General features: G+C 66.6%; 106 protein-coding genes (1 of these 106 only partly in view). 54 read left to right on the top strand and 52 right to left on the bottom strand.

Features of this window, described 5'->3' with window-relative positions; genetic code table 11:
• Positions 1-349: 349 nt before the first annotated feature.
• From E1J61_RS00805 to E1J61_RS00790, 4 genes are read left to right on the top strand one after another with little or no spacing between them, the layout of a single operon-like run.
• Complete coding sequence (locus tag E1J61_RS00805) at positions 350-1,741, top strand: class I SAM-dependent methyltransferase (RefSeq protein ID WP_133092292.1); 1,392 nt, start codon at positions 350-352, stop codon at positions 1,739-1,741.
• Positions 1,742-1,763: 22 nt separating this feature from the next.
• Complete coding sequence (locus E1J61_RS00800; protein WP_133092291.1) at positions 1,764-3,095, top strand: sensor histidine kinase; 1,332 nt, start codon at positions 1,764-1,766, stop codon at positions 3,093-3,095.
• A gap of 15 nt (positions 3,096-3,110) precedes the next feature.
• Positions 3,111-4,244 carry a hybrid sensor histidine kinase/response regulator gene (locus E1J61_RS00795; protein ID WP_133092382.1) on the top strand — a complete coding sequence of 378 codons (1,134 nt, stop codon included), beginning with the start codon at positions 3,111-3,113 and terminating at the stop codon, positions 4,242-4,244.
• Positions 4,241-5,248 (top strand): response regulator, encoded by a 1,008-nt coding sequence (locus E1J61_RS00790; protein ID WP_133092290.1) that lies wholly within the window; start codon positions 4,241-4,243, stop codon positions 5,246-5,248. The genes E1J61_RS00795 and E1J61_RS00790 overlap by 4 nt, the downstream gene beginning before the upstream one ends.
• Before the next feature lie 71 nt (positions 5,249-5,319).
• Here the strand turns inward: E1J61_RS00790 and secF are convergent, their stop codons facing one another.
• From secF to queA, 5 genes are all read right to left on the bottom strand, one after another.
• Positions 5,320-6,291, bottom strand: coding sequence for a protein translocase subunit SecF (secF, locus tag E1J61_RS00785; protein ID WP_133092289.1), 972 nt, complete (start codon positions 6,289-6,291; stop codon positions 5,320-5,322).
• 50 nt (positions 6,292-6,341) lie between these two features.
• Entirely contained in the window at positions 6,342-8,213 is a 1,872-nt protein-coding gene (secD, locus tag E1J61_RS00780) for a protein translocase subunit SecD (protein WP_133092288.1), read from the bottom strand.
• A 218-nt stretch (positions 8,214-8,431) separates the two neighbouring features.
• Complete coding sequence (gene yajC, locus E1J61_RS00775; protein ID WP_133092287.1) at positions 8,432-8,758, bottom strand: preprotein translocase subunit YajC; 327 nt, start codon at positions 8,756-8,758, stop codon at positions 8,432-8,434.
• A 223-nt stretch (positions 8,759-8,981) separates the two neighbouring features.
• Entirely contained in the window at positions 8,982-10,112 is a 1,131-nt protein-coding gene (gene tgt, locus E1J61_RS00770; protein WP_133092286.1) for a tRNA guanosine(34) transglycosylase Tgt, read from the bottom strand.
• Positions 10,113-10,126: 14 nt separating this feature from the next.
• The gene (gene queA / locus E1J61_RS00765; protein WP_133092285.1) at positions 10,127-11,215 is read right to left on the bottom strand and encodes a tRNA preQ1(34) S-adenosylmethionine ribosyltransferase-isomerase QueA; all 1,089 of its coding nucleotides are present in this window, start codon (positions 11,213-11,215) and stop codon (positions 10,127-10,129) included.
• 228 nt (positions 11,216-11,443) lie between these two features.
• Between queA and recG the strand changes: the two genes are divergently transcribed.
• Positions 11,444-13,630 carry an ATP-dependent DNA helicase RecG gene (gene recG / locus E1J61_RS00760; RefSeq protein WP_133092284.1) on the top strand — a complete coding sequence of 729 codons (2,187 nt, stop codon included), beginning with the start codon at positions 11,444-11,446 and terminating at the stop codon, positions 13,628-13,630.
• A gap of 111 nt (positions 13,631-13,741) precedes the next feature.
• Positions 13,742-14,692 (top strand): LysR substrate-binding domain-containing protein, encoded by a 951-nt coding sequence (locus E1J61_RS00755; RefSeq protein WP_133092283.1) that lies wholly within the window; start codon positions 13,742-13,744, stop codon positions 14,690-14,692.
• Between the two features lie 36 nt (positions 14,693-14,728).
• On the opposite strand, the gene E1J61_RS00750 is transcribed toward E1J61_RS00755, so the two are convergent.
• Positions 14,729-14,944, bottom strand: coding sequence for a hypothetical protein (locus E1J61_RS00750; protein ID WP_133092282.1), 216 nt, complete (start codon positions 14,942-14,944; stop codon positions 14,729-14,731).
• Between the two features lie 150 nt (positions 14,945-15,094).
• Here E1J61_RS00750 and E1J61_RS00745 point away from each other — a divergent pair, with 150 nt between their 5' ends.
• The 4 genes from E1J61_RS00745 (at position 15,095) to ubiA (ending at position 18,354) form a co-directional block, all read left to right on the top strand.
• On the top strand, positions 15,095-16,537 hold the full coding sequence (locus E1J61_RS00745) for a catalase (RefSeq protein WP_133092281.1): 1,443 nt from the start codon (positions 15,095-15,097) through the stop codon (positions 16,535-16,537).
• A 45-nt stretch (positions 16,538-16,582) separates the two neighbouring features.
• Complete coding sequence (locus E1J61_RS00740) at positions 16,583-16,777, top strand: hypothetical protein (protein ID WP_133092280.1); 195 nt, start codon at positions 16,583-16,585, stop codon at positions 16,775-16,777.
• Positions 16,778-16,869: 92 nt separating this feature from the next.
• Positions 16,870-17,355, top strand: a complete 486-nt coding sequence (locus E1J61_RS00735; protein WP_010815054.1) for a Dps family protein — start codon at positions 16,870-16,872, stop codon at positions 17,353-17,355.
• 141 nt (positions 17,356-17,496) lie between these two features.
• A complete protein-coding gene (gene ubiA / locus E1J61_RS00730; protein WP_133092381.1) occupies positions 17,497-18,354 on the top strand; it encodes a 4-hydroxybenzoate octaprenyltransferase in 858 nt (285 codons plus the stop codon).
• An 860-nt stretch (positions 18,355-19,214) separates the two neighbouring features.
• Here the strand turns inward: ubiA and proC are convergent.
• Positions 19,215-20,048, bottom strand: a complete 834-nt coding sequence (proC, locus tag E1J61_RS00725; RefSeq protein ID WP_133092279.1) for a pyrroline-5-carboxylate reductase — start codon at positions 20,046-20,048, stop codon at positions 19,215-19,217.
• 39 nt (positions 20,049-20,087) lie between these two features.
• Entirely contained in the window at positions 20,088-20,777 is a 690-nt protein-coding gene (locus tag E1J61_RS00720; RefSeq protein WP_133092278.1) for a YggS family pyridoxal phosphate-dependent enzyme, read from the bottom strand.
• A 65-nt stretch (positions 20,778-20,842) separates the two neighbouring features.
• Here E1J61_RS00720 and E1J61_RS00715 point away from each other — a divergent pair, with 65 nt between their 5' ends.
• The 3 genes from E1J61_RS00715 to E1J61_RS00705 all read left to right on the top strand — a co-directional run bounded on the left by E1J61_RS00715 (position 20,843) and on the right by E1J61_RS00705 (position 23,665).
• Positions 20,843-21,886 carry a type IV pilus twitching motility protein PilT gene (locus E1J61_RS00715; protein WP_063240245.1) on the top strand — a complete coding sequence of 348 codons (1,044 nt, stop codon included), beginning with the start codon at positions 20,843-20,845 and terminating at the stop codon, positions 21,884-21,886.
• 69 nt (positions 21,887-21,955) lie between these two features.
• A complete protein-coding gene (locus E1J61_RS00710) occupies positions 21,956-23,095 on the top strand; it encodes a PilT/PilU family type 4a pilus ATPase (protein WP_133092277.1) in 1,140 nt (379 codons plus the stop codon).
• A gap of 75 nt (positions 23,096-23,170) precedes the next feature.
• Positions 23,171-23,665 carry a glutathione peroxidase gene (locus tag E1J61_RS00705; RefSeq protein ID WP_133092276.1) on the top strand — a complete coding sequence of 165 codons (495 nt, stop codon included), beginning with the start codon at positions 23,171-23,173 and terminating at the stop codon, positions 23,663-23,665.
• A gap of 1 nt (position 23,666) precedes the next feature.
• On the opposite strand, the gene E1J61_RS00700 is transcribed toward E1J61_RS00705, so the two are convergent.
• From E1J61_RS00700 to E1J61_RS00650, 11 genes are all read right to left on the bottom strand, one after another.
• Positions 23,667-24,356 carry a YafY family protein gene (locus E1J61_RS00700; protein ID WP_133092275.1) on the bottom strand — a complete coding sequence of 230 codons (690 nt, stop codon included), beginning with the start codon at positions 24,354-24,356 and terminating at the stop codon, positions 23,667-23,669.
• 34 nt (positions 24,357-24,390) lie between these two features.
• Complete coding sequence (locus E1J61_RS00695; protein ID WP_207951162.1) at positions 24,391-24,762, bottom strand: VOC family protein; 372 nt, start codon at positions 24,760-24,762, stop codon at positions 24,391-24,393.
• Positions 24,763-24,847: 85 nt separating this feature from the next.
• Entirely contained in the window at positions 24,848-25,573 is a 726-nt protein-coding gene (locus E1J61_RS00690) for an LrgB family protein (RefSeq protein WP_133092273.1), read from the bottom strand.
• Entirely contained in the window at positions 25,570-25,947 is a 378-nt protein-coding gene (locus E1J61_RS00685; protein WP_133092272.1) for a CidA/LrgA family protein, read from the bottom strand. The genes E1J61_RS00690 and E1J61_RS00685 overlap by 4 nt, the downstream gene beginning before the upstream one ends.
• An 85-nt stretch (positions 25,948-26,032) precedes the next feature.
• A complete protein-coding gene (glcF, locus tag E1J61_RS00680; RefSeq protein WP_133092271.1) occupies positions 26,033-27,286 on the bottom strand; it encodes a glycolate oxidase subunit GlcF in 1,254 nt (417 codons plus the stop codon).
• Positions 27,287-27,335: 49 nt separating this feature from the next.
• Positions 27,336-28,439, bottom strand: coding sequence for a glycolate oxidase subunit GlcE (glcE, locus tag E1J61_RS00675; RefSeq protein ID WP_133092270.1), 1,104 nt, complete (start codon positions 28,437-28,439; stop codon positions 27,336-27,338).
• A gap of 50 nt (positions 28,440-28,489) precedes the next feature.
• Positions 28,490-29,416, bottom strand: a complete 927-nt coding sequence (locus E1J61_RS00670) for an ion transporter (RefSeq protein ID WP_133092269.1) — start codon at positions 29,414-29,416, stop codon at positions 28,490-28,492.
• 10 nt (positions 29,417-29,426) lie between these two features.
• Positions 29,427-30,950: an FAD-linked oxidase C-terminal domain-containing protein gene (locus E1J61_RS00665; protein WP_133092268.1), complete on the bottom strand. Its 1,524-nt coding sequence runs from the start codon at positions 30,948-30,950 to the stop codon at positions 29,427-29,429.
• Between the two features lie 230 nt (positions 30,951-31,180).
• The gene (locus E1J61_RS00660) at positions 31,181-31,696 is read right to left on the bottom strand and encodes a GNAT family N-acetyltransferase (protein ID WP_243736720.1); all 516 of its coding nucleotides are present in this window, start codon (positions 31,694-31,696) and stop codon (positions 31,181-31,183) included.
• A 22-nt stretch (positions 31,697-31,718) separates the two neighbouring features.
• Entirely contained in the window at positions 31,719-32,609 is an 891-nt protein-coding gene (locus E1J61_RS00655; protein ID WP_133092266.1) for a LysR substrate-binding domain-containing protein, read from the bottom strand.
• Positions 32,610-32,619: 10 nt separating this feature from the next.
• On the bottom strand, positions 32,620-34,050 hold the full coding sequence (locus E1J61_RS00650) for an FAD-binding oxidoreductase (RefSeq protein ID WP_133092265.1): 1,431 nt from the start codon (positions 34,048-34,050) through the stop codon (positions 32,620-32,622).
• Between the two features lie 282 nt (positions 34,051-34,332).
• On the opposite strand from E1J61_RS00650, the gene E1J61_RS00645 reads away from it, so the two are divergent.
• From E1J61_RS00645 to E1J61_RS00630, 4 genes are all read left to right on the top strand, one after another.
• A complete protein-coding gene (locus tag E1J61_RS00645) occupies positions 34,333-34,887 on the top strand; it encodes a cob(I)yrinic acid a,c-diamide adenosyltransferase (protein ID WP_133092264.1) in 555 nt (184 codons plus the stop codon).
• A 247-nt stretch (positions 34,888-35,134) separates the two neighbouring features.
• Complete coding sequence (gene dnaK, locus E1J61_RS00640) at positions 35,135-37,078, top strand: molecular chaperone DnaK (protein ID WP_133092263.1); 1,944 nt, start codon at positions 35,135-35,137, stop codon at positions 37,076-37,078.
• A 171-nt stretch (positions 37,079-37,249) separates the two neighbouring features.
• A complete protein-coding gene (gene dnaJ, locus E1J61_RS00635) occupies positions 37,250-38,395 on the top strand; it encodes a molecular chaperone DnaJ (protein WP_133092262.1) in 1,146 nt (381 codons plus the stop codon).
• 229 nt (positions 38,396-38,624) lie between these two features.
• On the top strand, positions 38,625-40,547 hold the full coding sequence (locus E1J61_RS00630; RefSeq protein WP_133092261.1) for a chorismate-binding protein: 1,923 nt from the start codon (positions 38,625-38,627) through the stop codon (positions 40,545-40,547).
• Positions 40,548-40,550: 3 nt separating this feature from the next.
• Here E1J61_RS00630 and E1J61_RS00625 read toward each other — a convergent pair whose 3' ends face one another.
• The 9 genes from E1J61_RS00625 to E1J61_RS00585 form a co-directional block, all read right to left on the bottom strand.
• Positions 40,551-41,249, bottom strand: coding sequence for an energy-coupling factor ABC transporter ATP-binding protein (locus E1J61_RS00625; RefSeq protein ID WP_133092260.1), 699 nt, complete (start codon positions 41,247-41,249; stop codon positions 40,551-40,553).
• Positions 41,246-41,944 carry an ABC transporter permease gene (locus E1J61_RS00620; protein ID WP_133092259.1) on the bottom strand — a complete coding sequence of 233 codons (699 nt, stop codon included), beginning with the start codon at positions 41,942-41,944 and terminating at the stop codon, positions 41,246-41,248. The genes E1J61_RS00625 and E1J61_RS00620 overlap by 4 nt, the downstream gene beginning before the upstream one ends.
• A gap of 4 nt (positions 41,945-41,948) precedes the next feature.
• Positions 41,949-42,770 (bottom strand): 3-methyl-2-oxobutanoate hydroxymethyltransferase, encoded by an 822-nt coding sequence (gene panB, locus E1J61_RS00615; RefSeq protein WP_133092258.1) that lies wholly within the window; start codon positions 42,768-42,770, stop codon positions 41,949-41,951.
• A 106-nt stretch (positions 42,771-42,876) separates the two neighbouring features.
• Positions 42,877-43,518, bottom strand: coding sequence for a deoxynucleoside kinase (locus tag E1J61_RS00610; protein WP_133092257.1), 642 nt, complete (start codon positions 43,516-43,518; stop codon positions 42,877-42,879).
• Between the two features lie 28 nt (positions 43,519-43,546).
• Positions 43,547-44,074 (bottom strand): 2-amino-4-hydroxy-6-hydroxymethyldihydropteridine diphosphokinase, encoded by a 528-nt coding sequence (folK, locus tag E1J61_RS00605; RefSeq protein WP_133092256.1) that lies wholly within the window; start codon positions 44,072-44,074, stop codon positions 43,547-43,549.
• The gene (pcnB, locus tag E1J61_RS00600) at positions 44,075-45,604 is read right to left on the bottom strand and encodes a polynucleotide adenylyltransferase PcnB (RefSeq protein ID WP_133092255.1); all 1,530 of its coding nucleotides are present in this window, start codon (positions 45,602-45,604) and stop codon (positions 44,075-44,077) included.
• A gap of 1 nt (position 45,605) precedes the next feature.
• Positions 45,606-46,280, bottom strand: a complete 675-nt coding sequence (locus tag E1J61_RS00595; protein ID WP_133092254.1) for an HAD family phosphatase — start codon at positions 46,278-46,280, stop codon at positions 45,606-45,608.
• Positions 46,281-46,341: 61 nt separating this feature from the next.
• Complete coding sequence (gene hda, locus E1J61_RS00590) at positions 46,342-47,052, bottom strand: DnaA regulatory inactivator Hda (protein ID WP_133092253.1); 711 nt, start codon at positions 47,050-47,052, stop codon at positions 46,342-46,344.
• 59 nt (positions 47,053-47,111) lie between these two features.
• Complete coding sequence (locus E1J61_RS00585; protein WP_133092252.1) at positions 47,112-48,182, bottom strand: AI-2E family transporter; 1,071 nt, start codon at positions 48,180-48,182, stop codon at positions 47,112-47,114.
• A 218-nt stretch (positions 48,183-48,400) separates the two neighbouring features.
• Here E1J61_RS00585 and purM point away from each other — a divergent pair, with 218 nt between their 5' ends.
• The 5 genes from purM to E1J61_RS00560 all read left to right on the top strand — a co-directional run bounded on the left by purM (position 48,401) and on the right by E1J61_RS00560 (position 54,803).
• A complete protein-coding gene (gene purM / locus E1J61_RS00580; protein ID WP_133092251.1) occupies positions 48,401-49,453 on the top strand; it encodes a phosphoribosylformylglycinamidine cyclo-ligase in 1,053 nt (350 codons plus the stop codon).
• A 333-nt stretch (positions 49,454-49,786) separates the two neighbouring features.
• On the top strand, positions 49,787-51,115 hold the full coding sequence (locus E1J61_RS00575; protein ID WP_133092250.1) for an MFS transporter: 1,329 nt from the start codon (positions 49,787-49,789) through the stop codon (positions 51,113-51,115).
• Between the two features lie 55 nt (positions 51,116-51,170).
• Positions 51,171-52,607 carry a dihydropyrimidinase gene (gene hydA, locus E1J61_RS00570; protein ID WP_133092249.1) on the top strand — a complete coding sequence of 479 codons (1,437 nt, stop codon included), beginning with the start codon at positions 51,171-51,173 and terminating at the stop codon, positions 52,605-52,607.
• Positions 52,608-52,647: 40 nt separating this feature from the next.
• Positions 52,648-54,042, top strand: a complete 1,395-nt coding sequence (locus tag E1J61_RS00565; RefSeq protein WP_133092248.1) for an amidase — start codon at positions 52,648-52,650, stop codon at positions 54,040-54,042.
• 17 nt (positions 54,043-54,059) lie between these two features.
• Positions 54,060-54,803, top strand: coding sequence for an aspartate/glutamate racemase family protein (locus E1J61_RS00560; protein WP_133092247.1), 744 nt, complete (start codon positions 54,060-54,062; stop codon positions 54,801-54,803).
• Between the two features lie 55 nt (positions 54,804-54,858).
• Here E1J61_RS00560 and E1J61_RS00555 read toward each other — a convergent pair whose 3' ends face one another.
• The 4 genes from E1J61_RS00555 to mutL all read right to left on the bottom strand — a co-directional run bounded on the left by E1J61_RS00555 (position 54,859) and on the right by mutL (position 59,273).
• The gene (locus E1J61_RS00555; protein ID WP_133092246.1) at positions 54,859-55,602 is read right to left on the bottom strand and encodes a GntR family transcriptional regulator; all 744 of its coding nucleotides are present in this window, start codon (positions 55,600-55,602) and stop codon (positions 54,859-54,861) included.
• Positions 55,603-55,712: 110 nt separating this feature from the next.
• Positions 55,713-56,216 carry a GNAT family N-acetyltransferase gene (locus E1J61_RS00550; protein ID WP_133092245.1) on the bottom strand — a complete coding sequence of 168 codons (504 nt, stop codon included), beginning with the start codon at positions 56,214-56,216 and terminating at the stop codon, positions 55,713-55,715.
• Positions 56,217-56,272: 56 nt separating this feature from the next.
• The gene (gene miaA / locus E1J61_RS00545; RefSeq protein ID WP_133092244.1) at positions 56,273-57,241 is read right to left on the bottom strand and encodes a tRNA (adenosine(37)-N6)-dimethylallyltransferase MiaA; all 969 of its coding nucleotides are present in this window, start codon (positions 57,239-57,241) and stop codon (positions 56,273-56,275) included.
• A gap of 31 nt (positions 57,242-57,272) precedes the next feature.
• Positions 57,273-59,273, bottom strand: a complete 2,001-nt coding sequence (gene mutL, locus E1J61_RS00540) for a DNA mismatch repair endonuclease MutL (RefSeq protein WP_133092243.1) — start codon at positions 59,271-59,273, stop codon at positions 57,273-57,275.
• Positions 59,274-59,435: 162 nt separating this feature from the next.
• On the opposite strand from mutL, the gene E1J61_RS00535 reads away from it, so the two are divergent.
• Positions 59,436-60,089 (top strand): VTT domain-containing protein, encoded by a 654-nt coding sequence (locus E1J61_RS00535; protein WP_133092380.1) that lies wholly within the window; start codon positions 59,436-59,438, stop codon positions 60,087-60,089.
• A gap of 28 nt (positions 60,090-60,117) precedes the next feature.
• Here E1J61_RS00535 and E1J61_RS00530 read toward each other — a convergent pair whose 3' ends face one another.
• Both E1J61_RS00530 and murJ read right to left on the bottom strand, forming a co-directional pair.
• Complete coding sequence (locus E1J61_RS00530) at positions 60,118-60,966, bottom strand: SirB1 family protein (protein WP_133092242.1); 849 nt, start codon at positions 60,964-60,966, stop codon at positions 60,118-60,120.
• A 52-nt stretch (positions 60,967-61,018) separates the two neighbouring features.
• Positions 61,019-62,569 carry a murein biosynthesis integral membrane protein MurJ gene (gene murJ, locus E1J61_RS00525; protein ID WP_133092241.1) on the bottom strand — a complete coding sequence of 517 codons (1,551 nt, stop codon included), beginning with the start codon at positions 62,567-62,569 and terminating at the stop codon, positions 61,019-61,021.
• A 351-nt stretch (positions 62,570-62,920) separates the two neighbouring features.
• Between murJ and rpsT the strand changes: the two genes are divergently transcribed.
• Complete coding sequence (gene rpsT, locus E1J61_RS00520; RefSeq protein ID WP_063240209.1) at positions 62,921-63,190, top strand: 30S ribosomal protein S20; 270 nt, start codon at positions 62,921-62,923, stop codon at positions 63,188-63,190.
• Positions 63,191-63,315: 125 nt separating this feature from the next.
• Here rpsT and E1J61_RS00515 read toward each other — a convergent pair whose 3' ends face one another.
• Positions 63,316-63,615, bottom strand: a complete 300-nt coding sequence (locus E1J61_RS00515) for a DUF3579 domain-containing protein (protein ID WP_063240208.1) — start codon at positions 63,613-63,615, stop codon at positions 63,316-63,318.
• A 428-nt stretch (positions 63,616-64,043) separates the two neighbouring features.
• Here E1J61_RS00515 and argF point away from each other — a divergent pair, with 428 nt between their 5' ends.
• Both argF and E1J61_RS00505 read left to right on the top strand, forming a co-directional pair.
• Positions 64,044-64,967, top strand: a complete 924-nt coding sequence (gene argF / locus E1J61_RS00510) for an ornithine carbamoyltransferase (RefSeq protein ID WP_133092240.1) — start codon at positions 64,044-64,046, stop codon at positions 64,965-64,967.
• A 79-nt stretch (positions 64,968-65,046) separates the two neighbouring features.
• Complete coding sequence (locus E1J61_RS00505; protein ID WP_133092239.1) at positions 65,047-65,358, top strand: pyrimidine/purine nucleoside phosphorylase; 312 nt, start codon at positions 65,047-65,049, stop codon at positions 65,356-65,358.
• Positions 65,359-65,385: 27 nt separating this feature from the next.
• Here the strand turns inward: E1J61_RS00505 and murB are convergent, their stop codons facing one another.
• Positions 65,386-66,396: a UDP-N-acetylmuramate dehydrogenase gene (gene murB, locus E1J61_RS00500; protein ID WP_133092238.1), complete on the bottom strand. Its 1,011-nt coding sequence runs from the start codon at positions 66,394-66,396 to the stop codon at positions 65,386-65,388.
• Between the two features lie 131 nt (positions 66,397-66,527).
• Between murB and E1J61_RS00495 the strand changes: the two genes are divergently transcribed.
• Positions 66,528-67,013 (top strand): YajQ family cyclic di-GMP-binding protein, encoded by a 486-nt coding sequence (locus tag E1J61_RS00495; protein ID WP_063240205.1) that lies wholly within the window; start codon positions 66,528-66,530, stop codon positions 67,011-67,013.
• A 55-nt stretch (positions 67,014-67,068) separates the two neighbouring features.
• On the opposite strand, the gene E1J61_RS00490 is transcribed toward E1J61_RS00495, so the two are convergent.
• From E1J61_RS00490 to E1J61_RS00480, 3 genes are all read right to left on the bottom strand, one after another.
• Positions 67,069-67,530, bottom strand: a complete 462-nt coding sequence (locus E1J61_RS00490) for a DUF192 domain-containing protein (protein WP_133092237.1) — start codon at positions 67,528-67,530, stop codon at positions 67,069-67,071.
• Positions 67,531-67,675: 145 nt separating this feature from the next.
• Positions 67,676-67,867, bottom strand: coding sequence for a hypothetical protein (locus tag E1J61_RS00485; protein ID WP_133092236.1), 192 nt, complete (start codon positions 67,865-67,867; stop codon positions 67,676-67,678).
• A 104-nt stretch (positions 67,868-67,971) separates the two neighbouring features.
• Positions 67,972-68,613, bottom strand: a complete 642-nt coding sequence (locus E1J61_RS00480) for a pseudouridine synthase (RefSeq protein WP_133092235.1) — start codon at positions 68,611-68,613, stop codon at positions 67,972-67,974.
• A gap of 238 nt (positions 68,614-68,851) precedes the next feature.
• On the opposite strand from E1J61_RS00480, the gene icd reads away from it, so the two are divergent.
• Both icd and E1J61_RS00470 read left to right on the top strand, forming a co-directional pair.
• Entirely contained in the window at positions 68,852-70,102 is a 1,251-nt protein-coding gene (icd, locus tag E1J61_RS00475; RefSeq protein ID WP_133092234.1) for an NADP-dependent isocitrate dehydrogenase, read from the top strand.
• 149 nt (positions 70,103-70,251) lie between these two features.
• Positions 70,252-70,713 (top strand): VOC family protein, encoded by a 462-nt coding sequence (locus tag E1J61_RS00470; RefSeq protein ID WP_133092233.1) that lies wholly within the window; start codon positions 70,252-70,254, stop codon positions 70,711-70,713.
• Between the two features lie 222 nt (positions 70,714-70,935).
• Here E1J61_RS00470 and E1J61_RS00465 read toward each other — a convergent pair whose 3' ends face one another.
• Positions 70,936-71,142: a cold-shock protein gene (locus E1J61_RS00465; protein ID WP_010814999.1), complete on the bottom strand. Its 207-nt coding sequence runs from the start codon at positions 71,140-71,142 to the stop codon at positions 70,936-70,938.
• Between the two features lie 530 nt (positions 71,143-71,672).
• Here E1J61_RS00465 and clpS point away from each other — a divergent pair.
• The 4 genes from clpS to E1J61_RS00445 all read left to right on the top strand — a co-directional run bounded on the left by clpS (position 71,673) and on the right by E1J61_RS00445 (position 76,386).
• Positions 71,673-71,999 carry an ATP-dependent Clp protease adapter ClpS gene (clpS, locus tag E1J61_RS00460; protein ID WP_010814998.1) on the top strand — a complete coding sequence of 109 codons (327 nt, stop codon included), beginning with the start codon at positions 71,673-71,675 and terminating at the stop codon, positions 71,997-71,999.
• Positions 71,996-74,290, top strand: coding sequence for an ATP-dependent Clp protease ATP-binding subunit ClpA (gene clpA, locus E1J61_RS00455; RefSeq protein ID WP_133092232.1), 2,295 nt, complete (start codon positions 71,996-71,998; stop codon positions 74,288-74,290). The genes clpS and clpA overlap by 4 nt, the downstream gene beginning before the upstream one ends.
• A gap of 201 nt (positions 74,291-74,491) precedes the next feature.
• Positions 74,492-75,490, top strand: coding sequence for a tripartite tricarboxylate transporter substrate binding protein (locus E1J61_RS00450; RefSeq protein WP_133092231.1), 999 nt, complete (start codon positions 74,492-74,494; stop codon positions 75,488-75,490).
• Between the two features lie 47 nt (positions 75,491-75,537).
• On the top strand, positions 75,538-76,386 hold the full coding sequence (locus E1J61_RS00445) for a VOC family protein (protein WP_133092230.1): 849 nt from the start codon (positions 75,538-75,540) through the stop codon (positions 76,384-76,386).
• Between the two features lie 54 nt (positions 76,387-76,440).
• On the opposite strand, the gene dut is transcribed toward E1J61_RS00445, so the two are convergent.
• The 5 genes from dut to E1J61_RS00420 form a co-directional block, all read right to left on the bottom strand.
• On the bottom strand, positions 76,441-76,935 hold the full coding sequence (dut, locus tag E1J61_RS00440) for a dUTP diphosphatase (RefSeq protein WP_133092229.1): 495 nt from the start codon (positions 76,933-76,935) through the stop codon (positions 76,441-76,443).
• Positions 76,936-76,965: 30 nt separating this feature from the next.
• Positions 76,966-78,168 carry a bifunctional phosphopantothenoylcysteine decarboxylase/phosphopantothenate--cysteine ligase CoaBC gene (gene coaBC / locus E1J61_RS00435; protein WP_133092228.1) on the bottom strand — a complete coding sequence of 401 codons (1,203 nt, stop codon included), beginning with the start codon at positions 78,166-78,168 and terminating at the stop codon, positions 76,966-76,968.
• Between the two features lie 122 nt (positions 78,169-78,290).
• Positions 78,291-78,821, bottom strand: a complete 531-nt coding sequence (gene lspA, locus E1J61_RS00430) for a signal peptidase II (RefSeq protein WP_133092227.1) — start codon at positions 78,819-78,821, stop codon at positions 78,291-78,293.
• Positions 78,821-81,721 (bottom strand): isoleucine--tRNA ligase, encoded by a 2,901-nt coding sequence (ileS, locus tag E1J61_RS00425; RefSeq protein WP_133092226.1) that lies wholly within the window; start codon positions 81,719-81,721, stop codon positions 78,821-78,823. The genes lspA and ileS overlap by 1 nt, the downstream gene beginning before the upstream one ends.
• Positions 81,722-81,835: 114 nt before the next feature.
• Positions 81,836-82,831 carry a bifunctional riboflavin kinase/FAD synthetase gene (locus tag E1J61_RS00420; protein ID WP_133092225.1) on the bottom strand — a complete coding sequence of 332 codons (996 nt, stop codon included), beginning with the start codon at positions 82,829-82,831 and terminating at the stop codon, positions 81,836-81,838.
• 262 nt (positions 82,832-83,093) lie between these two features.
• On the opposite strand from E1J61_RS00420, the gene E1J61_RS00415 reads away from it, so the two are divergent.
• Entirely contained in the window at positions 83,094-84,920 is a 1,827-nt protein-coding gene (locus E1J61_RS00415; protein WP_133092224.1) for a hybrid sensor histidine kinase/response regulator, read from the top strand.
• Between the two features lie 24 nt (positions 84,921-84,944).
• Here E1J61_RS00415 and E1J61_RS00410 read toward each other — a convergent pair whose 3' ends face one another.
• Positions 84,945-85,604 (bottom strand): response regulator transcription factor, encoded by a 660-nt coding sequence (locus tag E1J61_RS00410; RefSeq protein WP_133092223.1) that lies wholly within the window; start codon positions 85,602-85,604, stop codon positions 84,945-84,947.
• Positions 85,605-85,869: 265 nt separating this feature from the next.
• Here E1J61_RS00410 and purN point away from each other — a divergent pair, with 265 nt between their 5' ends.
• From purN to nadC, 6 genes are all read left to right on the top strand, one after another.
• On the top strand, positions 85,870-86,538 hold the full coding sequence (purN, locus tag E1J61_RS00405; protein ID WP_133092222.1) for a phosphoribosylglycinamide formyltransferase: 669 nt from the start codon (positions 85,870-85,872) through the stop codon (positions 86,536-86,538).
• The gene (locus E1J61_RS00400) at positions 86,535-87,947 is read left to right on the top strand and encodes an RsmB/NOP family class I SAM-dependent RNA methyltransferase (protein ID WP_133092221.1); all 1,413 of its coding nucleotides are present in this window, start codon (positions 86,535-86,537) and stop codon (positions 87,945-87,947) included. Before purN ends, E1J61_RS00400 begins: the two co-directional genes overlap by 4 nt.
• A 57-nt stretch (positions 87,948-88,004) precedes the next feature.
• Positions 88,005-89,396: a mechanosensitive ion channel family protein gene (locus E1J61_RS00395; protein WP_133092220.1), complete on the top strand. Its 1,392-nt coding sequence runs from the start codon at positions 88,005-88,007 to the stop codon at positions 89,394-89,396.
• Positions 89,397-89,787: 391 nt separating this feature from the next.
• Entirely contained in the window at positions 89,788-90,978 is a 1,191-nt protein-coding gene (locus tag E1J61_RS00390) for an acyl-CoA desaturase (protein WP_133092219.1), read from the top strand.
• Between the two features lie 126 nt (positions 90,979-91,104).
• Positions 91,105-92,259 (top strand): quinolinate synthase NadA, encoded by a 1,155-nt coding sequence (gene nadA, locus E1J61_RS00385; RefSeq protein WP_133092218.1) that lies wholly within the window; start codon positions 91,105-91,107, stop codon positions 92,257-92,259.
• Complete coding sequence (nadC, locus tag E1J61_RS00380; RefSeq protein WP_133092217.1) at positions 92,256-93,119, top strand: carboxylating nicotinate-nucleotide diphosphorylase; 864 nt, start codon at positions 92,256-92,258, stop codon at positions 93,117-93,119. The genes nadA and nadC overlap by 4 nt, the downstream gene beginning before the upstream one ends.
• A 74-nt stretch (positions 93,120-93,193) precedes the next feature.
• Here the strand turns inward: nadC and nadB are convergent, their stop codons facing one another.
• The 4 genes from nadB to radC all read right to left on the bottom strand — a co-directional run bounded on the left by nadB (position 93,194) and on the right by radC (position 96,346).
• Entirely contained in the window at positions 93,194-94,786 is a 1,593-nt protein-coding gene (gene nadB / locus E1J61_RS00375) for an L-aspartate oxidase (RefSeq protein WP_133092216.1), read from the bottom strand.
• Positions 94,787-95,052: 266 nt separating this feature from the next.
• A complete protein-coding gene (gene rpmG / locus E1J61_RS00370; protein WP_010814980.1) occupies positions 95,053-95,223 on the bottom strand; it encodes a 50S ribosomal protein L33 in 171 nt (56 codons plus the stop codon).
• 13 nt (positions 95,224-95,236) lie between these two features.
• Complete coding sequence (gene rpmB / locus E1J61_RS00365; protein ID WP_006575661.1) at positions 95,237-95,470, bottom strand: 50S ribosomal protein L28; 234 nt, start codon at positions 95,468-95,470, stop codon at positions 95,237-95,239.
• A 189-nt stretch (positions 95,471-95,659) separates the two neighbouring features.
• A complete protein-coding gene (radC, locus tag E1J61_RS00360; protein ID WP_133092215.1) occupies positions 95,660-96,346 on the bottom strand; it encodes a DNA repair protein RadC in 687 nt (228 codons plus the stop codon).
• 120 nt (positions 96,347-96,466) lie between these two features.
• Between radC and E1J61_RS00355 the strand changes: the two genes are divergently transcribed.
• The 7 genes from E1J61_RS00355 to E1J61_RS00325 all read left to right on the top strand — a co-directional run bounded on the left by E1J61_RS00355 (position 96,467) and on the right by E1J61_RS00325 (position 103,605).
• Complete coding sequence (locus E1J61_RS00355; RefSeq protein ID WP_133092214.1) at positions 96,467-96,955, top strand: peptidylprolyl isomerase; 489 nt, start codon at positions 96,467-96,469, stop codon at positions 96,953-96,955.
• Positions 96,956-96,992: 37 nt separating this feature from the next.
• Positions 96,993-97,958, top strand: a complete 966-nt coding sequence (gene ispH, locus E1J61_RS00350) for a 4-hydroxy-3-methylbut-2-enyl diphosphate reductase (RefSeq protein ID WP_133092213.1) — start codon at positions 96,993-96,995, stop codon at positions 97,956-97,958.
• A gap of 584 nt (positions 97,959-98,542) precedes the next feature.
• Positions 98,543-99,745: a branched-chain amino acid ABC transporter substrate-binding protein gene (locus E1J61_RS00345; RefSeq protein WP_133092212.1), complete on the top strand. Its 1,203-nt coding sequence runs from the start codon at positions 98,543-98,545 to the stop codon at positions 99,743-99,745.
• A gap of 214 nt (positions 99,746-99,959) precedes the next feature.
• Positions 99,960-100,895, top strand: a complete 936-nt coding sequence (locus E1J61_RS00340; RefSeq protein ID WP_133092211.1) for a branched-chain amino acid ABC transporter permease — start codon at positions 99,960-99,962, stop codon at positions 100,893-100,895.
• Positions 100,896-100,908: 13 nt separating this feature from the next.
• Complete coding sequence (locus E1J61_RS00335) at positions 100,909-102,066, top strand: ABC transporter ATP-binding protein (RefSeq protein WP_133092210.1); 1,158 nt, start codon at positions 100,909-100,911, stop codon at positions 102,064-102,066.
• A gap of 13 nt (positions 102,067-102,079) precedes the next feature.
• Complete coding sequence (locus E1J61_RS00330; protein WP_133092209.1) at positions 102,080-102,856, top strand: ABC transporter ATP-binding protein; 777 nt, start codon at positions 102,080-102,082, stop codon at positions 102,854-102,856.
• A gap of 32 nt (positions 102,857-102,888) precedes the next feature.
• The gene (locus E1J61_RS00325; RefSeq protein ID WP_133092208.1) at positions 102,889-103,605 is read left to right on the top strand and encodes an ABC transporter ATP-binding protein; all 717 of its coding nucleotides are present in this window, start codon (positions 102,889-102,891) and stop codon (positions 103,603-103,605) included.
• Positions 103,606-103,881: 276 nt separating this feature from the next.
• Here the strand turns inward: E1J61_RS00325 and E1J61_RS00320 are convergent, their stop codons facing one another.
• Positions 103,882-105,069 carry an acetylornithine transaminase gene (locus tag E1J61_RS00320; RefSeq protein WP_133092207.1) on the bottom strand — a complete coding sequence of 396 codons (1,188 nt, stop codon included), beginning with the start codon at positions 105,067-105,069 and terminating at the stop codon, positions 103,882-103,884.
• Positions 105,070-105,362: 293 nt separating this feature from the next.
• Positions 105,363-106,430 (bottom strand): CDP-6-deoxy-delta-3,4-glucoseen reductase, encoded by a 1,068-nt coding sequence (locus E1J61_RS00315; RefSeq protein WP_133092206.1) that lies wholly within the window; start codon positions 106,428-106,430, stop codon positions 105,363-105,365.
• A 9-nt stretch (positions 106,431-106,439) separates the two neighbouring features.
• Between E1J61_RS00315 and E1J61_RS00310 the strand changes: the two genes are divergently transcribed.
• The 7 genes from E1J61_RS00310 to hutU all read left to right on the top strand — a co-directional run.
• A complete protein-coding gene (locus E1J61_RS00310) occupies positions 106,440-107,444 on the top strand; it encodes an NAD-dependent epimerase/dehydratase family protein (RefSeq protein WP_133092205.1) in 1,005 nt (334 codons plus the stop codon).
• 368 nt (positions 107,445-107,812) lie between these two features.
• Positions 107,813-108,748 (top strand): ABC transporter substrate-binding protein, encoded by a 936-nt coding sequence (locus tag E1J61_RS00305; RefSeq protein ID WP_371702380.1) that lies wholly within the window; start codon positions 107,813-107,815, stop codon positions 108,746-108,748.
• 30 nt (positions 108,749-108,778) lie between these two features.
• On the top strand, positions 108,779-109,639 hold the full coding sequence (locus E1J61_RS00300) for an ABC transporter permease (RefSeq protein WP_133092204.1): 861 nt from the start codon (positions 108,779-108,781) through the stop codon (positions 109,637-109,639).
• Positions 109,636-110,415: an ABC transporter ATP-binding protein gene (locus E1J61_RS00295; RefSeq protein ID WP_133092203.1), complete on the top strand. Its 780-nt coding sequence runs from the start codon at positions 109,636-109,638 to the stop codon at positions 110,413-110,415. Before E1J61_RS00300 ends, E1J61_RS00295 begins: the two co-directional genes overlap by 4 nt.
• Before the next feature lie 6 nt (positions 110,416-110,421).
• On the top strand, positions 110,422-111,180 hold the full coding sequence (hutC, locus tag E1J61_RS00290; RefSeq protein ID WP_029046008.1) for a histidine utilization repressor: 759 nt from the start codon (positions 110,422-110,424) through the stop codon (positions 111,178-111,180).
• Between the two features lie 63 nt (positions 111,181-111,243).
• The gene (gene hutH / locus E1J61_RS00285) at positions 111,244-112,818 is read left to right on the top strand and encodes a histidine ammonia-lyase (protein WP_133092202.1); all 1,575 of its coding nucleotides are present in this window, start codon (positions 111,244-111,246) and stop codon (positions 112,816-112,818) included.
• Positions 112,819-112,858: 40 nt separating this feature from the next.
• Positions 112,859-113,963, top strand: partial view of a urocanate hydratase gene (gene hutU, locus E1J61_RS00280; protein ID WP_133092201.1) — the 5' portion only. It continues 596 nt past the right edge of the window; 1,105 of the gene's 1,701 nt are visible here — the first part of the coding sequence; the start codon lies at positions 112,859-112,861; the stop codon falls past the right edge of the window.

Here is a 113,963-nt window from a genome sequence, read left to right as displayed (position 1 = left end):
ATGAAGCGACAAAAGGCCGGCGATCGCCGGCCTTTTTTCATGGTTTTGGGTATCCTGTAGCCGATCCCGCCGCAAGAGGGGACGGAAAGGCACTTGGTTGTACGCGCCGCAATTGCCACAGTACAATGGGCCGCGGCAATTCCACACGATCCGGGCTTGTCGGTGCTCTCCCGCACAGGGCGGGACCGCCACCCTCCCAACAGGCTATAGCGCATCCCTATGAGCATTCGCTGCACATCCCGATACCGGTAGCCTTCCCCGCGATTCCCTCGCCCCTCCTGCTGTACCCGGCCGTTCCGCCCAGGCAGTATGGCCCGCAGCGTTTCTCGGATTTCCCTGGCGCAATACCGTGTATTCCAAAACGCAAATCGATCCGGTAGTTAGTTTCCGCAACTCGCAGGGCGAGCAGGTGCGGGGCACGATCATCAATCTCCAGAGAAAGTCTCTGGTGATGGAAATCTACAATCCGTATTCGATCGTGCAGGTCAGCGAGGTGCTGAGCGAGCTCAGTGTCCGCATGGGCGCCAAGAATGCCTACCTGGGCAAGGCCGTGGTGATGAGCCTGGTGAATACCGGCCTGACCGCGGTGGTATCGCTGACGCTGATCGACGAGTGGCGCGAGCTGACCGACCTGAACAACGAGCCCAAGTCGGTGGCACGCGAAGCCGAGCTGTTCGTGCAGGACTGGGATACGCGCTTCAATATCCGGCGCGACTACCAGATCGTGGTCAACGAGATGCGCGCCTTCCTGTCCGAAGTATCGCGCTGGGTCGAGCAGGTCGACCTGACCGAATCGCTGCCGAAAAAGGACGGCAAGCTGCGCGAGGACGTGTTCTACGAGCTGGCCACGCCGATCATGGTCAAGACCAAGACCTACCTTGACTGGCTCGAGGGCGAGGCCGAGCGCGTGGACCCGGAAATCGCGCCGGTGCACCGCACCTATGCCCAGTCGGCGCTGCACCCGCTGCTGCTGCGCGCGCCGTTCGTGTACCGGACCTTCACCAAGCCGCTCGGCTACGCCGGCGACTACGAGATGGTCAACCAGATCCTGAGCGATCCGCAGCAGGGCCCGACCACTTACTTCCAGATCGTCAACACCGCTTTCCTGAAGGCGGCGGTGGCGACCGCGCACCGCAACCGCATCGACCTGCTGGTGGATTTCCTGACGCGCCAGGCCGAGCGCGCGCGCGCCGCCGGCCGCCCGTTCCGCGTGCTCAACGTGGGTTGCGGGCCAGCCTTCGAGATCCAGCGCTTCGTGCGGGAGTATCCCAATCCCGAGCTGCTGTCGTTCCAGCTGGTCGACTTCAGTGAAGAAACGCTGGAATACACGCGCAGTTCGATCGAGCGGGCGGCCTCTGGCGCCGGGCGCAAGGTGTCGGTGGAGATGGTGCACCAGTCGGTGCACGATCTGCTCAAGCGCCGCATCTCGCCTGACGATATCAGTGCCCGGGAGTTCGACGCGGTCTACTGCGCGGGGCTGTTCGATTACCTGTCGGACAAGGTCTGCACGCGGCTGCTGGCGTATTTCGCCTCGCGTTCGCGTGCGGCCGGCCAGGTGCTGGTCACCAACGTGCATGCCAACAATCCAGAGAAATTCGGCATGGAGCACCTGCTGGAGTGGTACCTGATCTACCGCGACGACGCCGGCATGGCGCAGCTGCTGCCGGAGAATTCGCACTCGCACCGCATCTACGTCGACGCCACCGGCGTCAACGTCTTTGCCGAAGCCACCATTGAATGAGGCTGTCCGCGCGGACCACCCCATGAGCACCAACCAACTCTACGCCGGTTACCAGTCCGAACTGGCCGACTTCCGCCTGGCGTTCAGCCGCGGCGGCGCCTATACCGCGATCGTGCTGGTCCTGCTCGGCGTCGGGCTTGACTACGGCCAGTATCCGCAGCAACAGCTGGCGTTCGCAGTGGCGCGCGTGGTGGTGTCGCTGCTGATCGCGGGCGTGGTGGTGATGCTGTACAGCGCGATCGGGCGCCGGTTTGCGCCGTGGCTGACGCTGACCTGGCTGCTGCTGCCGCAGATCATGATCGCGTGGATGATCTCGCAGACCGAAGGCGTGCAGTCGCCTTACTACGTCGGCCTGAACCTGGCGATCTTCGCCTCGGGCATCGCGCTGCCGTTCGGGCTGTGGCAGAACCTGGTCTTCGGTCTGCTTTCCTACCTGCTGTACGTGCTGGCGTGCCTGTTCCACGCAGGGGGCATCGAGCCGATGGGGACGTTTATCGTCAACTCGCTGTTCCTGCTATTCGCGGCCGCCGCCAGCGGCGTCTATACCTTCTTCAACGAGCGCGCGCGTTTCATGCTGTTCCGGCTGAAGGCGGAGGTGGCCGAGACCAACGCCGAGCTGGAAGTCATCAACCGCAAGCTGGTCGACATCAAGGGCCAGATGCTGCAGCAGGAAAAGATGGCCGCGATCGGTACGCTGGCGGCCGGGCTGCTGCACGAGGTCAACAACCCGGTCAACTTCTGCCTGATGGCGATCGAGGTGGCGATGGAAGAGCCGCAGGCCAAGGAGAGCGAGTCGCTGACCGAATGCCTGGTCGATGCCAAGCAGGGCATGCAGCGCATCCAGCATATCGTGTCCGACCTGAAGACCTTCGCCTACCGCAAGCCGGGTGCGGAGGTGGAGGGCACGCCGTTCCTGTTCGAGAAGGCGCTGGATTCCTCGATCCGCCTGACCGCGCACGAGCTGCGCGGCGTCAAGGTGACGCGCGAGCTGCCGGCCGACACGCTGGTGCTGGGCGACGAGGCCGCGGTCATCGGCGTGCTGATCAACCTGTTCTCCAACGCCGCGCTGGCCATGCGCAAGGCCGGCACGGCCGCGCCGGCGATCCATACCACGGTGCGCTGGGCCGACGGCCGGCTCCACGTCACGGTGCGCGACAATGGCCCCGGCATCGCCGAGGAAAACCTGGCGCGCGTGTTCGAGCCCTTTTTCACCACGCGCGACGTGGGGCAGGGCCTGGGGCTGGGGCTGTCGATCAGCTACGCGGTGATCGAGCGCCATGGCGGCCAGCTCTTCGCCGAGAGCGAGCTGGGGCAGTGGGCCGCGTTCAGCTTCGACCTGCCGCGCGCGGAGTAAGCCGTCATGAGTACCATGACCGAGGTGCAGCAAGCGCGGCCGACCCTGCTTTACGTCGACGACGAAGACATGGCGCGCAAGTATTTCGCGCGCGCGGTGGGCTCGGAGTATGAGGTACTCCTGGCCGCCAGTGCCGAGGAGGCGATCGCCACGCTCGCCACGGATGGCGCGCGCATTGCCGTCCTGGTAACCGACTTTCGCATGCCCGGCCGCGATGGCGGCGAGCTGCTGCGCGAAGTGGCGCAACTGTACCCGCAGATCGTGCGCATCCTGGTGACAGCGTATGCCGACAAGGACATGCTGCTGCAGACGGTCAACAGCGGCGAGGTGTTCCGCATCCTGGAGAAGCCGCTGAGCGTGGCGCAGGTGCGCGAAGTGCTGCGCCTGGCCGGCGAGCGCCACCGCGAACGCGCGCTGCGCCAGCACCGGCTGATGGCGATCGACGAGACCCTGGCCTTCCTGGCGCACGAGCTGAACACGCCGCTGGCGGCGATCGCCAACTTCGCGCGCGGCATCGAAAGCCGGGTCGCGGGCGAGTACAGCGAGCAGCGCCAGGGCGAGATCGGGCAGGCCGCCAGCGCCATGCATGACAACGCGCAATATTGCCTGGCGGTGCTGTCGTCGTTCCTGCAGTCGGTGCGCAGCAGTGCCGGCAGCAAGGCGGCGCGGCCCGAGCCCGGTGCCGAGGTCAGCGCGGGTGCGCTGGTGGCGTCGCTGCTCGATACCTATCCGTTTTCCGGCGACCAGCGCCAGTGGGTGCAGGTCGAGATGCACGGCGATTTCCCGGTGCAGACGCTGCCCAACTGCGTGGCGCTGGTGCTGTCCTCGGTGATGAGCAACGCGCTGCGCGCGCTTGCCGGCACGCCGTCGCCGGCGCTGCGCTTCGTGGTGATGGCCCAGCCGCACCAGGAAATCCATATCAGCGACAACGGACCCGGCATCCCGCCCGAGGTGATGGAGCGCCTGCTGGTCGATCCCGTGACCACCCACGCCAGCGCCGGCGGCAGCGGCCTGGGCATGATTTTCTGCAACCGTGTCATGCAGTCCTTTGGCGGCGGCATCCGGATCGCATCCGCGTCCGGCGCCGGCACGACCGTGACGCTGGACTTTCCAAGTTTCAAGAATCGAATGATTAGGAGTGACCGATGAGCGAACCGAATGCCACCCAGGCACCACCCCCGGCGATTCTGTTCGTCGATGACGAAGCCACCGCCGTCAAGTATTTCCAGCGCGCCATCGGGGCGCTGGCACCGGTGGTGACCGGCGGTTCGGTGGAAGAGGGCAAGGCTCTGCTGGACGCGCACGCCGACAGCCTGGCGGTGCTGGTGTCGGACCAGCGCATGCCCGGTGAATACGGCAACGAGCTGCTGCGCTATGCGCGCGAGCGCTATCCGCACATCGTGCGCATCCTGACCACGGCTTATTCCGAGCTGGACCAGACCGTCGAGGCGGTCAACCAGGGGCAGATCCACCGCTATATCAAGAAGCCGTGGGACATCACCGCGCTGCGCATGGAGCTGAAGCAGGCACTGGAGCTGTCCGGCCTGCGCAAGGAGCGCGACCAGCTGGTGCGAGAGAAGCTGGCGGTGCTGCAGACGCAGACCGTGGCCACCCGCATCGGCATGCTGCATGCGCTGTGCGCGAGCCTGATCGGCCCGGGCCGTTTCCAGCCGGTGGAGACCTACCTGGCGGCGGTCGACCTGGCCGGCGCACGCAATGCCGACCCGGACTGGCAGCGCATGGATTATGCCGACCTCGTGCGTGCCGAGGCCGAGCGCAGCGGCACCTTCGGCCATGCAGTGGCCACGCGCCTGGCGGCGCTGCGCAGCGCCAACGCGGGCAAGGGCGCGGCCGATGCGGTCGCGGTCATTGCCGACACGCTCGGCAGCGACGTGGTGCGCCGCGATGGCGACTCGGTGGTGTGGACCACGCCGGCCACGCTGGCGGAGTTCCTGGCGCAGCCGGTAGGTACGCCGGTATCGCCGCATCATGCGGCCTGGCTGGCGAGCCTGCTGTGGCTTGACGAGGTTGGCGGCGCGGTGCAGTTCGCGCGCGATGGCGACACCATCCTCTGCCGGACAGCGCCGCGCACCGAGACCTTCGCGGCTGACCGGCTGGCGGCGTGGATCGAGCGATTTTCGGAACCGGTTTGATCCGTCTGTATCTGCTCCAATAAAAATGGCGCCCCGCAGGGCGCCATTTCTTTTACCAGGGCTGCAGGGCGTCAGGCCTGCGCACCGAAGTTCGGATCGTTGCGGTCGGTCGACTCGCCTTTCCTGTCGGTCTTGACCAGGTCCTCGCGCTTCACGCCCAGCCACATCGCCAGCGCCGCGGCCACGAACACCGACGAATAGATACCGAACAGGATACCCACCGTCAGCGCCAGCGCGAAGTAGTGCAGGGTCGGGCCGCCGAAGAAGAACATCGACAGCACCATCATTTCGGTCGAGCCGTGGGTGATGATGGTCCGCGACATCGTGCTCGTGATCGCGTGGTCGATGACCTCATGCGTGGTCATCTTGCGGTACTTGCGGAAGGCCTCGCGGATCCGGTCGAAGATCACCACCGACTCGTTTACCGAGTAGCCCAGCACCGCCAGGATCGCCGCCAGTACCGACAGCGAGAACTCCCACTGGAAGAAGGCGAAGAAGCCCAGGATGATGACGATATCGTGCAGGTTGGCGATGATGCCGGCCACCGCGAATTTCCATTCGAAGCGGAACGACAGGTAGATCACGATGCCGGCCACCACGAACAGCAGCGCCAGCAGTCCGTCGGTGGCCAGCTCCTTGCCGACCTGCGGGCCGACGAACTCGACGCGCTGCAGCTTGACGTCAGGCGACGCCGCGGTCAGCGCGCCCATCACCTGCTCGCTCTGCTGGGCCGAGGTGGCGGGCTTGCCGTCCGGGCCCTTCTGCAGCGGCAGGCGGATCATCACGTCGCGCGAGGTGCCGAAGTTCTGCACCTGCACGTCGGTATAGCCCAGCTTGCTTACCTGGCCGCGGATCTTTTCCAGGTCGGCCGCCTGCTGGTAGCTGACCTCCATCACCGTGCCGCCGGTGAATTCGATCGACAGGTGCAAGCCTTTTTGCCAGAGGAAGAACACGGCCGCGGCAAACGTCACGAAGGAGATCACGTTGAAGATCAACGCGTGCTTCATGAACGGAATGTCGCGCCGGATGCGGAAGAATTCCATGTTGAATCCTGTTCTGTACTGCTAGTTTGCTGATCGACTGTCCTGGCCGCTTACTTGGCGACCGGGGTGTCAGAGGCGTTGCCCGGCTTCCAGATCTGGCCGATGGCCACGCTCTGCAGCTTCTTCTTGCGGCCGTACCAGAGGTTGACCAGGCCGCGGTTGAAGAACACCGCCGAGAACATCGAGGTCAGGATGCCCAGGCAGTGCACCACGGCAAAGCCGCGCACCGGGCCCGAACCGAAGGCCAGCAGCGCCAGGCCGGCGATCAGCGTGGTCACGTTCGAATCCAGGATGGTGGCCCAGGCGCGGTCGAAGCCGACCGCGATGGCCATCTGCGGCGACGCGCCGGCGCGCAGTTCCTCGCGGATGCGCTCGTTGATCAGCACGTTGGCGTCGATGGCCATGCCCAGCACCAGCGCGATAGCGGCGATGCCCGGCAGCGTCAGAGTGGCCTGCAGCATCGACAGCACCGCAATCAGCAGCAGCAGGTTCACGCCCAGCGCCACCACCGAGAACACGCCGAACAGCATGTAGTACAGGATCATGAACACGCCGATGGCGGCAAAGCCGTAGGCGACCGAGTCAAAACCCTTCTGGATGTTGTCGGCACCCAGCGACGGGCCGATGGTGCGTTCTTCGATGATCTCCATCGGCGCGGCCAGCGAGCCGGCGCGCAGCAGCAGCGCCAGGTCGTTGGCGGCTTCGGTGGAGTAGGAGCCGGTGATCTGGAAGCTAGAACCCAGTTCGGACTGGATCGTCGCCACCGTCAGCACTTCGCCCTTGCCCTTTTCGAACAGCACGATCGCCATCGGCTTCTTCAGGTTCTCGCGCGAGACGTCGCGCAGCACGCGGCCGCCCTGGGCGTCGAGCTTGATGTTGACCGAAGGCTGCTGGTTCTGGTCGAAGCCGGCGGAGGCGCTTTCGATGCGGTCGCCGGAGAAGATGACCTGCTTCTTCAGCACCACCGGGGCGCCGTTGCCTTGCGTGAACAGCTCGCTGCCGAACGGGACCGGGTCGCCCGGGCGCGGGCTGCGCGGCGCGTCGTTGTCGACCAGGCGCGCTTCCAGCGTGGCGGTGCGGCCGATGATGTCCTTGGCCTTGGCGGTGTCCTGCACGCCCGGCAGCTGCACCACGATGCGGTCGGCGCCTTGTTGCTGGATCACCGGCTCGGCCACGCCGAGTTCGTTAACGCGGTTGTGCAGCGTGGTGATGTTCTGCTTGACCGCGGCATCCTGCACGGCCTTGCGGGCCACTTCGGTGAAGGTGCCGACGACGTTGTTGCCGTCCATGGCGAAGGCCACTTCGCGCAGGTTGTCGGCCAGCAGGGCACGTGCGCGGTTGCCTTCGTCGGCGTTGTTGAAGCGCACCGTCAGGCGTTCGCCATCGCGGTCGATGCCGCCGTGGCGCATGTTCTTGTCGCGCAGCAGCGTGCGCGCGTCGCCGGCCAGGCTGTCGAGCTTCTTGTCGACGGCGCCCTTCATGTCGACCTGCAGCAGGAAGTGCACGCCGCCGCGCAGGTCCAGGCCCAGGTACATCGGCAGCGCGTGCAGCGAGGTCAGCCAGCGCGGCGAGCCCGACAGCAGGTTCAGCGCGACCACATAGGTTGGATCGGCGGCGTCCGGGTTGAGCGCGCGCGACAGCACGTCCTTGGCCTTGAGCTGCTCGTCGGTGGTGCGGAAACGCGCCTTGACCGAGCCGGACTGGCCGGAAATGTCGAAGAACACGCCGTCAGGCTGCAGCTGGTTCTGCGCCAGGATCTCTTCGACCTGCTTCTGCATCGACAGGTCGACCTTGACCGTGGCCTTGCCCGAAGACACCTGCACGGCGGGTGCCTCGCCGAAGAAGTTCGGCAGGGTATAGAGGATGCCGATGGTCAGCGCCACCAGGATCACGAGGTATTTCCAAAGCGGATAACGATTCATCTCGGGCCAGTCATTCAGCGGTTGGCGGGGCCGGCGCAGGCGTGGCGCGCCACGTCGGCGGGGCCGAACCGGTTTGGCAAACAGCCGCCTGGCAGCCACGGAACGGAGCCACGAGGGCTCCGGCGGGCTGGATCAGGCGGCTGCCGGGGCATGCGCGAACGGGCATGCCGGAAAAGACAAAGGCGGGAGTCGCTTAGTCGATCGGGGCGATCGGCGGATCAGAGCGCCTTCAGCGAACCCTTCGGCAGCACCGCGGTCACGGCATTCTTCTGCACGGTAATCTCGGTGCCTTCCGAGATTTCCAGGCTGACGTACTGGTCGGTGACCTTGGTCACGCGGCCCAGGATACCGCCGGCGGTGACGACTTCGTCGTTCTTGGCCAGCGCTTCGAGCATTGCCTTCGCTTCTTTCTGGCGCTTCATTTGCGGGCGGATCATGATGAACCACAGCACCGCAAACATCAGGATGATGGGCAGGAAGCTCATCAGGCCGCCAGCCGCGCCGCCGGCACCGGCGGTCTGGGCATATGCGTTAGAAATCAGCACGTTGATTCTCCGTCACAAAAGTCAGTCAAGTAATCGATCATTCTACCATTCGCATTCCGCCCGCCTTTGGCATTCTAGGGCGGAATACGGGTTTCTTCGGGGTGCCTTCGGGGCGACTCGCGGCTGATGCCGGCGAGCACAGCGCGGGATGCCGGATGTCGTCTCCGGGCAACCCCGGTATTCGACCGGCAGCGGCACGAAAGTTCGCGCCGCTGCACGGATTTCACTGCGTGCCGCGGGCGCGGTCAGACGCAAACTGGCGGCGGAAGTCGGCGAAGCGGTGATGCTCGATCGACTCGCGCACCTCGCGCATCAGCTGCAGGTAGTAGTGCAGGTTGTGGATGGTATTCAGGCGCGCGCCCAGGATTTCGCCGACCCGGTGCAGGTGGTGCAGGTAGGCGCGCGAGAAGTTGCGGCAGGTGTAGCAGGCGCAGCTTTCGTCGAGCGGGCGCGGGTCGTTGCGGTGCGCGGCGTTCTTGATCTTGACGTCGCCGTAGCGGGTGAAGAGCCAGCCGTTGCGCGCATTGCGGGTCGGCATCACGCAGTCGAACATGTCGACCCCGGCGGCCACGCCAGCGACCAGGTCCTCGGGCGTGCCCACGCCCATCAGGTAGTGTGGCTTGTTGGCCGGCAGGCGCGGTGCCACGTGCTCGAGCACGCGCATCATGTCTTCCTTGGGCTCGCCCACCGACAGGCCGCCGATGGCGAAGCCGTGGAAGTCCAGCTCGGACAGGCCCGCCAGCGATTCATCGCGCAGGTCCTCGTACATGCCGCCCTGGACGATGCCGAACAGCGCATTGGGGTTCTCCAGCCGCTCGAACTCGTCGAGGGAGCGCTTGGCCCAGCGCAGGCTCATGCGCATCGACTTGGCCGCTTCCTCGTGCGTGGCGGGGCGGCCGTCGATCTCGTACGGCGTGCACTCGTCGAACTGCATCACGATGTCCGAGTTCAGCGTGCGCTGGATCTGCATCGAGATCTCGGGCGAAAGGAAGAGCTTGTCGCCATTGACCGGCGACGCGAAGGTGACGCCATCCTCGGTGATCTTGCGCAGATCGCCCAGCGAAAACACCTGGAAACCGCCGGAATCGGTCAGGATCGGCTTATCCCAGCCGATAAACTTGTGCAGGCCGCCATGGGCGTTGACCACGTCCAGCCCCGGGCGCAGCCACAGGTGGAAGGTATTGCCCAGGATGATGTGCGCGCCGATCTCGTTCAGTTCCAGCGGCGACATGGCCTTGACCGAGCCATAGGTGCCCACCGGCATGAAGATCGGGGTCTCGACCACGCCGTGGTTCAGCGTGACGCGGCCGCGGCGGGCGTTGCCGTCGGTGGTGATGAGTTCGAAGTTGAGCATGCTTATGTCAGGGTTCAGGCCGCGGTTTCTGCGGGTTCCGCGGTATCGGCATCATTCCGGCGGGTCAGCAGCATGGCGTCGCCATAGCTGAAGAAGCGGTAGCGCTGCTCGACCGCATGGCGGTAAGTGGCGCGGATGGCTTCCACGCCGGCCAGCGCCGACACCAGCATCAGCAGCGTCGACTTGGGCAGGTGGAAGTTGGTGATCAGGGCATCGACCAGCCGGAAACGGTAGCCCGGGGTGATGAAGATATCGGTGTCGCCGCTGCCGGCGGTGAGCGTTCCATCAGGCTGCGCCGCCGATTCCAGCGCGCGCAGCGAAGTGGTGCCGACCGCGATCACGCGGCCGCCGCGGGCGCGCGTCTCGCGCACGGCCTGGGCCAGTTCCTCGGTGACGGCATACCACTCCGAATGCATCTTGTGCTCGGCCAGGTTCTCGGTGCGCACCGGCTGGAAGGTGCCGGCACCCACGTGCAGCGTCAGGAAGGCGCGGCGCACGCCGGCGGCATCCAGCCGCGCGAACAGTGCGTCGTCGAAGTGCAGGCCCGCGGTCGGCGCCGCCACGGCGCCAGGATTGCGCGCGTAGACGGTCTGGTAGCGGGTCTCGTCGTAGGCGTCCGGGTCGTGCGTGATATACGGCGGCAGCGGCAGGCGGCCGTAGCGCTCGATCAGGTCCAGCGCCGGCTCGGGGAAGCGTAGCGTGAAGAACTGGTCCACGCGTGGTCCGACCATCACCGTGAAGGCGTCTTGGGCCAGGTGAAGAGCGCTGCCCTCGCCGGGCGTCTTCGAGGCGCGCACCTGGGCCAGCACGGTATGCGAGTCCAGCACGCGCTCGACCAGCACCTCGACCTTGCCGCCGCTGGGCTTGTGGCCGAAGAAGCGTGCCTTGATCACGCGCGTGTCGTTGAAGACCAGCAGGTCTTCGCGGCGCAGGTAGTCGACGATGTCGCTGAAGGCGCGGTCGACCAGGCGCACCGCATCGGCGGTGTCGGCGGGCGCGAGCCGTTCCACCACCAGCAGCCGGCTGGCGCTGCGGTCGGGCAGCGCGCTCTGGGCGATCAGTTCTGGCGGCAGCGGAAAATCGAAATCGGAAAGCGTCAACATCGTGGAAACGGCGCGCGGGGCCCGCGACGGGTCGGAAAGCGAGGCACAAAGCGGCACTCGCCGCCCGTAGTGGCGGCCGGCATGGGTACAATCGGCGAATCCGATATTGTAAGGCCACGGGCGTGCTTGCCGCCGGGCCGGGCGTGATACCGGCTATTTCGGCTATTTGCCGGCGTTCCTGCCCATGCCCGCTGCCCCAGCCGTCCCTGCCGCCTGTCTTCGCTGCCGATGCCCGGAACCGCCACCGAAACGAACGACCTGTCCGCCGATGCCGCCAAGGAGGCGGCCGCACCCGCGCGTGGCAAGGCGGGGGAGGGCAAGGGCAAGCCCGCATCGTCCGCCACCTCGTCCGCCACCTCATCGGCGGCAGCGCGCCTCGCCAAGCTCGGCCTGCGCCGCCCGGTCGACCTGGTGCTGCACCTGCCGATGCGCTACGAGGACGAGACCACGCTGGCGCCGATCGCCGATGCGATCCGCCGCGCGGGGCTCGGCCAGCCGGCGCAGGTGGAAGGCGAGGTCATCTCCAACGAAGTCACGTTCCGTCCGCGCCGCCAGCTGGTGGTCAAGATTGCCGACGCGTCCGGCGAGCTGACGCTGCGCTTCCTCAACTTCTACGGCAGCCAGACCAAGCAGATGGCCGAAGGCGTGCGGCTGCGCGTGCGCGGCGAGATCCGCGGCGGCTTTTTTGGTGCCGAGATGGTCCATCCGACGGTGCGGCCGGTGGTGGAGGGCGAAGCGCTGCCGGACCGGCTGACGCCGGTGTATCCGTCCACCGCGGGCATCGCGCAGGCCTACCTGCGCAAGGCCATCGGCGGCGCGCTGTCGCGCACGCCGATGCCGGAGACGCTGCCGCGCCCGGTGCTGCAGGGTCCGCTGGCGCGCCTGCACCTGCGCCCGCTGGCCGACTGCCTGCGCCTGCTGCATGCGCCGCCTCCTGAAGAAAGCGAAGCGGCGCTGGCCGACCGCACGCATCCGGCCTGGCAGCGCATCAAGTTCGACGAACTGCTGGCGCAGCAGATCTCGCTGCGGCGCGCGCACGCGGCGCGGCGCGAGAAGACCGCGCCGACCATGCCGCGCCGCGAAGGCGGCCTGCTGACGCGCTTCCTGGCGGCGCTGCCGTTCCGGCTGACCGGCGCGCAGGAACGCGTGGTGGCCGAGATCGCCGCCGACATGGCGCGCCCGCACCCGATGCATCGGCTGCTGCAGGGCGATGTGGGCAGCGGCAAGACCATCGTCGCCGCGCTGGCGGCGTGCCAGGCGATCGACGCCGGCTACCAGGCCGCGCTGATGGCGCCGACCGAAATCCTGGCCGAGCAGCACTTCCGCAAGCTGTCGGCCTGGCTGGAGCCGCTCGGCGTGCCGGTGGTCTGGCTGGCCGGCAGCCTGAAGGCGCGCGACAAGCGCGTGGCCGCGGCACGCGTGGAGTCGGGCGAGGCGCAACTGGTGATCGGCACCCATGCGCTGATCCAGGACACGGTGCGCTTCGCGAAGCTGGGCCTGTCGGTGGTCGACGAACAGCACCGCTTTGGCGTGGCGCAGCGCCTGGCCTTGCGCGGCAAGGCGGGCGCGACCGATGTGCCGGCGACCGACACCGTGCCGCACCAGCTGATGATGTCGGCCACGCCGATCCCGCGCACGCTCGCCATGACGTATTACGCGGACCTGGACGTATCCGTGATCGACGAACTGCCGCCGGGCCGCACGCCGATCGTCACGCGCCTGGTCAACGACGAGCGGCGCGACGAAGTGATCGCGCGCATCCATCACGCCGCTGCAGAAGGCCGCCAGGTCTACTGGGTTTGTCCGCTGATCGAGGAAAGCGAGGCGCTGCAGCTGCAGACCGCGGTCGAGACCTATGAAACGCTGGTGGCCGCGCTGCCCGACCTGCGCGTCGGGCTGGTGCACGGCCGTCTGCCGCCTGCCGAAAAGGCCTCGGTGATGGATGACTTCAGCGCCAACCGCATGCAGGTGCTGGTCGCCACCACGGTGATCGAGGTGGGCGTGGACGTGCCCAACGCCTCGCTGATGGTGATCGAGCACGCCGAGCGCTTTGGCCTGGCGCAACTGCACCAGCTGCGCGGCCGCGTAGGGCGGGGCAGCGCCGAATCGGTGTGCCTGCTGATGTACCAGGCGCCGCTGTCGCCGACCGCGCGCGAGCGGCTGGCGACCATGCGCGAGACCACCGACGGTTTCGAGATCGCGCGCCGCGACCTGGAAATCCGCGGTCCGGGCGAGTTCCTCGGTGCGCGCCAGTCGGGCGAGGCCATGCTGCGCTTCGCCGACCTGCAGACCGACGCGTGGCTGGTGGAGTACGCGCAGGAAGCGGCCGAGCTGATGCTGGCACAGTTCCCCGAAGCGGTGGAAGCACACCTGTCGCGCTGGCTCGGCGGGCGCGAACACTACCTGAAGGCCTGATTGCGCCGGTGCTTGTGCCGCATCGTACGCATGCCGCACAAATCCCGGGGGCGCTCTGACAGATCCCGGAATCGAAGGTAAAATCTATCGCCTACCCGGAATTGATAAGTCATGACGCTCACTGAACTGAAGTACATCGTCGCCGTGGCGCGCGAGCGCCATTTCGGCCGGGCCGCCGAAGCCTGCTTCGTGTCGCAACCGACGCTGTCGGTGGCCATCAAGAAGCTGGAAGACGAACTCAACGTGCAGATCTTTGAGCGCGGCACCTCCGAGGTGTCGGTGACCAACATCGGCGAGCAGATCGTGGCGCAGGCCCAGCGCGTGCTCGAGCAGACCATGGCCATCCGCGAGATCGCCAAGCAGGGCAAGGACCCGCTGGCCGGGCCGCTGCGCGTGGGCGTGATCTACACCATCGGGCCATACCTGCTGCCATCGCTGGTCAAGCAGATGATCGGGACCGTGCCGCAGATGCCGCTGATGCTGCAGGAGAACTACACGCACAAGCTGATCGAGCTGCTCAAGCAGGGCGAGATCGATTGCGCGGTAATGGCCGAGCCGTTCCCCGATTCCGGCCTGACGGTGCGTCCGCTGTACGACGAGCCCTTCGTGGTCGCCGTGCCGCGCGGCCACCAGCTCGCCGAGGCGCGCGCGATCGACCCGGACGAGCTGAAGCGGCAGACCATGCTGCTGCTGGGCAGCGGCCACTGCTTCCGCGACCATGTACTGGGCGTGTGCCCGGAGCTGTCGCGCTTCTCGCAGGCCGCGGATGGCATCCAGAAGACGTTCGAAGGCTCCTCGCTGGAAACCATCCGGCATATGGTGGCCAGCGGCGTCGGCATTACCGTGCTGCCGCGTACCTCGGTGCCCGACCTGAAGGCCAAGGGCGACATGCTGTCGTACGTGCCGTTCGCCGATCCGGTGCCTGACCGCCGCGTGGTGCTGGCCTGGCGCAAGAGCTTCACCCGCCTGCCGGCGATGGAAGCACTGGCCAATGCCGTGGCCGCCTGCGAGCTGCCCGGCGTGCGCAAGCTCGATGCCAAGGAGCTCGCGGAAGCCGCCTGATCCTCCAACCAGACGCAAGCCAGAGGCCGCAACGGGCTATCCGTTGCGGCCTTTGTTTTTCTGTCCCCGCAGTACGGCATTTTCGGAGCCTGCCTTCGCTCCATCACTTTGCGCCGGCATGAAACCGGGGCAAGTCGAATAGATTTGACCTAATACATAGGTATAAATAATTAAATTCTCAGTCCAATAGTTTGTTTGTAGACTGCCTTCTACCATGCCGACTGGCATCGAACCAGGCAAGGAGCCGATCATGAGCACCAGTGCCCAGTCCATTTCCGGCACAACGATCAAGCGCCCGTTCTCTCTCCGCATGGGGCGCTACCTGCTCGATTGCCTTGCCTGCTACGCCGCCGCCAACTGAGGCGGAATTCTCTTCCAGCCCACCCACAACAAGAGGAATAGATGAGCAAGAAGGACACTCTCACCACCGCAGCCGGCGCACCCGTTGCCGACAACCAGAACTCGCAGACCGCCGGCCCGCGCGGCCCGATGCTGCTGCAGGACGTCTGGTTCCTCGAAAAACTGGCCCACTTCGACCGTGAAGTCATTCCCGAGCGCCGCGTGCATGCCAAGGGCTCCGGTGCCTACGGCACGTTCCGGGTCACGCACGACATCACGAAATACACCAAGGCCTCGATCTTCGCCGAAATCGGCAAGGAAACGCCGCTGTTTATCCGCTTTTCGACCGTCGCCGGCGAGCGTGGCGCGGCCGATGCCGAGCGCGACGTGCGCGGGTTCTCGGTCAAGTTCTATACCGATGAAGGCAACTGGGACGTGGTGGGCAACAACACGCCGGTGTTCTTCGTGCGCGATCCGCTCAAGTTTCCCGACTTCATCCACACGCAGAAACGCAACCCGCGCACCAACCTGCGCGACCCGATCGCGGTGTGGGACTTCTGGTCGCGCCATCCGGAATCGCTGCACCAGGTCACCATCCTTATGAGCGACCGGGGCCTGCCGCAGAACTATCGGCAGATCCACGGCTTCGGCTCGCATACGTATTCGTTCATCAACGCCAACAACGAGCGCTTCTACGTCAAGTTCCACTTCAAGTCGCAGCAAGGCATTGCCAACTGGACCAATGAAGAGGCGGCCAAGGTGGTGGCGAACGACCGCGAGAGCGCGCAGCGCGACCTGTTCGGGAATATCGAGCAGGGCAACTTCCCGCGCTGGAACCTGCGCGTGCAGGTCATGCCGGAGGCGGACGCGGTCAGGTACCACATCAACCCGTTCGATTTGACCAAGGTCTGGCCGCACAAGGACTACCCGCTGATCGACGTAGGCGTGCTGGAGTTGAACCGCAACCCGGACAACTATTTTGCCGAGGTCGAGCAGGTGGCGATGAATCCCGCCAATATTGTGCCGGGCATCGGCTTTTCGCCCGACAAGATGTTGCAAGGCCGCCTGTTCTCGTACGGCGACACGCAGCGCTACCGGCTCGGCATCAACCACCACCAGATCCCCGTGAATGCGCCGCAATGCCCGTTCCACAATACCTTCCACCGCGACGGTGCGATGCGCGTGGACGGAAACCAGGGCGGCAAGCTGAACTACGAACCGAACCGGGAAAGCGCCTACAGCGCCAGCGAACGCGCGATCGAGCCGCCGCTCGCGCTCGACGGCGCGGCCGACCGCTGGGACCACCGCGTCGACACGGACTACTACAGCCAGCCCGGCGCGCTGTTCCGGTTGTTCGACGAGGGCCAGCGCCAGCGTCTGTTCGCCAATATCGCGGCGGCAATGCAGGGCGTGCCGGAAGAGATCGCGCGCAAGCAGATCGAGCACTTCACCAAGGCCGATCCGGCCTACGGCGAGGGCGTGAAGCGCGCGCTTGACCTGAAGTAACCGTCTGGCGCGGCTGGCATGGCCGCCGCGCCTGGGAGAACCACCATGGCAATGATCCGGTTCTTTGTCGACGAGTGGCGCAAGCTTTGGCATGACGGCCATGACAAGCCCGAGCGCCCCGATGCCGCGCGGCTGCGCCACAAGCTGTGGCGCAAGGAAGTCGGCGTCGGCGTGATCCTGATCGGCGCCGCGGTGGTCTTTATCGAGATAGTCCGGGGTTTGTCCGGGATCGCCGGCTAATGCAATAATGCGGGTAACGCGCCGCCCGGAACCGTGTTTTCAGCAATTCCGGCGGCGCTCCTCGTGCTTTACCAGAACGGAGCGTACCTACCATGGCAAAGAAGAATGAGATGAGCGTGAACATCGGTATTTCCGACAAGGACCGCAAGAAGATCGCGGAAGGCCTGTCCAAGCTGCTGGCAGACACCTACACCCTCTACCTCAAGACCCATAACTTCCACTGGAACGTGACGGGTCCCATGTTCAATACGCTGCATCTGATGTTCGAGACGCAGTACACCGAACTGGCGCTGGCCGTGGACTCGATCGCCGAGCGCATCCGCGCGCTGGGCTATCCGGCACCGGGCACCTACAAGGAATACGCCCGCCTGTCGTCGATCGCCGAAGAAGAGGGCGTGCCCGAGGCGACCGAGATGATCCGCAAGCTGGTCGAAGGCCAGGAAGCCGTGGTGCGCACCGCACGCTCGCTCTTCCCGGTGATCGACGCCGCCGGCGACGAGCCGTCGGCCGACCTGCTGACCCAGCGCATGCAGACGCACGAGAAGACCGCGTGGATGCTGCGCGCGATGCTCGCCTGACGCCTTTGAGCGACTTCCGGCCGCGGCCACGCGGCGGCCGGCATTGCGCGCTGCAGCCATCCGGGCTGTGGCGCGTTTTCATTGAATCTTCCTTCCCGGATCCCCGCCGTGCAGTCCCTGTCGCCATTGCCTCCTCCTTCCATGCTTGAACGCCTTTCCCTCTACGCGCGCCTGGTGCGCATCGACAAGCCGATCGGCACGCTGCTGCTGTTGTGGCCGACGTTGTGGGCCATGTGGATGGCAGCCGGCGGGCCGCCGTCGTGGGGATTGTTCTGGATCTTCGTGGCAGGGACGTTTTTGATGCGCTCGGCGGGATGCGCGATCAATGACTGGGCGGATCGGGATTTTGACAGGCATGTGAAGCGGACCAAGGAGCGGCCGCTGACTGCCGGCAAGATCGCCGCCTGGGAAGCGCTTGCTGTTGCTGCGGTGCTGGCGCTGGTGGCGTTTACGCTGGTGCTGCCGCTTAATGCCTTGACCAAGTGGCTCGCCGTGGTGGCGGCGGTAGTGGCGGGGACTTATCCGTTCTTCAAGCGGTTCTTTGCGATTCCGCAGGCTTATCTCGGGATTGCATTCGGGTTTGGCATTCCGATGGCGTTTGCCGCGATCCAGGATCAGGTGCCGCCGGTGGCGTGGCTGATGTTGCTGGCCAATGTGTTTTGGGCGGTGGCTTATGACACGGCTTATGCGATGGTGGATCGGGATGATGATCTGCTGATCGGGATGAAGACTTCGGCGATTACGTTTGGTCGCTTTGATGTCTTTGCGATTATGGTTTGCTATGCGGCGTTTCTGGTGCTGATGGCTTTGGCAGGATTAATGCTGGGACTTGGGTGGCCGTATTGGGTTGGGCTGGCTGCGGCGGGTGTTTGTGCGGGGTATCACTACACGCTGATCCGGGGGCGGGATCGGATGAGGTGTTTTGCTGCCTTTCGGCATAACAATTGGCTGGGGGCGTGTGTTTTTGTTGGGACGGCGTTGGCTTATTTGATTGTGTGATTCTTGATTGATGGCCGACGGCTCATGCTATTGACGACATGTTGTCGGCTGTTTTAGTACTCGCATATCGCTGCTTGTGACATGCTGTCGGCCGTTGAACCGCCTGGTTCCGCCCTCCTGGGCGGGTCACTTTTTGCCCGAGCGGCAAAAAGTAACCCAAAAAGCGCGTTGCGGCCCTGCGGGCGGCCACTCTTATCGTAGTGTGCCGGGGCTTTCGTACGGGGCTTTGCTTCGTTGCGGGGCAGGACTGCCTGACGCCGTGGTGCGCCACGGTGGCTCTGGATTGACGCGATGTTTGAACGAGCCCAGAGCTGTGAGTGGCCCCTGCTGCGGGCGGCATGGTAGGAACGCCTACGGCTGCGCTGCGCGCCGGCCCTAAGGGCAAGGCCGCCGCCCCACGTCCTCGCCCGGGCTTCGGGCCCGGCGTCATTCACGACGGAGCTGTGCGAGCGCAGCGACGCACTCCGTGCCCGAGCCCTAAATCACAGGTACTGCCGGCGCGCAGCGCAGCCGAAGGCGTTCCTGTGTTGACGCCGGCAGCAGGCGGCCTACGCCCGGCATGGGGATTGTCCAATAGTGGGTCGACGCAGCCACTATCCCAGACTCACCTGGCGTAGCAGGTCCGAACCACTAGCCACATCGAACGGAAATCACCACCGCCCGAACCACCCACGCCGATAACTTGATAGCCAGCCGCTCAGGCGACGCGTTTTTTGGTTACTTTTTGTCGCTCGGACAAAAAGTGACCCCGCCCAGGAGGGCGGAACCAGGCGCTTCAACGGCCGCAGCATGTCACCAACGGCGACAGCGGACACCTAAACGCCCGACAGCATGTCATCAGCAGCGAAAGCCCACGAGCACTAGTCCTTCCCAAACTCTCCCCCCATCTCCGCCCCCCGAGCCGCGGCAGCATGCATCGCGCGCACGAAAGCATCACCAATCCCAGCCGCCTCCATTGCCGTCAGCGCGGCATAAGTCGTACCGCCCTTTGAAGTCACCCGTTCCCGCAGCGTCGAAACCGCCTCCGAAGACTGCCCAGCCAGCGCCGCAGCACCGCGAAAAGTCTCAACCGCCAGCTCGCGCCCCTGCTCCGCACTCAGTCCCAGCTCAGTAGCTGCCCGCTGCATCGCCTCGATGAAATAGAAGACATAGGCCGGGCCACTGCCGGAGATGGCGGTGACGCCATCGATCTGCGCATCATTCTCGACCCACACACACTTGCCCACAGCCTGCGCCACGGCGCTGGCAACATCCCGGTCAGCCGACGACAATCCTGCCGCCGCCGCCAGGCCAGTCATCCCCATCCCTGCCAGTGCCGGCGTATTCGGCATCGCCCGCACCAGCCGGTTGCGTCCACCCAGCCACCGCTGCATGTCCTGCAACCGGATCCCGGCCGCCACGCTGATCACCAGGTTGCCATCGCCAGCCGGCAGGTATGGCAGCAGCTGCGCCGCAGCCTCGCGGAACTGCTGCGGCTTGACCGCCAGCACCAGCACGTCACTGGCGCCGAATGCCGCATCCGGCGCCCCCGCGGCATGGACGCCGAGATCGCGCGACAGGCGCTGCTGCGCCTCCGGGAAAGGATCGACCACGCGGATCGAACCAGCGGGAACGCCGCGGGCGATCAGGCCGCCGATCAGCGCGGAGGCCATATTGCCGCCGCCGAGAAAGCCGAAGGTGAGGGTATCGAGCATGGGTGTCTCTGCAGTGTCTGGATTGATATTGGCGCCGGCTCAGCCGCGCGCACCGAAGATCGCGGTGCCGATCCGCACCAGGTTGGCGCCCTCGGCGATGGCGGCTTCCATGTCGCCCGACATGCCCATCGATAGCGTGTCGAGGTCCAGGCCGTTCTCCCGCAGCCCGCCCAGCAGCGCGCGCATGGCGGCAAACGGCCGCCGCTGGGCAACGGGATCGTCTTCAGGTTCGGGAATCGCCATCAGGCCCCGCAGCCGCAGGCCGGGCAGCGCGGCCACGGCCTGTGCCAGCGCCGGCACCTCAGCCGGCGCGACGCCGCTCTTGCTGGCTTCGCCACTGATATTGACCTGGAGGCAGACCTGCAGCGGCGCCATCCCGGCCGGGCGCTGCGCCGACAGCCGCTCGGCGATCTTGAGCCGGTCGATGGCATGCGCCCAGTCGAAATGCTCCGCCACCGGTCGCGTCTTGTTGCTTTGCAGCGGGCCGATGAAATGCCACTGCAACCGGCCCCGCAAATCGGCCAGCGCGGCGATTTTCTCCACCCCTTCCTGGACATAGTTCTCGCCAAAGGCGAACTGACCGGCCTCGGCGGCGGCGCGTACGCGGTCAGCGGATACGGTCTTGGAAACGGCCAGCAGGGCGATGTCGCCGGGCTGCCTGCCAGCCTGTTGTGCGGCCGCCGCAATGCGCTGGTTCACGGCTTGCAAGTTGGCGGCAATCACAGACATAATCCGGCGGACATATAAGAAGTACTTAAAGTACTGATAACTATTTCAGGGTGGGGTCATTATAGATGGACATCGCGCAGCTATTGGCTTTCGCCGTCAAGAACAAGGCGTCCGATCTTCATCTGTCATCGGACATGCCGCCGATGGTCCGGATCCACGGCGACATGCGCCGGATCAATGTCGCGGCGATGGCGCACAAGGATGTCCACGCCATGGTGTACGACATCATGAGCGACACCCAGCGCAAGCTCTACGAAGAACGGCTGGAAATCGACTTCTCGTTCGAGATTGCCGGCCTGTCGCGCTTCCGGGTCAATGCCTACAACACGCAGCGCGGCGCCGCCGCGGTGTTCCGTACCATTCCCTCCAAGGTCCTGACGCTGGAAGAGCTGCGCGCGCCGGCGGTGTTCGCCGACCTGTGCATGAAGCCGCGCGGACTGGTGCTGGTGACGGGGCCGACCGGTTCAGGCAAGTCCACCACGCTGGCGGCGATGGTCGACCATCGCAACGAAAACGACATGGGTCACATCCTGACGGTGGAAGACCCGATTGAATTCGTCCACAACTCCAAGAAAAGCCTGATCAACCAGCGCGAGCTGGGGCCGCACACGCATTCGTTCGCCAACGCGCTGCGCTCGGCGCTGCGTGAAGATCCGGACGTCATCCTCGTGGGCGAATTGCGCGACCTGGAAACCATCCGCCTGGCGCTGACCGCGGCCGAAACCGGCCACCTCGTCTTCGGCACGCTGCACACCAGTTCCGCGGCCAAGACCATCGACCGTGTGGTCGACGTGTTCCCGCCGGAAGAAAAGGACATGGTGCGCACCATGCTGTCCGAATCGCTGGAAGCGGTGATCTCGCAGACGCTGCTGAAGACCCGCGACGGCAACGGCCGCACGGCCGCGCACGAAATCATGATCGCCACGCCGGCAATCCGGCACCTGATCCGCGAGAACAAGATCGCGCAGATGTACTCGATGATGCAGACCAGCAGCGGGCTGGGCATGCAGACGCTGGACCAGTGCCTGTCGGACCTGATCAAGCGCAGCGCCATCAGCTACAACGACGCGCGCGCTATTGCCAAGAACCCCGACGCATTCATGGGCTGAGGCCCGCACCGACGCTTGCCTCCTGGCCGCCGCACGCATGCGGCTGCCGCACTCCTGCAGGACACCGCCATGCTCGATCGCGAATCCGCCGCCAAGTACATCAACGACCTGCTGGAGCTGATGGTCAGCAACCGCGGCTCGGACCTGTTCATCACCGCCGACTTCCCGCCCGCGATCAAGGTCGACGGCAAGATCACGCCGGTGTCGCAGCAGCCGCTGAACCCGACGCAGGCGCTGGGCCTGGTGCGCTCGGTGATGAACGAGCGGCAGGTGCAGGACTTCGACACCAGCCGCGAATGCAACTTCGCCATCACCGCGCCCAAGGCGGGGCGCTTCCGGGTGTCGGCGTTTATCCAGCAGGGGAAGGCCGGCATGGTGGTGCGGACCATCAATACGCGGATTCCGTCGGTGGCGGACCTGGACCTGCCCCCGACGCTGCATGACATCGTGATGTCCAAGCGCGGCCTGGTGATCGTGACCGGCGCGACCGGCTCGGGCAAGTCGACCACGCTGGCGGCGATGCTCGACCACCGCAACGCGCATTCCTACGGCCACATCATCACCATCGAGGACCCGATCGAATACGTGCATGCGCACCAGAACTGCGTCGTCACGCAGCGCGAGGTCGGCATCGATACCGAGTCGTGGCACGTGGCGCTGAAGAACACGCTGCGCCAAGCGCCCGACGTGATCCTGATCGGCGAAATCCGCGACCGCGAGACCATGGAGTACGCGATGCAGTACGCGGAAACCGGCCACCTGTGCCTGGCCACGCTGCACGCCAACAACGCCAACCAGGCGATCGATCGCGTGGTCAACTTCTTCCCCGAGGAAAAGCGCCAGCAGTTGCTGATCGACCTGTCGCTGAACCTGAAGGCGATGGTGTCGCAGCGGCTGCTGCCGCGCGCCGGGCGCAAGGGCCGCGTGCCGGCGGTGGAGATCATGATCGGCACGCCGCTGGTGGCCGACCTGATCTTCAAGGGCGAGATCCACGAGCTGAAGGAAGTCATCAAGAAATCGCGCGAGCAGGGCATGATCTCGTTCGACCAGGCGCTGTTCGACCTGTACGAGGAAGGCAAGATCACCTACGAGGATGCGCTGCGCAATGCCGACTCGCTCAATGACCTGCGCCTGATGATCAAGCTGCACAGCGCGCGCGCCAAGGACACCGACCTGGGCGCCGGCACCGAGCACCTGAACGTGATCTAGAGTCCGGCTGCCGTGCACGCCAGCGCGCATGGGCGTATGCTTCGGCCACGAGCAAGCAGTCCGCAGGAGTCTGCCATGAGCAATATCTACCAGTTCGATGCCAATTCGCTGTCGGGGCAACCCGTGCCGCTGTCGCAGTTCCACGGCAAGGTGCTGCTGGTCGTCAATACCGCCAGCGAATGCGGCTTTACGCCGCAGTATGCCGGCCTGCAGAGGCTGTATGAGGAGTATCGCGAGCGCGGGCTGGAAGTGCTGGGCTTCCCGTGCAACCAGTTCGGCAAGCAGGAGCCGGGCGATGCGCAGCAGATCGGCCAGTTCTGCGAATCGCGCTTCAGCGTGAGCTTCCCGATGTTCGCCAAGATCGACGTCAACGGCGAGCAGGCGCATCCGCTGTACCGCTGGCTCACCACCGAGAAGCGCGGCGTGCTGGGGACGCAGGGCATCAAGTGGAATTTCACCAAGTTCCTGGTGCGGCGCGATGGCACGGTGTACGAACGCTACGCCCCGACCACCAAGCCGGAAGAGCTGCGCAAGGATATCGAGACGCTGCTGTCCGATCCGGCGGCCTGAGCTACGCGCCGCTGGCGCGCACCGCGCGCAGGAAGCCGTTGAGCGACCGGTCCGGGGTTTCATGGAAATGGTCGTCCAGCATGCGGATGGCGCGGCAGCGGTCGAGGCGGAAGCTGCGGTAGTCCGAGCGCGTGGTGCACCACGCCGCCAGCAGCCACGCATTGCCCCAGAAGAACAGGCCCAGCGGCATCACCACGCGTTCGGTGATGCGCTGCTGCGCGTCGCAGTAGTCGAGCAGCAGCAGCTTTTGCTCGCCCAGCGCGCCGTGCACGATGTCGAAGGCTTCGCGCACGTGCGACTGGTTGACATACTCGGGCGCAAACACGCGGCTTTGCTGCGCCGCGAGCCGGCGCGGGGCCGGCAGTGCGGCGACCAGCTTCTCCAGCGCGGGATCGGCCGCGGCGGCGAGCGCGCCGCCGCCCCAGGCTTTCAGCAGCCGCAGGCCGGCCACCAGCGCTTCCACTTCCATGGCACTGAACATCAGCGGCGGGACATCGAAATCGGCGCGCAGCCGGTAGCCGATGCCGGCCTCACCCTCGACCGGCACGCCTGACAGCGACAGCGCCTGGATATCGCGATAGACCGTGCGCTCCGACACGCCGAGCCGCTGCGCCAGCAGCGCCGCCGTGGTCAGGCGGCGGCCGCGCAGGACCTGGACGATCTGGAAGAGGCGATCGGCGCGGCGGCTCATCCGTGGCGGCTTCCCTTATGTGGCACAGGTCCGCTTATCCGGCAAACGGCTCGTGCAGCCCGATGCGGTTGCCTTCGCTATCGGTGATATGCGCGATGCGGCCGATCTCGCCCGGCAGGCGCAGCGGCCCGAACACGGTCTTGCCGCCGGCGCGCGCGGCGCGCTCCAGCAGCGCGTCCAGCTCGGGTGCGTGCAGGTAGGGCACCGTGCCGTAGTAGTTGCTGGGGCGATAGCCTTCGCCGGCGACCAGCGCGCCGCCCGGATCGGGGTGCGGGAACACGGCCATGTCGACCTGGCCCATGGTCTCGCGGCGCAGCGTGGTGTCGAAGACCTGTTCGTAGAAGCCGATGGCGCGGCCCATGTCGACGACAGGGATTTCCAGCCAGTTGATCAGACGGTTGCTCATGACGGGCTCCTTGGTTCCGGTTGATGGGGAGTGAGGAGCTCGCATCATGCGCGGGGGCTGCTGACAGCGTGCTGTCAGGAGGCTGTCAGTGTGGCATCCACGCCGCCATCACCGGCACCAGGATCGCGGTCAGCACGCCGTTCAGCCCCATGCCGAGCGCGGCGAAGGCGCCGGCTTCCTGGTTCACCTGGAACGCGCGCGCGGTGCCGATGCCATGCGCAGCCACGCCGGTGGCAAAGCCGCGCACGCTGTAGTCGCGGATGCGCAGCAGGTTCAGCAGGCTGGTCGCGCTGACCGCGCCGATGATGCCGGTGCCCATCACCAGCACCGCGGTCAGCGATGGCAGGCCCCCGATCTTCTCGGCCACGCCCATCGCAATCGGGATGGTCACGGATTTTGGCGCCAGCGAGCGCACGGTCTCGGGCGAGGCACCCAGCAGCCAGGCGATGCCGACCGCCGATACCACCGCGACCACCGAGCCAGCCACCAGGCCGGCCAGCAGCGGGAACACATGGGTGCGCAGCTTGGGCAGCTGCATGTACAGCGGCACCGCCAGTGCCACGGTGGCCGGTCCGAGCAGGAAGTGCACGAACTGCGCGCCGTCGAAGTAGGTCTTGTACGGCGTGCCGGTGACGGTCAGCACCGTGACCAGCAGCGCCACCGCGATCATCACCGGGTTGGCCAGCGGCGAGAAGCGCGACTTCTCGTAGATGCGGAAGGCAAAGACGTAGGCGAGCAGCGTGGCCGTCAGCCCGACCAGCGGGCTCGCGGCCAGGTAGACCCAGATCTCGTTGAGGCGTGGCGTCATCATGCCTGCTCTCCCTCCGCACCGGCGTTGGGCGCGCCGGTGCGCTTGCGCATCAGCATGCGCGTGACTACCGCGGTGGTGGCGATGGCGAGCCAGGTGGAAATCACCAGCGCCACCAGGATCGGCATCCATTCGCCTTCGATGCGGTTGGCGTGCACCATGATGCCGACGCCGGCGGGGACGAACAGCAGCGACAGGTGCTTGAGCAGTTCGCTGGTGGTGCCCTGGATGATGGGCAACAGGCGGTCGTCGAAGACGAGCCAGCCGAACAGCAGGATCATGCCGAGCACGGGGCCGGGCACGGGCAGGCGCAGCGCGTAGCTGATCACCTCCCCGACGGATTGGAAAACCAGCAGGATGGCAAAGGTCTGGAGCATGGGGGCGGTCGTGGTTGCGCATTTCGCCCCTCTCCCGCAAGCGGGAGAGGGGAGACAACCACGGCCTTGCTCCGGCCGGGGGATGTTATCCCAGCATCCGGTCGACCAGTTCGACCCAGTGCATCACCGGCGTATCGGTACCGCTTTGCAGGTGCGTGATGCAGCCGATATTGGCTGACACGATGGCTTCGGGCTGCGTGGCCTGCAGTTTGCCGAGCTTGTCGTCGCGCAGGCGGTAGGCCAGTTCCGGCTGCAGCACGGAATACGTGCCCGCCGAGCCGCAGCACAGGTGGCTGTCAGCGCAGAGTTTGACCTCCACGCCGAGGTCGGTCAAGAGTGCCTCCACCTTGCCGCGGATCTGCTGGCCGTGCTGCAGCGTGCAGGGCGGGTGGTAAGCGACGCGCCGGCTGTCGCGCGGCACCGCGCCGGCCAGGGCGTGCAGGTCGTCGGCAAAGTCCGGCAGGATCTCGGACAGGTCGCGCGTCAATGCGGAAACGCGTCGCGCGCGCTCCGCGTACTTTGGATCGTTGCGCAGCAAATGCCCGTAGTCCTTGACCATCGCGCCGCAGCCGGAGGCGGTCATCACGATAGCCTCGGCGCCGGCTTCGATATGCGGCCACCACGCATCGATATTGCGGCGCATATTGTCGAGGCCGCCGTCGTGGTCGCCGGTGTGGAAACGGATTGCCCCGCAGCAGCCCGCCTCGCGCGCCACCACCAGTTGCACGCCGACACGGTCGAACACGCGCGCGGTCGCGGCATTGATGTTGGGCGACATCGCCGGTTGCACGCAACCGTCGAGCAACAACATCTTGCGTGCGTGGACATTGCGGGGCCAGGTGCCGGCTTCGGCGGCTTGCGACAGCGCCGGCACCTTGTTGCGCAGCGCGCCCGGCAGCATCGGCCGCATCATCTGGCCAAGCCGCAGCGCGGTGCTGAACAGCTTCGGGCGCGTCAGCCCCTCGCGCAGCACCCAGCGCGCCATGCGCTGGCCGGCGGGGCGCTGGATGCCTTCGGCTTCGAGCTTGTCGTCGACCACCTTGCGGCCGATGTCGACCAGGCGCCCGTAGCGCACGCCCGACGGGCAGGTCGACTCGCAGTTACGGCAGGTCAGGCAGCGGTCCAGGTGCAGGCGCGTGCTTTCGGTGATGGCATTGCCTTCCAGCACCTGCTTCATCAGGTAGATACGCCCGCGCGGCCCGTCGAGTTCGTCGCCGAGCAGTTGATACGTCGGGCACGTGGCGGTGCAGAAGCCGCAATGCACGCATTTGCCGACGATGGATTTGGCTTCCTCGCCTTCGGGCGTGTTGCGGAGAAAATCGGCCAGGGTCGTTTGCATGGTGTGGGGAGGTCTTTGCCTGGGCGTGGGAACGCTTGGGTGGTCCGGATCAGAGTCCGGGATACATGCGCTGCGGATTGAAGATGCCGGCCGGGTCGAAGGTCGCCTTCAGGCGGCGGTGGATTGCCGCCAGCGGCGAGGCCAGCGGCGTGAACACGCCCACCGACTTGTCGCCGTTGCGGAACAGCGTGGCATGGCCGCCGGCGGCCTGGGCCACGGCGCGCACGCTTTCGGCATCGGTCCTGGTGGCGCCATCGGCGGGCAGCCACCAGCGCTGGCCGCCGCCCCATTCCACCAGTTGCTGGCCCGGCAGGTCCAGCGGCGCGGCGACCGGCGGCACCGCCAGGCGCCACAGCGCGCGGCCCGCGTGCGCCGGCGCGAAGAAGGCATGGGTCTGCTCGCGCAGCGATTGCCACAGCGCGGTGGCCACGGCGGCATCGACACGCTCGCCACCCAGTCGTGCGCATGCGGCGCGCACCGCCGCGGTGGCGCCTGCCAGGCGCACGTGCAGCACGCCGTCATGCCAGGCTGACGCGGCCAGCGGCAGCGGCTGGCCGCCCCACTGGTTCAGCTGCCGGATCGCATCGGCCTGCGCCAGCTCGAAGCGCAGCGTGGCTTCGTCGAACGGCGCGGGCAGCACCTTGAGCGACACTTCCAGCACCAGCCCGAGCGTGCCCAGCGAGCCCGCCAGCAGCCGCGAGACATCGTAGCCGGCCACGTTCTTCATCACCTGGCCGCCGAAGTTCATCACCTCGCCCTTGCCGTCCATCAGCTGCGCCCCCAGCACGAAGTCGCGCAGCGCGCCGACCGACTGCCGGCGCGGGCCTGACAAGCCGGCGGCCACCGCGCCGCCCAGCGTGGCCGCGCTGGCCTGACCGGGCAGCGCGAAGTGGGGCGGCTCGAAGGCCAGCACCTGGCGCTTCCCGGCCAGCGCGGCTTCGACTTCCGCCAGCGGCGTGCCGCAGCGCGCCGTGATCACCAGCTCGGCCGGGTCGTAGTCGACGATGCCGGCGTAGGCGCGCGTGTCCAGCACCTGGCCTTCAGGTGCCTGGCCGTAGAAGTCCTTGCTGCCGCCACCGCGCAGCCGCAGCGGCGTGCGGGTTTCGGTGGCTTGCCTGACGGCGTCGCGGAAGGCGTCGAGGGTGGCTTGCATATGCGTGGGTGGTGCGTGGCTGATGAGGAGGAGATTGTTTCCGTCGCGGCTCAGGATCCGGGCTTGCCGTCGCGGCCGCCGGGGACTTCAGGCCTGTCGTTCTGGTAATCCGGCAGCGCGCTGCCGCAGTGCTTGCAGTACATCGCGTCGGGCTCGTGGCCCTCGGTCAGGCAATGGGTGCAGGTGCGCGTGGTCAGCGGCTTCTTCAGGATGCTTGCGGCCAGCTCGGCGCCGACGATGCCGGTGGGGAAGGCGATGATGCCGTAGCCCAGCAGGATCGTCAGCGAGGTGATGAACTGGCCCAGCGGCGTCTTCGGCACCATGTCGCCGAAGCCGGTGGTGGTGAGCGTGACCACCGCCCAGTACATGGCGAGCGGAATGCTGTGGAAACCGTGCTCGGGACCTTCGACCACATACATCACCGTGCCCAGGATCACGGTGATGATGAACACCGTGCCCAGGAACACGAAGATCTTGCGCCGGCTGTTGATCAGCGCGTTGTACAGGATCTCCGCTTCCTCGAAATACACCGTCAGCTTGAGGATCCGGAAAACGCGCAACAGCCGCAGCAGGCGCACGTCGATCAGGAAGTGCAGTTCCGGCACGAAGAACGCGAGCCACGTCGGCATGATCGAAATGAAGTCGATGATGCCGTAGAAGCTGAAGACATAGCGCCATGGCCTGCGCACCACGAGGATGCGCATCACGTACTCGGCCGTGAAGATCAGCGTGAAGCCCCACTCCAGCACGGTGAACAGCGTGCCGAGCCGGTCATGGACGGCGGGCAGGCTGTCGAGCATCACCACCATTACGCTGGCGACGATCGCGATCAGCAGCGCGACGTCGAAAATGCGCCCTTCGCGCGTGTCGGCCTCGAAGATGATGGTGTACCAGCGCTGGCGCCAGCCGGTCTCGGGCTGGCCCAGGCGCTGGCGAATCACCGCCTCCTGGTGCTGGCGTCGGCGTTCGTTGGCCATGGCGCGGGCTTCAGAAGCGCGGCAGGTCCGGATGCGGCAGCAGTCCCTTCCTGACGTGCATCTTGCCGTATTCCGCGCAGCGCGCCAGCGTGGGGATGGCCTTGTCCGGGTTCAGCAGGCGGGCCGGGTCGAAGGCCGCCTTGACGCCGAAGAACGCCTCGCGCTCGCTCGGCGAGAACTGCACGCACATCGAGTTGAGCTTCTCCACGCCCACGCCGTGCTCGCCGGTGACGGTGCCGCCCAGCTCGACGCACGCTTCCAGGATGTCGGCGCCGAACAGCTCGGCGCGGTGCCACTCGTCCTGGTCCGCGCCATCGAACAGGATCAGCGGATGCATGTTGCCGTCGCCGGCGTGGAACACGTTGATGCAGCGCAGGCCGTATTTGCGCTCCATCTCTTCGATGCGGCGCAGCAGCGTGCCGATATGCTTGCGCGGGATGGTGCCGTCCATGCAGTAATAGTCCGGTGAAATGCGGCCCGCGGCGGGGAAGGCGTTCTTGCGCCCGCTCCAGAAGCGCAGGCGCTCGGCTTCGTTCTGCGAGACCACGATGCGGGTGCAGCCCGACGCCTTCAGCACCGCGCTCATGCGCTCGATCTCTTCCGCCACTTCCTCGGGCGTGCCATCGGATTCGCACAGCAGGATGGCGGCGGCATCGAGGTCATAGCCGGCGTGCACGAACTCTTCCACCGCGGCGGTGGCGGGCTTGTCCATCATCTCCAGCCCGGCCGGGATGATGCCGGCGGCGATCACCTCGGCCACCGCATTGCCGCCTTTCTCGACGTCGTCGAAGCACGCCATGATGACTTGCGCCAGCTGCGGCTTGGGGATCAGGCGCACGGTCACCTCGGTGACCACGGCCAGCATGCCTTCGGAGCCGATCACCGCGGCCAGCAGGTCCAGGCCGGGCGAATCGGGCGCATCCGAACCGAACACCACCACCTCGCCTTCCATGGTCACGGCGCGCACGCGCAGCACGTTGTGCACGGTCAGGCCGTACTTCAGGCAATGGACGCCGCCGGAGTTCTCGCTGACATTGCCGCCGATGGTGCAGGCGATCTGCGACGAGGGATCGGGCGCGTAATAGAGGTTGTGGGGCGCGGCGGCATCGGAGATGGCCAGGTTGCGCACGCCGGGCTGGACCACCGCGGTGCGCGAATACGGGTCGACCGAGAGGATGCGCTTGAACTTGGCCAGCGACAGCACCAGGCCTTCTGCGATCGGCATGGCGCCGCCGGACAGGCTGGTGCCGGCGCCGCGCGGCACCACCGGCACGCCCAGCTTGTGGCACAGGCGGAGGATTGCGCAGACCTGTTCCTCGGTGTCGGGCAGGGCCACGGCCATCGGCACCTGGCGGTACGCGGCGAGGCCGTCGCACTCGTAGGGCACGGTGTCCTCCGGCCTGGACAGCAGCGCGGCGTCCGGCAGGATCTGCGCCAGGCCGGCTAGCAGCGCATTGCGGCGGCCTTCGGCGGGGGCCTGCGCGCCTGCGGTGCCTTCGGTGGCGAGGGTGCGGGCTTCGTGCGGGGCATTCATGGCGACTCCTGGACTCTGGTCGGGCCGGCGGGCGGCCCGCCGTGGGGACGGCTGACGGGACGGCTGACGGGACGGCTGACTATAGCGCAGCCCTCATGCCGCGGGCACCACCAGGCACGTGAATTCCGCATGGCAAGCCGATCAAAAATGCTCATCATGGCCAGGCAGGCACCGGCCCCGGTTTCAGCGTAGCACCGGCCGGCGAGTGCAGGAAATGCGGCGCCCCCGCCTCAGCGTGCTGGGGCCGGCAGCCGCAGCACCATGTCGAGCTTGTCGTAGAAGTGCGGCGCGACATACAGCGCGTCGGGCTCCAGGCCGAAACGCTCGAAGCCGAGCGATTCGTACAGCCGCACCGCACCGGCGCTGCCGGCATTGACGCACAGGATCACCTGGCGCACGCCTTCCATGGCGGCGGCCTGCTCCAGCACGCGCTCCATCAGCGCGCGCCCGAGCTTCCTGTCGCGCCAGCCCGGCGCCACATACATGCCGAAGATCGATGCCTTGTGCCAGTGCTTGCGGCGCGGCTCGCGCTTGATGCCGACCACGCCGGCCAGTGCGGTGCCGTCGAAGGCGCCGTATACGGCCTTGTCGGCGCTCGGCGCGAGGCGCTGCGCCACCACTTCCGGCGACAGGTCCCGTTCTTCTTCCAGGCTGGCGGCAAAGGCTTCCGGCGCCTCGGCCAGGCCCTGCAGGCGCAGCGCATGGAAGGCTTCGGCATCGGCGGGGGTCAGCAGCCGGATCTCCAGGTTCTGCATACGTGCGGTCCTCCTACCAGTCCAGGCTTAGCAGCCAGTCGACGAAATAGCGTGCCTCGGGCTTCAGCGGCGCCTGCTCGCGCTCGACGATGTAATAGCCGTGCGGCGATACCGACTCGATATCGAGCAGCCGCACCATCTGCCCCAGCGACAGCCAGTGCCGCGCCATGCGCTGGCGCACCAGCGCCACGCCCTGGTTGGATGCGATCGCTTCCAGCATCAGGCCGATGTCGTTGAACTGCGGCCCGGTCTGCGGCTCGGGCCAGTCCAGTCCGGCGGTCTCGAACCACGGCTTCCACGGCTCCAGCGGGCTGCGCAGCAGCACCAGGCCGTGCAGGTGCTCGGGCTTGGTGATGGCGCGGCCGTTGACGCGCTCGTAGTATTCGCGCCCGCATGCCGGGAACACCGGTTCGACCAGCAATTTCGTGGTCTTCAGGTCGGGGTAGCGGCCGGTGCCGTAGCGGACCTCGACGTCGGTGTCCTCGGCCTTGACGTCGAGGAACGGGATCGCCAGGTGCAGTTCCAGGTCGATATGCGGGTACAGCGCGCCGAACTCGGGCAGCCGCGGCACCAGGTGCTGGCGCCCGAACGTCGGCGGGATCGCCACGCGCAGCCGCGTGCGCAGCTTGTTGTACTCGGGCCGCGCCAGCTCGTTCAGCGACTTGAGCGCGTCCTGCACGTTACGCAGGTAGCGCGTGCCGGCCGCGGTCAGCCGCAGCGCGGCGTTGGCGCGCACGAACAGGTCTTCGCCCCACAGCTCCTCGAGGTTCTTGATGCGGTGCGACACGGCGCTGGGCGTGACCGACAGCTCCTCGGCCGCGCGCGCGAAGCTGCCCAGGCGCGCGGCGGCCTCGAAGGCGATCAGCAGGTGCAGCGGCGGGACGCGGTTGAACATGGAAGCCATGCCGGCCGGTTCAGTGCGCGCCGCCGCGCGTGGCACTGAAGATCTTGCCCGGGTTGAGGATATGGTTGGGATCGAGCGCGTCCTTGATCACGCGCATCAGGTCGAGCGCATCCTCGCCGTGCTCCTTCACCAGGAAGCGCTGCTTGTGCAGCCCCACGCCGTGCTCGCCGGTGCAGGTGCCGCCCATCGCCAGCGCGCGTTCGACGATGCGCTGGTTGATGGCCTCGGCCTCGGCCATTTCCTCCGGCTTGTCCGGGTCGACCAGGATCGCCACGTGGAAATTGCCGTCGCCGACGTGGCCGACGATCGGGCAGGGCAGGGCGGAGGCGTTGAGGTCCTTTTCGGTTTCGGTCACGCACTCGGCCAGGCGCGAGATCGGCACGCACACGTCGGTGGTGACCGACTTGCAGCCGGGCTTGAGCTGCAGCATCGCAAAGTACGCGGTATGGCGCGCGTTCCACAGCCGGCTGCGGTCCTCGGGGCGCGTGGCCCACTCGAAGCCCTGGCCGCCGTGCTCGGCGGTGATCTGCTGCACGGTCTCGGCCTGCTCGCGCACGCCGGCCTCGGTGCCGTGGAATTCGAAGAACAGGTGCGGCGTCTCCGGCAGCGTCAGGTTGTCGTGGCGGTTGATGGCGCGGATCGCCAGCGCATCGACGAATTCAACACGCGCCACCGGCACGCCAAGCTGAATGGTCTGGATCACGGCCTGCACCGCGCTGCCCATGCTGGGGAAGGCGCACACCGCGGCCGAGATCGCCTCCGGCTGCGGGTAGAGCCGCACCGTGACCTCCGTGATGATGCCGAGCGTGCCTTCGCTGCCGATGAAGAGGCGGGTCAGGTCATAGCCGGCCGACGACTTGCGCGCGTGCGTGCCGGTGCGGATCACGCGGCCATCGGCGGTTACCACGGTCAGCGCCAGCACGTTCTCGCGCATGGTGCCGTAGCGCACCGCGTTGGTCCCGGAGGCGCGCGTCGCGCACATGCCGCCCAGCGACGCGTCCGCGCCCGGGTCGATCGGGAAGAACAGGCCGGTGTCCTTGATTTCCTGGTTCAGCTGCTTGCGCGTGACACCGGGCTGCACGGTCACGGTCAGGTCCTCGGGCTGCACCGCCAGCACGCGGTTCATCTGCGACAGGTCGAGGCTGACGCCGCCGGCGACGGCCAGCAGGTGCCCTTCCAGCGACGAGCCGGCGCCGTAGGGAATGAGCGGTACGCCGTGGTGGTTGCACAGGCGCGCCACCTCGGCGACTTCGTCGGTGCTGTGGGCGAACACGACCGCATCCGGCGCGGCCGGCGGGAACGGCGATTCATCGCGCCCATGGTGCTCGCGCACGCCCGCCGAGGTGGTGAAGCGCTCGCCGAAGCGCGCCGCGAGGGCTTCGCTGAAGGCGGGCGGCAGGGGGCGGCGTTCGAGCGCGGCGGGCGGCGTGGGGTGGTTCATGCGGGTCTCCGGCGGGTCGGCGCGGCGAGGTTGCCGGCGGTGGCGTTCCGGTTTTGTGGTCCGGAAAGGCAGGCGGGGCGCGACCCGGTTGGCGAATGGACGAATAACGGCATTCTACGCCGCGCGGCGGCTCATGCACCCTTGGCCGGCGCCGGGCTGGCCGATAGCCGCACAAGCGGGCGGAAGCGGGGGCAGCCCCTCGCGCCCATGGCGCATCCCTGCGCTCCGGCGCGATAATGCCCCATTTCCCCCCACACGCTTACCAGCCAAGAGGAGACCGGCATGGGCAACCGCCTGTCCAAGATTGCCACCCGCACCGGCGATGCCGGCACCACCGGCCTGGGCGACGGCACCCGCACCGGCAAGGACAGCCTGCGCATCGCCGCCATCGGCGACGTCGACGAACTGAACTGCCACGTCGGCGTGCTGCTGACCGAGACGCTTCCCGACGACGTGCGCGCCGCGCTGCTGCATATCCAGCATGACCTGTTCGACCTGGGCGGCGAGCTTTCCATCCCCGGCTACACCCTGCTCAAGCCCGAGCAGGTGGCGCAGCTCGACACCTGGCTGGCGGACTACAACGCCAACCTGCCGCGGCTGGCCGAATTCATCCTGCCCGGCGGCAGCCGCGCCGCGGCCCAGGCCCACGTGTGCCGCACCGTGTGCCGGCGCGCCGAGCGCGCGCTGGTGGCGCTGGGCGCGGCCGAGCCGCTGAACGAGGCGCCGCGCCAATACCTGAACCGGCTGTCTGACCTGATGTTCGTGCTGGCGCGGGTGCTGAACCGGGCCGGCGGCGGCTCCGACGTGCTGTGGCAGCGCGACCGGCAGGGAAGCTGAGTCGCGGCCAGTTACGCAGCAAGCCAGGCAGGAAGCCACGCAGGAAGTTAAGTCGGCGGCATTTTTTGTTGCCCGGCCGAGGGCTTGGGCTCAAGCCCCGGCCGCAAATGCCGTTGAGGAAACGCAAAATCCGAGAAATTTACTCGGATTTGCCGTTTCTGCCCTTGAAAAGACCCCGGGCGGCCACATTTCGGCCTCAGGTTGAATTGCAGCCGCGCGGATGGCGATGGCTCAAGAGGAGAGAATAATGGGTAAGATCATCGGTATCGACCTCGGTACCACCAATAGCTGTGTGGCGATCATGGAGGGCAATACCCCCAAGGTCATCGAAAACTCGGAAGGTGCCCGCACCACCCCGTCGATCATCGCCTACATGGAAGATGGCGAGATCCTGGTCGGCGCGCCCGCCAAGCGGCAGGCCGTGACCAACCCGCGTAACACGCTGTACGCGGTCAAGCGCCTGATCGGCCGCAAGTTCGAAGAGAAGGAAGTCCAGAAGGACATCGGCCTGATGCCGTACTCCATCGTCAAGGCCGACAACGGCGACGCATGGGTGTCGGTGCGCGACCAGAAGCTGGCGCCGCCGCAGGTGTCGGCCGAAGTCCTGCGCAAGATGAAGAAGACGGCCGAGGACTACCTCGGCGAGCCGGTGACCGAAGCCGTGATCACGGTGCCGGCGTACTTCAACGACTCGCAGCGCCAGGCGACCAAGGACGCCGGCCGCATCGCCGGCCTGGACGTCAAGCGCATCATCAACGAGCCGACCGCGGCCGCGCTGGCTTTCGGCCTGGACAAGAACGAGAAGGGCGACCGCAAGATCGCCGTGTATGACCTCGGCGGCGGTACCTTCGACATCTCGATCATCGAGATCGCGGACGTTGACGGCGAGAAGCAGTTCGAAGTGCTGTCGACCAACGGCGATACCTTCCTGGGCGGCGAAGACTTCGACCAGCGCATCATCGACTACATCATCGCCGAGTTCAAGAAGGACCAGGGCGTCGACCTGTCCAAGGACGTGCTCGCGCTGCAGCGCCTGAAGGAAGCCGCGGAAAAGGCCAAGATCGAACTGTCGAGCTCGCAGCAGACCGAGATCAACCTGCCGTACATCACGGCCGATGCCTCGGGTCCGAAGCACCTGAACCTGAAGATCACCCGCGCCAAGCTGGAGTCGCTGGTCGAAGAGCTGATCACCCGCACCATCGAGCCGTGCCGCACCGCGATCAAGGACGCCGGCGTCAAGGTCAGCGACATCGACGACGTGATCCTGGTCGGCGGCATGACCCGCATGCCCAAGGTGCAGGAGCAGGTCAAGGAGTTCTTCGGCAAGGAAGCGCGCAAGGACGTGAACCCGGATGAAGCCGTGGCCGTCGGTGCCGCGATCCAGGGCTCGGTGCTGTCGGGCGACCGCAAGGACGTGCTGCTGCTGGACGTGACGCCGCTGTCGCTGGGGATCGAGACCCTGGGTGGCGTGATGACCAAGATGATCACCAAGAACACCACCATCCCGACCAAGCATGCGCAGGTGTTCTCGACCGCCGACGACAACCAGCCGGCCGTGACCATCAAGGTGTTCCAGGGCGAGCGTGAAATGGCCTCGGGCAACAAGCTGCTGGGCGAGTTCAACCTGGAAGGCATTCCGCCCGCCGCGCGCGGCACGCCGCAGATCGAAGTCTCGTTCGACATCGACGCCAACGGCATTCTGCACGTGGGCGCCAAGGACAAGGCCACCGGCAAGGAAAACCGGATCACCATCAAGGCGAACTCGGGCCTGTCGGAAGACGAGATCCAGCGCATGGTCAAGGACGCCGAGGCCAACGCCGAGGAAGACAAGAAGGCCCGCGAGCTGGCTGATGCCCGCAACCAGGCCGACGCGCTGATCCACTCGACCAGGAAGGCAGTCACCGAATACGGCGACAAGCTGGAAGCCGGCGAGAAGGAAAAGATCGAAGCCGCGATCAAGGAACTGGAAGACGCCGCCCGCGGCGGCGACAAGGCCGAGATCGATGCCAAGGTCAACGCGCTGTCGGAAGTCAGCCAGAAGCTGGGCGAGAAGGTCTACGCCGACATGCAGGCCAAGGCCGGCGAGCAGGGCGCAGCGGGTGCGGCAGGTGCCGGCGCGCAGCAGCAGGCCCAGCCGCAGGACGACAACGTTGTGGACGCCGAATTCAAGGAAGTCAACGACAAGAAGTAATCGGGACACGCGGGCGGCGGTGCAGGCACTGGCCGGCACCGCTCCCGCCCCGACGCCGGGCGCGGCCATCGGACCCAGCGGGAAACCGCCGTCGGATGCCTCGCTCGGCTTTTTTGCTATTCGCCGGTGGAGCGCCGCATGCGCGTGCCGGCCAAAAAGGTTTGAGCCACCATGGCAAAACGTGACTATTACGAAGTGCTCGGGGTAGGCAAGAACGCGAGCGACGACGAAATCAAGAAGGCTTATCGCAAGCTCGCGATGAAGTACCACCCGGACCGCAATCCGGAGGGCAAGGACGGCAAGGTCGCCGAGGAAAAATTCAAGGAGGTCAAAGAGGCCTACGAGATGCTTTCCGACTCGGAGAAGAAAGGGGCCTATGACCAGTACGGCCACGCCGGCGTCGACCCCAACATGGCCGGCGGCTTCGGCGGTGCGCAGGGCTACGGCGGTTTCGCCGAAGCCTTCGGCGACATCTTCGGCGATATCTTCGGCCAGCAGCAGGGTGGTCGCCGCGGCGGCGGCGGCCCGCAGGCCTATCGCGGCGCCGACCTGCGCTACAGCATGGAGATCAGCCTGGAGCAGGCCGCGCACGGCCACGAGGCGCAGATCCGCGTGCCGCACTGGGACGACTGCGACCACTGCCACGGCAAGGGCGCGGAGCCGGGCTCCAGCGTCGAGACCTGCCCGACCTGCCACGGCGCCGGCCAGGTGCGCGTGTCGCAGGGCTTCTTCACCATGCAGCAGACCTGCCCGAAGTGCCACGGCAGCGGCAAATTCATTCCCAAGCCGTGCACCAAGTGCCACGGCCAGGGCAAGCTGAAGTCGCAGAAGACGCTGGAAGTGAAGATCCCGGCGGGCATCGACGAAGGCATGCGCATCCGCTCGTCGGGCAACGGCGAGCCGGGCATCAACGGCGGGCCGCCGGGCGACCTGTACGTGGAAGTCCACATCAAGCAGCACGCGGTGTTCGAGCGCGACGGCGACGACCTGCATTGCCAGATGCCGATCTCCTTTGCCACCGCGGCGCTGGGCGGCGACCTGGAAGTGCCGACGCTGAACGGCAAGGCCACCTTCCCGGTGCCCGAGGCGACGCAATCGGGCAAGACCTTCCGCCTGCGCGGCAAGGGCATCAAGGGCGTGCGCTCGGGCTATCCGGGCGATCTCTACGTGCATGTGAACGTGGAGACGCCGGTCAAGCTGACCGAGTCGCAGAAGGAACTGCTGCGCCAGTTTGACCGCTCGGTGCACGAGGGCGGTTCGCGGCATAGCCCGCAGGAGCAATCATGGCTGGATAAGGTGAAGAGTTTCTTCAGCTGATCCGGCCTGGCGGTATGAGACCGGCCACGTGAGAGCGTGGCCGGTTTTGTTTTTGGTGCGGCGCTGTCCCTCAAAAAGCCGCCGGTTTTCTCCCCTCTCCCGCCTGCGGGAGAGGGGCCGGGGGAGAGGGCAGGCGCCTCCATCGCCTACCACCCCGTCGCGCGCGATAATGCATCCTGGTACTTCATGCCGGCCGTGCCGGCAGTCCAGTTTTCCCTGACGATTTCCCGTGGTAGCCAGCATCCAGCCCCCGCTCTTACCCCTGGCCCCTCTCCCGCAAGCGGGAGAGGGGAGCACGCCCTCAGCCCAAGTAGAGGTCTTCGTCCTTCTCGATGACGCCACTGCCCCGGTGCCACAGGCCGCATCGCGTCTCTACACCAGCTTCCTCCACGAAGACGTACTGCCCGCTGGCAGCGATACCGCCCGGCTCGACGCGATGCTCGCCGAAGGTTGGCGACAAGGCTGGCACGCCACGCTGTTCGCCCCTTACGAGTTCGGCGGCGCGCTGGTCGACGCCCCGGTCCACACCGGCGGGACGATGCCGTGCCATGACGGTGCGCTGCGCCTGCTCTGGTTCCGCGAGCTGCGCCACCTCGACGGCGCGGCCGTGACTGAATGGCTCCAGGGTAACGCCACGCCTGCGCCTGCCGGCCTGATGGACGTCGCCTCCGATACTCCGCGCGAAGCCTTCGACGACGCCATCGCCCGCATCCACCAGTGGATCGAGGCCGGCGACACCTACCAGGTCAACTACACCCAGCGCCTGCGCTTCCATGCCTTCGGCGATCCGCTGGCGCTGTACGCCGCGCTGCGCGCCGCGCAGCCGGTGCCCTACGGCACGCTGGCACGGCTGCCGGGCGACGCCTGGGTGCTGTCGCTGTCGCCGGAGCTGTTCGTGCGCCACGACGGCGGCGGCCACCTGCTGACGCGCCCGATGAAGGGCACCGCGCCGCGTTCGGGCGATGCGCAGCGCGACGCGCAGGCCGCGGCCGCGCTCGCCGCCGATGCCAAGAACCGCGCCGAGAACGTGATGATCGTCGACCTGCTGCGCAACGACCTGGGCCGGATCGCGCAGCCGGGCAGCGTGGCGGTGCCCGAGCGCTTTGCCGTGCAGCCGTTCGGCGCGGTACTGCAGATGACCTCGACGGTCACCGCCACGGCGCGTCCTGGGACCGGCTTCGGCGCGCTGATGGCGGCGCTGTTCCCATGTGGCTCGATCACCGGCGCGCCCAAGCGCCGCACCATGGAGATCATCGCCGCGCTGGAAGGCACGCCGCGCGGCCTCTACACCGGCGCGATCGGCTGGATCGATGCCCCGCAAGCCGGTGCCGCCATGGGCCCGTTTGCGCTGTCCGTGGCAATCCGCACCCTGGTGCTGGCGCCGCCAGCGGCCAGCGGGCTGCGTTCCGGCGAGATGGGCGTCGGCGGCGGCATCGTCCACGACAGCGTGGCCGGCGAGGAATTCGCGGAATGCGGCTGGAAGGCGCGCTTCCTGAGGCGGCTCGATCCCGGCTTCGCGCTGTTCGAGACCATGCGCGTGCAGGACGGTGAATGCCTGCACGCGGACCGCCACCTTGCGCGCCTCGGAAATTCGGCGCGTGCGTTCGGGTTTGCCTTCGATGCCGACGCTGCACGGGCAGCGGCGGTGACGCAGGCCGGGCAACTTGGCGCCGGTACCTGGCGCCTGCGCATGGCGCTGGACAAGGCGGGCACGCTGTCCTTCTCCAGCGGCGCGGTTGTGCCGTTGCCGGTGCCCGTCACGGTCGACCTGGCGCCCGAAACATTGCCCGACGTCGATCCGTTGCGCCGCCACAAGACCAGCGCCCGCGCCGTCTACGACGCCGGCTGGCAAGCCGCGGAGCGCGCCGGCGGCTTCGACCGCCTGTTCTTCAATACCCGTGGCGAGTTGCTGGAAGGCGGGCGCAGTTCGGTCTTCGTCCGCATCGATGGCCGCTGGCTGACGCCGCCGCTGTCGGCCGACATCCTGCCCGGGGTGATGCGCGCGGTCGTGCTGGAGCAAGGCGGCGCGGCACTTGGCGCGCCCGGTGAAACGGTGGAGGAGGGCGTCATCACTCGTGCCATGCTGGCGCGTGCCGACGCCGTCGTGGTAGTCAATGCACTGCGCGGCGCAATGCCGGCAACGCTCATCTAGGCGCTACGGGTGATGCGTGTCCAGCACGCCGTCGCCCAGCTTCCAGCGCACCACGCCCGGCAGGTTGATCAGCTCGCGGTCGTGGCACACCATGATCACGGTGCGGCCTTCGGTGGCGAGGTCGCGCACCAACGCAATCACCTGTTCGCGTGCATGGCCGTCGAGACTCGAGGTCGGTTCGTCGAGCAACAACAGCTCCGGCTCCAGCACCTTGGCGCGCGCCAGCGCCACGCGCTGGATCTCGCCGCCCGACAGGTATTCGGGCGCGGTGTCCTGCAGGTGTGACACGCCGGCCCAGCCCAGCGCCTCGCCCACGCGCCGCGCGATCTCGTCGTGCGGCAGGCGGCGCGCATGCAGGCCGTAGGCGATGTTCGCGCGCACCGAAGTGCGGAACAGGTAGGGGTGCTGGTGCAGATAGGCAATGCGCTGGCGCACCGCCAGCGGCAGCGGATCGAGCGGCGCGCCATGGGTCTGGCCGTTGGCATCGGTCCATTGCACGGTGGCGCCGGGCGCGCGTTCCAGCCCGGCCAGCATGCGCAGCAGCGTGGTCTTGCCGGCGCCATTCATGCCGGTCAGCACGATCGCGGTGGCGCGCGGGATCAACAGCGTGTCGATGGCAAACAGGCGGCGCAGGCCGATGGTGCGGGCCAGCCCGCGCACGGTCAGCAACGGGGAGGCCGGTGGTTGGGATGCCGCTGTCATCGCCGGAACCCTCCTGCGCCCTGCAGCCACGCCATGCCGATATTGACCAGCAGCGCCAGCGCCACCAGCACGATGCCCAGCGCGATGCCCTGCGCGAATTCGCCCTTGCTGGTTTCCAGCGCGATCGCGGTGGTGATGGTGCGGGTCGAGCCTTCGATATTGCCGCCGATCATCAGCGCCGAACCGACCTCGGCGATCACGCGCCCGAAGCCCGCCACCACCGCCGCCATCAGCCCGAAGCGCAGCTCGCGCAGCACGGTAAAGAAGGTGCGCCAGCGCCCGGCGCCGAGCACCCACGCGGTTTCGCGCAGGCGTACATCGGCACCCTGCAGCGTCGACAGCGCAAACGCCAGCACCACCGGGAAGCCGATCACCGCCTGCCCCAGCACCATGCCCGACGGCGTGAACAGCAGGTGCAGGCTGCCCAGCGGCCCCTGGCGCGTCAGCAAGAGATAAAGGATCAGCCCGACCAGCACGGTCGGAAACGAGAGAAAAGCCTGCACCACCACCACCACCGCGCGCCGCCCCGGGAACTGCCGCGTGGCGATCAGCCAGGCGGCGGCGATGGCGGGCACGGTGGCGAGCGCCAGTCCCAGCACCGCGATGGCCAGCGAGGTCCAGACGATGAACCACAGCCCCGCGTCGCCGCTGCCGAGCAGGCGGAATGCGGCGGCGGTGGCGGCAGCGATCTCCACCGGGTCAGGCGGAGAAGGTGTGCTCGGGAGCGGGGAAGCTGCCGTCCTTGACCGCGGCCACGTAGGCACGCACGGCGCCTTCGAGCGAGGTCTGGCCTTCCATGAAGTTGCGCACGAACTTTGCCTTGCGGCCGGGGTAGACGTTGATCATGTCCTGCAGCACCAGCACCTGGCCGGTGCAGTCGGCGCCGGCGCCGATGCCGATGGTCGGCACCTTCAGCAGCTGCGTGATCTCGCCGGCGAGCTTGGCCGGCACCGCTTCCATCAGCACCACCTGCGCGCCCGCTTCCTGCAGCGCCAGCGCGTCGCGCTTGAGCTGCGCGGCGCCCGCGTCGGTCTTGCCCTGCACCTTGAAGCCGCCCAGCGCATGCACCGACTGCGGCGTCAGGCCGATATGCGCGCACACCGGGATGCTGCGCTCGACCAGGAATTTGACGATAGGCGCGAGCCAGTCGCCGCCTTCGAGCTTGACCATCTGCGCGCCGGCCTTCATCAGCGTGACGGCGCTGGCAAACGCGGTTTCCGGCGTTGGGTAGGTGCCGAATGGCAGGTCGGTCACCAGCATGGCGGTCTGGTTGCCGCGCGCCACGCATTCGGTGTGGTAGGCCATGTGTTCCAGCGTCACCGGCAGCGTGGTCTGCTGGCCCTGCATCACGTTGCCCAGCGAATCGCCGACCAGGATCATCTCGACGCCGCAGTAGTCGAGCAGCGCCGCGAAGCTGGAGTCGTACGCGGTCAGCATGGCGATTTTCTCGCCGGCGTCGCGCATCGCCTGCAATTTGGGGATCGTGATGGTCTTGCGGGAGGGGTCGAGGAGGTAACTCATGGCAGTGCCCTAAGGTGACGGCGGGTTGTGCCGCTAAACCACCCGCGATACCACGCAGGGCAACGGCTGCCGTCGTTATTGTGTTGTGGCTGGCAGGCGGGGCCTGTCAGGGCGCAGCGAGATTGAGAAAGGCCTTGCGGCCGCGCATGATTTCAATGCGCGACAGTAGTGTACGGAAATCGTTATCGTTGTCCACCGGATTGAAGTGGGCGGTATCGACGACCAGTACCGGGGCCTCGTCGTAGCGGTGGAACAGTTCGCCGTAGGCGTCGGCCAGCCGCTGCAGGTAGTGTTCGTCGATGCCGGCCTCGCCCGGCTCGCCGCGGCGCACGATGCGCTCGCGCAGCAGCGACGGCGTGGCCTGCAGCACGATGACCAGGTCGACCCGCTGCGGCGGCAGGCTGAAACGCGCGGCAATGGCGTCGTACAGCGCCAGTTCGTCAGGCGCCAGCGTCAGGGCCGCGTGCAGGCGGTCCCTGGCCATCAGGAAATTGCTGACCATGCGCTGGCCGGCCAGCAGCGCGGCCTGCCATTGCTGCAGCTGCACGGCGCGCTGCGTCAGGCACCACAGCTGCATTGCCAGCGCGTGGCGCGCGGGATCGCGGTAGAACGGTTCCAGGAAGGGGCTGCGGCGCGCGCAGTCAGGCAGCTCGTGCGCCTGCAGCGTGTGCGCCAGGCGCTGGGCCAGCGAGGTCTTGCCCGATCCGACGGGGCCTTCGACGACGATGCGGCGCAGGTGGTCGAGCATGGCGCTTTGCGCGGATGACCCGGGAGCCTCAGCCGTTGCTGCCGGCCCTGCCTTCGGCCTGCAGGCGCAGGCACTTGCAGGTGGAGACTTTCTCGATGCGCTGGGACGTCACGCCGGCCAGGAAGTCGGCGGCGCGGCCGCGCCCGGGGATCGACAGTTCGGCGTCCAGCTCCACCAGCGGCACCAGCGTGAAGGCGCGCTCGGTCACGCGCGGATGCGGCACGGTCAGGTGCTCGTCGTCGTATTGTTCGTTGCCGAACACAAGGAGATCCAGGTCGAGCGTGCGCGGCGCGTTGCGGAACGGGCGCTCGCGCCCGAACTGGTCCTCGATGTGGTGGCAGATGCGCAGGAGCTGCGACGCGGTGAACGAGGTCTGCACCTTGACCACCGCGTTGTAGTAGTCGTCGCCGCCGGCATCGACTGGCGCGGTGCGATAGAGCGAGGAACGCGCCAGCACCGTGATGCCGACCTGCTGGGCCAGGCACACGATGGCGTCCTTGATGGCCTGGCGGGCATCGCCCAGATTTGCGCCGATGCCGATGAAGGCGAGAGTCATTTACGTTTCCTCCGGCTGGCCGGGGCCGGCATGTGCTGCCTGGCCCGCGTCCGAGTCGCTCCGGGAAGAAACTTTATCCGATTTCCGCGGACTGCGTCGGCGGCGCTTCTTGCGCGCCGGGCCTTCGCCTTCCGCACCCTGGGCTCCGCCCTGGCCGCCACCCTGGCCCCGCGTGCCGCGCACGGCGTCGATCAGGTCTTCGCGCTCATGCGGCTCGGCGTTCTGGAAGTCCTGCCACCAGGCGGCCAGCTCTTCCGGCAGCTCGCCGGACTGGCAGCGCAGCTGCAGGAAATCGTAGCCGGCACGGAAGCGCGGCGACTCCAGCAGGCGGAACGGCATGCGGCCGACGCGCTTCTCGAAGCGCGGTTGCATGCCCCAGATATCGCGCATGTCGGTGACGAAACGGCGCTGGATCGCCAGCTGGCCGGTCTGCTTTTCCAGCACCGAATCCATGGCGCTGTTGAGCGCGGCGATGGCGTGCTCGCCTTCGTCGCGCAACTGGTTCCAGCGCTGCAGCACGTGGTGCCACAGCAGCGCGGCAAACAGGAAGCCCGGCGACACCGGCTTGCCGGCCTGCACGCGGCGGTCGGTGTTATCCAGCGCCAGCTGCACGAAGCGCTGGCCCATGGGCTGCTCCAGCGCCACGTCCAGCAGCGGCAGCAGGCCCTTGTGCAGGCCCGCCTTGCGCAGCTCCTGCAGCGAGGCCCAGGCGTGGCCGGACATCAGCAGCTTGAGCATCTCGTCGAACACGCGTGCGCTGGGCACGTTGTGGATCAGCTCGGCCAGGCTGGCGACCGGATGGCGCGTGGCCTCGTCGATATCGAAGCCGGTCTTGGCAGCAAAGCGCACCACGCGCAGCATCCGCACCGGGTCTTCGCGGTAGCGCGTGGCCGGGTCGCCGATCATGCGCAGCGTGCGGGCGCGGATGTCTTCCATGCCGTGATGGTAGTCATGCACGGTCTGCGCGGCCGGGTCGTAGTACATCGCGTTGATGGTGAAGTCGCGGCGTTCCGCGTCTTCGGCCTGCGAGCCCCACACGTTGTCGCGCAGCACGCGGCCCGAGGCGTCGATCGCATGGGTCTTGCTGTCGAGCTCGGCGCGCTTCAGGCGGCGGCCTTCGGGCAGGGTCTCGCTGGCGATGGCGTCGACCAGCGCACGGAAGGTCGAGACCTCGATGATTTCCTGCTCGCGCCCGCCGTAGAAGGTCACGTGCACGATCTGGAAGCGGCGGCCGATGATGCGCGAGCGGCGGAACAGCGACTGCACCTGCTCGGGCGTGGCATTGGTGGCGACGTCGAAATCCTTGGGCTTGATGCCGAGCAGCAGGTCGCGCACGGCGCCGCCGACGATATAGGCCTGGTAGCCGGCCTGCTGCAGCGTCGAAGTGACCTTGACGGCATTGCGCGACAACAGCGTGGGGTCGATTTGGTGCTCGTCCACGTTGACGATGCGCGGCGTATGGGCGCGGCCGGTGCGGCGCTGCTTGGGGCCGGGCTTGCCCAGCAGCCTGGTAATGAGCTTCTTGATCACGTCAGAACAGATCCATGATGCGCCAGCCGGCCGCGGCGGCGTGGTGGCGCAGGCGATCGTCCGGATTGGTGGCGATCGGCTCGGAGACTTTTTCCAGCAGGGGCAGGTCGTTGGCCGAGTCGCTGTAGAAGGTGGTGGTCTCGAAGTTGTCCCAGGTCGCGCCCTGGGCCTTGAGCCAGGCTTCGACGCGGGTGATCTTGCCTTCGCGGAAACTCGGCACGCCGAAGACATCGCCGGTGAACTGGCTTTCCGGCTTGCCGTCGACGGTGGCGGGCTCGGTCGCGATCAGGTGCTTGATGCCGAAGGCGGCGGCGATCGGCGCCGTGACGAAGCTGTTGGTGGCGGTCACCACCGCGCACAGGTCGCCGGCCTCGATGTGCTTGTAGACCAGCGCGCGCGCCTGCGGCGTGATCACCGGGTCGATCACCTCGTGCATGAACTGCGCGCGCATGGCGTCGAGCTTGTCGCGCGGGTTGGCCGCCAGCGGCCCCAGCGCAAAGCGCAGGAACGCCTGGATGTCCAGCGTGCCCGCCTTGTAGTGGTTGTAGAACTCGTCGTTCTTCTGCCGGTAAATTTCCTCGTCGACGATGCCCAGGCGGACCAGGAAGCGGCCCCATTCGTGGTCGCTGTCGGTCGGGATCAGGGTGTGGTCGAGGTCAAAGAGTGCCAGATTCATGGGGCGCGATTTTACCTTAAGGCAGGATGGGGTAAGGGAGCGGGCGGGGCGGGGCCGTCGCCTAGTCCCGGAATTCAGCGAACATCTCGCGCAGCAGCGGCAGCGTGACCGGCCGCTTGCGTTCGAGCGAGTAGGTATCGAGCGCGTCGAGCAGCGCCATCAGGCTGGGCATGTCGCGGTAGTGGCGCGTGACCAGCCAGTGCGTGATCTCGGGCGACAGCTGCAGGCCGCGCTCGCGTGCCGCTTGCAGCACCGCGGCCTTCTTGTCGTCGTCGGACAGCGGCGCGACCTGGTACACCAGGCCCCAGCCCAGCCGGGTGCGCAGGTCTTCCCGCACTGGCATGGCGCGCGGGGCCAGGCCGCCGGCGACCACCAGCGCGGTGCGCACGTGGGCGCGCACCTCGTTGTACAGCGAAAACACCGCGATCTGGCGCGCTTCGTCCAGCAGCTCGACATCGTCGACGGTGTAGAGCTGGCACCACGGGTCGAACAGGAAGTCGGACAACGGGTGGTGCGGGCTCAGGTAGCGCGAGCGGATGCCATGCTGTGGCGCTGCCTCGCAGACCGCGTGCAGCAGGTGGGTGCGGCCGCAGCCGACCTCGCCCCACAGGTAGACCAGCCGGTCGGTGGCGCGCTCCTGCGCGACCGCGGCGGGCAGCTCCTGCAGGCGCTGCACCGGCTCGCGGTTGGCCGCCACCACGAAATTCTCGAAGGTCGAAGGCGGCGGACTGCCCAGTTCGAGCGACAGTTGCTTGTTGGGACGCGGGGACATGACGTATAGCTAACTTGCGGGGTGGCGTCTGGGGGATGGGGTCGGGATAGTGGCAGCCGTTATTTTCGGTACAGGTCGCTGGCCACGTAAACCCGGCGCAGCTGCCGCGCGCCGACCAGCAGCACGGCGCACGTCGGCAGCGCCAGCAGCACGCCAAAGAAGCCGAACAGCTGGCCGAAGGCAAGCAGCGCGAAGATCACCACCAGCGGGTGCAGCCCGATGCGCTCGCCCACCAGGCGCGGCGTCAGGTAGAAGCTCTCGATGAACTGGCCGAAACCGTACACCACCGCCACCGCACCCAGCCCATACCAGTTGCCGAACTGCAGCATCGCCGCCAGGATCGCCATGACCAGCCCGACACCGAAGCCGATATACGGGATAAAGACCGCCAGCCCGGTGAAGACCCCGACCGGCACGCCGATATCGAAGCCGGCAATGGTCAGCCCGATCGAGTAGATCGCCGCCAGGATCACCATCACCAGGATCTGGCCGCGCAGGTATTGCGACAGCAGGGCATCGGTCTCGTTGGTCAGCTCGCGCACCTTGGGCACCCAGCGGCGCGGCACCACGCCCTCGATGCGGCGCATCACCATGTGCCAGTCCATCATCAGGTAGAACATGACGATGGGCACGATAAAGATGATGCCCGCCACCTCGATCAGTGCCGAACCCGACATCTTGACGTAGTTCAGCAACACCACCAGCAGGTCTTCCGGGCTGGCCGAGAAGCGGTCCGACAGCATGCTGCGCAGCCCCGGGAAGTCAAAGCGCACGCGCACGCCGAACTCCGCCAGCCGCGGCGCCACCACGGAATTGAGCTTTTTCAGCAGGATCGGCAACTGCTCGCGCACCTGCGGGATCTCGCGCTGGAGCACCGCGATCAGCAGCAGCACCAGCATCACGCAGATCACCGTCAGCAGCAGGATCATCAGCGTCACGCCGATGGCGCGCGGCACCCGGCGCCGTTGCAGCCAGTCCACACCCGGGTTCAGGATATAGGCGAAGATGAACGCGAACAGGAACGGCGTCAGCACCGGCGCCAGCGCGATGATCGCGGCGAACAGCGCGGCGGCCACTGCGATCCAGAGCAGGATGCGTTTGGTCTCGTGGTTCAGCAGCGGGGCGTTCATCAAATAATCTGGGCAAGAGGCGGCAGGGCGGGTTTTCGGCATAGTTGGCCGGAAACTGGAAGCCGGGGGCCTCTATCCGTTAAAATTGCGATTCTACTGGACTCGCGCCCGCCTTCCGATGCCAAGCGGCGGAAGCTGCAACGGAAGCCCCGACTGCGCGAGCGCCGGATTTGTCACTTTAGTTCCTCCCTTTATTCCTCCAGGACAAGCAGGTTCCCATGAGCGCATCCCCGACCGACGGCCAGGCCGGCCTTTCCTACCGCGACGCCGGTGTTGACATCGATGCCGGCGACGCGCTGGTCGACCGCATCAAGCCGTTTGCCAAGCGCACCATGCGCGAAGGCGTGATGGCCGGCATCGGCGGGTTCGGTGCGCTGTTCGAGCTGTCGAAGAAATTCCAGGAGCCCGTGCTGGTGTCGGGCACCGACGGCGTGGGCACCAAGCTCAAGCTGGCGTTCCAGCTGAACCGCCACGACACCGTCGGCCAGGACCTGGTCGCGATGAGCGTCAACGACATCCTGGTGCAGGGCGCCGAGCCGCTGTTCTTCCTGGACTACTTCGCCTGCGGCAAGCTGGACGTCGACACCGCCGCCACCGTGATCCAGGGCATCGCCCGCGGCTGCGAACTGGCCGGCTGCGCGCTGATCGGCGGCGAGACCGCTGAAATGCCGAGTATGTACCCGGACGGCGAATACGACCTGGCCGGCTTTGCCGTCGGCGCGGTCGAGAAGAAGAAGATCATCGACGGCAGCACCATCACCCCGGGCGACGTGGTGCTGGGCCTGGCGTCGTCGGGCGCGCATTCCAACGGCTATTCGCTGGTGCGCAAGATCATCGAGGTGGCCAAGCCGGACCTGAATGCCGACTTCCACGGCCAGCGCCTGCAGGACGCCATCATGGCGCCGACGCGCATCTACGTGAAGCCGCTGCTGTCTCTGATCGAGACCCTTCCGGTCAAGGGCATGGCCCACATCACCGGCGGCGGCCTGACCGAGAACGTGCCGCGCGTGCTGGCGCAGAACGTGACTGCCGTGCTGCATCGTGATGCCTGGGCCCTGCCGCCGCTGTTCCAGTGGCTGCAGGCGCAGGGCCGCGTGGCCGACGACGAAATGCACCGCGTCTTCAACTGCGGCATCGGCATGGTGGTGATCGTGGCCAAGGAAGACGCCGAACGCGCCATCCGCCACCTGCAGGCCGCCGGCGAAGCCGTGTGGGAGATTGGTGAGATCCGCGAACGTGCCGAGGGCGAGGCCCAGACCATCGTGATCTGACGCGACCTCAGCGTTTCACACATACAGAAAACGGCGCTTGCCTTCGGGCATGCGCCGTTTTTTTTCGTCCGTGCCCTGGCGGATATGGTGGTTAGGTGTTTACCCGAACCCGCTGCCACCATTTGTGGCAGATATCGCTTTAGTGCATCGCACCAAATTCCAGCATGCATATGCACCATGTCTGACAAACAATATTTTGCTTGATTGTATGGCGGTTTATGGCCTAATGTACTGAGCAAAGGCGAGGCGCATGCATGCCCCGTCGGAGACAACCCCGCGCGCAACCGGCGACCGATGCGCAGCGGGCAGGCCAGGGACCATTGGAGGAACACCATGCAAGCAGTCAGCATCGACGCCGCGGGAAAAGGCGCGTCGGCCAAGAAACAGTCAGTCGCGCGCGTCGCCGGGGCCAGCCTGGCCGGCACTACGCTGGAGTTCTACGACCACTTCATCTACGGATCGGCCGCGGCGCTGGTCTTCCCCAAGCTGTTCTTCCCGCAGAGCGATCCGCTGACCGCGACGCTGCTGTCCTTCGCCAGCTATGGCGTGGCATTCGTGGCGCGGCCGCTGGGCGCGGCCATCTTCGGCCACTTCGGCGACAAGATGGGCCGCAAGTCGATCCTGATCATCACGCTGCTGATGATGGGCCTGGCCACCTTCGGCATCGGCCTGCTGCCGACCTATGCCGCGGCTGGCGCGCTGGCGCCGCTGCTGCTGGTGCTGCTGCGCGTGGTGCAGGGCCTGGCGCTGGGCGGCGAGTGGGGCGGGGCCGCGATCATGGTCAACGAGCTCGATCCCGAAGGTAAGCGGCGCGGCATCCTCGGCAGCCTGGTGCAGCTGGCGGCGCCGATCGGCTTGCTGCTGGCCAACGGCATCTTTGCGCTGGTGACGTGGCAGGTGTCCGAAGAAGCCTTCCTCAGCTGGGGCTGGCGCGTGCCATTCCTGCTGTCGGCGCTGCTGGTCGGGGTCGGGCTCTATATCCGCTCCAACGTGCGGGAATCCGGCATGTTCGAGAAGCTGGAGGAATCGCATGCCGAAGCGCGCGCGCCCATCATGGAAGTGCTGCGCAACTACAAGAAGCAGCTGCTGATCGCCTTCGGCGCGCGGCTGGGCGGCGACATCGCCTTCTATGTGTTCACGCTGTTCCTGCTGTACTTCGTGCCGACCAAGCTGGGCCTGCCCAAGAGCATCGCGCTCAACGCCGTGCTGCTGGGCGCGGTGGCGCAGATCCTGTTCATCCCGATCGCTGGGCTGCTGGCTGACCGCATCGGGCGCCGCCCGGTGCTGATGATCGGCGGTATCGGCGGCGCGGTGTGGGCCTTTGTCTTCTTTGCCATGGTCAAGACCGGCAGCCCTGCGCTGATTATGCTGGCCTCGTTCGTCGGCATGGTGCTGGTGTCGTTCATGTTCTCGCCGCTGGCCTCGTTCCTGCCCGAGCTGTTCGCCACCCGGGTGCGCGTCACCGGTGCCTCGCTCGGCTTCCAGTTCGCCGGCGTGTTCGGCGGCGCGCTGGCCCCGCTGATCGCGATCGGCCTGCTCGACCGCTTCGGCAGCACCGCGCCGGTGGCGATCTACCTGGCGGTGGTGTGCGCGCTGATCGCGGTCGCCGCGGCCGCCGCACGCGAAACCGCGCGGATGCACCTGTCCGACGCAGACCGCTGAAGACAACCTCGGGGGCGCCCGGCGCGCCCCTTCTTTTCCTTACGTGACGAACATCGTGAAACAGTTTGACCTGATCATCCGCAACGGCACCGTGGTGACTGCCAGCGACACCATGCAATGCGACATCGCCGTCAGGGACGGCCGGATCGTGCAGCTCGGCCTTGACCTGGGCGAAGCCACGGAGGTCATCGACGCCAGCGGCAAGCTGGTGCTGCCGGGCGGCGTCGATGCGCACTGCCACCTGGACCAGCCCATGCCGGACGGCCTCAGGATGGCCGACGACTTCCGCACCGGCTCGGTCTCGGCCGCGTGCGGCGGGACTACCACCGTGATCCCTTTCGCCGCGCAGGAGAAGGGCCATTCGCTGCGCGCGGCGGTGGACGACTACCATCGACGCGCCGGCGGCAAGTCGGTGGTCGACTATGCCTTCCACCTGATCGTTGCCGACCCGACCCATGCCGTGCTGCAGGACGAACTGCCGGGGCTGATCCGCGAAGGCTATTCGTCGTTCAAGATCTACATGACCTACGACGACCTCAAGCTTAACGACCGCGAGATCCTCGAGGTGCTGTCGGTGGCGCGCCAGGAAGGCGCGCTGGTGATGGTGCATGCCGAGAATTCCGACTGCATCGCGTGGCTGACCGACAAGCTCGAGGCCGCCGGCAACACCGCGCCGCGCTTCCATGCGCTGGCCCGGCCGATGGCGATCGAGCGGGAGGCCACGCACCGCGCCATCACCTTCTCCGAGCTGGTCGATGTGCCGATCCTGATCGTCCACGTCTCCGGCAAGGAAGCGGTGGAGCAGATCCGCTGGGCGCGCAACCGCGGCATGAAGATCTTTGCCGAGACCTGCCCGCAGTACCTGTTCCTGACCGCCGACGACCTGGACCAGCCCGACTACCACGGCGCCAAGTGCGTCTGCAGCCCGCCGCCGCGCGACCGCGGCAACCAGGAGGTGATCTGGGACGGACTTGCCGACGGCCTGTTCACCATCTTCTCGTCCGACCACGCGCCGTTCCGCTACGAGGATCCCGAGGGCAAGAAGCCCGGCGGCAAGGAAGTGCCGTTCCAGTACATCCCCAACGGTATCCCGGGCCTCGAGACGCGCCTGCCGCTGCTGTTCTCGGCGGGCGTCAACGGCGGCCGCATCTCGGTGAACCAGTTCGTGGCGCTGACCTCGACCAATCCCGCCAAGCTGTACGGCCTGCACCCGCGCAAGGGCACCATCGCCATCGGCGCCGACGCCGACCTGGTGCTGTGGGATCCGAAGCGCGAAGTGCAGATCCGCAATGCCGACCTGCACCACGCCGTCGACTACACGCCGTATGAAGGACAGCGCGTGACCGGCTGGCCGGTGACCACGCTGGTGCGCGGCAAGGTCGTCGCGCATGAAGGCGAAGTGCGCGCCGAGGCCGGCCATGGCGAGTTCCTGCCGTGCGCGCTGCCGGAGATGGCGCGGCCGCGCTACCGCACCTCGGGCGGCAGCCTGTGAATGCGGCGGTTTTTTCGATGATCTGACCGACGCTGCCGATATGGAACTGACCAACAGCCTGGACGCCGCCACCATCGCCGGGCGCGTGGCCGCCGGCCGCCTCGATCCCGCCGAGGTGGTGGCCGCGTTCCAGGCCCGCATCGCGGCGCGCAACGACCAGCTCAACGCCGTCTTCGAACAACGCCAGGAGCTGGTCGACGCCGACCTGGCGCAGCTGCGCGCACGGCTGGCGCAGGGCGAGCGCCCGCTGCTGGCGGGCGTGCCGGTGATCGTCAAGGACGTGATCTGGAGCCAGGGCCGCCGCGTCACGCAGGGCTCGCAGCTGTACCGCGACTTTATCGCGCCGGCCGATGCGATCGCGGTCGAGCGCCTGCGCCGCGCCGGCGCGATCGTGCTCGGCATGGGCAATACCTCGGAGTTCGCCTGCAAGGGCCTGACCACCAACAAGGTCTACGGCCTGACGCGCCATCCGCTCGACGCCACGCTGACCGCCGGCGGGTCGTCCGGCGGCTGCGCGGTGGCGGTGGCTGCCGGCATGGCGCCGCTGGCGCTGGGCACCGACGGCGGCGGCTCCAGCCGGCGCCCGCCCGCGCATGCCGGCGTGGTCGGCTTCAAGCCGTCCTATGGCGCGATTCCCGATTCGATCGGCTTTGCCCACGCCTTCAACGGCATCCAGGTGATCGCGCCGATCACGCGCACCGTGTCCGATGCGGCGCTGATGTTCGAGGCGCTGGCCGGCGCCGATGCGCGCGATCCGGATACGCTGGGCTTCAGCCTGGCGGCAGAGCGCCCGCTGCATACGCTCAGGATCGCGCTGAGCCCGCGGCTGGGCTTCGATACGCCGGTCGACGATGACGTCGCCGAAGCCTGCGCGCAGGCCGTGGCGCGGCTGCAGGCGGCAGGCCTGAGCATCGAGATGGCCGACCCGGCCTGGCCCCGGGGCGCCGACGAGGCAGCACTGATGCCGCTGCAGCACGTGGGGCTGGCCAATCTCTACGGCGACGCCTGGCGCCGCGATCCCGATGTATTCGATCCGGATGTCGCGCGCCAGATCGAGCGCGGGCTGGCGTGGACCGGCGCCGACGTGGCGCGTGCCCGCGAAGCCAGCCACCAGATCGCGCTGGCCATGGCGGAGTTCTTTACCCGCTACGACTTGCTGCTGTGCCCGACCACGCCGTGCGTGGCGTGGCGTAACGACCGGCTCGGGCCCGAACGGATCGGCGGCGTTGCCGTCGAGCCGCGCGCCCATGCGGTCTTCACCCCTTTCTGCAACCATGCGCTGGCACCGGCGATCTCGGTGCCTTGCGGCAGCGGCCGCGACGGCCTGCCGGTGGGCCTGCAGATCGCCGGCCCGCGCGGCGCCGACCGCACCGTGCTGGCCGCGGCCAGGCTTGCCGAACGCGTGCTCGCGGCGCGGCCCGGCGCTAACGGATAACTACGGATAACAACGATATGCGAATTCTTGTCCTCAATCCCAATACCAGCGAAGGCATCACCGCGCGGCTGATGGCCGCGGCCACGCCGGTGGCATCGCCCGGCACCGAGCTGGTGCCGCTGACCGCCAGCCGTGGCGTGCCCTATATCGCCACGCGCGCCGAGGCGCAGATCGGCGGCGCCATTGCGCTGGAGATGCTGGCGGAACGCCACACGGAATTCGACGCCGCGATCATCGCCGCCTTTGGCGATCCCGGCCTGATGGGCGCGCGCGAGCTGTTCGACCTGCCGGTGGTAGGCATGGCCGAGGCGGCCATGCTGTCGGCCTGCATGCTGGGCCGGCGCTTTTCGATCGTTACTTTCGCGCGCGCCCTCGGCCCCTGGTACGAGGAATGCGTGGACATGCACGGCCTGCGCGGCCGGCTGGCCGGCATCCGCATGCTCGACGGCAGCTTTGCCTCGGTCTCGGACGTGCAGGAAGAAAAGGAAGCGGTGCTGGTGGAACTGGCCAACCGCGCCGTGGTGGAAGACGAGGCCGACGTGGTGATCCTGGCCGGCGCGCCGCTGGCGGGCCTGGCCGCGCGCGTGCGCGATCGCATCCCGGTGCCGGTGGTCGACCAGATGGCTGCCGCGGTCAAGCAGGCCGAGGCGCTGGTCGCGTTGCAGCCGCGCAAGGCCAGCGCGGGCACGTTCCGGCGTCCGGATGCCAAACCGACGATCGGCCTGGCGCAGGCGCTGGCGGCGCGCATCGAGCACCGCTGAACACTGTCTGTCCAACACGGCGTCATTTCCGCGCGCAGCGGGAATGACGCCGGCCTTACACCGCGGCGAACACCGCTTCCAGGTCCACTTTCTCTTCAGCCGGCAATTCCAGCCGCAGCGTGCTCTCGACATGCTCGAGGTGCTCGTCCATCAGCTGCGCCACGCGCTCGCCATCGCCGGCTTCCAGCGCATCGACGATATCGTCATGCTCGTGATGCGGGCACGACGGCACGCCCGGCGCGTCGTACAGCGCGATGATCAGGCATGTCAGCGAGCACAGCTCGCGCATGTACTTGCCCAGGTACTGGTTGCCGGTCAGCTCGGCGAGCCTGCAGTGGAATTCGCCTGACAGCCGGATGATGGCGCGCCGGTCGTTGCTGTCGCGCGCCTGCGCTTCCTCGCGCGTAGTCGCGCGCAGCGCCTTCAGGCTGGCCGCATCGATTGCGCCGGCAAGGTCGCGCACCAGCGCCGGTTCGAGCAGGCGGCGCGAATGCAGCACCTGCCTGGCTTCGGCCACGCTCGGGCTCGACACGAAGGTGCCGCGGTTCGGGTGCACCGTCAGCACGCCTTCATGGGCCAGCTTGCCGAAGGCGAGCCGCACCTTGGTGCGGCTGACGCCGAATACGCTGCCCAGTTTTTCCTCGACCAGCTTGGTGCCGGGCGGCAGCCGGTGTTCCCAGATCGCGGTCAGGATACGGTCGGCGATTTCCTCCACCGACGCACCGCGCGCGCTGTCCGCATCGTTTTCGTTGGCATTGCCCAGGGCAGGCGCGGGCTGGTCGGTTCTGGTTCGTGGCATGGCGGGTCGGCGCGGGTGGTCCGAAAAAGACATTCGGTGCCGTCATTGTATGGCGGCTTGCCATCAAGTGTATAACACCGGCGGTGGACCGGTTGCCAGCGCCGGCGGATTTACTTCGCCTTGCCCAGCCTGGCCAGCGCGTCGCCGGTGACGCGGCAAATGCGCCAGTCGGGCAGCACGTCGGCGCCCATGGCCTGGTAGAAGTCGATCGACGGCTGGTTCCAGTCCAGCACCGACCACTCGAAGCGGCCGCAGCCACGCTCGACCGCCAGCGCGGCGAGGTGCTGCAGCAACGCCTTGCCCAGGCCTTGGCCACGCCAGGCCGGGTCGACGTAAAGGTCTTCCAGGTACAGGCCGGGTTTGGCGAGGAAGGTGGAGAAGTTGTGGAAGAACAGGGCGAAGCCGACCGCCTTGGGCGCGCCATTGGCGTCAACTTCAACCAGCACCGCTTCGGCGTGCGGCGTGGCGCCGAACAGCGCTTCCTCGATCTTTTGCGGCGTGGCTTCGACGATATGCGTCAGCTTTTCGTACTCGGCCAGCGCCAGGATCAGGTTGAACAGGGTTTCGCTGTCGGCAGCGGTGGCGGGGCGCAAGGTGAAGGCGGATCTGGACATGTCCGTGAGTAGGCAAGAACAGGATCCGCGATTATCGCCTGTGCATCACATTGCCGTCAGTGGCCAAAGTCCGCCAGCTTGCGCACCTCGTCAACATAGCCCGGCGCCAGGCAGTCCACCACCAGCCGCTCCGGCGTGCTGCGCAGCCAGGTCAGCTGGCGCTTGCACAGCTGGCGCGTGGCAGCGATGCCGCGCTCGCGCATGGTGTCGAAATCGCACTCGCCGTCGAGGTATTCCCACACCTGCCGGTAGCCGACGCAGCGGATCGACGGCAGCCCCGGATGCAGGTCCTCGCGTGTGCGCAGGCGGCGGACTTCGTCAATAAAGCCGTTGGCCAGCATGGCGTCGTAGCGCTGCGCGATGCGCGCATGCAGCGCCAGCCGGTCCGAGGGCTCGAGCGCGATCACGCGGTAGCGCTGGTCTGCGGCACCGGCAAAGGTGCGGCCCTCGGCCTGGCGGGCCAGCAGCGCCGACATCGGCTGGCCCGAAAGCCGGTGGATTTCGAGCGCGCGCTGGATGCGCTGCGCATCGTTGGGCGCCAGGCGCGCCGCGGTGACGGGGTCGACCTGCGCCAGCATCGCATGCAGCGCCGGCCAGCCGCGCTCGGCGGCGAGCTGGTCCAGCTCGGCGCGCACCGCGGGGTCGGCCTGCGGCAAGTCGTTCAGCCCCTGCGTCAGCGCCTTGTAGTAGAGCATGGTGCCGCCCACGATCAGCGGTACGTTGCCGCGCGCGCGAATCTCGCCGACCAGCCGCCCGGCATCGGTGACGAACTGCGCCGCGGAATAGCTCTCGACCGGATCGATGATGTCGATCAGGTGGTGCGGCGCCGCGGCCAGTTCTGCGGGCGTGGGTTTGGCCGTGCCGATGTCCATTTCGCGGTACACCAGCGCGGAGTCCAGGCTGATGATCTCCACCGGCGCATCGGCCGCCAGCGCCAGCGCGGCGGCGGTCTTGCCCGAGGCGGTGGGCCCGAGCAGGCAGACCACGGGTGCAGGCGTGGCGGAATCGTCAGGTACGGCGGACATCGTCGGCAGAGTCGTAAAGAGACGGTGGCGCTTACTGGCCGCGCAGGAACAGGCGGTCCAGCTCGGTCACGGTCAGTTGCACCCAGGTCGGGCGGCCGTGGTTGCACTGGTCGGCGCGCTCGGTCTGCTCCATCTGGCGCAGCAGCGCGTTCATTTCCTCGACGGTGAGCTTGCGGTTGGCGCGCACCGCGCTGTGGCAGGCCAGCGTGGCCAGCAGCTCGTTGCGGCGCTCGGCCAGCACGCGCGAGCCGCCGTAGGCGTGCAGGTCGCGCAGCACGTCGCGCGCCAGCGCTTCGGCGTCGGCCTGTTGCAGCAGCGCGGGCACCGCGCGCACCGCCAGCGTGGTCGGCGATACCGGCGTGATGTCGAAGCCGAGCAGCGCCAGCGTTTCCTGGTGCTCCTCTGCCGAGCCGATTTCCACCGGGCTGGCGGGCAGCGTGACCGGGATCAGCAGCGGCTGCACGGCCAGGTCGCGCGTATCCAGGCCGGCCTTGATCTGCTCGTACAGGATGCGTTCGTGCGCGGCGTGCATGTCCACCAGCACCAGTCCGCGCGCATTCTGCGCCAGCACATAGATGCCGTGCAGCTGGGCGATGGCATAGCCGAGGGGGTGGTCGTCGGTGGTGTCTGCCGCGTCGGCGGAGGCCGGCGGCAGGCGGTCGAGCAGGCCTGGCGGCTCGTCGGCGCGCGCGGCCTGCGCATCGGCCAGCCAGGCGGGCGGCTGCGCCGAAGCGCCGGGAAAATTGCCACCTGGAGCGCCATACGGTCGCGGCGTCGGCGCGGTCGCGTCGCGCACCATGCCGAGGTAGGCCTGGCGCGGCTGCGCAATGCCGAGCTCGGTCTGCCGCGCCGCGGAGTAGTTGACCCACTGGCTGCCACCACCGCCGCTGCCGCCGCCAAATGACGGTCGGGCGCCCGCAGGCGCCGCAGCCGGCAGCCGGATCTCGCCGTCCTCATCGGTATGCAGGCTGTCGCCGTTCTCGCCGGCCTGGCGTGCCAGGCTGCGCTGCACCGCGTGATAGATGAACTGGTGCACCGCGCGCGATTCGCGGAAGCGCACTTCGATCTTGGAAGGGTGCACGTTGACGTCGACCATCTCCGGCGGCAGGTCCAGGCACAGCACGTACGACGGGAAACGGTCGCCGTGCAGCACGTCCTGGTAGGCGCTGCGCACCGCGTGGTTGAGCAGCTTGTCGCGCACGAAGCGGCCGTTGACGAAGAAGTACTGCTGGTCGGGCCGCCCCCGCGACGCGGTGGGCAGGCCGGCAAAGCCGTACACGTGCAGCGTGTCGGCCTGTTCGTCCAGCGGCAACCGCGCCCGCGCGAAGTCGGCGCCCAGTACCTGCGCGGTGCGGTTGGCGACGTCGCCGGCGTTCCAGTGCTCCAGCGGCTTGCCGTTGTGGTGGACCGAGATGGCCACGTCCGGCCGTGCCAGCGCCACCCGGCGCACCATCTCCAGGCAATGCCCGAGTTCGGTCTGCTCCGATTTCAGGAACTTTCGGCGCGCCGGCGTGTTGAAGTAGAGATGCTGCACGTCGACCGTGGTGCCGACTCCGCCAGACGCCGGCTGCACGGTGCCGGTATCGGCACTGACCTGCGTGGCATGGGCGTCGGCAGCGGTGCGGCTGGTCAGCGCAAGCTGGGAGACGGAAGCGATCGAGGCCAGCGCCTCGCCGCGGAAGCCCAGCGTCAGTACCGATTCCAGTTCGTCGAGCGACGCAATCTTGCTGGTGGCGTGGCGCATCAGCGCCACCGGCAGCTCGGCGGCGGGGATGCCGCAGCCGTTGTCGGTGATGACGATGCGCCGCACGCCGCCTTCTTCCAGCCGGATGCCCAGCTGCGTGGCACCGGCGTCCAGCGCGTTTTCCAGCAGCTCCTTGACCACCGACGCCGGGCGCTCCACCACTTCGCCGGCGGCGATCTGGCTGATGAGCTGGTCCGGCAGCGGACGGATCGGACGCGGCAGCTGGGAGGTGCGAAGGGTGGCGCGAAGGGTGGTGCGAACGGGGCTCTGGCTGGCGGAATCGGGCATCCGGCGATTATACGTGGCCGTCCACGCAGAGTCGGCGCCACCGGCCCGCGACAAGTGGCGGAAGGGCACGCCGGCTCTTGTATGATTCATGCCAGGGCGGCACGCGCCGCGTGGACTTGTGCAGTCAACCAAACCATATCGGGGAACGACTTGGAATTCGCTTTGCAGCTCATCGACATGCTGGTCCATGTCGACAAATACCTCGGCACCGTCATCGACCAGTATGGCCACTGGGTCTATGCCATCCTGTTCCTGATCGTGTTCGCCGAAACCGGGCTGGTGGTCCTGCCGTTCCTGCCGGGCGACTCGCTACTGTTTATCGCCGGCGCCTTCTGCGCTACCGGCGCCATGAACGAATGGGCGCTGGTGGGCCTGCTGCTGGTGGCGGCCGTCACTGGCAATACCGTCAACTACTGGGTGGGCAGCTGGATCGGGCCGAAGGTGTTCGACCACCAGTGGCGCTTCCTGGACCAGGATGCGCTGCGCCGCACCCATGATTTCTACGAGCGGCATGGCGGCAAGACCCTGGTGATGGCGCGTTTCGTGCCGATCGTGCGCACCTTTGCGCCGTTCGTCGCCGGCGTGTCGCAGATGACCTTCGCGCGCTTCCAGATGTTCAACGTGCTGGGCGCGCTTGCCTGGGTGGTCGGGCTGGTCTTTGCCGGTTACTTCTTCGGCAACCTGCCATTCATCAAGCAGTACCTGAACCTGATCGTGCTGGCGGGGATCGGCGCGGCGGTGGTGCCACTGGTGCTGGGCGGACTGTGGAAGCTGGTGCGCGGCAATCGCCGCCGGCCCTCGCGCGTGGAGCGCTGAAGCGCCTGTAATATCTGACGCAGCCCCGTCAGTTGAGGCTGCGGCTCATCATGCGCAGTGCCGGCATGCGCTCGCGGATCTGGCCGATATCGGCGGCATCGGGGCGTGCCTGCACATAGGCTTCCAGGTCGGCCAGCGCCGGCCGGAAGCACTCCAGGTTGGCATACGCCAGCCCGCGGTCGCGCACTTCCTCGATCGAACCCGGCAGCAGGATCACCAGGCGGTTCTGCACCGCCAGCAGCCGCTGCCAGCGTGACTCCTGAAGGTAGATCGCCTTCAGGTTGCGCAGCATGCGCGCGACGATCTCGCGATGGCTGGCCGCGCGCAGGAACAGTCCCAGCGGCACCTGCCCGGAATCGGTGATGCCTTCGCGCTCCAGGTACGGATCCAGCATTTCCTGCAACTGCTCCTTCGAGAGCGTTTCGCCGGTCAGCGGGTCCAGGATCACCTCGCCCGCCGGGATGGTCATGCGCAACAGGAAATGGTTGGGGAACGACACCCCCTTGAGGGGCAGGCCGATCTGTTGGCCCAGTTCCATGAACAGCACCGCCAGCGAGATGGGGATGCCGCGCCGCTGCCGCACCACCACGTTCAGGTACGAGTTGTCCGGATCGTAGTAGTCGTTGGCGTTCGGGCCAAAGCCAAGGTCGCGATAGAAGAAATGATTCAGCAGCCGCAGCCGCTGGATTGCCGGCGTGCCTTCGGCGATCCGGCGCTTCAGGCGCAGCGCCAGCACGTCCAGTGCGGCCAGCTCGGCCTGCAGGTCCAGGTCCGGATAGGCATCCTGCGCGATGGACAGTGCGGTCTCGGTCAGCGGGATGCCGTTTTCGTCAGCCACGAGGCTGGCGAAGTAATCCAGGACTTTGGTGGATGTCATATCGGATTCCCGGTGCGGCCAGGGGCGCCGCGCGCAGCGTGGGTCACCACGCCTAGGCGGCGCGCCGCTTGAAGGCGGAATAGCGCAGTCCCATGAGCCACAGTGTACCGAAGTAGACCACCGCTGCAAGTACCAGGCACGACGCGAGCAGCGCGATGCGCAGCAGCGGCGTGGCGCCCAGGCCGATCCAGTCGAAATTGCGCGCGAACCAGAGCAGCATGCCCGACAACAGCAACACCGAGGTGCCCAGCCGCGCCAGGAACAGCCACCAGCCCGGCGCCGGCTTGTACAGGCCGCGCCGGCGCAGGCCGAAGAACAGCAGCAGCGCATTGATGGTGGCGCCGGCACTGATCGACAGCGCCAGGCCCGCATGCCCGAGCCACGGCACGAACACGACGTTGCATGCCTGCGTGATGACCAGCACCAGCAGCGCGATCTTGACCGGCGTGCGGATGTCCTGGCGCGCATAGAAGCCGGGGGCCAGGATCTTGATGGCGATCAGCCCCAGCAGGCCGGTGCCGTACGACACCAGCGCCTGGCGCGTCATCTCGACGGCGTGGGCGTCGAACTTGCCGTAGTGGAACAGCACCGCGGTCAGCGGTGCGCCGAACACGAACAGCCCCACCGCGCAGGGCACCGCCAGCAGGAAGGTCAGCCGCAGGCCCCAGTCGAGCAGGCCGGAGTACTCCGCATGGTCTTCCTTGGCGCTCGCCTTCGACAGGCTCGGCAGCAGGATCGTGCCGAGCGCCACGCCCAGCAGCGCGGTCGGAAATTCCATCAGCCGGTCGGCATAGGTCAGGTACGAGACGCTGCCCGCGGCCAGGTGCGAGGCGATGTTGGTATTGATGATCAGGCTGATTTGCGCCACCGACACCGCCAGCAGCGCCGGCCCCATCTGGCGCAGGATGCGGCGCACGCCGGGATCGGACCAGGCGGTGCGCACATTGAAGCCCAGGCGCGGCATCACGCCCAGGCGGCGCAGCGCCGGCACCTGGATCGCCAGCTGCAGCACGCCGCCGACCAGCACGCCCCACGCCTGCGCATAGATCGGCTGGTCCATGTGCGGGCCGACGAACAGGGCGGCCACGATCAGGCACAGGTTCAGCAGTACCGGCGTAAACGCCGGCACGGCAAACTTGCGCCATGTGTTCAGGATGCCCGAGGCCAGCGCCACCAGCGAGATCAGGCCGATGTACGGGAACATCACCCGCGTCATGAAGACAGCGGCGGTATAAGTCTCGCTCTGCCCGCGGAAGCCGGTCGCCACCGCCGTCATCACCAGCGGCGCGCCGATCACGCCCAGCAGCGACACGCCCATCAGCACCCAGGTCATTACCGTGGCGACGGCGTCGATCAGCGCCTTGGTCTGCTCCTCGCCACGCTTGCTGTGGTATTCGCCGAGGATGGGCACAAACGCCTGCGAGAACGCGCCCTCGCCGAAGATGCGGCGCAGCAGGTTGGGGATGCGGAAGGCGACGTTGAACGCATCGGTCATCTCCGACGCGCCGAACGCGCGGGCGATCAGGATCTCGCGCACGAGGCCGGTGATGCGCGACAGCATCGTCAGGCTGCTGATGGTGGCGAGCGCTTTGAGCAGGTTCAAGGTGTGGATCGGAGCGGGACGGTGGATCGGTGCGGGCGCGGGCCGCGGGGCGGCGTGTGCCGGACGTGGCGCCCGGGACGCCTTTCAGACGTGGGCAACGCGGTAAAGTTGCCGGCTCGCCACGCGCACCGGCGCGATGTGGCGCATATTATACGGATCGCCTGTGACAGGCCCCGCACGCGTCGGCAAAGTCCCAGCAGTCTTGCGCCGTGTGTCGGCATCTGTGTATAATTGCCGATTCACAAGGACAGTTGCGTTCCGGATTCGTGTGTCAGTGCATCCCGGGTCGCTCGATATGACTTAATTGTTGTGTCCCCCGCGGCACGCATCTGAATTCAGGATATTTTCGAAATGGCAAATTCCGCACAAGCTCGCAAGCGCGCCCGCCAGGCCGTCGCCCAGAACGCTCACAACTCCAGCCTGCGCTCGCGTCTGCGCACCGCCGTCAAGGCCGTCCGCAAGGCCATCGACGCCGGCGACAAGGCTGCTGCCGCTGAAGTGTTCAAGAACTCGCAAGCTGTGATCGACAGCATTGCCGACAAGAAGATCGTGCACAAGAACAAGGCTGCACGTCACAAGTCGCGCCTGTCGGCCGCCATCAAGGCCATGGCTGCTGCCTGATTGTTGTGTGGGTCGCCCCGGCGGCCCGGCAGCGGCGGAACTTCGGTTCCGCCAGACAAAAAAGCTCGTCATCCGACGAGCTTTTTGCTTTTGCGGCGCCTGTAGTTTGGCGACCTACCGCGATGTCATTCCAGCGAGCAGGCCTCGACCAGTTGCAGGTTGTTGTCGCGCGCAAAGTTCAGCACGAAATCCAGCGCCTTCGGTTCGATATCGCGCAGCCGCACATCCACCACCACGCATTTAACGTTGCCGGCGAAGATGGGGCGCACGTAGGGGGAATAGGTCAGCCGGGGATCGCCGGTGTCGCCTTCGGGGCGGAACTGCGCCATCACGCCGCACAGCCGCTCGGCCCAGTCGCTCGGGCGGAAGGTCTTGCCTTCCTTGGTAATGCCTTGGATAAAGTATTCGCGAACGTTGGGGTTCATGAGGCTGGACACTGCGGGTGAGGCGACGACTCGACGGTTAAACCCGCGGAAACGTGCGCCCGTTTGACGCGGCTGGTGCGCGTTTGGTTCGCGCTTTTTCCGGCCGGGAAGGCGGGGCGTCGGTGTCTGCGGGGGCACTTTTGATGCCGGCGGCGCGCAGCGGCAAGGGTATGCCGGGGCCCCGCGTGAATCAGCGAGTATTATATCTTATATAAGACTTGCGCATAAGGGCGGAATCCTGTCGGGAACCTGTCAACGCGCTCGGCGCGGCGCCCGTCACGGGTTGTCCCGGGCTGGGCAAAGCAGAAATAATCCCTTATGATTCCTGCAGTTAAATTGCGTATGCGACGCGAAAGGCGGCTCCGCGGCGCGCACAGGTCATGGCACTTCATGACGGCGCGTCCCCACCGAGCCGCCTTCTTTGTTTTATGAGCCCAACCCCGATCAAGCATTACCTCCAGTTCAGCGACTTCACTCCCGACGAGTACGAGTACCTGCTGGACCGCGCGCGGATCCTGAAGGCCAAGTTCAAGAACTACGAGACCTGGCACCCGCTGCACGACCGCACGCTGGCCATGATCTTCGAGAAGAATTCCACGCGTACGCGCCTGTCGTTCGAAGCCGGCATCCACCAGCTCGGCGGCCATGCGGTGTTCCTGAACACCCGCGATTCGCAGCTGGGCCGCGGCGAGCCGATCGAGGATGCGGCGCAGGTGATCTCGCGCATGGTCGACATCATCATGATCCGCACCTTCGGCCAGGACATCATCGACCGCTTTGCCGCGCACTCGCGCGTGCCGGTGATCAACGGGCTGACCAACGAATACCACCCGTGCCAGGTGCTGGCCGATATCTTCACCTACATCGAGCAGCGCGGCAGCATCCGCGGCAAGACGGTGGCGTGGATCGGCGATGCCAACAACATGGCCTATACCTGGATCCAAGCTGCCGAGCGGCTGGGCTTCAATTTCCATTTCTCGGCGCCGCCGGGATACCAGCTCGATCCCGCCATGGTGCCGGCGACCGCCGCCAGCCTGGTCAAGGTCTTCGAGGATCCCCTCGCCGCCTGCCAGGGCGCCAGTTTGGTCACCACCGACGTTTGGACCAGCATGGGCTTCGAGGCCGAGAACGAAGCCCGCAAGCGCGCCTTCAAGGACTGGATGGTCACCACCGCGATGATGGACCGCGCCGAGCCCGACGCGCTGTTCATGCACTGCCTGCCGGCGCACCGCGGCGAGGAAGTCGAGGCCGCCGTGATCGACGGTCCCAAGAGCGTGGTCTGGGACGAGGCGGAAAACCGCCTGCACGTGCAGAAGGCGCTGATGGAATACCTGCTCTGCGGCCGCTACTGAGCGCGCGCGGAGTGAACAGGGGAGGGGCCGCGATGGCCCCTCTTTTTACGTCTGATTCAAGACAGTGAAGGAGATGGAAGTGAGCCAGTTCGACAACGTATCGGTCGTCAAGAAAGCCAACCTGTATTTCGACGGCAAGTGCGTGAGCCACACCGTGCTGTTCCCGGACGGTACCCGCAAGACGCTGGGCGTGATTTTCCCGGCTTCGCTGACGTTCAACACCGGCGCGCCGGAAATCATGGAAATCAACGGCGGCAGCTGCCGCGTGCGCCTGGCCGGCGCGGAAGACTGGCAGACCTACGGCGCTGGCCAGCAGTTCGACGTGCCGGGCAACAGCAGCTTCGACATCGAGGTGCTGGAGACGCTGGACTACGTCTGCCACTTCGGGTGATCGCCGGGCCAGCAGGCGCTACAGGCGCTACAGCACTACCGGCTCGGGCTCGATCCGCACGCCGAAGCGCGCTTCGACGGTATCCGCGATGCGGTTGGCCAGCGCCAGGAGCATCGCGCCGGTTCCGCCGCCGCGGTGCACCAGCACCAGTGCCTGCTTGCCATAGACACCCACCGGGCCGTCGCTGACGCCCTTGAACCCGCAGCGGTCGATCAGCCAGCCCGCGGCGAGCTTGTAGCTGCCGTCCGGCTGGGGATAGCTCACCAGGTCGGGATTGGCCTGCAGCAGCGTATCGCGCTGCGCGGCGCTGACCAGCGGGTTCTTGAAAAAGCTGCCGGCGTTGCCGATCTGCGCGGGGTCGGGCAGCTTGCGCGTGCGGATCGCCACCACCGCGTCGCGGACCGTGGCGGCGTCCGGCGCGAGATTGCCGGACAGCTCGCGCGCCAGTTCGCCGTAAGACAGGACCGGTTGCCATGCCTTGGGCAAGCGCAGCGTCACCGCGGTAATGATGTAGCGGCCCGCGCCGGCCTGCTTGAACAGGCTGTCGCGGTAGCCGAACCCGCATGCGCGTAAATCAAGCCAGACGAACAAGTCGGCATGGCGGTCATAGGCGCGCACGCCTTCGAAGCGGTCACGCAGTTCCACCCCATAGGCGCCGATATTCTGGATCGGCGCGGCGCCCGCGGTGCCGGGAATCAGCGCCAGGTTCTCGAGGCCCGGCTTGCCGTCGGCAATGGTGCGGTCGACCAGCGCATTCCAGTTCTCGCCCGCGCCCGCGGTGACCAGCCAGGCGTCATCGGCATCCTCGACCTGGTAGCCCGGGATCTCCATCAGCAGCACCAGCGCGTCGAGGTCGCGCGTCAGCACCACGTTGCTGCCGCCGCCCAGCACTACCAGCGGCAGGCCATTGGCGCGCGGGTCCGCGAGTGCCTCGGTCAGGTCGGCTTCGCTGCGCACATGCACGGCGAAGCGCGCGCACGCATCGAATCCGAATGTATTGTGGCGGCGCAGGGGATAAAATTCGTGGAAATCTGCCATGCAAGGGGATAGGTGACGCGGCCGCCGCTGGTGGTAAGCGTTGCGGCCCCTGGCTGCGAGGTAGGCCTGAATTATACGGAAGGCGTCGCCAACGGCCGCCTTCCGGGCATATGGATCACAAGGAGAATGCAATGCCGTCGTTTGACGTAGTGTGCGAAGCGAACATGGTCGAGGTGAAGAACGCCGTCGAGCAATCCAACAAGGAAATCTCGACCCGCTTCGATTTCAAGGGCTCGGACGCCCGGGTCGAGCAGAAGGAAAACGAACTGACCGCCTTTGCCGACGACGATTTCAAGCTGGACCAGGTGAAGGATGTGCTGATCAACAAGATGGCCAAGCGCAATGTCGACGTGCGCTTCCTGGACTACGGCAAGACCGACAAGATCAGCGGCGACAAGGTCAAGCAGGTCATCACCATCAAGAAGGGGGTGACGGGCGACCTGGCCAAGAAGATCGTGCGCATGATCAAGGACAGCAAGATCAAGGTGCAGGCCAGCATCCAGGGCGATGCGGTGCGCGTCTCGGGAACCAAGCGCGACGACCTGCAGAACGTGATCGCCATGCTGCGCAAGGACGTCTCGGAAGCGCCGCTGGACTTCAACAACTTCCGCGACTAAGCCGGATTCTCCCGGTGCCGGCGTCCATGCCGGCACCGAATGCCGCCGCGGCGCGTCAGCGCGCCTGCGGCAGCCCGCCGATCTTCGCGCCGGCGCGAATGCCCTTCTGCGTGAACCAGCCCTGGTTCATTTCCAGCGCATAGCGGATCGCCGTCTTCGGGCAGTGGTTGCTCTCGGTACGCGGTGCCATGTCCTCGATATTGACGATGGTCCCGTCGTCGGCAAGAAAAGCGATCGACAGCGGCAGCTCGGTATTGCGCATCCAGAAGCAATGACCGGCCTTTTGCTCGAACACGAACAGCATGCCGCTGTTGACCGGCATGCTCTTGCGGTACATCAGCCCCTGTTCGCGCGCCGCCGGCGTGGCGGCAACCTCGGCGTGGATCGCGTACATGCCCGCGGTCAACGGCACTACCGGCAGCGCGGCTTGCGCCTGGGCCTGGCCGGCGGCGAGCACGGCGAGCGCCGCGGCAATCTGGAAGCAGCATGACAACGGCGTCTTGAGCAGGAAGGACATGGTGTTCGGTCTGGAAGGGCGCGGACGGCAGCCGCAAGCATAGCGCAGGTGCCGCGCCGATGGATGGCGGCGGCCAAAACGAAAAAGGCAGGCGCCTGGTGGCAGCCTGCCTCTTTCTTCGCCGGCGGGTGGCCGGCACGGCGGCTTACTGCGCGGCCGGGGCCGAAGCCGTGGCGGCCTTCTTGTGGGTGGTCTTCTTGTGGCTGGTCTTCTTCTTTGCGGGCTTCGGGGCTTCCTTGGTGGCCGCGGGCGCTGCAGCGTCGGCAGGAGCCGAAGCCTGGGCGAAGGCGCCGGTGGCGAACAGGCCGACAACCAGAGCAGCGATCAGTTTTTTCATGGCGATTACCTCGAAGGATAAGAACAGTCGGAAGTTGTGACGCGTGATTGGACGTGTCACCGACAAGAACGAGGCGTCCGGACGGCGCGTTGACGCGCCATTTGTTAGCTTTTGTAACGAGAACGCCGCTTGGCGTCGTTCGCCTGTCTGGTCTTTGAGACATGGGTGGCCGGCGCGCGTGTCGCCGTCAAGCCCAGTACATCGGGCTCGACCTCGCACGATTCCCCAGGGGCGAGACCGAGCGTGCGCAGGTCGAGCGGCCCGATGCCCACGCGGACCAGCCGCAGCGTGGGGAAGCCGACGGCAGCGGTCATGCGCCGCACCTGCCGGTTCTTGCCTTCGCGAATCTTCAGCTCCAGCCATGACGTCGGGATCGCGGCGCGATAACGCACCGGCGGATGGCGCGGCCAGAGCCAGTCGGGCTCGCCGATCGCACGCGCCCGCGCCGGCTGCGTGACGAAGTCGCCAAGGTCGACTCCGGCGCGCAGCCGCGCCAGCGCGGCCGCATCGGGAATGCCCTCGACCTGGGCGAGGTAAGTCTTTTCCAGCTTGTGGCGCGGATCGGCAATGCGCGCCTGGAGCGCGCCGTCGTCGGTCAGCAGCAGCAAACCTTCACTGTCCGCATCGAGCCGGCCGGCCGGGTACACGCCCGGCACGTCCACGCAAGCGGCCAGCGTGGGGCGCGTGGGATGTTCCGAGAACTGGCTCATGGTGCCGTACGGCTTGTTCAGGGCGATCAGGGTCATGGGGCGCAAGTATGCCCCAGCCGCGCGCCGCGGTTGGCGGATGATGAAAGATTGCTGCATAATACGAAATCAGTCTTGTGTCTTATATAAGACTAAGACTTGCCTGAATGTACGCCAAGGTGGTGCAATGCAGTGCTGGGCGGGCCGCGATGCCCGCTACAATGCCAGCGCCACCTCGCGAATCTCGCCGTCGGCCAAGCCCCGGCGGCCGTCTAAACCGTTCCGTACTGGAGACGTCATGTATCAACACATCAAGGTTCCGGCCGGCGAAAAGATCACGGTCAACCAGGATTTTTCGCTGAATGTCCCGGACAACCCCATCATTCCTTATATCGAAGGCGACGGTACGGGCGTCGATATCACGCCGGTGATGATCAAGGTGGTCGACGCGGCCGTGGCCAAGGCCTACGGCGGCAAGCGCAAGATCTCCTGGATGGAAATCTACGCCGGCGAGAAGTCGACCAAGGTCTACGGCCCGGACGTGTGGCTGCCGGACGAAACCCTGGATGTGCTCAAGGAATACGTGGTCTCGATCAAGGGCCCGCTGACCACGCCCGTGGGCGGCGGCATCCGCTCGCTGAACGTGGCGCTGCGCCAGCAGCTGGACCTGTATGTCTGCCTGCGCCCGGTGCGTTACTTCAAGGGCGTGCCTTCGCCGGTGCGCGAGCCGGAAAAGACCGACATGGTGATCTTCCGCGAGAACTCGGAGGACATCTACGCCGGCATCGAATGGGCCGCGGAAAGCGAGCAGGCGAAGAAACTCATCAAGTTCCTGCAGGACGAGATGGGCGTGAAGAAGATCCGCTTCCCGGCCACCTCGGGCATCGGCGTCAAGCCGGTTTCGCGCGAAGGCACCGAGCGCCTGGTGCGCAAGGCGATCCAGTACGCCATCGACAACGACAAGCCGTCGGTGACGCTGGTGCACAAGGGCAACATCATGAAGTTCACCGAGGGTGGCTTCCGTGACTGGGGCTACGAGTTGGCGCAGAAGGAATTCGGCGCCGAGCTGGTTGATGGCGGCCCGTGGTGCAAGTTCAAGAACCCGAAGACCGGCAAGGACATCGTCGTCAAGGACGCGATTGCCGACGCCTTCCTGCAGCAGATCCTGCTGCGTCCGGCCGAATACTCGGTGATCGCCACGCTGAACCTGAACGGCGACTACGTTTCGGATGCCCTGGCCGCGCAGGTCGGTGGCATCGGCATTGCCCCGGGCGCCAACATGTCCGACTCCGTCGCCATGTTCGAGGCCACCCACGGCACCGCGCCCAAGTACGCCGGCAAGGACTATGTCAACCCGGGCTCGGAAATCCTGTCGGCGGAAATGATGCTGCGCCACATGGGCTGGACCGAGGCCGCGGACCTGATCATCGCGTCGATGGAAAAGTCGATCCTGTCCAAAAAGGTCACGTACGATTTCGCCCGCCTGCTGGAAGGCGCGACCCAGGTTTCGTGCTCGGGCTTTGGCCAGGTGATGATCGAAAATATGTAAGCACAGACTCCCGCTGTAGCGGGCGACCTGCCTTGGAAGAACCCCGCTGCCGTGCCCCGGCTGCGGGGTTTTTTCTTGCGCCGGCCAGCGCCGTTGCCTAGAACTTCAGGGATTGCAACGGACGGGCGGGCTGGCCCGGGGAGACTGCCATGGACGATCCTTTCCGCCGCACCGCCTTCGGCGCGGCCGTCTTTTACAAGGACCCGCTGGCCGCGCTGGACTGGCTCGAGCGCGCCTTCGGCTTCCAGCGGGTGATGGTGATCCGGGACCAGCAGGACCAGCTGGTGCACTCGGAAATGCGCTTCGGCGATAGCTACCTGATGGTCGGCAGCGAGTGGGCTGACTTTACAGCCAGCCCGGCGTCGATCGGCGGCAAGAATACGCAGACGGTGCATGTGCACCTGCGGGATGGAATCGACCAGCACTGCGGGCGGGCCCGTGCCGCGGGCGCGGTGATCGTGCGCGAGCCGCAGGACGAGTTCTATGGCGACCGCTCCTACACTGCCAGGGACCCGGAAGGCCATGTCTGGACCTTCGGCCAGACTGTGCGGCAGGTCACAAAGGAAGAGGCCGAGCAGGCCAGCGGGTTGAAGATCGACGGCTGGGCCTGAGCTGGCCAGCCCCCATGGCCGGCCCGCGCAAAGCAGAAAGCCCGGCACGAGGCCGGGCTTTCCGTCGGATGCGGTGCGTGCAGCTGATATGCGCCACAACCTGCCCGGCTGCCTGAGACAGCGTGGCCGGCACTGGCGCCGATCCCGTCCCGGGGGAGCTCCCCCCGCACCCTCGTAGACCGCTCCACGGCTCTGCCGGCCGGGATACGGTCGCGGCGCAGCTTAGCTGGCGTCCTGGATATTGGTGGCTTGCTTGCCCTTGGGGCCCTGGACCACCTCGAACGAGACGCGTTGACCTTCCTTCAGCGTCTTGAAGCCCGACATCTGGATAGCCGAAAAGTGCGCAAACAGTTCTTCTTCGCCCTCGTCCGGCTTGATAAACCCGAAGCCCTTGGCGTCATTGAACCATTTGACGATACCGCTTGCCATATACTCCCCCAACGAAATAGCAGATTTCAAAGCGGGGAAGCCGATGCCGGCCGGATGGCTCGGACTGCGGCGCACGCACTGCGACGCCATGACCGGCCGCGTCCCGAGGTGCGGCCGGCGATGACGCGCGGCGAGGTGCAATCGCGTGGCGGCCAGTCTGGATGCTGACTCGCCGCCGCCAGGCCGTGGGCCTCCCTGCTCACGGATCACCCGCTCATTGGCCTTTTGCTTTGGCTCGCGGCTTCAGGCGGGTGTGCGAACGATTCTTCTGTCAAACATACATACTGTCAAGCTGGCGGAATCCCCACTGCGGGCAGGGTGTGGCGGGAAACGGACGGCGCGGGATGGTACCTTGGCGGCAAGCATCGGGTATTGTCCGGATCAGTCCTGCGGTCTCCCGTCACGTGCATTGCAATGCCTCTGGCGTGCGGTTCCGCGCTTTTTCATAACCGGAAACAGGTAGCCCGGCCCTTGAATCCGGCGCCTTTTCCCCAAATTGCAGAGTTGCGAGTAAGGGTTAGAATAAAGCCATGGCTACACGGCTTGCGAATGTCCCACAACGCGAAGCGGGCACCATCCTGGAGCGTAAAGAGCAGGCGCTAAAACCGCCTGCCATGTTCAAGGTGGTGCTGCTTAACGACGACTACACTCCGATGGAGTTTGTCGTGATGATCCTGCAGCAGTATTTCAGCAGGGACCGGGAAACGGCGACGCAGATCATGCTGACCGTGCACCGGGAAGGAAAGGGCGTCTGCGGTATCTACACCAGAGATATCGCGGCGACAAAAGTCGAGCTGGTGTCAACGCACGCGCGGCAGGCGGGGCACCCCTTGCAGTGCGTGATGGAGGAAGCATGATTGCGCAAGAATTGGAAGTGAGCCTGCATATGGCTTTTGTCGAAGCCCGGCAGGCACGCCACGAGTTCATTACCGTGGAGCATCTGCTGCTGGCATTGCTCGACAATCCCACGGCAGCTGAAGTCTTGCGCGCCTGCGCGGCCAATATCGAGGACCTGCGCACCAGCCTTAAGAACTTCATCGCGGATAACACGCCGGTGGTGCCGGGGACCGACGAGGTCGATACCCAGCCCACGCTCGGCTTCCAGCGCGTGATCCAGCGCGCGATCATGCACGTACAGTCCACTTCCAATGGCAAGAAGGAAGTGACCGGTGCCAACGTGCTGGTCGCCATCTTTGGCGAGAAGGATTCGCACGCGGTCTACTACCTGCAGCAGCAGGGCGTGACGCGCCTTGACGTGGTCAATTTCATCAGCCACGGCATCCGCAAGGACCAGTCCGAGCCCGCCAAGCATGGCGACAATGCCGGCGAAGGCGAGGGCGGCGACGGCAAGGAAAGCCCGCTCGAGCAATACACCCAGAACCTGAACGCGCTGGCGAAGGCCGGCAAGATCGATCCGCTGATCGGCCGCGAAAGCGAAGTCGAGCGCGTGGTGCAGGTGCTGTGCCGCCGGCGCAAGAACAACCCGCTGCTGGTGGGCGAGGCCGGCGTCGGCAAGACCGCCATTGCGGAGGGGCTGGCCTGGCGCATCACCAAGAACGAAGTCCCGGACATCCTGGAAAAGGCCACCGTCTACTCGCTCGACATGGGCGCGCTGCTGGCCGGCACCAAGTACCGCGGCGACTTCGAGCAGCGCCTGAAGGGCGTGCTGAAGTCGCTCAAGGACAACCCGAACGCGATCCTGTTCATCGACGAGATCCACACGCTGATCGGCGCGGGCGCCGCATCGGGCGGGACACTGGACGCCAGCAACCTGCTCAAGCCGGCGCTGTCATCGGGCCAGCTCAAGTGCATCGGCGCGACCACCTTCACGGAATACCGCGGCATCTTCGAGAAGGACGCGGCGCTGTCGCGGCGCTTCCAGAAGATCGACGTGGTCGAGCCGTCGGTCGACCAGACCGTGCAGATCCTGCGCGGCCTGAAGTCGCGCTTCGAGGAGCACCATGGCGTCAAGTACGCGGCTTCGGCGCTGACCGCCGCGGCCGAGCTGTCGGCCCGCTTCATCACCGACCGGCACCTGCCGGACAAGGCGATCGACGTGATCGACGAAGCCGGCGCGGCGCAGCGCATCCTGCCGAAGTCCAAGCAGAAGAAGACCATCGGCAAGGGCGAGATCGAGGACATCGTCTCGCGCATCGCGCGCATCCCGCCGCAGAGCGTGAACCAGGACGACCGCAGCAAGCTGCAGACGCTGGAACGCGACCTGAAGTCGGTGGTGTTCGGCCAGGATCCCGCGATCGAGGCGCTGGCCTCGGCGATCAAGATGTCGCGCGCCGGCCTGGGCAAGACCGACAAGCCGATCGGCTCGTTCCTGTTCTCGGGTCCCACCGGCGTGGGCAAGACCGAGGTCGCCAAGCAGCTGGCCTTCATCATGGGCATCGAGCTGCTGCGCTTCGACATGTCCGAATACATGGAGCGCCACGCGGTGAGCCGACTGATCGGCGCGCCGCCGGGATACGTCGGCTTCGACCAGGGCGGCCTGCTGACCGAGGCCGTCACCAAGAAGCCGCACTGCGTGCTGCTGCTGGATGAAATCGAGAAAGCGCATCCGGATATCTTCAATATCCTGCTGCAGGTGATGGACCATGGCTCGCTGACCGACAACAACGGCCGGCGCGCCGACTTCCGCAACGTGATCATCATCATGACCACCAACGCGGGAGCGGAGACCATGAACCGCGCCACCATCGGCTTCACCAGCACGCGCGAGCAGGGCGACGAGATGGCCGACATCAAGCGCATGTTCACGCCGGAGTTCCGCAACAGGCTGGATGCCACCATCAGCTTCCGCTCGCTGGACGAGGAAATCATCCTGCGCGTGGTCGACAAGTTCCTGATGCAGCTGGAAGAGCAGCTGCACGAGAAGAAGGTGGAAGCCAGCTTCAGCGAGAAGCTGCGCAAGTTCCTGGCGCACAAGGGCTTCGACCCGCTGATGGGCGCGCGTCCGATGCAACGCCTGATCCAGGACATGATCCGCAAGGCGCTGGCCGACGAGCTGCTGTTCGGCAGGCTGGTATCCGGCGGCAAGGTCGTGGTCGACCTGGACGAGCAGGACCAGATCAAGCTCGATTTCTCCGAGATCGAGCCGGAACCGCCCGAAGCGCCGGAAGAGCAGCGCGCCGAGGCCTGAGCGGCGACCGTCGCTCCGGCCTGAAAGGGCCGGAGCCGGCCGAAAATCGCACCGGATCGTGGCGATCCGGGCGCGGTTCGGCGGGGGTCGCCTGCAACGCGGCCGATCATCGGGCAAAATACAGGGGGCGGCAGTGATGCCGCCCCTTCTTTTTTGTCCCGGCGGCCGCCGGCATTGCGGTCGCCAACGCCCGAATACCCGATGTCCTCTGCCGAACGCACGCGGCGCCGCCGCCTGCTGCTCAAGATCCTGCCGCTGGGCGCCATGCCTGTCCCGATGATGCACGCCGCCGCCGCCGAGGCGCCGGCGGGCAACCGTCCGCTCGCGCTGGTGCTGCCGTTCCCGCCCGGCGGCAGTGTCGATATCGTCGCGCGCCAGCTGCAGCCGGGGCTGAAGGCGGCGCTGGGGCAGACCGTGGTGGTCGACAACAAGCCAGGCGCCGGCGGCCTGATCGCGTCCAGCACCGTGGCGCGCGCCAGGCCTGACGGCAGCACGTTGCTGATGGCCTTCGATACGCACGCCATCAACCCGTTTGCCTACAAGCAGCTGCCCTACGACACCTTCCACGATTTCACGCCGATCTCGCAGCTGGTGCGCTTTCCGCTGGTCATCGCCGCCAATCCCTCGCTGCCGGCCGCCAATGTGCGCGAACTGGTGGCATTGGCCAAGGCCAAGCCCGACAGCGTGCGCTATGCCTCGTCCGGCATCGGCAGCCTGAACCAGCTTGCAGCCGAGGCGCTGGCGACCGAAGCCGGCATGCACATGCTCCACGTGCCCTACAAGGGCGGCGGCCCGGCCGTGCAGGCGGTGCTGGCCAATGAGGTCGATCTCTTTTTCAGCAGCTATGCCGCGGTACAGGCGCACGTGGCCGCGCGCACCATCAAGGTGCTGGGCGTGACCGGCACCAGCCGCCTGCGCCAGTTGCCGCAGGTGCCGACCGTGGCCGAGCAGGGGCTCAAGGGTTTTGAAGCTTATTCCTGGATCGGCGTGTTCGGGCCCGCCAACCTGGCCGCGGCAACGGTCACGCGGATCCACCAGGCGCTGGTCGAGTCGCTGCGCCAGCCGCGGGTGGTCGATGCGCTGGCCGCGCAGGGCTTCGAGATCGTCGGCGGCAGCCCGGCCGACCTCGGCAAGCTGGTGCGCCAGGAGCACGACAAGTGGCAGGCCGTGGCGCGCAAGGCCAATATCCAGTTCGAATGACGGCGGCCGGCGCAGGCGCGCCCGCCGCACAGACCGAGGTGATGTCGATGGCAAGCCAAGCGGAAATGTTTGACCATGCGGTGGTGGTGTGTCCCGACCTCGATGCGGGGGCGCAGGCCTGGCAACGGCTCGGCTTTACGCTGACGCCGCGCGGCTACCACACGCTGGGTTCGCAGAACCATTGCATCATGTTGGGGCACGACTACGTCGAGCTGCTGCACGTCACAGCGCCCACCCCCAGCCGCCAGTACTACTGGGACGCGCAGGCGCGCGGCGGCGGCTGCGCGGCAATGTCGTGCAAGAGCGACGACGCCTTCGGCGCCGCCGCACGGCTGCGTGCGTCGGGCTGGTACACCTCGGATCCGATCGAGTTCTCGCGCCCGGTGCGGCTGGACGACGGCAGCGAACATCCCGCCACCTTCCGCGTGACCGCGCTCGACGATGCCCCGGGCGCGCGCTATTTCGTCTGCGAGCACCGCACGCCCGAGCTGCTGTGGCGGCCGGAATGGATGTCGCACGCCAACGGCGCCGACAGCATCGCGACCATGTTCCTGGTGGTGGCGCCCGCGCTGGTCGATGCCGCGGCGCGGGCCTATGCGGAACTGACCGGCGGCGAGCTGACGCAGCTGAGCGAGCACGTCAGCAGCCTGGCGCTGGATGACGCCGCGCTGGTGGTCAGCACGCCGCAGGCGCTGGCCTCGGCGACCGGCACGGCGCATGTGCACAGGGAGGTGCCGGGATACGCCGCGATGCGCCTGCGTACCGGCGACCTGGCCACGGCGCGCGCGCTCTGGCGCAACGCCGGCGTGCCGACTCACGACCTCGGCCCGCGCGAAACGCTGGTGCCGGCCGAGGCGGCCGGCGGCGTGGCGTTGCTGTTCGAACAGCGCAGCTGAAATGCAAACTGGCGCCACAGGGCGCCAGTCTTCCTTTGCCAGCGTGAATGAGCGTCAGGCCTTGGCGTGATGCACCCCGGTCGAGCCGAAGCCACCGGCGCCGCGCTCGCTGTCTTCGCTGAACTCGTCCACCGTCGTGAAGACCGGCCGCAGCACCGGCACGAACATCATCTGCGCGATGCGCTCGCCCGGCTGGATCACGATCGGCTCGGTGCCCGGCGCGTTGCGGTTCCACACGCTGACCATGATCTGGCCCTGGTAGTCGGCATCGATCACGCCGATCGAGTTGCCCAGCACCAGGCCTTTCTTGTGGCCGAGGCCCGAGCGCGGCACGATGGTCGCGGCCATGTAGGGGTTGCCCATGTGCACGGCGATGCCGGCCGGCACTAATTGCGCGGGCGTGCCCGGGGCGATCGACACCGGCGTGTCGACGCAGGCATGCAGGTCGATGGCGGCGGCCATTTCGCTCTGGTAGGCAGGCAGGCCCCATTCATTCAGGCGGGCATCGAGCACCTTGATTTCGACGGTGGGGTTCAGAGGCTGGGTCATAGACAATCTCGGGGAAATTCGTTTCAACGATCAGGGACGCGGCCGCCCGGGCAGGCGTTGGCCGATGGCGGCAACGAGCTGGCGCGCCAGCGACAGCTTGTCGGCGCGCGGCAGCCGCGTCATGCCGGCGGCATCGAACAGCACGATCTCGTTGTCGTCCAGGCCAAAGGTATGGTGGCCGATATTGCCGACCAGCAGCGGCACGCCCTTGCGCTGGCGCTTCTGTTCGCCGTACTGCTCCAGGTTTTCGCTTTCGGCCGCGAAACCGACGCAGTAGGGCGCATCCGTGCGCGCCGCCACGGTGGCGAGGATGTCCGGGTTCTGCACGAACTGCAGCGTGGGCGTGTCGGTGTCGTTGGCCTTCTTCAGCTTCTGCCGGGCCACTTCGGCGGGGCGCCAGTCGGCCACCGCGGCCACCGCGACGAAGACGTCAGCGCCGGGCAGCTGTGCCAGCACTGCATCATGCATCTGCTGCGCGCTGCGCACATCGGTGCGCACCACGCCGCGCGGCGTCGGCAGGCTGGTCGGCCCGGCCACCAGCAGCACTTCGGCGCCGGCCTCGCGCGCCGCGCGCGCGATCGAGAAGCCCATCTTGCCCGACGACAGGTTGGTGATGCCGCGCACCGGGTCGATTGCCTCGAAGGTCGGCCCGGCGGTGATCAGCACGCGCTTGCCTTGCAGCGGCTTGGGCTGGAAGAAGGCGATGATGTCGTCGAGCAGTTCTTCGGGCTCGAGCATGCGGCCGTCGCCGACCTCGCCGCAGGCCTGGTCGCCGCTGCCCGGCCCCAGGATGGTCACGCCGTCGGCGCGCAGCTGCGCGGCATTGCGCTGGGTTGCCGGCGCTGCCCACATCTGGCGGTTCATCGCCGGCGCCACCAGCAGCGGGCAGTCGCGCGCGATGCACAGCGTGCTCAGCAGGTCGTCGCACAGGCCGTTGGCCAGGCGCGCCATGAAGTCGGTGGAAGCGGGTGCGATGACAATGGCGTCGGCCTCGCGCGAGAGGTCGATATGCGCCATGTTGTTGTCGATGCGGGCGTCCCACTGCGACAGGAACACCGGGCGGCCGGACAGCGCCTGCATCGTCACCGGGGTAATGAAGTGGGTCGCCGCCTCGGTCATGGCCACCTGCACGGTGGCGCCGGCCTTGGTCAGCAGGCGGACCAGCTCGGCCGACTTGTAGCAGGCGATGCCGCCGGTCAGGCCGAGAACGATGTGCTTGCCGCGCAAATCCATGGTGGGGAACCTGGCTGGGGGGAAAGGGAAATGATACCGGGGAAGCCGGCTGGGGGTTTGCTTCCCAAGATGGTTTGCTCCCCTCTCCCGCCCGGCGGGAGAGGGGAACACAATCCGGCAGTTCAGTGCTTCCGCACCCGCCGCAACTCATCCACGATCAGCAGCACCGCGCCGACCGTGATCGCGCAGTCCGCGACATTGAAGGCCGGCCAGTGATACCGGCCCGCGTAGAAATCCAGGAAGTCGACCACGTGCCCGTAGACCACGCGATCGATCACGTTGCCGACCGCGCCGCCCAGGATCAGCGACACGGCGAAGCAGAACAACCGCTGCCCGGTATGCCGATACAGCAGCCACACGATGAACGCCCCGACCACGAGGCCCAGTCCGGTAAAGAACCAGCGCTGCCAGCCGCCGGCGTCGGCCAGGAAGCTGAATGCCGCGCCCTTGTTGTAGACCAGCACCAGGTTGAAGAAGCTCGTGACCGGGCGCGACTCACCGTAAGTGAAGTTGCGCACGATGACGATCTTGAAGAACTGGTCAAGCAGCACCACCAGCAGTGCGAACGCCAGCCACAGCAGTGGCGTGGTGTTGCCCGCGGCCTTGCTGCCGCGGCGCGCCGGCCGGGCGGATCGGGACGTGGTTGATGCCATCAGGCGTGGCTCCTGTGTTCACCGGCGCCGAACAGGTTGCTGTCGCAGCGGCCGCAGAGGGTGGGGTGGTCCGGGTTGTGGCCGACATCGGCGCGGTAGTGCCAGCAGCGCTCGCACTTGGCATGCGCCGACGGCGTTACCGTCACCAGCAGGTCGCCGGCTTCGGGCGCGGCGGTGACCTTGGCCGACGATGTCAGCAGCACGAAGCGCAGGTCGTCGCCCAGGCTCTGCAGCGCCTGCAGCACCGGGCCGCCGGCCTGGATGGTCAGCTCCGCCTGCAGCGACGAGCCGATCTCGCCTTCGACGCGCACCGCTTCCAGTTGCTTGGTGACTTCGGCGCGCACTTCGCGCAGCGTATGCCATTTCTGCAGCAGGTCGTCGGCGTCGTCCATTTCCGGCACCGGGTAGTAGGTGCTGGTGAAGATGGTGTCGGTGTGCTCGGTGCCGTGGACAAAGACCTGCCACGCTTCCTCGGCGGTGAACGACAGGAACGGCGCCATCCAGTGCAGCATCGCCTGGGTGATGTGGTACAGCGCGTTCTGCGCCGCGCGGCGGGCCTTGGAGTCCGCCGCCGTGGTGTAGAGGCGGTCCTTCAGCACGTCAAGGTAGAAGCCGCCCAGGTCTTCCGAGCAGAAGGTCTGCAGCTTGGCCACCACCGGGTGGAATTCGTAGGCCTCGTAGTGCGACAGCACTTCCTTCTGCAGCCGGTCGGTCAGCGCGACGGCGTAGCGGTCGATCTCCAGCCATTCCGACGCCGGCAGCGCGTGCTTGCCGTGGTCGTAGTCGGACAGGTTCGACAGCAGGAAGCGCAGCGTGTTGCGGATGCGGCGATAGCTTTCCACCACGCGCTTGAGAATCTCGTCCGAGATTGACAGCTCGCCCGAGTAGTCGGTCGAGGCCACCCACAGCCGGATGATCTCGGCGCCCATCTTGTTGGAGATGTCCTGCGGCGACACGGTGTTGCCGACCGACTTGGACATCTTGCGGCCCTCGCCGTCGACGGTGAAGCCGTGCGTCAGCAGCGCCTTGTACGGCGGCTTGCCGTACAGCATCGACGCGGTCAGCAGCGACGAATGGAACCAGCCGCGGTGCTGGTCGGAGCCTTCCAGGTAGAGGTCGGCAAGGCGGCCTTCGGCTGTGTCGGCGGCCGGGTCGTACAGGTCGTCGCGGTGCGAGCCGCGGACCACGGTCCAGTGCGTGGTGCCGGAGTCGAACCAGACGTCGAGCGTGTCGCGGTTCTTTTCGTACTGGCTGGCTTCGTCGCCCAGCAGTTCGGCCGGATCCAGCGTCTGCCAGGCTTCGATGCCTTGCTGCTCGACGCGTTTGGCGATGGCTTCCAGCAGTTCAGGCGTGCGCGGATGCAGCGCGCCGGTTTCCTTGTGCACGAAGAAGGCCATCGGCACGCCCCACTGGCGCTGGCGCGACAGCGTCCAGTCCGGCCGGTTGGCGATCATGTTGTGCAGGCGCTGCTTGCCCCACGCCGGGTAGAACTCGGTGGCATCGATGCCGGCCAGCGCGGTCTCGCGCAGGGTCGGCACGGGCTTGCCGTTCTCCTCGGTCGGATCCACGTCCATGCCCGCAAACCACTGCGAGGTGGCGCGGTAGATGATCGGCGTCTTGTGACGCCAGCAGTGCATGTAGCTGTGGGTGTACTTGTGCGAGTTGAACAGGTTGCCCGATTCCTGCAACGCGTCGACGATCTTGGGGTTGGCATCCCAGATCGACAGCCCGCCGAACAGCGGCAGCGTGCCGGCGTAGACGCCGTTGCCCATCACCGGGCTGATGATGTCGCTGTCGGGCATCCCGTGCGCCTTGCACGACTGGAAGTCTTCCACGCCATAGGCGGGCGCCGAGTGGACGATGCCCGAGCCGGTGTCGGTGGTGACGTAGTCGCCCAGGTAGACCGGCGACAGGCGGTCATAGCCCGCGTCCATCTTGGCCAGCGGGTGGTGGAAGCGGATTTCCGACAGCGCGGCGCCGGTTGCGGTGGCGATGACCTTGCCTTCCAGCGCGTAGACCTTCAGCTGCTCCTCGACGCGCTCGGTGGCCAGGATCAGGTAGCCGCGCGGCGTGTCGACCAGCGCGTATTCCACTTCGGGGTGCACGTTCAGCGCCTGGTTGCTCGGGATGGTCCACGGCGTGGTGGTCCAGATCACGATCCAGCCGGGCTTGGCGTTGATCTGGTCGAACGGCACCTTGAAGGCGTGCGCCAGCTTGTCGGCCTCGGCAAACGGGAAGCCCACGTCGATCGACAGGTCGACCTTGTCCTTGTACTCGACTTCGGCCTCGGCCAGCGCCGAGCCGCAGTCGAAGCACCAGTTCACCGGCTTCAGGCCGCGGAACACGTAGCCCTTTTCCATGATCTTGCCGAGCGCGCGCAATTCGTCCGCCTCGTTGCTGTAGTTCATGGTCAGGTAGGGGTGGTCCCAGTCGCCCAGCACGCCCAGGCGCTCGAAGTCCACCATCTGGCGCTTGATCTGCTCGGTGGCGTACGCGCGCGCCTTGGCCTGGACTTCCTGCACCGGCAGGCCCTTGCCGAATTTCTTCTCGATCTGGATCTCGATCGGCATGCCATGGCAGTCCCAGCCCGGCACGTAGACGGCGTCGAGCCCGCTCAGGCCGCGCGCCTTGATGATCATGTCCTTGAGCACCTTGTTCACGGCGTGGCCGATGTGGATATCGCCGTTGGCATACGGCGGGCCGTCATGCAGCACGAACTTCTTCGCGCCCTTGCGCGCCGCGCGGATCTTCTTGTAGAGCTGCTTCTCCTGCCACTGCTTGACCCACTGCGGCTCGCGCTTGGGCAGGTCGCCACGCATGGGGAAGGGCGTGTCGAGCAGGTTGACGGGATACTTGTTTTTCTGGTTCTGATCGGACTTGGCGCGTTTGTCGTCGGACATTTCGATTCTCGGAGCAATTCGTTTGGCGCGCGGCCGGCAGCAGGCCGGGGCGCGCGCGGGAAGACTGGGCGGGGCATGCGAACCGGGCCCGCGCACACTGGCGGGCGCCGGCCGCTAGCTAATTCGGTCGGTGGCGGAGGTAGCGAAGTCGCGGCCGCCGGTGCCCTCGGCAGCGCCGGGCGCGGTCAGGCCGAAGAACCCGCGCGCGTCGGCGCTGTCCTTGGCGATCGCGGCGGTCAGGTCTTCCAGGTTGTCGAAGCGCGCCTCGTCGCGCAGCTTCTTCATGAATTCGACCCGTACCAGCTTGCCGTACAGGCTTTCATTGAAGTCAAAGAGGTGGACTTCCAGCAGCACGCGGCCGGCGTCCTCGATGGTCGGGCGCACGCCGATGCTGGCCACGCCGGGCAGCGGGTGGTCGGCAATGCCGTGCACCTGCACCACGAAGATGCCGTTGACCGCCGGGCGCTTGTGCGAGATGCGCAGGTTCAGCGTCGGGAAGCCCAGGTCGCGCCCCAGCTTGCGGCCGTGGATCACGTGGCCGCTGATGGCATAGCCGTGGCCCAGCAGGCGCCGCGCGTGCTCGAGGTCGCCATCGGCCAGGGCCTGGCGCACCGCCGAGCTGGAGATGCGGATGCCGCCCTCGGAGACCGAGCCCATCTGCTCGACGTCGAAGCCGAACCGGTGCCCGGCGTCCTGCAGGTAGGCGAAGTCGCCCGCGCGCCTGGCGCCGAAGCGGAAGTCGTCGCCGACCAGCAGCCAGCGCGTGTGCAGGCCGTGCCACAGCACGTTTTCAACGAATTCCTGCGGGGACTGGCTGGCAAAGTGGGCGTTGAAGTGCTCGACCACGACGCGGTCCACGCCGTTGCGGCGCAGGCTTTCCAGCTTGTCGCGCAGCAGCGCGATGCGGGTGGGCGCCTTGTCCGGGGTGAAGAACTCGCGCGGATGCGGCTCGAACGTCATCACGCACAGCGGCAGCCCGCGCGCGTCCGCCGCCGCGCGCGCGCGCGCAAGCAGCGACTGGTGGCCGCGATGCACACCGTCGAAATTGCCGATGGTGAGCGCGCAGGGCGCCCGGCTCTCGGCGTTGGGCAGGCCGCGGAAGACTTTCACGGGGACGGCGGGAAATGTTTCGGGTAAAGCGGGCATTATAAGGCGAATGGGTCGGCTTGCCGCTGCCTGCGCCCCTATGTGCGCTAAGCTGCTGTTTTTGTGCTGCATCCGCCTACCCCGGCATGGCGCGATACGGCAAAAGGCGGCATGATATGCACCACTTGTGTGTCACGCCGACGTCACATGCAGCCAAAACGCGCGCGACACGACATTTCTTGCCGCTTTTTCTCGCCTTGCGCCTGCCATCTCAAGCCAGCCACATTTGAACGCGCTGCCCAACCGGTTCCTGTCCCGGCTTCTCCCCCGGCTTCGGCCCCATATACTGCCGCAATCGAGCGGTGAGCTTGACGTCGAGACCCGCGCCAAGCTGATGGCCATCGTGCACAAGAATGCGCCGACCGCCATCGTCGCTTCCGTGCTGCTGCCGGCGCTGACCACGCTGGGATTCTGGGGCGAAGTCAGCCACGCCGCGCTGCTGGGTTGGTGCGCGATCATGCTGCTGCTGACCGCGGGCGGGCTGTGGTTCCATGTCGGCTACCAGCGCGACGGCGCCTCGATGAGCCGTTCCGCGCATACGCGCAGGTGGTGGAACAACATGCGCGTGCTGGCGCTGCTGACCGGGGTAACCTGGGGCAGCTCGGCACTGCTGCATTTGTATACGGACTCGGTGGTCTTCTCCAGCGTGCTGTACCTGCTGACGCTGGGCGTGCTGGCCGGCGGCGCGGTATCGCAGGCCCCGGTGCCGTCCAACCTGGTGTACGCCGGCGTGCCGATCCTGGTGCCCAGCATCCTGATGGCGGAGTTTGCCTTCCCCGGCCATGGCGCTTATGTACAGGGCCTGCTGGTGATCTACGCGCTGATGCTGTCGCGCCATGCCTTCAACCTGCAGGTCACGCTGGTCCGCGCGATCCAGCTCGAGGGTGACAGCCGCCGGCTGGCCAAGCAGTTCCAGGAAGAAAAGGAGCGCGCGCTGCATGCCAGCGAAGAAAAATCGCGCTTCCTCGCCGCCGCCAGCCATGACCTGCGCCAGCCGGTGCATGCGCTGGTGATGCTGGTTGAAGCGCTGCGCGCGCGCAACCAGTCGTCGTCGCTGCATCCGCTGGTGGAGCAGGTGGCGGCGGGCACGCAGACCATCGACCTGCTGTTCCGCTCGCTGCTGGACCTGTCCAAGCTGGAAGGGCGCAAGGTCCTGCCGACGCTGGAGCCGTGCGAGCTGGGCGCGTTGATCCGCGACGTGATGAGCCAGTTTGCCGCCGACGCCCGCGAAAGCGGCCTGATGCTGACGCCGCGCGTGCCCGACGAACTGTACGCGATGGCCGAGCCGGTGCTGCTGCGCCGCGCGCTGTTCAACCTGGTGCAGAACGCGTTGCGCTATACCCAGCGCGGCGGCGTGCTGGTGACCGCGCGCCAGCGCCGCAAGCACGTGCGGCTGGAGGTGTGGGACACCGGCGCCGGCGTCACGCCCGAGCACCTGCCCGAGATCTTCTCGCCGTACTACCAGGTCAACAACCCGCAGCGCGACCCGTCTCAGGGCCTCGGCCTCGGCCTGGCGATCTTCAAGGAGTGCCTGCGGCTGATGCGCGGCACCTATGGCGTGCGCTCGGTGCCGGGCAAGGGCTCGGTGTTCTGGTTCGCCCTGGCGCCGGTGCCGGCCGAGACCGTCGCCAGCGTGCGCGAGATGCGTGCCATGGCGCAGGCCCAGGAAGCCAAGCCCGACCGGCTGCAGGGCACGGTGCTGGTGGTCGACGACGACAGCCAGATCCGCAAGGCGTGGATCGCGCTGATGGAGGCGTGGGGCATCCACGTGGCCTGCGCCGCGCACGGCGCCGAGGCCGACAAGCTGTTTGCCAAGGGCCTGCGCCCGGACATCATCTTCTGCGACCTGCGGCTGCCGGGCAGTGAGAACGGCCTGGACCTGCTGGAGCGCTGGCAGAACACGCAACCGCAGGCGCGCAGCGCGCTGCTGACCGGCGACCTGAAATCGGCCGCGCTGGCGGCGGCGGAAGAGGCGGGGTATTTCGTGCTGCCCAAGCCGGTGGACCCGGCGTCGCTGCGGATGCTGCTGCGGCGCTGGCTGCGCCCGGCTTAGGCTGGGGAGGGCAGGCGCGGCGCCTTACTGGCGCAGGCGGAACCGTTCCATCCGCGACATCACCTGCATCCGGGTACGCACGCCCAGGCGTTGCAGGATCGCCGACACGTGCTCCTTGACCGTGTTCTCGGTCAGCCCGAGCCGGCGCGCGATCACCTTGTTCGGCAGGCCTTCGAGCACCAGGGCCAGCACGGACCCCTGGCGCGGCGTCAGGCCCAGCTCGGCCGGCGTAACCGGGATGCCGTGCGCGGGGCCAAACGACTGGGCCCGCCCGTTCAGGGCTTCATCGGTAGGGAAGGAGGTGTCACCCGCCAGCACCTTGCGCACCGCGGCGGTGAAGGCATTGGCATCGAGATGCTTGCCGACGAAGCCGCATGCCGACAGCGCACGGGCGCGGCCGACGATCTCGGGCGTAGCTTCTGCCGACATGAAGATAAAGCGCGCCCCGGGGATCACGGTCTTGAACGACTGCATGGCATCGAAGCCGGTGCCGTCGTTCAGCCAGATATCGAGCAGCACAATATCCGGGCGCAGCCCCTGCTGCAGGCTCGCCAGGGCTTCTCGGGCACTGCCGGCGGCGTGTACCGCGACATCCGGCATGACTTCGGCAAGGAAGGCCGTGGTGCCTGACAAGGCCATAGGATGATCATCGACCACCAACAACGTCGGTGCAGCGTTCGACATGCGAGTTCCCGTCTAATTTCCCGTTTCGTCCTTGTTGTCACCCGCTCGCTTGGAGCACTGTGTCGTGAAAAACCTGCACAGGATTGGCGCGTGGACGTAGCGCCCACTCTAGCAGAGGGGGCGAAGCGTCACAATCCATCAATCGGGGGTATACGGCGCCATCGTCACATGTTAGGGGCATTGCACTTGTCCGGATCTGGTGAATTAAGTACCTAATGGGTTCGCTTTACCGGAGTTTAGTACCTCGCCTTGGTAGAATTGCGCGATGAAAAAAATTGTCATCTTGATTTCCGGGCGTGGCTCCAACATGGAAGCCATCGTCCGTGCCTGCGCGGGCGGCGGTTGGCCGGCGCGCGTGGCAGCGGTGCTGTCGAACCGGCCCGATGCCGCCGGGCTGCAGTTCGCGCAGCAGCAAGGCATTGCCACCGGCGTGGTCGACCATCGTCAGTTTCCCGACCGCGCCTCGTTTGATGCCGCGATGGCCGAGGCCATCGATGCCCACGCCCCCGACCTGGTGGTGCTGGCCGGCTTCATGCGCATCCTGACGCCGGGTTTTGTCGACCGCTATGCGGGCCGGCTGCTGAATATCCACCCGTCGCTGCTGCCGTGCTTCCCGGGGCTGAACACCCACAAGCAAGCGCTGGACGCCGGCGTCAAGCTGCACGGCGCCACCGTGCACTTCGTTACCCCGGAACTCGACCACGGTCCGATCGTGATCCAGGCCGCACTTGATGTGCTGCCCACCGACACGCCCGAAAGCCTGGCCGAGCGCCTGATCGACTGCGAGCACCAGATCTATCCCCGCGCCGTCCGCTGGTTCGTCGAGGACCGCCTGCAACTGCAGGACGGCGTGGTCAACGTTATCAACCCGGCCGAGCCGCAACTGCTGATGGCCATCTCCGCCCATACCCGGGCGGCAGGAGTCGAGGCATGAGCCGCAACCAGGCAGGAACCCGTCCCACCCGTAGCGAGGGCCACGCGCCGCCGCGCGGCAAGAGCAAGGGCAAGGGCAGCCCCATCCGCAAGCCCGCCAACGGCAATGCCGTCCGCGACGGCGCGCCGCGCATGCACGGCGGGCTGCACGCCTCGCATATCCAGCATATCGACCGCCTGCTTGGCAAGGTCATGCTGTTCGCCCGCCCGGCCGATGCCGTGGTGAGCTATTACTTCCGCGAGAACAGCAAGCTGGGCCATCGCGAGCGCGGCATCATCGCCGAGGCCATCTATGCGGTGCTGCGCCGGCGCGTGGAGTTCGCGCAGTTTGCGGAAAGCGGCACCGGCGCCAGTTCGCGCCGCCTGGCGCTGCTGGGCCTGGCGGCCACGCTCGGACGCGACGTGCTGACGCCGTTCCTGCACCCCGAAGAGGCTGAATGGCTGGACCGCCTGACCACGATCGAGCGTTCCAGCCTGGCCCCGCGCGTGCGCACCAATCTGCCCGAATGGCTGTACGACGAGCTGGTGCGCCGCCATGGCGAAGAATTTACCGCGGCACTGGGCGATGCCTGGCTGCGCCCGGCGCCGCTTGACCTGCGCGTCAACCTGGGCAAGACCAGCCGCGATGCGGCGCTGGCCGAGCTGCAATCCGCCGGCCTGGGCGCCGAGCCGACGCCGATGGCGCCCGCCGGCATCCGCATGACCGGCAAGCCCGCGCTGAACCAGCTGCCAATCTTTGTCAACGGCCTGGTCGAGGTGCAGGACGAAGGCAGCCAGCTGCTGTGCAACCTGGTGGCGCCAAAGCGTGGCGAGATGGTGGTCGACTTCTGTGCCGGCGCGGGTGGCAAGACCTTGGCGCTGGGCGCCGCGATGCGCTCCACCGGCCGGTTGTACGCCTTCGACGTGTCGGAAAAGCGCCTGGCCAACCTGAAGCCCCGCCTGGCGCGCAGCGGCCTGTCCAACGTCCATCCGGTCCTGATCGACTCCGAACGCGACGCCAAGATCAAGCGCCTGGCCGGCAAGGTCGACCGGGTGCTGGTGGACGCGCCGTGCAGCGGGCTGGGAACGCTGCGGCGCAACCCCGACCTGAAGTGGCGCCAGACGCCGGAATCGGTGCTGGAACTGACTGCCAAGCAGAGCGCTATCCTTGAGTCGGCGGCGCGCCTGGTCAAGGGCGGCGGCCGCGTGGTCTACGCCACGTGCTCCGTGCTCGAAGCCGAAAACGAGGCCATCGTGCGCGATTTCCTCGCCGCGCACCCCAACTTCCGCCTGGTTCCGGCCAGCGAGGTGCTGGCCGACCAGAAGATCGAAGTGCCTGCGTTGCCTCAGGATAGCGGCATGTTCGCGCTGTATCCGCATCTGCACCAGACCGACGGCTTCTTTGCCGCGGTGCTGGAACGCACCAGCTGACGCCTGTGGCCGCCGCCCGTCTGCAGCGGACGGCGGCCCTCAACCTGAGTCTCCCCGATGAACGGTGAAACCCTGTCCGGCCTCGGCGGCGAGCTGACGGCCTCCCATTCGATGTTCGGCAAGATGCTGGACGACCTGATCCGCGATGCCGGCGGCCCGGGGTTCTTCTGGCAGCTGCTGGTGCTGGCCGGCTGCCTCGCGGTGGCGTGGCCGCTGGGGCGCTATGTGGTGCACCGGCTCGAGGCGCGCTATGCCAGTTCCAGCTTCTCGCTGCGCTTTGCAGCCGCCAGCCTGGAGCGGGCCATGTTCCCGCTGGCAGGTTGGGTGCTGGTGATGGTCGCGCGCTTCGCGCTGGAGCCGTTGATCCCGATCAGCGTGCTGCGGCTGGCGCTGGTGCCGCTGTTCGGTATCACCTCGCTCAATGTCGTCTTCTATATCCTGCGGCGGGTCATGTCCGGCAGCGGGCAGTTGCACGGCATGCTGCTGCTGGTGGAGAAGGTGCTGACCACGCTGGTGTGGATCGGCATGGCGCTTTATGTGCTTGGCGTGCTGTCGGAGGTGGTCGCGTGGATGCAGGACGTGCGCTTCTCGATCGGCGGCAAGCAGAAGATCAGCCTCGCCGACACGCTGATGGCGGGGGTCTGGATCCTGCTGACGGTGCTGGTGGCGATGTGGTTCGGGTCCTGGCTGGAGGAGCGGCTGATGCGCTCGGCCAACCTCGACGTCAACCTGAAGGTGGTGCTGACCCGCATCTCCAAGGCCTTGCTGCTGCTGGTGTCGCTGCTGCTGAGCCTGTCGCTGGTCGGGATCGACCTGACCGTGCTGTCGGTGTTCGGCGGTGCGCTGGGCGTGGGCCTGGGCCTGGGCTTGCAGAAGATCGCGAGCAACTACATCTCGGGCTTCATTATCCTGCTGGACCGCTCGGTCAAGCTGGGCGACCAGATCACGGTGGACAAGTACACCGGCATCGTGTCGCAGATCCGCACCCGCTACACCGTGGTGCGCAACGGCGACGGCGAGACGCTGGTGCCGAACGAGCAATTGGTGGCGCAGTCGGTGCAGAACCATTCATTCTCGAACACCAATGTGCGCGTGGCGACGCGTGTCCAGGCCGACTACAGCGCTGACCCGGAGACCGTGATCGCACTGCTGACCGAATGCGTGCGCGAACTGCCGCGCGTGCTGAAAGACCCGGAGCCGGCGGCCTTCCTGGTGCTGTTTGCGGACAGCGGCATCGAGTACGAAGTCGCGGCCTACATTGCCGATCCACAGAACGGAAAGCTAGGGGTGCAATCCGCGATGAACCGCGCCATCTGGCGCACGCTGCGCGAGCACGGCATTTCGATTCCCTATCCCCAGCGTGAGCTGCGTGTGATGCACGAGACGCCGATGCCCGGACCAGGCGCCCCCAAGGCAAGTACCTTGCCGGAAGCCGCCAACGCCACCTAGACTGTCACCAGAGCGTCACAGGACCGTGCAGATGCCAGCCAGGCGGCGAGTTCGGCACCCCACGGAACGAAAACCGTTGCACCCCGTCCAAATCCGGGAAATAGCGTATGCTTGCGCCCTCGCCAATCCGGTAGAATGCCGGGTTGTCGCGGGTTGAGACATCCCGCTCCCACATCAGACAGCCGCCAGATTGCAGCGGCTCGTACCTTGTCCCGCCTGCCACGGCCGGCGCCAGACTCGCGTGCCAGGGAGCCCGGAGCGACTTCGGGTCCCGAGGCAAGCGCCAGACAGCTATCGCAATCAATAGATTCGCAGCTATTTTTTCTGCGCGTTGTGTGCACCGGCCAGCCGGCCTGCACGGGAAAGTCCTGTTTAACCGACGGAGAACAGTTTGTTCGACACTATTCTTGACTGGGCCGCCAACGGCCTTGCCAATTGGGCCTGGTGGGAGATCGTCATCTACACCCTGGTGATGACGCATATCACCATCGCTGGCGTCACCATCTTCCTGCACCGCTGCATGGCGCACCGGTCGCTGGACCTGCACCCGATCGCCCAGCATTTCTTCCGCTTCTGGCTGTGGCTGACCACCGGCATGGTCACCAGGGAGTGGACCGCGATCCATCGCAAGCACCACGCCAAGTGCGAGACCGAGGACGATCCGCACAGCCCGCAGACCCGCGGCATCCGCAAGGTGCTGCTGGAAGGGGCTGAACTCTATCGCGCCGAGGCCAAGAACAAAGAAACCATCGCCAAGTTCAGCCATGGCTGCCCGAATGACTGGATCGAGCGCAACCTGTACTCGCGCTTCACCTGGCAGGGCGTTGGCCTGATGCTGATCATCGACCTGGCGCTGTTCGGCGTGATCGGCATGTCGGTGTGGGCAGTGCAGATGCTGTGGATCCCGATCCATGCCGCCGGCATCATCAATGGCCTGGGCCACTGGTGGGGCTACCGCAATTACGATTGCGAAGACGCGTCGACCAATGTGTCGCCGTGGGGCCTGATCATTGGCGGTGAGGAACTGCACAACAACCACCACACCTACCCGACCTCGGCCAAGTTTTCGATCAAGTGGTATGAGTTCGACGTGGGCTGGGGCTATATCCGCGCGATGCAGGCGGTCGGCCTGGCCAAGGTCAAGAAGACCCCGCCCAAGGCGCGCCTGGTGGAAGCCCGTCCGGTCGATCACAACACGCTGGAAGCCATCATCGCCAACCGCTATGACGTGATGGCGCGCTACGCCAAGGCCGTCAAGGGTGCGTTCCGCCAGGAACTGGACAAGCTCAAGGAAGGCGGCGTGGCCGAGTACCGCAGCTTCAAGCCCGCCAGCAAGTGGTTCCACCGCGAGGAAACCAAGCTGGCCGCACAGCAGCGCGAGCAGCTGGCGAGCATCGTCGAGCAGAACAAGGCGCTGCAGACCTTCGTCGAAATGCGCCGTGAACTGGCCGCCATCTGGGGCCGTTCCAACCTGACGCGCGAGCAGCTGCTGCAGCAGCTGCAGGCCTGGTGCCACCGTGCCGAGGCCAGCGGCATCCAGGCGTTGCACGATTTCTCGCTGCGCCTGCGCCGCTACGCCTGATACAATTCGGCCGCGCCGTATGGTTTGACAAAGCCCCGCCCATGGCGGGGCTTTTGTTTTAGATAAACTCCCCCATGTTCTGGCCGGCCGCACCCTGTTGGCGGAGGTCTAGAGGAGTACCCGGAGATGACCCCACAATCGATCAAGACCGTCGAGTTCGAGAAGCCGAACCTGGCGGATGCCGAAAACGCCACTGGCGGCAGCTGCGTGGCCCATGCCTGGGCCAAGGTGCCGCCGGTGCTGTCGCCCGATGAGCGGCAGTCGCTGAAGGCGCGTATCCGCCGCTTGCTGCAGGAACGTAATGCGGTGCTGGTGGCGCACTACTACGTCGACGCCGACCTGCAGGACCTCGCCGAAGAAACCGGCGGCTGCGTCTCCGACTCCCTCGAAATGGCCCGTTTCGGCCGCGACCACGAAGCCAAGACCCTGGTGGTGGCCGGCGTGCGCTTCATGGGCGAGACCGCCAAGATCCTCAGCCCCGAGAAGACCGTGCTGATGCCGGACCTGGATGCGACCTGCTCGCTCGACCTGGGTTGCCCGGCCGACGAATTCGCCGCCTTCTGCGATGCGCACCCGGACCGCACCGTGGTGGTGTACGCCAATACCAGCGCGGCGGTGAAGGCGCGCGCGGACTGGATGGTCACGTCGAGCATCGGGCTGAAGATCGTCGAGCACCTGCACGCGCAGGGCAAGAAGATCCTGTGGGCACCCGACAAGCACCTGGGCAGCTATATCCAGAAGCAGACCGGCGCCGACATGCTGCTGTGGCAGGGCTCGTGCCTGGTGCACGACGAGTTCAAGGGCATCGAGCTGGACCTGCTGCGCCGCGAATTCCCCAACGCCAAGATCCTGGTGCACCCGGAATCGCCCGAAAACGTGGTGGCGCAGGCCGATGTGGTCGGCTCCACCTCGCAGCTGATCGAAGCGGCGCAGAAGCTGGACGCGACCGAGTTTATCGTTGCCACCGACAACGGCATCCTGCACAAGATGCGCATGGCCGCGCCTGGCAAGCACTTCATCGAGGCGCCGACGGCCGGCAACAGCGCAACCTGCAAAAGCTGCGCGCACTGCCCGTGGATGGCGATGAATGCGCTGACCAACCTGGCCGAGGTGCTGGAGACCGGGCGCAACGAGATCCACGTCGACCCGGCCATCGGCGTCAAGGCGGTGACCTGCATCAACCGCATGCTCGATTTCGCCGCGGCGCAGAAGCGCAATGTGCGTCCGTCGTCCGACCTGGCGAAGGAACAGGCGCTGTTCCAGGGGATCGGCCCGGCATGAGCGTGAATCCGATTTTCGACAGCTACGGCGCAGCGCTGCACGCAGCGCTGCAAGCCAATGTGCAGGCCGCCATCGCCGAGGATGTCGGCAGCGGCGACCTGACCGGCCTGCTGGTGCCCGCTGGCAAGCCCGCGCACGCGCGCGTGATCGTGCGCGAAGCGGCGGTGCTGTGCGGACAGCCGTGGTTCGATGCCTGCATGCGCGCGGTCGACCCGGCGCTGGAAGTGCGCTGGCTGCAGGAAGAGGGCGCGCGGATGGCGGCGGATTCCGTGGTGTGCGAGATCACCGGCCCGGCGCGCTCGCTGCTGACTGCCGAACGCCCGTCGCTGAACTTCCTGCAACTGCTGTCCGGCGTGGCCACCGTGACGCGCCGCTATGCCGACCTGATCGCCGGCACCCGCGCGCGCGTGCTGGATACCCGCAAGACGCTGCCGGGCCTGCGCCTGGCGCAGAAGTACGCGGTCCGCATCGGCGGTGGCGAGAACCAGCGGCTGGCGCTGTACGACGGCATCCTGATCAAGGAAAACCATATCGCCGCGGCAGGCAGCATCACCGCCGCGCTGCAGGCGGCGCTGGCGCTCGATACCGATGCGTCGGTGCAGGTCGAGGTCGAGTCGCTGGCGGAGCTGGAAGAAGCCCTGGCAGCAGGCGCGAAGTCGGTGCTGATCGATAACTTCACCGTGCCGATGATGCAGGACGCGGTGAAGATCAACCAGGGCAGGGCGCTACTTGAGGTGTCGGGCGGCGTCAATGCCGAGACCATCCGCACTTTCGCCGAGACCGGCGTGGACCGGATCTCGGTGGGCGCATTGACCAAGGACGTGCGCGCGACGGATTACTCGCTGCGTATCATCGGCTGACGCATCGCCAGCCCGAAGCCAAAACGGGGTGGAGCCATCAGGCTCGCACCCCGTTTTTTATTGCTGCGCGGCGCTCAGCGCTTGCGCACGGCAGGCGGTTGCATCACCGTAGGCAGGGCCTTCGGCAGCGAATCCGGATAGTCCCGGCTGAAATGCAGTCCGCGGCTTTCATGCCGCGAGTACGCGCTGTCAACGATCAGCGAGGCCACCTCCACCAGGTTGCGCAGCTCCAGCAGGTCGCGCGTGACGCGGAAATTCGCGTAGTACTCGGCGATTTCCTCGCGCAGCAGGCCGATGCGGTGCTGCGCGCGTTCCAGCCGCTTGCTGGTGCGCACGATGCCGACGTAGTTCCACATCATGCGGCGCAGTTCATCCCAGTTGTGGGACACCACGACTTCCTCGTCGGCATCGGACACGCGGCTTTCGTCCCACGCCGGCAGCGTGATATTGGGTGCGCCGGCCTTGTCCTTCGAGGCGATGTCTTCCGCCGCGGCGCGGCCGATCACCATGCATTCGAGCAGCGAGTTGGAGGCCAGCCGGTTGGCGCCGTGCAGGCCGGTGCAGGCAGACTCGCCCACTGCATACAGGTTGCCGATATCGGTGCGGCCCGCGGTATCGGTGACAACGCCACCGCAGGTGTAGTGCGCGGCCGGCACCACCGGGATCGGCTCGCGCGTGATGTCGATGCCCAGTTCCAGGCAGCGCGCGTAGATCGTCGGGAAGTGTTCCTTCAGGAAGGCTTCGGGCTGGTGGCTGATGTCCAGGTAGACGCAGTCCAGGCCGCGCTTCTTCATCTCGAAGTCAATGGCGCGCGCGACCACGTCGCGCGGCGCCAGCTCGGCACGCTCATCGTGCTCGGGCATGAAGCGGGTGCCGTCGGGCAGCTTGAGCAGCCCGCCTTCGCCGCGCACCGCCTCGGAAATCAGGAACGACTTGGCATAGGGGTGGTACAGGCAGGTCGGGTGGAACTGGATGAATTCCATGTTCGACACCCGGCAGCCCGTGCGCCACGCCATGGCGATGCCATCGCCGGTGGCGGTGTCGGGGTTGGTGGTGTACAGGTAGACCTTGCCCGCGCCGCCCGCGGCCAGCACCGTATGCGTGGCGGTGAGGGTGTGTACCGCGCCGGTATTGTCGTCGAGCACGTAAAGGCCATAGCACCGGTTGCCCGGGAGTCCCAGCTTGCGTGACGTGATCAGGTCGATCGCGAAATGGTCTTCCAGGATGGTGATGTTCGGATGCTGCGTGGCCTGCTGCAGCAGCGTGCTGACCACCGCGTGTCCGGTGGCATCGGCCGCATGGATGATGCGCCGGCGGCTGTGGCCGCCTTCGCGGGTCAGGTGGAAGCCCAGTTCGGCCTGCTCGTCGCGCGTGAATGGCACGCCGCGGTCGATCAGCCACTGGATCGCCTCGCGCCCGTGCTCCACGATAAAGCGGGTTGCCTCTTCGTCGCACAGTCCTGCGCCGGCAACGAGCGTGTCCTGCGTGTGCTCGTCATGGCTGTCGCCGGAATCCAGCACGGCGGCGATGCCGCCTTGTGCCCAGTCGCTGGCGCCCTGTGTCATGGCGCGCTTGCTGAGAATGACAACCCGGTGGGTGTCGGCCAGTTGCAGCGCGACCGTAAGGCCGGCCAGACCGCTGCCGACGATGGCGACATCGAAATTCATGGTGCGGAGAGAGCGCCGCAGGGCGCCAGGCGGATGGGGGAAACGGCAAAGTCTACACCGTGCGCGCCATACCGTGCACCAGTGAACCGGGCGGGATTGGGCGGTGATCGCGCCGGAAGGGCGCGGCACCGGCCGCGGTGTGCCGAATGGCGCGCTTCCTGCCTTCTGCGGGCGCCAACGTCGCGCGTGGAGCGCCGTAAGCAAAACGAGTGGGCAACAAAAAGCCCCGCAACGGGGCGGGGCTTCTTGTCGGGATACCGGATCAATTACTTGATCTTGGTTTCCTTGTAAGCGACGTGCTTGCGAGCGACGGGATCGAACTTCATGATCTCCATCTTCTCCGGCATGGTGCGCTTGTTCTTGGTCGTGGTGTAGAAGTGACCCGTGCCTGCGGTCGATTCCAGCTTGATCTTGTCGCGGCCGCCCTTGCTTGCCATGATGTGCTCCTAATTAGACTTCGCCACGTGCGCGCAGGTCTGCGAGCACGGAGTCGATGCCTTTCTTGTCGATCAGGCGCAGGCCGGCGTTCGAGACGCGCAGGCTCACCCAGCGGTTTTCGGATTCAACGAAGAAACGACGATTCTGCAGGTTGGGCAGAAAACGGCGCTTGGTCTTGTTGTTTGCGTGGGAAACGTTGTTGCCGACCATCGGCGCTTTCCCGGTCACTTGACAGACGCGTGCCATGAAGCACTCCTAAATCTTATTCGTGGACAATGTTCGCAACAGATCAACAAAAGGCGCGCGGGCCCGGACTGCAGCGGTTGGGACTTCAGTGAAACGTAAATTATAGACCGGAATCCTCCGGCGAATCAATGCCTGCCGTACGATGACGGCAGCATGTGTTGTGTCTCGTCCAGCACTGTGCCGCAGGCGTCACAGTCCCGGCAGGCATTCGCAACCGTCAGCCAGCGAACGGATTTCCTGGCCGGCCACGATGAAATGGTCGAGCAGATGCACGTCGATGAGTTCGAGCGTCCTTGCCAGCTCGCGAGTCAGGTGCACGTCGCTCTGGCTGGGCGCGGTGGTGCCGGAAGGATGGTTGTGCGCCACGATCACGCCCGCCGCATTATGCACCAGCGCCTGGCGCGCGACCTCGCGCGGATACACCGCAGTGCGCGTCAGGGTGCCCCGGAACAGTTCTTCGCAGGCAATCATGCGGTTGCGCGGATCGAGGAACAGGCACAGGAAGACTTCGTGCGGCAGCGATGCCAGCGTCAGGCGCAGGTAGTTGTGCACCGCCGCGCGCGAGTCGAAGCCGGTCGGCAGCCTTAGGGATTCGGCCAGCGCGCGGCGCGCCAGTTCGGGGATGGCCTGCAGCTGTGCGTATTTGGCCACGCCCATGCCCTTGATGCCAGCCAGCGCGCCGGGTTCGGACGCGAACAGGGCGGTCAGCGAGCCGAAGCGGTGCAACAGCTCGCGGGCGAGGTCGACGGCACTTTTGCCAGCCGCGCCGATGCGCAGGAACACCGCCAGCAGTTCGGCGTCTGACAGGGCGGCGGCGCCGCATTCCAGCAGTTTTTCGCGCGGCCGCTCGCAGGCGGGCCAATTGGCTATGGTCATGGGCGTTCAGGGTTTGGACCGCCGGCCGGAGACTGGAAGGGTAGAAGGGGTATACGGCTTCGGCACGGCGAGCGATGGGCCAGTCGAATACAATACGGGTTGTTCCTCGGTTGATCACCCATGAATTTGCAAACTTTCGCGTCGGAAGCCGACGGCGGCACGGCTGGCCGCAAGACTGTCCTGGCCGACTCTTTCCTGACCCTGCACTACAGCATCTCGCTAGAGAACGGCACCGAGGTCGTCAGCACCTTCGACGACAAGCCCGCCACGCTGCTGCTCGGCCAGGGCCAGCTCGCGCCCACGCTGGAGCAGGCGCTGCTGGGCATGCCGGAAGGCGAGCGCATGACTTACCGTCTCGCTCCGGAGCACGCGTTCGGGCCGCGCAATCCCGAACTGCTGCAGTGGGTGTCGCTGGCCACGCTGCGCGAGAACAGCTCGTTCGAGGAAGACTACAGCCCGGGCGACCTGGTCGAGTTCAACGCGCCCGGCGGCGGCAAGTACGCGGGCGTGCTGAAGGAAATCGGCGAGACCGCGGCGCTGTTCGACTTCAACCATCCGCTGGCCGGGCAGACCATCCTGTTCGACGTGCAGCTGATCGGCATCCTCTGATTGCGCCAACGTGCCGACTCCTGTCCAGATACGCAGCATGCCTGACCTGACCACCGCACCCGACGCCGAGATCCTGATGGCCCAGCCGCGCGGCTTCTGCGCAGGCGTGGATCGTGCCATCGAGATCGTCGAGCGCGCGCTCGCGCGCTTCGGCGCGCCGATCTACGTGCGCCATGAAATCGTGCACAACGCCTACGTGGTGGCGGACCTGCGCAGCAAGGGCGCGGTGTTCGTGCGCGAGCTGGACGAGGTGCCCGCCGGCGCCACCGTCATCTTCAGTGCGCACGGCGTGTCGCGCGAAGTGCGCGAGGACGCCGCCAAGCGCGGCCTGCACGTGTTCGACGCAACCTGCCCGCTGGTGACCAAGGTGCATGTCGAAGTCAGCAAGATGCGCGCGGAAGGCTGCGAGATCGTAATGATCGGCCATCGCGGCCACCCGGAGGTCGAAGGCACCATGGGCCAGGCCAACAGCGGCATGGTGCTGGTCGAGACGGCCGACGACGTCGCCAGGCTGCAGATCGCGGACCCGGCGCGGCTTGCCTTCGTGACCCAGACCACGCTGTCGGTGGACGAGACCCGCGAGATCGTCGCCGCGCTGAAGGCGCGCTATCCGCAGATCCGAGAGCCGAAGAAGCAGGATATCTGCTATGCCACGCAGAACCGCCAGGACGCGGTCAAGTTCATGGCGCCGCAGGTCGAGGTGGTGATCGTGGTCGGCAGCCCCAACAGCTCCAACTCCAACCGCCTGCGCGAACTGGCGCAGCGCCTGGGCGTGCCGGCCTATATGGTCGATGCGCCGGAGCAGGTGCGCCCGGAATGGATCGCCGGCAAGCGCCGCATCGGCCTGACCGCCGGGGCCTCGGCGCCCGAGGCGCTGGCGCAGTCGATCGTCGATCGCCTGCGCGCGCTCGGTGCGCGCCAGGTGCGGGCACTGGAGGGCATCGAGGAAAACATGGCGTTCCCGCTGCCGCGCGGCTTGATGCCGGCCAGCGTCGCCGCCTGAACGGCAGCGGGCCGGCCCGCACCTCGATACGCCGATGACAAAAGCGCCGCGCAATGCGGCGCTTTTTTTTGCGCTTGCCTGCGCGGTCGCGATTCATGGGCTTATGACGCGCAATGCACATTATCGGTGCAATGCGATCAGTGCATCTATAACCCGCGTGTTTGGCGAACAGACAAATAGGGGTAATCCCCGTAACTGGGGTTTTCCCTATTATGGTGCGGCGCTACATTCTGCACATTAGAGATTGGTGCGCCGCATTTGAAATGAAATGCCTAATTAATTAAGGCCTATTATAGTGGCGCAGCCCGCGCCTAATGCCGCCCGCCAGGCGGTGCAGGCACGATTCTTGTAAGTATGTGAGACGGCCCCGCCATGTGAGCGGGAATTGCCCCAATTTGTGCATTGGGGAAATTCCCTAGCTCATTTGCAGGGTAAATCGGTCGACTTGTTGCGTCGCGTATTGCATCTGCAAAGAAAGGGGATACAATGCGCGCGTTTCAAATTGAAACTAAACAAAGGCGGTCCAGGGAAACGTCCGGGAGGCGTTGCAAATCCCTGTTTTTGTGAATCCTAGGAGATCACTCATGCAAATCACGTTTGCCAAGATTCTGCCGATCGCGGCCGCAGTGGCGCTGGTAGCAGCTTGCGGCAAGAAGGAAGAGAAGCCGGCGGATGCGGCCTCTTCGGCGCCGGCCGCAGCAGCCCCTGCCGCGGGCGGTGGCGAGACCGTCGTCAAGATCGGCCACGCGGCCCCGCTGACCGGCGGTATCGCGCACCTTGGCAAGGACAACGAAAACGGCGCCCGCCTGGCCGTGGAAGAAGTCAACAAGGCCGGCCTCGAGGTCGGTGGCAAGAAGATCAAGCTGGAACTGGTCGGCGAAGACGATGCCGCCGATCCGAAGACTGGCACCTCGGTGGCACAGAAGCTGGTCGACGCCAAGGTCGTGGCCGTGGTCGGCCACCTGAACTCGGGCACGTCGATCCCGGCCTCCAAGATCTATAGCGATGCCGGCATCGTGCAGATCTCGCCGTCGTCCACCAACCCGGACTACACCAAGCAGGGCTTCAAGACCACCTATCGCGTGGTGGCCACCGACGCACAGCAGGGCCCGGCACTGGCCAACTATGCCAGCAAGACCCTCCATGCCAAGAGCGTGGCGATCGTCGACGACGCCACCGCCTACGGCAAGGGCCTGGCCGACGAGTTCGAGAAGACCGCCAAGGCGGCCGGCGTGAACGTGGTGGCACGCGAGGCCACCAACGACAAGGCTACCGACTTCAAGGCCATTCTCACCAAGATCAAGGGCAAGAAGCCTGACGTGATCATGTACGGCGGCATGGACGCCACCGGCGGCCCGTTCGCCAAGCAAGCCAAGGAACTGGGCATCGGCGCCAAGATCGTCGGCGGCGACGGCGTCTGTACCGACAAGGTGGCCGAGCTGGCCGGCGATGCCGTGACCAACATCATCTGCTCCGAGGCCGGCCTGGCCCTGTCGAAGATGGAGCAGGGCGCGGACTTCTCCAAGCGCTACCAGGCACGCTTCAACGCGCCGGTGCAGATCTACGCGCCGTTCACCTATGACGCGGTGATGGTCATCGTCGACGCCATGAAGCGCGCCAACTCGACCGAACCGGCTGCCATCCTGGCCGAAATGCCCAAGACCAACTACAAGGGCGTGATCGGCAACATCGCCTTCGACGAGAAGGGCGACATGAAGGAAGGCACCATCACGCTGTACGAGTACAAGGACAAGAAGAAGTCCGTCCTTGATGTCGTGAAGATGTAATCAGGGCTTACCGGCCCATCCGAACGGCACCGTGAGTATTTTGCGGTGCCGTTCTTTTTAGCCTCGCCTAATGTAGAAGCATCCTTACCCTGGATGGAGCATGGCGGGCCGCTTACCAGCAACGCAACCTCGGCAACGTTACCCATCACCACATCAATGTCCCCCCCGGCATCCACACCATGCCGTCAGGTAAGGGACTGAAGCAGGAGTTTTCATGGATATCTTTATCCAGCAGATCGTGAACGGTCTGGTGCTCGGCAGCATCTATGCGCTGATCGCACTGGGCTACACCATGGTCTACGGCATTCTGGGGATCATCAACTTCGCCCACGGCGATGTCCTGATGATCGGCGCGCTGACCGCCCTGTCAGCGATTCTTGGCCTGCAGAAGTTCGCCCCCGGCTTGCCCGAATGGCTGACGCTGGTCATTGCGACCCTGGTCGCGATGCCGGTCTGCGCAATACTGTCTTACTCGATCGAGCGAATCGCTTACCGGCCCTTGCGCAATGCGCCACGGCTGGCCCCGCTGATTACCGCGATCGGCGTGTCCATCATCCTGCAGACGATGGGCATGCTGATCTGGTCGCGCAACCCGCTGACCTTCCCGCAACTGCTGCCGTCGGAGCCGATTGATATCGGTGGAACCGGCGCCACCATCACCGGCAAGGAAATGGTCATCATCGGCCTGGCCGTGATGGTGATGTCGGGCCTGCTGGCACTGGTGAACCGCACCAAGCTCGGCCGCGCCATGCGCGCCACCGCCGAGAACCAGAAGGTGGCCGGCCTGATGGGCGTGAACCCCAACTTTGTCATCTCCGCCACCTTCATGATCGGCGCCACGCTGGCGGCGCTGGCCGGCGTGATGATGGCCACCAACTACGGCAACGCCCACTTCTACATGGGCTTCATCCCGGGCCTGAAGGCGTTCACCGCCGCGGTGCTGGGCGGCATCGGCAACCTTGCCGGCGCGATGGTCGGCGGCATGCTGCTGGGCCTGATCGAGGCGCTGGGTGCCGGCTATATCGGCGACCTGACCAATGGCGTGTTCGGCTCGAACTACCAGGACGTCTTCGCCTTCATCGTACTGATCACTGTGCTCGTCTTCCGTCCGTCCGGCATCATGGGCGAACGCGTGGCGGACCGCGCCTGAGGAGAGCGAATCCATGAATACCCCGATTCCATCCACGGCCGCCGTCGCGGCTCCGACGAAGGTGCCGGCCAAGACCCTGGCCGCGCTGATCGGCTTCCTGGTGGTCGCGCTGTGCGCACCGTTCATCGTCCAGACCCTGGGCGGCAACTACTGGGTCCGCGTGCTGGACTTTGCGTTGCTGTACATCATGCTGGCGCTGGGCCTGAACATCGTGGTGGGCTTTGCCGGCCTGCTTGACCTGGGCTATATCGCGTTCTACGCGGTCGGCGCCTACCTGATGGCTTTGCTCGGCTCGCCGCACCTGGCGAACCAGTTCGAGTGGATCCACCAGCTGTTCCCTACCGGCATCCATTTGTCGATGTGGTTCGTGTTGCCGATCGCGATCCTGGTGGCCGCCACGTTCGGCGTGCTGCTGGGGGCGCCGACGCTGAAACTGCGCGGCGACTACCTCGCCATCGTGACGCTGGGCTTCGGCGAAATCATCCGCATCTTCATGAACAACCTGGACCGTCCGGTGAACATCACCAACGGGCCCAAGGGCATCACCGCGGTGGACCCGGTCCATATCTTCGGCTTCGACTTCTCCAAGTCGCACGAGATCTTCGGGCTGAAGTTCACGCCGGTGTTCATGTACTACTACCTGCTGGTGTTCCTGGTCATCGTGATCGTGTTCGTGTGCCTGCGTTTGCAGACCTCGCGCATCGGCCGGGCCTTCGTCGCTATCCGCGAGGACGAGATCGCCGCCAAGGCAATGGGCATCAACACCCGCAATATCAAGCTGCTGGCCTTTGCCATGGGCGCGTCGTTCGGCGGCGCCTCTGGCGCGGTGTTCGGCGCGTTCCAGGGCTTCGTGTCGCCGGAATCGTTCACGCTGTGGGAATCGATCTACGTGCTGGCCATCGTGGTGCTCGGCGGCATGGGCCATATCCCGGGCGTGATCCTGGGCGGCGTCCTGCTGGTGGGCTTCCAGGAGCTGCTGCGCGTGGTGGCGGAGCCGATGCAGACCGGCTTGTTCGGCCATGTGATTGTGGATGCCGAAGTCCTGCGCCAGCTGCTGTTCGGCCTGGCCCTGGTTGGCGTCATGCTGTACCGCCCGGCAGGCATCTGGCCGTCGCCGCGCAAGGAAGACCGCCCGGTGGTGCGCCGTGCGGGCAGCGTGGGCCGTTTCTGACCAGGAGGACAACATGAGCAACAACGATTTCCTCCTGTCGGTACAGGGGGTCAACAAGCGATTCGGCGGCCTGCAGGCACTGTCCGAGGTGGGCCTGCAGATCAAGCCGGGCGAGATCTATGGCCTGATCGGCCCCAACGGCGCCGGCAAGACCACCTTCTTCAACGTGATTACCGGGCTGTACACGCCGGATTCGGGCGAGTTCGTGCTGGGCGGCAAGCCCTACCAGCCGACCGCCGTGCATGAGGTGGCCAAGGCCGGCATCGCGCGCACGTTCCAGAACATCCGCCTGTTCGGCGAGATGACCGCGCTGGAAAACGTGATGGTGGGGCGGCACGTGCGCTCCAAGGCCGGGCTGTTCGGTGCGATCTTCCGGCCGCCTTCGGTGCGCCGCGAGGAAGAGGGCATCGAGGACATGGCGCATGACCTGCTCGACTACGTTGGCATCGGCAAGTACGCCAACTTCACCGCGCGCAACCTGTCGTACGGCCACCAGCGCCGGCTGGAGATCGCCCGCGCGCTGGCGACCGAGCCCAAGCTGCTGGCGCTGGACGAGCCGGCCGCGGGCATGAACGCGACCGAGAAGGTAGAGCTGCGTGGCCTGCTCGACAAGATCAAGAACGACGGCAAGACCATCCTGCTGATCGAGCACGACGTGAAGCTGGTGATGGGCCTGTGCAACCGCCTGACCGTGCTGGACTATGGCAAGGTGATTGCCCAGGGCCTGCCGCACGAGGTGCAGAACAACCCCGCGGTGATCGAGGCATACCTCGGCACCTCGGCGCACTGATGGCGGGAGGGAAAGCAATGACACAGCCAGCAATGAAACAGACAGTACTGAAGATCTCCGGCCTGAAGGTCGCGTACGGCGGCATCCAGGCCGTCAAGGGCATCGACCTGGAAATCCAGGACGGCGAACTGGTCACGCTGATCGGCGCCAACGGCGCCGGCAAGACCACCACCATGAAGGCCATCACCGGCCTGCAGGGCTGGGCCGGCGGCGACGTGGAGTACATGGGCAAGTCGATCAAGGGCGTGCCCAGCTACACGCTGCTCAAGCAGGGGCTGGCGATGGTGCCGGAAGGCCGCGGCGTGTTCGCGCGCATGACCATCACCGAGAACCTGCAGATGGGCGCCTACACGCGCAACGACGAGGCCGGCATCAAGGCCGACGTCGACCGCATGTTCGGCATCTTCCCGCGCCTGAAGGAACGCGCCAACCAGTTGGCGGGCACCATGTCCGGCGGTGAGCAGCAGATGCTGGCGATGGCGCGCGCGCTGATGAGCCAGCCCAAGGTGCTGCTGCTGGACGAGCCGTCGATGGGCTTGTCGCCGATCATGGTCGACAAGATCTTCGAGGTCGTGCGCGATATCTCGGCGCAGGGCGTGACCGTGCTGCTGGTCGAGCAGAACGCGCGCCTGGCGCTGCAGGCCGCGCACCGCGGCTACGTGATGGAGTCCGGGCTGATCACCATGAGCGGTGACGCCAGGCAGATGCTGGACGATCCCAAGGTGCGGGCCGCCTACCTGGGCGAGTAAAGGCGTCGGCAAGGTCGAGTGGTTTTGGGTGCTCCCAAGCCGCTCGAACTGGCCTAAACAAGGTGTTCCCCCTCATGGGGAGAGGGTTGGGGTGAGGGGCGGGCTAGCAAGGCACCACGCCGAGCGAAGCCAACGGTTCTAAACCCGCGAGCATCAGCTTTTGACGCTCCTGCCCTCACCCCCGGCCCCTCTCCCGCAAGCGGGAGAGGGGAGCAAACCTGCCAGTGTGCAAGGTTTGCAGCAGCCCTCACGCCTCGCTTACGCGAGGCTTTTTTGTCAGGCCAGCTTCTTCAGCAGCGTGCGCAGCATGCCGATCATCTGGTCGATCTCTTCGCGCGTGACGTTCAGCGCCGGCATGAAGCGCAGCAGGTTGGCGCGCGGCGCGTTCAGCAGCAGGCCTTGCGGATCCATGTCGCGGGCTTCTTCCACCAGTTGCGGGCCGATGTCCTTGTCCAGCAGCAGGGCGCGCAGCAGGCCTTCGCCACGCTCGCCGCCCAGGCCGAACTCGGCCGACAGCGCCAGCAGCTGCTCCTTCAGGTATTCGCCCTTGGCCTTGACGTCATCCAGGAAACCCGGCGCGGTCAGCTGCTCGATCACTGCGCTGCCCACCGCGGTCATCAGCGGGTTGCCGTTGTAGGTGCCGCCCTGGTCGCCGGCCTCGAAGCTGGCGACTTCGGCCTTGCACAGCAGCGCAGACAGCGGCACGCCGCCGCCGATGCCCTTGCCCAGCGTCATGATGTCCGGCTCGACGCCCGACAGCTCGTACGCGAACAGCGTGCCGCAGCGGCCGCAGCCGGCCTGCACTTCATCGACGATGAACAGCAGCCTGTGCTTGTCGGCCAGTGCGCGCAGGCCCTGCATGAACTCGCGCGTGGCGGGGATCACGCCGCCTTCGCCCTGCACCGGTTCCAGCATGATGCCGACGGTCTTGTCGGTGATCAGCTTCTCGACCGAGGCCAGGTCGTTCAGCTCGGCCTTGGGGAAGCCCGGCACCTGCGGCGCGAAGATGGTGTCCCAGCCGGCCTTGCCCGACGCGCTCATGGTGGCGAGCGTGCGGCCATGGAAGCTGTGGTCCATGGTGATGATCTCGTAGGCGCCGTTCTTGTGCTTGCGGCCCCATTTGCGCGCCAGCTTGATCGCGCCTTCGTTGGCCTCGGCGCCGCTGTTGGCGAAGAAGACTTTGTCGAAGCAGCTGTTATCGGTCAGCTGTTTGGCCAGGCGCAGCATCGGCTCGTTGTAGAAGGCCGGGCTCGGGTTGATGATCTTCTTCGACTGCTCGACCAGCGCGTCGATCATGCCCTGGTTGGAGTGGCCCAGGCAGTTGACCGCCCAGCCCTGCACAAAGTCCAGGTATCGCTTGCCGTTGTGGTCCGTCAGCCAGGAGCCCTTGCCTTCGGTGAAGACGAGCTCGGGCCGGTTGGTGATGTACATCAGGGATTGGACGGGAAACTCAGCAAATGCCATGGCGGACTCCAGGGGTCGGCTTTAAACGATGGACGGACAAGCAGGAAAAAAGCGGAAAAGCGCGGAAAAACAAAAAGCCACGGGGGTTGCCCGTGGCTCGTTGACCTGAACAGACGCAGTCGACGGTCAGCCGCGCGGCACCCCAGCGGGGAGCGACGTACGGAAGCTGCGGCGTCGGTTGAAGGTCGTATGCATGCGGGCAAATATAAGGCGCATGGGCCCGGGTGTCAAAACCAATTTTGGCGGACCCGGGCATTGTTGCGCTGGCGGAACGGCGTGCCGGCCCGGGCGGGTCAGGCAGCGGGTGCCGCCGGCGTGGCCGGGTGCATGTCGGCCTCGGAGGTGAACGAGTCGGCGAAGAACGCGTCTTCGTGCAGCTTGCACTGGCGGGTGAAGTCGCCGCGCGCGGCGTTGATCATCACCGGCGCGCCGCAGGCGTAGACCTCGTGGCCCGACATGTCGGGATGGTCGGCGATCACCGCCTGGTGGACGAAGCCCGTGCGGCCCTGCCAATTGTCTTCGGGCAGCGCGTCGGATACCACCGGCACGTACCTGAAGTTGGGCAGGTCGCGCGCCCATTGCTCGGCCAGCGCGTGCATGTACAGGTCCTTGGGCCGGCGGCCGCCCCAGTACAGCGTCATCGGGCGCGTGATGCCGGTGTAGGCGGCATGCTCGACGATGGCCTTGATCGGGGCGAAGCCGGTGCCGGAAGCCAGCAGGATGATCGGGGCGGTCGATTCCTCGCGCAGGAAGAAGCTGCCCAGCGGGCCTTCGAAGCGCAGGATGTCGCGTTCCTTCATCGCCGGGGCACCTTCCTTGGCGCCGAAGACATAGTCGGTGAAGGCGCCGCCCGGCATATGGCGGATATGCAGTTCGATCGGACCGTCCTCGTGCGGCGGCGTGGCGATCGAATAGCTGCGGCGCTTGCCGTCGCGCAGCAGGAATTCCACGTACTGGCCGGCCAGGTACTGCATGCGCTCGGTCGCGGGCAGCTGCAGCTTGATGGCGATCACGTCATCGGCCAGCCGCTCCAGCGAGGTCACGCGGCACGGCACCTTCTTGATCGGGATGTCGCCGGCGCCGTGGACTTCGCGGCATTCAATGGTAATGTCGGACGACGCGTTGGCGCAGCAGAACAGCGCGCGGCCCTCGGCCTTTTCCTGCGCGGTCAGCGCGGCCGGGGCGTGGTCGCCCTGCACGATGGTGCCTTCCAGCACGCGGCCCTTGCACGAGCCGCAGGCGCCGTTCTTGCAGCCGTAGGGCAGGCCGATGCTGTGGCGCAGGGCCGCGCCGAGGATGGTTTCGTCCGCGGCCACTTCGAACTTGTGGCCACTGGGCATGACGGTTACTTGATAAGCCATAATCGGTCTATGAGCCAAATTCAGTCGATGCTGCAGCCCTCGCGCCTCCCGCTCCTGCCGGCTTTACCAGTTTTGCCGGTCCCCAGCCGCCGGCTGGGTCGTCCGCGCCTGTTGATCGTCGGGTGCGGGGATGTGGGGACGCGCTGCCTGCGAATCCTGTCGTCGCGCATGCGCGTGTTTGCCGTCACGTCGCAGCCGGCGCGCCGCGCCGAACTGCGCGCCGCCGGTGCGGTGCCGCTGGTGGCGGACCTGGACCGGCCGGTGACGCTGGCGCGGCTGCGCGGGCTGGCCACGCAGGTGCTGGACCTGGCGCCGCCGCCCGGTCAGGGCGAGGGCGATCCGCGTACGCGTGCCTTGCTCGCCGCCTTGCGCCGCAAGGCCTGGCGGCAGGGCGGCACGCCTGGCGGCGAGCCCGCCATTCTACCCGACCGGGGCCTTCGCCGCCGTGCCTTTGTCTACGCCAGCACCTCGGGCGTCTACGGCGACCGGCAGGGCGCGCGGGTGTCGGAATTCCATGCCGTGCGGCCGCAGACGGCGCGCGCGCGCCGCCGCGTGGCCGCCGAGGGGGCGGTGCGCGCCTTTGGCCGCGATGCCGGCTGGCGCACCAGCATCGTGCGCATCCCGGGCATCTATGCCGCCGAGCGGCTGCCGGTGGCCCGGCTCAAGCGGGGCACGCCCGCGCTGGTGCCGCAGGACGACGTCTACACCAGCCATATCCATGCCGACGACCTGGCTCGCATCATGGTTGCCGCGCTGTTCCGCGGCCGGCCGCAGCGGGTGGTCCATGCCAGCGACGATACCGAGCTGCGCATGGCCGACTACTTCGACCTCGTTGCCGATCGGCGCGGCCTGCCGCGGCCCCCGCGTATTACGCGCGGCCAGGCGCGTGAAGTGATTGAGCCGACGCTGCTGAGCTTCATGAGCGAGTCGCGCCGGCTCGACAACCGCCGCCTGAAGCGCGAGTTGCGGCTGCGGCTGCGCTTTCCCACGGTCGCTTCCTTCTTCGACGCCTGAGCGCGCCCGCGGTCGCGCCCCGTGCCCCTGGCACGGGGTTTGCTCATCCTGGCGTCACTTCAATCCTGTCTATACAGCAACACTTCTGGCGTGCCAACGTGGTGCTTTCCGCACCTACGGCAAGCCGCAGCACCGTTGTGGTGGTTGATGCCTCCGCGCCGTCCAGCCGATTTCCGCGGTGATGTGACGTCTAACCCCTCGGGGGAAGCCCTACATTGACTTGTATATACAGGCATTGTTTAATGCCCGAAAACGAGCGCGCCACAAGCATGGCCTGCCGTCGACGGACACACCAAAGGAGCGTTTCGATGAGGATGGAAAGCCGCATGCAGGGCAGGATTCAAGGCAGGATTCGTGGCCGCAAGGCAATGCAGGCCGCGCTGTTTGCCGCGGCAGTCACCATGGCAGGCGCCGGCCACGCGCAGACCACCAAGGTCACGCTCGGCATGAGCGGCTGGACCGGCTTCGCGCCGCTGACGCTGGCCGACAAGGCAGGCATCTTCAAGAAGAACGGTGTCGAGGTCGACATCAAGATGATCCCGCAGAAGGACCGCCACCTGGCGCTGGCCGCCGGTGCGATCCAGTGCGCGGCGACCACGGTCGAGACCCATGTGGCCTGGAACGCCAACGGCGTACCGATCACCCAGATCGTGCAGCTCGACAAGTCCTACGGCGCCGACGGCCTGGCCGTGCGCGGCGACGTCAAGACCTTCGCCGACCTGAAGGGCAAGACCATTGGCGTCGATGCGCCGGGCACCGCGCCGTACTTCGGCCTGGCCTGGATGCTGAAGAAGAACGGCATGTCGCTGAAGGACGTCAAGACCACGACGCTGTCGCCGCAGGCGGCGGCGCAGGCGTTCGTGGCCGGCCAGAACGACGGCGCCATGACGTACGAGCCCTACCTGTCCACCGTCCGCCAGAACCCGGACAAGGGCAAGATCCTGGCGACCACGCTGGATTACCCCATGGTGACCGACACGCTGGGCTGCGCGCCCAAGTGGCTCAAGGAGAACCCCAAGGCGGCGCAGGCGCTGGTCGACAGCTACTTCGAGGCGCTCGAGATGATCCAGAAGGAGCCGGCGAAGGCTAACGAAATCATGGGCGCCGCAGTCAAGCAGACCGGCGAGCAGTTCGCCAAGTCGGCCGCCTACCTGCGCTGGCAGGATCGCGAGGCCAACAAGAAGTTCTTCTCCGGTGAACTCGCCAGCTTCAGCAAGGAAGCGGCGGGCGTGCTGATGGAAATCGGCGTGATCCGCCAGGTGCCCGACGTGACGGCGTTGTATGACGCGCGTTTCCTCAAGTAAGCAGAGCAGTCGCAAGGAGGCGTGAACGTCATGACGCAAGCCCGAATCGGTTCCCACGCGCCCGCAGCGGTGTCCGCCCCCCCGGCGGCACCGGCGCGCCGGCGCCATCCCTGGCTGGCACCGCTGGTGCCGGTGCAGCCCAATACCCGCTGGATGCTGGGCCTGTCTTTCTTCGTGCTGTTCTTCGGCGTGTGGGCCGTGGTGACGCTGGGCGGCTTCGTGCCGCGCACGTTCCTGGCCGATCCGCTGACGATGGCCAAAGAGGGTCTGATCCTGTTCACCGAGCACAACTTCATCGGCGACATCGGCATGACGGTGTGGCGCGTTGTAGGTGGCTTCGTGCTGGCGGCGGTGCTGGCGGTGCCGCTGGGCATCTTCATGGGCGCGTACAAGGCGGCCGAGGCGTTCTTCGAGCCCTTTGTCTCGTTCTGCCGCTACCTGCCGGCGTCGGCCTTCATCCCGCTGCTGATCCTGTGGGCCGGCATCGGCGAGACCCAGAAGCTGCTGGTGATCTTTATCGGCTCGTTCTTCCAGATCGTGCTGATGGTGGCGGTGGCGGTCGGCGGCGCGCGCAAGGACCTGGTCGAGGCCGCCTACACGCTCGGCGCCAACAGCGCCGGCATCGTGCGCCGCGTGCTGATCCCGGGCGCCGCGCCGGAAATCGCCGAGATCCTGCGGCTGGTGCTGGGCTGGGCCTGGACCTACGTGATCGTGGCCGAGCTGATCGGCTCGTCGTCGGGCATCGGGCACATGATCACCGACAGCCAGGCGCTGCTCAATACCGGGCAGATCATCTTCGGCATCATCGTGATCGGCTGCATCGGCCTGGTCTCCGACCTTGTCTTCAAGCGCGCCAACCAGCGCCTGTTCCCGTGGAGTTCGATCCAATGAGCGCACTGTCCATCCAGCAGGTCTCGCGTACCTTCTCCAACCCGCGCGGCGGGAAGACGCTGGCGCTGCAGCCGGTCGATTTCGAAGTGCGCGATAACGACTTCGTCACCATCCTGGGCCCGTCGGGCTGCGGCAAGTCCACGCTGCTGCGCATCGTGGCCGGGCTGGACACGCCTTCCACCGGCCGCGTGCTGCTCGACGGCCAGCCGGTCTCCGACCCGGGCGCCGACCGCGGCATGGTGTTCCAGTCGTACACGCTGTTCCCGTGGCTGACGATCGAGCAGAACGTGCGCTTCGGCCTGCGCGAGCGCGGCATGAGCGCGGCGGAGCAGAAGGAGCGCAGCGACTTCTTTATCCAGCGCGTGGGGCTGCGCGGATTCGAGCACCATTACCCGAAGCAGCTGTCGGGGGGCATGCAGCAGCGCACCGCGATCGCGCGGGCGCTGGCCAACGATCCCAAGATCCTGCTGCTCGACGAACCGTTCGGCGCGCTCGACAACCAGACCCGCGTGCTGATGCAGGAGTTATTGCTCGGCATATGGGAAGCGTCGCGCAAGACGGTATTATTCGTGACCCATGATATCGACGAGGCCATTTTCATGGCCAACCGGGTGGCGGTGTTTTCCGCCAGGCCGGGCCGGATCAAGAGCGATATCGCGGTCGATTTTCCGCATCCGCGCCATTACACGATCAAGACCTCTCCGGAGTTTTCCGCGCTCAAGGCGCGGCTGACCGAGGAAATCCGCGCCGAGGCCATTGCCGCGGCCGAGCACTGAAACGCCATGAACCACGCCGTCGGCTCCGCCACCCCAGCTTCCTCTCCCACCGCGCTCTACCAGCAGGTGAAGGAGTACATCGCCCGCCAGATCCAGAGTGGCGCGTGGCAGCCGGGCGACCGGGTGCCGTCGGAGCAGGAACTGGTGAACCGCTTCGGCGTCTCGCGCATGACCGTCAACCGGGCCCTGCGCGAGCTGTCGGAGCAGGGGCGGGTGGTGCGCGTCGCCGGCGTCGGCACCTTCGTCGCCGAGCACAAGCCGCAGTCCACGCTGCTGTCGGTGGTCAACCTGCAGGACGAGATCCGCATGCGCGGGCATGACTATGCCTGCGACGTGATCCTGGTCGAGCGGGTGTCGGCGTCGATCGAGGTGGCGGCCGCGCTGGAGCTGCACACCGGCGAGTCCGTGTTCCATTCGGTCTGCGTGCATCGCGAAGATGGCGTGCCGGTGCAGCTGGAAGACCGCTACGTGAACCCGCGCGTGGCGCCGGACTTCATCGGCCAGGACTTCAGCGCGACCCAGCCCGGCGAATACCTGTTGCGCCACGTGCCCTACGATCAGGTAGAGCACGTGGTCGATGCCATTGCCGCCACGCCGGAGCAGGCCGCGCAACTGGAAATGCCGCCAACGCAACCTTGCCTGATGCTGACCCGCCGCACCTGGACCAATGGCGTGCCAGTGACATTCGTTCGTTGCCTGCACCCGGGCAACCGTTACCGCCTCGGCAGCCGCTTCCGCGCCGACGGCAATCCCGCTTTCGGCTGATCCGCGCGAGGGTCAGCCATTGCTTCAATTTTTAGCCTAAGCTGTATAGACAGGAACATACAAATGACTGCGAGCCAACACGACCAAGCCTCCCGCCCGCTGCTGACCTTGCAGCCGGGCCAAGTCACCCTGGCCGACCTGCGCCGCATCTACCGCGGCGAAGTGCGCGTGGCCATGGCCGATTCCGCCTGGCCCGGCGTGCGCGCCGCGCAGGCCACCGTGCAGGACATCATCGACGCCGACGCCGTGGTCTACGGCATCAATACCGGCTTCGGCAAGCTGGCGCAGACCCGTATCCCCAACGACAAGCTGGCGCAGCTGCAGCGCAACCTGGTGCTGTCGCACAGCGTCGGCACCGGCCCGGACCTGGCCGAGGATACGGTGCGCCTGATCCTGGCCACCAAGGCGGTCAGCCTGGCGCGCGGCCATTCCGGCGTGCGTCCGGAATTGATCGAGGCATTGCTGGCGCTGGTCAACCACGGCGTGACGCCGTGCATCCCGGCCAAGGGTTCGGTCGGTGCCTCGGGCGACCTGGCGCCGCTGGCGCATATGTCGTGCACGCTGATCGGCGTGGGCGACGTGCTGGTCGACGGCAAGCGCGTGCCGGCAGCCGAGGGCCTGGCCCGTGCCGGCCTGAAGGCGTTCGAGCTGGGCCCGAAGGAAGGCCTGGCGCTGCTCAACGGCACGCAGGTGTCGACCGCGCTGGCACTGGCCGGCTTGTTTGCCGCCGAAGACACCTTTGCCGCCGGCCTGGTGGCGGGCGCCCTGTCGCTGGAAGCGATCAAGGGCTCGGTCAAGCCGTTCGACGCCCGCATCCATGAAGCCCGCGGCCAGGCCGGCCAGATCGCCGTGGCCGGCGCCGTGCGCGCGATGCTGGATGGCAGCGAGATCGTCGATTCGCACAAAACCTGCGGCCGCGTGCAGGACCCGTATTCGATCCGTTGCCAGCCGCAGGTGATGGGCGCCTGCCTGGACAACCTGCAGCACGCCGCGCGCATCCTGCAGATCGAGGCCAATGCCGCGTCGGACAACCCGCTGGTGTTTTCCGAGCAGGGCGACGTGGTCTCCGGCGGCAACTTCCACGCCGAGCCGGTGGCCTTTGCCGCCGACATCATTGCGCTGGCGATCGCCGAGATCGGTGCGATTTCCGAGCGCCGGCTGGCGCTGCTGCTCGATACCGGCCTGTCGGGCCTGCCGCCGTTCCTGGTGCGCGACGGCGGCCTGAACTCGGGCTTCATGATCGCGCAGGTGACCGCGGCCGCGCTGGCCTCGGAGAACAAGTCGCTGGCGCATCCGTCCAGCGTGGACAGCCTGCCGACCTCGGCCAACCAGGAGGACCATGTGTCGATGGCCACCTACGGCGCGCGCCGGCTGGGCGACATGGCGGCCAACACCGCGGTAGTGGTCGGCATCGAGGCGATGGCAGCGGCGCAGGGTATCGAGTTCCACCGCCCGTTGAAGTCATCGCCGCTGGTGGAGCAGGAACTGGCACGTATCCGTGCGCGGGTGGATTTTGTGGAAGGCGACCGCTACCTGGCGCCGGATATCGAAGCGATGAAGCAGTGGGTGGTGCAGGGGGATGCGGGGGCGGGGTGGCCGCAGGCGGTTCGGGAAATCTTGCCGACCAACGCTGGTTGATTGGAGCGCGTCACAAGCGCCAACGAAGGAGAACAAGCACATGAACGCCAACGAAAGCCAATTCATCCAGCGCGGCCAGCGCGAAATCCGCGCCCCGCATGGCACCCAGCTGCACTGCAAGAACTGGCTGATCGAAGCTGCCTACCGCATGATCCAGAACAACCTGGACCCCGACGTGGCCGAGCGCCCGCAGGACCTGGTGGTGTACGGCGGCATCGGCAAGGCCGCGCGCAACTGGGAATGCTTTGACGCCATCCTCGACAGCCTGCGCCGCCTGGGCGAGGACGAATCGCTGCTGGTGCAGTCGGGCAAACCGGTCGGCGTGTTCCGCACGCACCCCGACGCGCCGCGCGTGCTGATCGCCAACTCCAACCTGGTGCCGCACTGGGCCACCTGGGACAAGTTCAATGAACTGGACCGCGCCGGCCTGATGATGTATGGCCAGATGACCGCGGGCTCGTGGATCTACATCGGCACGCAGGGCATCGTGCAGGGAACGTATGAGACCTTTGTCGAAGCCGGCCGCCAGCACTACGACGGCGACCTGTCGGGCAAGTGGATCCTGACCGCGGGCCTGGGCGGCATGGGCGGCGCGCAGCCGCTGGCCGGCGTGCTGGCGGGTGCCTGCGTGCTGGCGATCGAGTGCCAGGAATCGCGCATCGACTTCCGCATCCGCACGCGCTACCTCGACAAGAAGGCCACCACGCTGGACGAGGCGCTGGCGATGATCGCCGAGGCCACGGCAAAGAAAGAAGCCATCTCGGTCGGCCTGCTCGGCAACGCCGCCGACATCGTGCCGGAACTGGCCAAACGGGCGCAGGCCGGCGGCATGCGTCCGCATATCGTTACCGACCAGACCTCGGCGCACGACCTGGTCAACGGCTACCTGCCGCAAGGCTGGACGGTCGAGCAGTGGGAAGACGCACGCAAGCGCGATCCCAAGTCGGTGGAAGCCGCCGCGCGCCCGTCGATTGTCAAGCACGTGCAGGCCATGCTCGACTTCCAGAAGATGGGCGTGCCGACGGTCGACTACGGCAACAACATCCGCCAGGTGGCGTTCGATGAGGGCGTGCACAATGCCTTCGATTTCCCGGGCTTCGTGCCGGCCTATATCCGCCCGCTGTTCTGCCGCGGCAAGGGCCCGT

Origin of the sequence: Cupriavidus sp. L7L (assembly GCF_004353535.1) — a bacterium.
Classification (GTDB): Bacteria; Pseudomonadota; Gammaproteobacteria; order Burkholderiales; family Burkholderiaceae; genus Cupriavidus; species Cupriavidus oxalaticus_A.
The sequence above is the reverse complement of the archived record's forward strand: the minus strand, read 5'-3'. Positions and strand labels throughout refer to the sequence as shown.

Coding starts and splice junctions, on each gene's coding strand:
- E1J61_RS00315 (WP_133092206.1), bottom strand. CDS start 106,430: ATGGCTTATCAAGTAACCGTCATGCCCAGTGGCCACAAGTTCGAAGTG.
- dnaJ (WP_133092262.1), top strand. CDS start 37,250: ATGGCAAAACGTGACTATTACGAAGTGCTCGGGGTAGGCAAGAACGCG.
- E1J61_RS00695 (WP_207951162.1), bottom strand. CDS start 24,762: ATGAGCAACCGTCTGATCAACTGGCTGGAAATCCCTGTCGTCGACATG.
- E1J61_RS00515 (WP_063240208.1), bottom strand. CDS start 63,615: ATGAACCCCAACGTTCGCGAATACTTTATCCAAGGCATTACCAAGGAA.
- E1J61_RS00595 (WP_133092254.1), bottom strand. CDS start 46,280: ATGAATCTGGCACTCTTTGACCTCGACCACACCCTGATCCCGACCGAC.
- E1J61_RS00710 (WP_133092277.1), top strand. CDS start 21,956: ATGCTCGATCGCGAATCCGCCGCCAAGTACATCAACGACCTGCTGGAG.
- E1J61_RS00750 (WP_133092282.1), bottom strand. CDS start 14,944: ATGATCGGCTCCTTGCCTGGTTCGATGCCAGTCGGCATGGTAGAAGGC.
- tgt (WP_133092286.1), bottom strand. CDS start 10,112: ATGCTCAACTTCGAACTCATCACCACCGACGGCAACGCCCGCCGCGGC.
- E1J61_RS00575 (WP_133092250.1), top strand. CDS start 49,787: ATGCAAGCAGTCAGCATCGACGCCGCGGGAAAAGGCGCGTCGGCCAAG.
- E1J61_RS00715 (WP_063240245.1), top strand. CDS start 20,843: ATGGACATCGCGCAGCTATTGGCTTTCGCCGTCAAGAACAAGGCGTCC.
- purM (WP_133092251.1), top strand. CDS start 48,401: ATGAGCGCATCCCCGACCGACGGCCAGGCCGGCCTTTCCTACCGCGAC.
- murB (WP_133092238.1), bottom strand. CDS start 66,396: ATGGCAGATTTCCACGAATTTTATCCCCTGCGCCGCCACAATACATTC.
- rpmB (WP_006575661.1), bottom strand. CDS start 95,470: ATGGCACGCGTCTGTCAAGTGACCGGGAAAGCGCCGATGGTCGGCAAC.
- hutC (WP_029046008.1), top strand. CDS start 110,422: ATGAACCACGCCGTCGGCTCCGCCACCCCAGCTTCCTCTCCCACCGCG.
- E1J61_RS00305 (WP_371702380.1), top strand. CDS start 107,813: ATGCAGGCCGCGCTGTTTGCCGCGGCAGTCACCATGGCAGGCGCCGGC.
- E1J61_RS00395 (WP_133092220.1), top strand. CDS start 88,005: ATGAACGGTGAAACCCTGTCCGGCCTCGGCGGCGAGCTGACGGCCTCC.
- E1J61_RS00400 (WP_133092221.1), top strand. CDS start 86,535: ATGAGCCGCAACCAGGCAGGAACCCGTCCCACCCGTAGCGAGGGCCAC.
- E1J61_RS00560 (WP_133092247.1), top strand. CDS start 54,060: ATGCGAATTCTTGTCCTCAATCCCAATACCAGCGAAGGCATCACCGCG.
- E1J61_RS00555 (WP_133092246.1), bottom strand. CDS start 55,602: ATGCCACGAACCAGAACCGACCAGCCCGCGCCTGCCCTGGGCAATGCC.
- E1J61_RS00300 (WP_133092204.1), top strand. CDS start 108,779: ATGACGCAAGCCCGAATCGGTTCCCACGCGCCCGCAGCGGTGTCCGCC.
- E1J61_RS00705 (WP_133092276.1), top strand. CDS start 23,171: ATGAGCAATATCTACCAGTTCGATGCCAATTCGCTGTCGGGGCAACCC.
- E1J61_RS00295 (WP_133092203.1), top strand. CDS start 109,636: ATGAGCGCACTGTCCATCCAGCAGGTCTCGCGTACCTTCTCCAACCCG.
- E1J61_RS00340 (WP_133092211.1), top strand. CDS start 99,960: ATGGATATCTTTATCCAGCAGATCGTGAACGGTCTGGTGCTCGGCAGC.
- E1J61_RS00495 (WP_063240205.1), top strand. CDS start 66,528: ATGCCGTCGTTTGACGTAGTGTGCGAAGCGAACATGGTCGAGGTGAAG.
- E1J61_RS00795 (WP_133092382.1), top strand. CDS start 3,111: ATGACCGAGGTGCAGCAAGCGCGGCCGACCCTGCTTTACGTCGACGAC.
- coaBC (WP_133092228.1), bottom strand. CDS start 78,168: ATGGATTTGCGCGGCAAGCACATCGTTCTCGGCCTGACCGGCGGCATC.
- E1J61_RS00490 (WP_133092237.1), bottom strand. CDS start 67,530: ATGTCCTTCCTGCTCAAGACGCCGTTGTCATGCTGCTTCCAGATTGCC.
- E1J61_RS00645 (WP_133092264.1), top strand. CDS start 34,333: ATGGGCAACCGCCTGTCCAAGATTGCCACCCGCACCGGCGATGCCGGC.
- secD (WP_133092288.1), bottom strand. CDS start 8,213: ATGAATCGTTATCCGCTTTGGAAATACCTCGTGATCCTGGTGGCGCTG.
- E1J61_RS00650 (WP_133092265.1), bottom strand. CDS start 34,050: ATGAACCACCCCACGCCGCCCGCCGCGCTCGAACGCCGCCCCCTGCCG.
- E1J61_RS00610 (WP_133092257.1), bottom strand. CDS start 43,518: ATGCTCGACCACCTGCGCCGCATCGTCGTCGAAGGCCCCGTCGGATCG.
- E1J61_RS00485 (WP_133092236.1), bottom strand. CDS start 67,867: ATGAAAAAACTGATCGCTGCTCTGGTTGTCGGCCTGTTCGCCACCGGC.
- E1J61_RS00800 (WP_133092291.1), top strand. CDS start 1,764: ATGAGCACCAACCAACTCTACGCCGGTTACCAGTCCGAACTGGCCGAC.
- rpsT (WP_063240209.1), top strand. CDS start 62,921: ATGGCAAATTCCGCACAAGCTCGCAAGCGCGCCCGCCAGGCCGTCGCC.
- hda (WP_133092253.1), bottom strand. CDS start 47,052: ATGTCCCCGCGTCCCAACAAGCAACTGTCGCTCGAACTGGGCAGTCCG.
- glcF (WP_133092271.1), bottom strand. CDS start 27,286: ATGCAAACGACCCTGGCCGATTTTCTCCGCAACACGCCCGAAGGCGAG.
- proC (WP_133092279.1), bottom strand. CDS start 20,048: ATGCTCGATACCCTCACCTTCGGCTTTCTCGGCGGCGGCAATATGGCC.
- E1J61_RS00325 (WP_133092208.1), top strand. CDS start 102,889: ATGAAACAGACAGTACTGAAGATCTCCGGCCTGAAGGTCGCGTACGGC.
- radC (WP_133092215.1), bottom strand. CDS start 96,346: ATGACCATAGCCAATTGGCCCGCCTGCGAGCGGCCGCGCGAAAAACTG.
- E1J61_RS00320 (WP_133092207.1), bottom strand. CDS start 105,069: ATGGCATTTGCTGAGTTTCCCGTCCAATCCCTGATGTACATCACCAAC.
- E1J61_RS00550 (WP_133092245.1), bottom strand. CDS start 56,216: ATGTCCAGATCCGCCTTCACCTTGCGCCCCGCCACCGCTGCCGACAGC.
- E1J61_RS00335 (WP_133092210.1), top strand. CDS start 100,909: ATGAATACCCCGATTCCATCCACGGCCGCCGTCGCGGCTCCGACGAAG.
- dut (WP_133092229.1), bottom strand. CDS start 76,935: ATGACCCAGCCTCTGAACCCCACCGTCGAAATCAAGGTGCTCGATGCC.
- secF (WP_133092289.1), bottom strand. CDS start 6,291: ATGGAATTCTTCCGCATCCGGCGCGACATTCCGTTCATGAAGCACGCG.
- E1J61_RS00565 (WP_133092248.1), top strand. CDS start 52,648: ATGGAACTGACCAACAGCCTGGACGCCGCCACCATCGCCGGGCGCGTG.
- clpS (WP_010814998.1), top strand. CDS start 71,673: ATGGCTACACGGCTTGCGAATGTCCCACAACGCGAAGCGGGCACCATC.
- icd (WP_133092234.1), top strand. CDS start 68,852: ATGTATCAACACATCAAGGTTCCGGCCGGCGAAAAGATCACGGTCAAC.
- ubiA (WP_133092381.1), top strand. CDS start 17,497: ATGCTTGAACGCCTTTCCCTCTACGCGCGCCTGGTGCGCATCGACAAG.
- E1J61_RS00465 (WP_010814999.1), bottom strand. CDS start 71,142: ATGGCAAGCGGTATCGTCAAATGGTTCAATGACGCCAAGGGCTTCGGG.
- E1J61_RS00690 (WP_133092273.1), bottom strand. CDS start 25,573: ATGATGACGCCACGCCTCAACGAGATCTGGGTCTACCTGGCCGCGAGC.
- E1J61_RS00735 (WP_010815054.1), top strand. CDS start 16,870: ATGGCAAAGAAGAATGAGATGAGCGTGAACATCGGTATTTCCGACAAG.
- E1J61_RS00790 (WP_133092290.1), top strand. CDS start 4,241: ATGAGCGAACCGAATGCCACCCAGGCACCACCCCCGGCGATTCTGTTC.
- ileS (WP_133092226.1), bottom strand. CDS start 81,721: ATGTCCGACGACAAACGCGCCAAGTCCGATCAGAACCAGAAAAACAAG.
- clpA (WP_133092232.1), top strand. CDS start 71,996: ATGATTGCGCAAGAATTGGAAGTGAGCCTGCATATGGCTTTTGTCGAA.
- E1J61_RS00530 (WP_133092242.1), bottom strand. CDS start 60,966: ATGACATCCACCAAAGTCCTGGATTACTTCGCCAGCCTCGTGGCTGAC.
- E1J61_RS00755 (WP_133092283.1), top strand. CDS start 13,742: ATGACGCTCACTGAACTGAAGTACATCGTCGCCGTGGCGCGCGAGCGC.
- E1J61_RS00470 (WP_133092233.1), top strand. CDS start 70,252: ATGGACGATCCTTTCCGCCGCACCGCCTTCGGCGCGGCCGTCTTTTAC.
- hutH (WP_133092202.1), top strand. CDS start 111,244: ATGACTGCGAGCCAACACGACCAAGCCTCCCGCCCGCTGCTGACCTTG.
- E1J61_RS00410 (WP_133092223.1), bottom strand. CDS start 85,604: ATGTCGAACGCTGCACCGACGTTGTTGGTGGTCGATGATCATCCTATG.
- lspA (WP_133092227.1), bottom strand. CDS start 78,821: ATGGCATCAACCACGTCCCGATCCGCCCGGCCGGCGCGCCGCGGCAGC.
- E1J61_RS00625 (WP_133092260.1), bottom strand. CDS start 41,249: ATGACAGCGGCATCCCAACCACCGGCCTCCCCGTTGCTGACCGTGCGC.
- nadA (WP_133092218.1), top strand. CDS start 91,105: ATGACCCCACAATCGATCAAGACCGTCGAGTTCGAGAAGCCGAACCTG.
- E1J61_RS00665 (WP_133092268.1), bottom strand. CDS start 30,950: ATGAATGCCCCGCACGAAGCCCGCACCCTCGCCACCGAAGGCACCGCA.
- E1J61_RS00745 (WP_133092281.1), top strand. CDS start 15,095: ATGAGCAAGAAGGACACTCTCACCACCGCAGCCGGCGCACCCGTTGCC.
- purN (WP_133092222.1), top strand. CDS start 85,870: ATGAAAAAAATTGTCATCTTGATTTCCGGGCGTGGCTCCAACATGGAA.
- E1J61_RS00310 (WP_133092205.1), top strand. CDS start 106,440: ATGAGCCAAATTCAGTCGATGCTGCAGCCCTCGCGCCTCCCGCTCCTG.
- E1J61_RS00450 (WP_133092231.1), top strand. CDS start 74,492: ATGTCCTCTGCCGAACGCACGCGGCGCCGCCGCCTGCTGCTCAAGATC.
- panB (WP_133092258.1), bottom strand. CDS start 42,770: ATGAGTTACCTCCTCGACCCCTCCCGCAAGACCATCACGATCCCCAAA.
- E1J61_RS00345 (WP_133092212.1), top strand. CDS start 98,543: ATGCAAATCACGTTTGCCAAGATTCTGCCGATCGCGGCCGCAGTGGCG.
- rpmG (WP_010814980.1), bottom strand. CDS start 95,223: ATGGCAAGCAAGGGCGGCCGCGACAAGATCAAGCTGGAATCGACCGCA.
- E1J61_RS00355 (WP_133092214.1), top strand. CDS start 96,467: ATGAATTTGCAAACTTTCGCGTCGGAAGCCGACGGCGGCACGGCTGGC.
- queA (WP_133092285.1), bottom strand. CDS start 11,215: ATGTTGACGCTTTCCGATTTCGATTTTCCGCTGCCGCCAGAACTGATC.
- E1J61_RS00330 (WP_133092209.1), top strand. CDS start 102,080: ATGAGCAACAACGATTTCCTCCTGTCGGTACAGGGGGTCAACAAGCGA.
- mutL (WP_133092243.1), bottom strand. CDS start 59,273: ATGCCCGATTCCGCCAGCCAGAGCCCCGTTCGCACCACCCTTCGCGCC.
- E1J61_RS00655 (WP_133092266.1), bottom strand. CDS start 32,609: ATGGCTTCCATGTTCAACCGCGTCCCGCCGCTGCACCTGCTGATCGCC.
- E1J61_RS00480 (WP_133092235.1), bottom strand. CDS start 68,613: ATGACCCTGATCGCCCTGAACAAGCCGTACGGCACCATGAGCCAGTTC.
- nadC (WP_133092217.1), top strand. CDS start 92,256: ATGAGCGTGAATCCGATTTTCGACAGCTACGGCGCAGCGCTGCACGCA.
- E1J61_RS00740 (WP_133092280.1), top strand. CDS start 16,583: ATGGCAATGATCCGGTTCTTTGTCGACGAGTGGCGCAAGCTTTGGCAT.
- E1J61_RS00720 (WP_133092278.1), bottom strand. CDS start 20,777: ATGTCTGTGATTGCCGCCAACTTGCAAGCCGTGAACCAGCGCATTGCG.
- dnaK (WP_133092263.1), top strand. CDS start 35,135: ATGGGTAAGATCATCGGTATCGACCTCGGTACCACCAATAGCTGTGTG.
- E1J61_RS00700 (WP_133092275.1), bottom strand. CDS start 24,356: ATGAGCCGCCGCGCCGATCGCCTCTTCCAGATCGTCCAGGTCCTGCGC.
- recG (WP_133092284.1), top strand. CDS start 11,444: ATGCCCGGAACCGCCACCGAAACGAACGACCTGTCCGCCGATGCCGCC.
- glcE (WP_133092270.1), bottom strand. CDS start 28,439: ATGCAAGCCACCCTCGACGCCTTCCGCGACGCCGTCAGGCAAGCCACC.
- ispH (WP_133092213.1), top strand. CDS start 96,993: ATGCCTGACCTGACCACCGCACCCGACGCCGAGATCCTGATGGCCCAG.
- miaA (WP_133092244.1), bottom strand. CDS start 57,241: ATGTCCGCCGTACCTGACGATTCCGCCACGCCTGCACCCGTGGTCTGC.
- folK (WP_133092256.1), bottom strand. CDS start 44,074: ATGACTCTCGCCTTCATCGGCATCGGCGCAAATCTGGGCGATGCCCGC.
- nadB (WP_133092216.1), bottom strand. CDS start 94,786: ATGAATTTCGATGTCGCCATCGTCGGCAGCGGTCTGGCCGGCCTTACG.
- E1J61_RS00445 (WP_133092230.1), top strand. CDS start 75,538: ATGGCAAGCCAAGCGGAAATGTTTGACCATGCGGTGGTGGTGTGTCCC.
- E1J61_RS00670 (WP_133092269.1), bottom strand. CDS start 29,416: ATGGCCAACGAACGCCGACGCCAGCACCAGGAGGCGGTGATTCGCCAG.
- argF (WP_133092240.1), top strand. CDS start 64,044: ATGAGCCCAACCCCGATCAAGCATTACCTCCAGTTCAGCGACTTCACT.
- E1J61_RS00685 (WP_133092272.1), bottom strand. CDS start 25,947: ATGCTCCAGACCTTTGCCATCCTGCTGGTTTTCCAATCCGTCGGGGAG.
- E1J61_RS00585 (WP_133092252.1), bottom strand. CDS start 48,182: ATGAACGCCCCGCTGCTGAACCACGAGACCAAACGCATCCTGCTCTGG.